At 62.0% G+C, this 115343-nt stretch carries 88 protein-coding genes, 1 tRNA gene and 4 pseudogenes (1 of these 93 running past the window's edge); 54 read left to right on the top strand and 39 right to left on the bottom strand.

Annotated elements, in window-relative coordinates:
- The 3 genes from asnB to WS68_RS05410 all read left to right on the top strand — a co-directional run.
- A protein-coding gene (gene asnB / locus WS68_RS05420; RefSeq protein ID WP_059569812.1) for an asparagine synthase (glutamine-hydrolyzing) crosses the window boundary here: on the top strand, nt 1–524 show its end. It extends 1342 nt beyond the left edge of the window; 524 of the gene's 1866 nt are visible here — the last part of the coding sequence; its start codon lies off the left edge, out of view; the stop codon is at nt 522–524.
- 67 nt (nt 525–591) lie between these two features.
- Nucleotides 592–1569, top strand: a complete 978-nt coding sequence (locus WS68_RS05415; RefSeq protein ID WP_059569811.1) for a quinone oxidoreductase family protein — start codon at nt 592–594, stop codon at nt 1567–1569.
- A gap of 89 nt (nt 1570–1658) precedes the next feature.
- On the top strand, nt 1659–2603 hold the full coding sequence (locus tag WS68_RS05410) for a catechol 1,2-dioxygenase (protein ID WP_059569810.1): 945 nt from the start codon (nt 1659–1661) through the stop codon (nt 2601–2603).
- Here WS68_RS05410 and WS68_RS25725 read toward each other — a convergent pair.
- Nucleotides 2506–3453: a LysR family transcriptional regulator gene (locus tag WS68_RS25725; protein WP_082709812.1), complete on the bottom strand. Its 948-nt coding sequence runs from the start codon at nt 3451–3453 to the stop codon at nt 2506–2508. The two genes, WS68_RS05410 and WS68_RS25725, sit on opposite strands and share 98 nt — an antisense overlap.
- 384 nt (nt 3454–3837) lie before the next feature.
- Nucleotides 3838–4132, bottom strand: a pseudogene (locus WS68_RS25720) (helix-turn-helix transcriptional regulator); the annotation flags it as partial.
- A gap of 315 nt (nt 4133–4447) precedes the next feature.
- On the opposite strand from WS68_RS25720, the pseudogene WS68_RS28710 reads away from it, so the two are divergent.
- A pseudogene (locus tag WS68_RS28710) lies at nt 4448–5333 on the top strand (MFS transporter); the annotation flags it as partial.
- Between the two features lie 392 nt (nt 5334–5725).
- On the opposite strand, the gene WS68_RS27265 reads toward WS68_RS28710, so the two are convergent.
- Nucleotides 5726–6790 carry a hypothetical protein gene (locus tag WS68_RS27265; RefSeq protein ID WP_156429344.1) on the bottom strand — a complete coding sequence of 355 codons (1065 nt, stop codon included), beginning with the start codon at nt 6788–6790 and terminating at the stop codon, nt 5726–5728.
- A 674-nt stretch (nt 6791–7464) separates the two neighbouring features.
- Nucleotides 7465–9678: a beta-glucosidase gene (locus WS68_RS05385; protein ID WP_059569805.1), complete on the bottom strand. Its 2214-nt coding sequence runs from the start codon at nt 9676–9678 to the stop codon at nt 7465–7467.
- Nucleotides 9679–10050: 372 nt separating this feature from the next.
- On the opposite strand from WS68_RS05385, the gene WS68_RS05380 reads away from it, so the two are divergent.
- The 12 genes and pseudogenes from WS68_RS05380 to WS68_RS05325 all read left to right on the top strand — a co-directional run bounded on the left by WS68_RS05380 (nt 10051) and on the right by WS68_RS05325 (nt 25878).
- The gene (locus tag WS68_RS05380; RefSeq protein WP_059569804.1) at nt 10051–10512 is read left to right on the top strand and encodes a (2Fe-2S)-binding protein; all 462 of its coding nucleotides are present in this window, start codon (nt 10051–10053) and stop codon (nt 10510–10512) included.
- The gene (locus tag WS68_RS05375) at nt 10509–12842 is read left to right on the top strand and encodes a xanthine dehydrogenase family protein molybdopterin-binding subunit (RefSeq protein WP_059569803.1); all 2334 of its coding nucleotides are present in this window, start codon (nt 10509–10511) and stop codon (nt 12840–12842) included. The genes WS68_RS05380 and WS68_RS05375 overlap by 4 nt, the downstream gene beginning before the upstream one ends.
- Nucleotides 12843–12874: 32 nt before the next feature.
- Complete coding sequence (locus WS68_RS05370) at nt 12875–14779, top strand: DUF3857 domain-containing transglutaminase family protein (RefSeq protein WP_059569802.1); 1905 nt, start codon at nt 12875–12877, stop codon at nt 14777–14779.
- A gap of 424 nt (nt 14780–15203) precedes the next feature.
- Nucleotides 15204–15620 (top strand): GNAT family N-acetyltransferase, encoded by a 417-nt coding sequence (locus tag WS68_RS05365; RefSeq protein ID WP_059569801.1) that lies wholly within the window; start codon nt 15204–15206, stop codon nt 15618–15620.
- A 38-nt stretch (nt 15621–15658) separates the two neighbouring features.
- Nucleotides 15659–16729: an AraC family transcriptional regulator gene (locus WS68_RS05360; RefSeq protein ID WP_082709816.1), complete on the top strand. Its 1071-nt coding sequence runs from the start codon at nt 15659–15661 to the stop codon at nt 16727–16729.
- Nucleotides 16730–16842: 113 nt separating this feature from the next.
- Nucleotides 16843–17736, top strand: a complete 894-nt coding sequence (locus WS68_RS05355) for an ABC transporter permease (protein ID WP_059569800.1) — start codon at nt 16843–16845, stop codon at nt 17734–17736.
- Nucleotides 17723–18532: an ABC transporter permease gene (locus WS68_RS05350; protein ID WP_059569799.1), complete on the top strand. Its 810-nt coding sequence runs from the start codon at nt 17723–17725 to the stop codon at nt 18530–18532. Before WS68_RS05355 ends, WS68_RS05350 begins: the two co-directional genes overlap by 14 nt.
- A pseudogene (locus WS68_RS05345) lies at nt 18529–19559 on the top strand (extracellular solute-binding protein). Before WS68_RS05350 ends, WS68_RS05345 begins: the two are co-directional and overlap by 4 nt.
- Nucleotides 19560–19740: 181 nt before the next feature.
- Nucleotides 19741–19817, top strand: a tRNA-Val gene (locus WS68_RS05340).
- 1597 nt (nt 19818–21414) lie between these two features.
- A complete protein-coding gene (locus tag WS68_RS05335) occupies nt 21415–22908 on the top strand; it encodes a S8 family peptidase (protein WP_059569798.1) in 1494 nt (497 codons plus the stop codon).
- Between the two features lie 103 nt (nt 22909–23011).
- Nucleotides 23012–24955 carry a Xaa-Pro dipeptidyl-peptidase gene (locus WS68_RS05330; protein WP_059569797.1) on the top strand — a complete coding sequence of 648 codons (1944 nt, stop codon included), beginning with the start codon at nt 23012–23014 and terminating at the stop codon, nt 24953–24955.
- 167 nt (nt 24956–25122) lie between these two features.
- Complete coding sequence (locus tag WS68_RS05325; RefSeq protein ID WP_059569796.1) at nt 25123–25878, top strand: class II aldolase/adducin family protein; 756 nt, start codon at nt 25123–25125, stop codon at nt 25876–25878.
- A gap of 552 nt (nt 25879–26430) precedes the next feature.
- Here WS68_RS05325 and WS68_RS05320 read toward each other — a convergent pair.
- The 9 genes from WS68_RS05320 to WS68_RS05280 form a co-directional block, all read right to left on the bottom strand.
- Complete coding sequence (locus WS68_RS05320) at nt 26431–27816, bottom strand: glycosyl hydrolase (RefSeq protein WP_156429343.1); 1386 nt, start codon at nt 27814–27816, stop codon at nt 26431–26433.
- A 524-nt stretch (nt 27817–28340) separates the two neighbouring features.
- Nucleotides 28341–30632 carry a GNVR domain-containing protein gene (locus WS68_RS05315; protein ID WP_059569795.1) on the bottom strand — a complete coding sequence of 764 codons (2292 nt, stop codon included), beginning with the start codon at nt 30630–30632 and terminating at the stop codon, nt 28341–28343.
- Nucleotides 30633–30725: 93 nt separating this feature from the next.
- The gene (locus WS68_RS05310) at nt 30726–32051 is read right to left on the bottom strand and encodes a cellulase family glycosylhydrolase (RefSeq protein WP_059569794.1); all 1326 of its coding nucleotides are present in this window, start codon (nt 32049–32051) and stop codon (nt 30726–30728) included.
- 27 nt (nt 32052–32078) lie between these two features.
- On the bottom strand, nt 32079–33440 hold the full coding sequence (locus WS68_RS05305) for a hypothetical protein (protein ID WP_059569793.1): 1362 nt from the start codon (nt 33438–33440) through the stop codon (nt 32079–32081).
- Between the two features lie 838 nt (nt 33441–34278).
- Nucleotides 34279–36183, bottom strand: coding sequence for a S53 family peptidase (locus tag WS68_RS05300; protein WP_059569792.1), 1905 nt, complete (start codon nt 36181–36183; stop codon nt 34279–34281).
- Between the two features lie 569 nt (nt 36184–36752).
- Complete coding sequence (locus tag WS68_RS05295) at nt 36753–37199, bottom strand: zinc-finger-containing protein (RefSeq protein ID WP_059569791.1); 447 nt, start codon at nt 37197–37199, stop codon at nt 36753–36755.
- Between the two features lie 148 nt (nt 37200–37347).
- Nucleotides 37348–38322 (bottom strand): alpha/beta fold hydrolase, encoded by a 975-nt coding sequence (locus WS68_RS05290; RefSeq protein WP_059569790.1) that lies wholly within the window; start codon nt 38320–38322, stop codon nt 37348–37350.
- Nucleotides 38323–38327: 5 nt separating this feature from the next.
- Nucleotides 38328–39920, bottom strand: coding sequence for a flavin-containing monooxygenase (locus WS68_RS05285; RefSeq protein WP_059569789.1), 1593 nt, complete (start codon nt 39918–39920; stop codon nt 38328–38330).
- Complete coding sequence (locus WS68_RS05280) at nt 39917–40825, bottom strand: SDR family NAD(P)-dependent oxidoreductase (protein WP_059569788.1); 909 nt, start codon at nt 40823–40825, stop codon at nt 39917–39919. The genes WS68_RS05285 and WS68_RS05280 overlap by 4 nt, the downstream gene beginning before the upstream one ends.
- Nucleotides 40826–40928: 103 nt before the next feature.
- Between WS68_RS05280 and WS68_RS05275 the strand changes: the two genes are divergently transcribed.
- On the top strand, nt 40929–41582 hold the full coding sequence (locus WS68_RS05275; protein WP_059569787.1) for a TetR/AcrR family transcriptional regulator: 654 nt from the start codon (nt 40929–40931) through the stop codon (nt 41580–41582).
- Between the two features lie 148 nt (nt 41583–41730).
- Here the strand turns inward: WS68_RS05275 and WS68_RS05270 are convergent, their stop codons facing one another.
- Nucleotides 41731–42630: a LysR family transcriptional regulator gene (locus WS68_RS05270; protein ID WP_059569786.1), complete on the bottom strand. Its 900-nt coding sequence runs from the start codon at nt 42628–42630 to the stop codon at nt 41731–41733.
- Nucleotides 42631–42925: 295 nt separating this feature from the next.
- On the opposite strand from WS68_RS05270, the gene WS68_RS05265 reads away from it, so the two are divergent.
- The 7 genes from WS68_RS05265 (at nt 42926) to WS68_RS05235 (ending at nt 49634) form a co-directional block, all read left to right on the top strand.
- Nucleotides 42926–43570 (top strand): glutathione S-transferase family protein, encoded by a 645-nt coding sequence (locus tag WS68_RS05265; protein ID WP_059569785.1) that lies wholly within the window; start codon nt 42926–42928, stop codon nt 43568–43570.
- Nucleotides 43571–43767: 197 nt separating this feature from the next.
- Entirely contained in the window at nt 43768–44745 is a 978-nt protein-coding gene (locus tag WS68_RS05260; RefSeq protein WP_082709811.1) for a pyridoxamine 5'-phosphate oxidase family protein, read from the top strand.
- Nucleotides 44746–45269: 524 nt separating this feature from the next.
- Nucleotides 45270–46229 carry a nucleoside-specific channel-forming protein Tsx gene (gene tsx, locus WS68_RS05255; protein ID WP_059569833.1) on the top strand — a complete coding sequence of 320 codons (960 nt, stop codon included), beginning with the start codon at nt 45270–45272 and terminating at the stop codon, nt 46227–46229.
- Between the two features lie 30 nt (nt 46230–46259).
- A complete protein-coding gene (locus WS68_RS05250; RefSeq protein ID WP_059569784.1) occupies nt 46260–47540 on the top strand; it encodes a NupC/NupG family nucleoside CNT transporter in 1281 nt (426 codons plus the stop codon).
- A 10-nt stretch (nt 47541–47550) separates the two neighbouring features.
- Nucleotides 47551–47730, top strand: a complete 180-nt coding sequence (locus WS68_RS05245; protein ID WP_059569783.1) for a hypothetical protein — start codon at nt 47551–47553, stop codon at nt 47728–47730.
- A gap of 11 nt (nt 47731–47741) precedes the next feature.
- Nucleotides 47742–49061 (top strand): thymidine phosphorylase, encoded by a 1320-nt coding sequence (gene deoA, locus WS68_RS05240; protein WP_059569782.1) that lies wholly within the window; start codon nt 47742–47744, stop codon nt 49059–49061.
- Nucleotides 49062–49241: 180 nt separating this feature from the next.
- On the top strand, nt 49242–49634 hold the full coding sequence (locus tag WS68_RS05235; RefSeq protein ID WP_059569781.1) for a cytidine deaminase: 393 nt from the start codon (nt 49242–49244) through the stop codon (nt 49632–49634).
- Nucleotides 49635–49722: 88 nt separating this feature from the next.
- On the opposite strand, the gene WS68_RS05230 is transcribed toward WS68_RS05235, so the two are convergent.
- Entirely contained in the window at nt 49723–50472 is a 750-nt protein-coding gene (locus WS68_RS05230; protein ID WP_059569780.1) for an NAD-dependent epimerase/dehydratase family protein, read from the bottom strand.
- 99 nt (nt 50473–50571) lie between these two features.
- Here WS68_RS05230 and pdxR point away from each other — a divergent pair, with 99 nt between their 5' ends.
- The 3 genes from pdxR (at nt 50572) to WS68_RS05210 (ending at nt 55136) form a co-directional block, all read left to right on the top strand.
- Entirely contained in the window at nt 50572–52026 is a 1455-nt protein-coding gene (gene pdxR, locus WS68_RS05225; RefSeq protein WP_082709809.1) for a MocR-like pyridoxine biosynthesis transcription factor PdxR, read from the top strand.
- Between the two features lie 311 nt (nt 52027–52337).
- The gene (locus WS68_RS05220; protein ID WP_059569779.1) at nt 52338–53234 is read left to right on the top strand and encodes a metal-dependent hydrolase; all 897 of its coding nucleotides are present in this window, start codon (nt 52338–52340) and stop codon (nt 53232–53234) included.
- Between the two features lie 354 nt (nt 53235–53588).
- Entirely contained in the window at nt 53589–55136 is a 1548-nt protein-coding gene (locus WS68_RS05210; RefSeq protein WP_059569777.1) for an amino acid permease, read from the top strand.
- 230 nt (nt 55137–55366) lie between these two features.
- On the opposite strand, the gene WS68_RS05205 is transcribed toward WS68_RS05210, so the two are convergent.
- From WS68_RS05205 to WS68_RS05190, 4 genes are all read right to left on the bottom strand, one after another.
- The gene (locus WS68_RS05205; protein ID WP_059569776.1) at nt 55367–56410 is read right to left on the bottom strand and encodes an FUSC family protein; all 1044 of its coding nucleotides are present in this window, start codon (nt 56408–56410) and stop codon (nt 55367–55369) included.
- Between the two features lie 29 nt (nt 56411–56439).
- Nucleotides 56440–57012: an isochorismatase family cysteine hydrolase gene (locus tag WS68_RS05200; RefSeq protein WP_059569775.1), complete on the bottom strand. Its 573-nt coding sequence runs from the start codon at nt 57010–57012 to the stop codon at nt 56440–56442.
- Nucleotides 57009–57500: a MarR family winged helix-turn-helix transcriptional regulator gene (locus tag WS68_RS05195; RefSeq protein WP_059569774.1), complete on the bottom strand. Its 492-nt coding sequence runs from the start codon at nt 57498–57500 to the stop codon at nt 57009–57011. Before WS68_RS05195 ends, WS68_RS05200 begins: the two co-directional genes overlap by 4 nt.
- Nucleotides 57501–57970: 470 nt before the next feature.
- The gene (locus WS68_RS05190; protein WP_059569773.1) at nt 57971–59023 is read right to left on the bottom strand and encodes an AraC family transcriptional regulator; all 1053 of its coding nucleotides are present in this window, start codon (nt 59021–59023) and stop codon (nt 57971–57973) included.
- Between the two features lie 113 nt (nt 59024–59136).
- Between WS68_RS05190 and WS68_RS05185 the strand changes: the two genes are divergently transcribed.
- The 4 genes and pseudogenes from WS68_RS05185 to WS68_RS05165 all read left to right on the top strand — a co-directional run bounded on the left by WS68_RS05185 (nt 59137) and on the right by WS68_RS05165 (nt 63490).
- A complete protein-coding gene (locus tag WS68_RS05185; RefSeq protein ID WP_059569772.1) occupies nt 59137–61170 on the top strand; it encodes an NADPH-dependent 2,4-dienoyl-CoA reductase in 2034 nt (677 codons plus the stop codon).
- Nucleotides 61171–61506: 336 nt separating this feature from the next.
- Nucleotides 61507–62160, top strand: a pseudogene (locus WS68_RS25715) (LysR substrate-binding domain-containing protein).
- A gap of 749 nt (nt 62161–62909) precedes the next feature.
- On the top strand, nt 62910–63242 hold the full coding sequence (locus WS68_RS28230) for a hypothetical protein (protein ID WP_197419526.1): 333 nt from the start codon (nt 62910–62912) through the stop codon (nt 63240–63242).
- Nucleotides 63243–63244: 2 nt separating this feature from the next.
- Complete coding sequence (locus tag WS68_RS05165; protein WP_197419525.1) at nt 63245–63490, top strand: hypothetical protein; 246 nt, start codon at nt 63245–63247, stop codon at nt 63488–63490.
- Between the two features lie 18 nt (nt 63491–63508).
- On the opposite strand, the gene WS68_RS05160 is transcribed toward WS68_RS05165, so the two are convergent.
- The 5 genes from WS68_RS05160 to WS68_RS05140 form a co-directional block, all read right to left on the bottom strand.
- Nucleotides 63509–64330, bottom strand: a complete 822-nt coding sequence (locus tag WS68_RS05160; protein ID WP_059569768.1) for a hypothetical protein — start codon at nt 64328–64330, stop codon at nt 63509–63511.
- Nucleotides 64314–65507, bottom strand: a complete 1194-nt coding sequence (gene pheA, locus WS68_RS05155; RefSeq protein WP_197419524.1) for a prephenate dehydratase — start codon at nt 65505–65507, stop codon at nt 64314–64316. Before pheA ends, WS68_RS05160 begins: the two co-directional genes overlap by 17 nt.
- Before the next feature lie 112 nt (nt 65508–65619).
- On the bottom strand, nt 65620–66720 hold the full coding sequence (locus WS68_RS05150) for a 3-deoxy-7-phosphoheptulonate synthase (RefSeq protein ID WP_059569766.1): 1101 nt from the start codon (nt 66718–66720) through the stop codon (nt 65620–65622).
- A gap of 72 nt (nt 66721–66792) precedes the next feature.
- Complete coding sequence (locus WS68_RS05145; protein WP_059569765.1) at nt 66793–67929, bottom strand: acyl-CoA dehydrogenase family protein; 1137 nt, start codon at nt 67927–67929, stop codon at nt 66793–66795.
- A 56-nt stretch (nt 67930–67985) separates the two neighbouring features.
- Nucleotides 67986–68399 carry an acyl-CoA thioesterase gene (locus WS68_RS05140; RefSeq protein ID WP_059569831.1) on the bottom strand — a complete coding sequence of 138 codons (414 nt, stop codon included), beginning with the start codon at nt 68397–68399 and terminating at the stop codon, nt 67986–67988.
- 778 nt (nt 68400–69177) lie between these two features.
- On the opposite strand from WS68_RS05140, the gene WS68_RS05135 reads away from it, so the two are divergent.
- Nucleotides 69178–69885, top strand: a complete 708-nt coding sequence (locus WS68_RS05135; protein ID WP_082709808.1) for a TetR/AcrR family transcriptional regulator — start codon at nt 69178–69180, stop codon at nt 69883–69885.
- 109 nt (nt 69886–69994) lie between these two features.
- On the opposite strand, the gene WS68_RS05130 is transcribed toward WS68_RS05135, so the two are convergent.
- The 3 genes from WS68_RS05130 to WS68_RS05120 form a co-directional block, all read right to left on the bottom strand.
- The gene (locus tag WS68_RS05130) at nt 69995–70912 is read right to left on the bottom strand and encodes an HpcH/HpaI aldolase/citrate lyase family protein (RefSeq protein WP_059569764.1); all 918 of its coding nucleotides are present in this window, start codon (nt 70910–70912) and stop codon (nt 69995–69997) included.
- Between the two features lie 42 nt (nt 70913–70954).
- Nucleotides 70955–71713 carry an SDR family NAD(P)-dependent oxidoreductase gene (locus tag WS68_RS05125; RefSeq protein ID WP_269434528.1) on the bottom strand — a complete coding sequence of 253 codons (759 nt, stop codon included), beginning with the start codon at nt 71711–71713 and terminating at the stop codon, nt 70955–70957.
- Nucleotides 71714–71806: 93 nt separating this feature from the next.
- Nucleotides 71807–73357, bottom strand: a complete 1551-nt coding sequence (locus WS68_RS05120) for a 4-hydroxyphenylacetate 3-hydroxylase family protein (protein ID WP_231752946.1) — start codon at nt 73355–73357, stop codon at nt 71807–71809.
- Nucleotides 73358–73956: 599 nt separating this feature from the next.
- On the opposite strand from WS68_RS05120, the gene WS68_RS05115 reads away from it, so the two are divergent.
- On the top strand, nt 73957–74157 hold the full coding sequence (locus WS68_RS05115) for a hypothetical protein (RefSeq protein ID WP_059569762.1): 201 nt from the start codon (nt 73957–73959) through the stop codon (nt 74155–74157).
- 143 nt (nt 74158–74300) lie between these two features.
- Here the strand turns inward: WS68_RS05115 and WS68_RS05110 are convergent, their stop codons facing one another.
- The 4 genes from WS68_RS05110 to WS68_RS05095 are packed head-to-tail and all read right to left on the bottom strand — an operon-like array spanning nt 74301 to nt 79300.
- The gene (locus WS68_RS05110; protein WP_059569829.1) at nt 74301–75032 is read right to left on the bottom strand and encodes a siderophore-interacting protein; all 732 of its coding nucleotides are present in this window, start codon (nt 75030–75032) and stop codon (nt 74301–74303) included.
- 35 nt (nt 75033–75067) lie between these two features.
- Nucleotides 75068–76624, bottom strand: coding sequence for a DHA2 family efflux MFS transporter permease subunit (locus WS68_RS05105; protein ID WP_059569761.1), 1557 nt, complete (start codon nt 76622–76624; stop codon nt 75068–75070).
- Nucleotides 76624–77790: an HlyD family secretion protein gene (locus WS68_RS05100; protein WP_082709806.1), complete on the bottom strand. Its 1167-nt coding sequence runs from the start codon at nt 77788–77790 to the stop codon at nt 76624–76626. The genes WS68_RS05105 and WS68_RS05100 overlap by 1 nt, the downstream gene beginning before the upstream one ends.
- A complete protein-coding gene (locus tag WS68_RS05095; protein ID WP_059569760.1) occupies nt 77783–79300 on the bottom strand; it encodes an efflux transporter outer membrane subunit in 1518 nt (505 codons plus the stop codon). The genes WS68_RS05100 and WS68_RS05095 overlap by 8 nt, the downstream gene beginning before the upstream one ends.
- A 227-nt stretch (nt 79301–79527) precedes the next feature.
- On the opposite strand from WS68_RS05095, the gene WS68_RS05090 reads away from it, so the two are divergent.
- Entirely contained in the window at nt 79528–80427 is a 900-nt protein-coding gene (locus WS68_RS05090; protein ID WP_059569759.1) for a LysR family transcriptional regulator, read from the top strand.
- Nucleotides 80428–80687: 260 nt separating this feature from the next.
- Here WS68_RS05090 and andR read toward each other — a convergent pair whose 3' ends face one another.
- Nucleotides 80688–81671, bottom strand: coding sequence for an anthranilate 1,2-dioxygenase regulatory protein AndR (andR, locus tag WS68_RS05085; protein ID WP_082709814.1), 984 nt, complete (start codon nt 81669–81671; stop codon nt 80688–80690).
- 216 nt (nt 81672–81887) lie between these two features.
- On the opposite strand from andR, the gene andAc reads away from it, so the two are divergent.
- From andAc to WS68_RS05060, 5 genes are all read left to right on the top strand, one after another.
- The gene (andAc, locus tag WS68_RS05080) at nt 81888–83165 is read left to right on the top strand and encodes an anthranilate 1,2-dioxygenase large subunit AndAc (protein ID WP_059569758.1); all 1278 of its coding nucleotides are present in this window, start codon (nt 81888–81890) and stop codon (nt 83163–83165) included.
- A gap of 13 nt (nt 83166–83178) precedes the next feature.
- Nucleotides 83179–83664, top strand: coding sequence for an anthranilate 1,2-dioxygenase small subunit AndAd (gene andAd, locus WS68_RS05075; protein WP_059569757.1), 486 nt, complete (start codon nt 83179–83181; stop codon nt 83662–83664).
- Between the two features lie 20 nt (nt 83665–83684).
- Complete coding sequence (andAb, locus tag WS68_RS05070) at nt 83685–84014, top strand: anthranilate 1,2-dioxygenase ferredoxin subunit AndAb (protein ID WP_059569756.1); 330 nt, start codon at nt 83685–83687, stop codon at nt 84012–84014.
- Nucleotides 84001–85230: an anthranilate 1,2-dioxygenase system ferredoxin--NAD(+) reductase gene (gene andAa / locus WS68_RS05065; RefSeq protein WP_059569755.1), complete on the top strand. Its 1230-nt coding sequence runs from the start codon at nt 84001–84003 to the stop codon at nt 85228–85230. The genes andAb and andAa overlap by 14 nt, the downstream gene beginning before the upstream one ends.
- A 175-nt stretch (nt 85231–85405) precedes the next feature.
- Complete coding sequence (locus WS68_RS05060; RefSeq protein ID WP_059569754.1) at nt 85406–85822, top strand: HIT family protein; 417 nt, start codon at nt 85406–85408, stop codon at nt 85820–85822.
- Nucleotides 85823–85873: 51 nt separating this feature from the next.
- Here the strand turns inward: WS68_RS05060 and WS68_RS05055 are convergent, their stop codons facing one another.
- On the bottom strand, nt 85874–87544 hold the full coding sequence (locus tag WS68_RS05055; protein WP_059569753.1) for a phospholipase D family protein: 1671 nt from the start codon (nt 87542–87544) through the stop codon (nt 85874–85876).
- Between the two features lie 360 nt (nt 87545–87904).
- Here WS68_RS05055 and WS68_RS05050 point away from each other — a divergent pair, with 360 nt between their 5' ends.
- The 12 genes from WS68_RS05050 to WS68_RS04990 all read left to right on the top strand — a co-directional run bounded on the left by WS68_RS05050 (nt 87905) and on the right by WS68_RS04990 (nt 104616).
- Nucleotides 87905–88432 (top strand): GNAT family N-acetyltransferase, encoded by a 528-nt coding sequence (locus tag WS68_RS05050; protein ID WP_059569826.1) that lies wholly within the window; start codon nt 87905–87907, stop codon nt 88430–88432.
- Between the two features lie 36 nt (nt 88433–88468).
- Nucleotides 88469–89755, top strand: a complete 1287-nt coding sequence (locus WS68_RS05045; RefSeq protein ID WP_059569825.1) for a DUF445 domain-containing protein — start codon at nt 88469–88471, stop codon at nt 89753–89755.
- A 173-nt stretch (nt 89756–89928) separates the two neighbouring features.
- Nucleotides 89929–91509, top strand: coding sequence for a Na+/H+ antiporter (locus tag WS68_RS05040; protein ID WP_059569752.1), 1581 nt, complete (start codon nt 89929–89931; stop codon nt 91507–91509).
- A gap of 318 nt (nt 91510–91827) precedes the next feature.
- A complete protein-coding gene (locus WS68_RS05030) occupies nt 91828–93468 on the top strand; it encodes an acetolactate synthase large subunit (protein WP_059569750.1) in 1641 nt (546 codons plus the stop codon).
- Between the two features lie 55 nt (nt 93469–93523).
- Nucleotides 93524–94957 carry an aldehyde dehydrogenase family protein gene (locus tag WS68_RS05025; protein WP_059569749.1) on the top strand — a complete coding sequence of 478 codons (1434 nt, stop codon included), beginning with the start codon at nt 93524–93526 and terminating at the stop codon, nt 94955–94957.
- Between the two features lie 459 nt (nt 94958–95416).
- A complete protein-coding gene (locus WS68_RS05020) occupies nt 95417–96514 on the top strand; it encodes a hybrid sensor histidine kinase/response regulator (RefSeq protein ID WP_059569748.1) in 1098 nt (365 codons plus the stop codon).
- Nucleotides 96515–96629: 115 nt separating this feature from the next.
- A complete protein-coding gene (locus WS68_RS05015) occupies nt 96630–98309 on the top strand; it encodes a methyl-accepting chemotaxis protein (RefSeq protein WP_059569747.1) in 1680 nt (559 codons plus the stop codon).
- A gap of 26 nt (nt 98310–98335) precedes the next feature.
- Entirely contained in the window at nt 98336–98857 is a 522-nt protein-coding gene (locus WS68_RS05010) for a chemotaxis protein CheW (RefSeq protein ID WP_059569746.1), read from the top strand.
- On the top strand, nt 98854–100479 hold the full coding sequence (locus WS68_RS05005) for a CheR family methyltransferase (RefSeq protein WP_156429342.1): 1626 nt from the start codon (nt 98854–98856) through the stop codon (nt 100477–100479). Before WS68_RS05010 ends, WS68_RS05005 begins: the two co-directional genes overlap by 4 nt.
- Before the next feature lie 30 nt (nt 100480–100509).
- A complete protein-coding gene (locus WS68_RS05000; RefSeq protein WP_059569745.1) occupies nt 100510–101217 on the top strand; it encodes a chemotaxis protein CheW in 708 nt (235 codons plus the stop codon).
- Entirely contained in the window at nt 101214–103577 is a 2364-nt protein-coding gene (locus WS68_RS04995; protein ID WP_059569744.1) for a hybrid sensor histidine kinase/response regulator, read from the top strand. Before WS68_RS05000 ends, WS68_RS04995 begins: the two co-directional genes overlap by 4 nt.
- Nucleotides 103578–103581: 4 nt before the next feature.
- The gene (locus tag WS68_RS04990; protein ID WP_059569743.1) at nt 103582–104616 is read left to right on the top strand and encodes a chemotaxis response regulator protein-glutamate methylesterase; all 1035 of its coding nucleotides are present in this window, start codon (nt 103582–103584) and stop codon (nt 104614–104616) included.
- A 404-nt stretch (nt 104617–105020) separates the two neighbouring features.
- Here the strand turns inward: WS68_RS04990 and WS68_RS04980 are convergent, their stop codons facing one another.
- The 4 genes from WS68_RS04980 to WS68_RS04965 form a co-directional block, all read right to left on the bottom strand.
- Nucleotides 105021–105974, bottom strand: a complete 954-nt coding sequence (locus tag WS68_RS04980; protein WP_059569741.1) for a CPBP family intramembrane glutamic endopeptidase — start codon at nt 105972–105974, stop codon at nt 105021–105023.
- A gap of 308 nt (nt 105975–106282) precedes the next feature.
- Nucleotides 106283–106933 carry a glycine zipper 2TM domain-containing protein gene (locus WS68_RS04975; RefSeq protein WP_059569740.1) on the bottom strand — a complete coding sequence of 217 codons (651 nt, stop codon included), beginning with the start codon at nt 106931–106933 and terminating at the stop codon, nt 106283–106285.
- Nucleotides 106934–107065: 132 nt separating this feature from the next.
- Nucleotides 107066–108103, bottom strand: coding sequence for a tryptophan--tRNA ligase (gene trpS / locus WS68_RS04970; protein ID WP_059569824.1), 1038 nt, complete (start codon nt 108101–108103; stop codon nt 107066–107068).
- Between the two features lie 461 nt (nt 108104–108564).
- Nucleotides 108565–110520 (bottom strand): ABC transporter ATP-binding protein, encoded by a 1956-nt coding sequence (locus tag WS68_RS04965; RefSeq protein ID WP_059569739.1) that lies wholly within the window; start codon nt 110518–110520, stop codon nt 108565–108567.
- A gap of 416 nt (nt 110521–110936) precedes the next feature.
- On the opposite strand from WS68_RS04965, the gene WS68_RS04960 reads away from it, so the two are divergent.
- Nucleotides 110937–111818 (top strand): Dyp-type peroxidase, encoded by an 882-nt coding sequence (locus WS68_RS04960; protein ID WP_059569823.1) that lies wholly within the window; start codon nt 110937–110939, stop codon nt 111816–111818.
- A gap of 6 nt (nt 111819–111824) precedes the next feature.
- On the opposite strand, the gene WS68_RS04955 is transcribed toward WS68_RS04960, so the two are convergent.
- A complete protein-coding gene (locus WS68_RS04955; protein WP_059569738.1) occupies nt 111825–112226 on the bottom strand; it encodes an OsmC family protein in 402 nt (133 codons plus the stop codon).
- A 154-nt stretch (nt 112227–112380) separates the two neighbouring features.
- Between WS68_RS04955 and WS68_RS04950 the strand changes: the two genes are divergently transcribed.
- Nucleotides 112381–113172 carry an SDR family oxidoreductase gene (locus WS68_RS04950; protein ID WP_059569737.1) on the top strand — a complete coding sequence of 264 codons (792 nt, stop codon included), beginning with the start codon at nt 112381–112383 and terminating at the stop codon, nt 113170–113172.
- 43 nt (nt 113173–113215) lie between these two features.
- Here the strand turns inward: WS68_RS04950 and WS68_RS04945 are convergent, their stop codons facing one another.
- The gene (locus WS68_RS04945) at nt 113216–114562 is read right to left on the bottom strand and encodes a carbohydrate porin (protein ID WP_059569736.1); all 1347 of its coding nucleotides are present in this window, start codon (nt 114560–114562) and stop codon (nt 113216–113218) included.
- On the opposite strand from WS68_RS04945, the gene WS68_RS27260 reads away from it, so the two are divergent.
- Nucleotides 114543–114905, top strand: a complete 363-nt coding sequence (locus tag WS68_RS27260; protein ID WP_156429340.1) for a hypothetical protein — start codon at nt 114543–114545, stop codon at nt 114903–114905. The genes WS68_RS04945 and WS68_RS27260 overlap by 20 nt on opposite strands.
- The last annotated feature ends 438 nt before the right edge of the window (nt 114906–115343 follow it).

Below are 115343 nucleotides of genomic sequence, written 5' to 3'. Positions count from 1 at the left end.
TTCCGCAACTGGACGCGGAGAATCTGGAGGACCGGCGCACGCGCGAGCTTCACTATCTGACGCTTACGCGATGGCTGCCGGTATTGCTGGACAAGAAGGACCGGATGGGAATGGCAAGCGGCGTCGAAGGACGGGTGCCGTTCTGCGACCATCGGCTCGTTGAATACGTGTTCAACATTCCGTGGGCAATGAAGAAGTTCAATGGTCAGGAAAAGGCGCTGTTGCGCGCGGCGGCGGCTGATCTGCTGCCTGATTCGGTGCTGAATCGCAAGAAAGCAGCTTATCCGTCGATCCAGGCGCCGGGGTACGACCGTGGCCTCATCGCCCGACTCAACCAAGCGATCGACGAAGGTCATGCGCCGCTGAAACCGTTCATCGATAGCCGCGCATTGCGCAAACTCACGGAAAAAACCGAGATCGGAAACCTTTCGGAATTCGAACGAATTTTGCTCGAGTCGAGCAGCCGGCTCAACAGCTGGCTCGATCTTTATCAGGTCGAGCTGGACGGTATCGTTACCAATTGATGCTCGGATGCGTTTCCACGCATCTTCACGAATCGGCACATACGAATAAACAGACGGAGCATACAGAATGCATCATGCCATCGAGATCCGCGAAACCGGCGGACCTGAAGTCCTGAATTATGTGACGCGTTCCGACGAACGTGAGCCCGGCAACGGCGAACTGCTCGTCGAACTCAAGGCAGCGGGCGTGAATTTCATCGACTTGTATCGCCGCGAAGGGCGCTATCCGATGCCATTGCCCAGCACGCCAGGCGAAGAGGGCGCCGGGCGCGTGCTCGCGGTCGGCCCAAATGTCAGTCGCTTCAAGCCGGGCGATCGCATCGCCTGGACCACCGTGATGGGGAGCTATGCAACTCGCGTGATCGTGCCGCAAGACAAGGCGATTGCCGTGCCGGACGGGATCGATCTGCAAACCGCCGCGGCCGCGCTCGTTCAGGGAATGACGGCGCATTATCTGGTCAACGATTCGTATCGTGCTCGCGCAGGCGAAACGGTGCTTGTCCATGCGGCGGCAGGCGGCGTTGGCCTGCTGCTGACGCAGTGGCTCAAGCAGCGCGGGGTGCGCGTGATCGGTACTGTTTCGACTGACGAGAAAGCGGCGCTCGCGCGCAGCAACGGCGTTGACGAGGTGATCGTTCATCGCGCGGGCGCTGATCTCGCCGGTGAAGTGCGCCGTTTGACGGGTGGCAACGGTGTTCACGCGGCTTACGACGGCGTTGGGGCCGCAACGTTCGATGCAAGCTTGGCGAGCCTACGCGCGCGCGGCACGTTGGTGCTGTTCGGCGGTGCAAGCGGGCCAGTGCCGCCGGTCGACGTCATGAGGCTGCTGTGGGGTGGTTCGCTGACGTTGACACGGCCTTACCTTGAGCATTTCCGCGCGACCATCAAGGAATTCGAATGGCGCGCCGGCGAAGTATTCGACGGAATCGAGAACGGTTCATTGAAGCTCAGGATAGGCCGCACATACCCGCTCGCTGACGCATGGCGCGCTCACGCCGATCTCGCCGCACGCAGCACGACCGGAAAATTGCTGTTGCTGCCGTGACGCCGCGTCGTTCACGCACACCAATCGTTAGATCATTCGTTTTCCGAATGGTTTGTTGAATCGCTCAACTCTCGGACAGGATGTCATTCATGGGAAGAATCATCGGCGCGGGCCTGATTTCGCATGCGCCTGTCGTCATGATGCCGGACGACATGCGGCTGCGCGAAAACGGCGGCCGCGATTTCACGCTCGTTACCGGCCTCATGCGATTGCGACGCGAAATCTTTGATCTGGTCGATTACGACACGGTACTGGTATTCGACAGCCACTGGCGGACCACGACTGGAGCGGTCGTCACTGCGCATGAGCGTCGGGTAGGACGTTTCACATCAGATGAGATGCCATGGGCGATCCGCCAGCTTCCATACAATTTGGCCGGCGATCCGGAACTCGCGCACACGATTGCCGATCTGTCGCCGCGACACGCATCGTGGATCGACGCCGTCGACGATCCATATCTGCCGATTCACTACGCGACTCTGAATCCATGGACCTATCTCGGTCGGCCCGACAAGCGTTGGATGTCGATGTCCGTATGCCAGACCGCGACGCCTGACGATTTTGTCCAGATGGGAGCGATCGTTGCGAAAGCGGTTGAGCGTGTCGATCGTCGAGTGCTGCTGCTTGCGTCGGGCGGGCTGTCGCATATGTTCTGGCCGCTTGCCGAATTGCGTAACCGGATGGCGGGCACTGCATCGAACATCGTGACGCCTGCTGCGCGTGAGGCGGACGAGCAGCGGATCGCGTGGCTGGAGGAGGGCCGGCATGACCGGGTGATCGAATCGATGCCGGAGTTTCTGGATTTTGAACCTGAAGCGGACTTTGGCCATTATCTGATGATGGCCGGCGCGATCGGAGCGCGCGATTGTGTGTCGCGCGGCCATCTTTTCAGCGAATACGAGAACGGGATCGGCACCGGCCAGGTTCATCTGTGGTTCAGTCCGTCTGATACCGGATGGACGCAGGCCGGGTCTCAGCAGGCAACAGCCCGGTCAGATACGTCTGTACCGCGCCGAGAAACAACCGTTCTCTAACAGACGCGTTTCGCGTAGACGTGCGAAATGCATAGATGCCGCCCTTTTGCATCGCCCACTCGGGCAGAAGCCGGTGCAAACGTCCGTCGCGAAGGTCATTGGCAACCAGATAATCGGGAAATGCGCTGACCCCGGCGCCGGCCAGTACCATCTGGTGCGCGAGTAAGACGCTTTCCATCTTGAGTCGGCCATTTGTCTGAATACGGATTGATCGTCCATGTCGGCGGAACACAGAATGCCCTGAATTCGCGAGGCAGCGATGACCGATCCAGTGCGCTTGAGGCAATGCTTCTGGATGCGTTGGCGTCGTGTGCCGCCATACATATTCTGGCGACGCAACCAGAATCTGGTCGAACGTGCCGAGTATTTTCATCCGGAACCCTTTGCTTTTCGGCCAACCTGCCTCGAATGCCAGATCGATACGCTGCCCGACGAGATCGACTTCTTCGTCGTTGCACACGATTTCCAGGTCGATTTGTGGATGCTGTTGAATAAATGCCGCCGCGACCGAGCTTAGATGCGTGGTGGAAAAACCGCTGGGTGCCGCAACTCGCAGCAGCCCGGCGGATTCGTGGCGAAGGTGTTTGATGCTGCCGATGGTTTCATAGAGATTGCCGACGAACGCTTGAGATGCCGAATACAGTTTGGTTCCTGCGTCAGTCAGTGCGATTTTCCGGGTGCTCCGCAGGACGAGCTGAGTGTCGATCTCCTCCTCGAGGCGGCTCAGATATTCGCTAACCAGCGATTTTGACATGCTAAGACATTCCGCAGCCGCAGTGAAACTGCCTTTTTCGACGATCGCCATGAAGACGCGCAGATGATTCAAATTTCTTATACGCACCTCTGACATATTCCGTACCTCAAAAACGAATCGTGTTGCGAAAAGTCGAGTGCCGGCGCCGCGAAACTGCAAGCCGGGCTCGACCAAAGTGTGAGACTTCTGTCTCGCGGCACGTGGTGGAGGTGTTGCCAGTATCGTGGATGGCATTTGTTATTCAATAATTCTTCCAATTGTTGCTTGTGCATGCGATTTAAGTCGTCTGCGCCAGTATTTCACGATTAGACCGGAATATTGAAGGCGTGCACGTATTAAATTTTTTCTGGATGTTATTTATTTGAGGCGGTTAGTGGTTACTTTAAAGTAACCACTAACCGGAATGACCGGAAAAACTATTATTTTGCTCAAGCTTGGTCACGGTATTGCCATTTCTCGATAGGTTGAATGGGAATGTGTCTACTGATTTGCCCGGATCGTGCCTGGCGATGCCCGGCAGCCCGTTTGAACGCGCGGCTGAACGATGCAAGCGAACTGTATCCAAGCCGATATGTGACTGCTTTGATGCCTTCGCCGTCGCGCGCGATACATTGCGCGGTGAGCCGCATCCGCAATTCCGTTAATAGCGCGCAGGTGTCATCCCGATCGCCTCGACAAAGCGTTCGGCGAATACGGAACGCGAACTGTCCATTTCTGCAGCTAATTCCGCGACGGTCCAGTTTCGGCCCGGATTGCGATGCAGCGCGACAATCGCAAGCTGGATGCGCACGATAGTGCACGCCATCAGCCGCATGCCGAGCAGCAGTTCACTAACGAGATCGTATTGGATGGATGGCGTCCGCATCTGAAGACTTGTGTTGTTTCGGACGATTGATCAAGAACGGTGGATTTTATGTCATAGACCATCTTGGCTTCGTTTCATATGTTGTGTCTTCAGTCGTTCACTATTGCCTGTTTGTTGACTTGTTTTCGAGGCTCCGCCCATATGAATGCTTGTGACTAGTCCAATGATTTTTCCTCCACCACCGCTGCCCAGATTGCTTTCGTCGTGGGAAAGCCCGCTTGGACAGTCGTTTTCGCGATGGCGCTTGGTGGGTTACGGACGATGTCTGCTGCCACGGCGATGCGTCTCGTGCCGCTGGCAGTGGTGCCACGTGCGTTGTCGATCATCTTCAGCGGGGTGTCCGTTGCGACGATTGCAGTGTCACCGCTTGGCAGTTATTTCGTTAAGCTGATTGAATGGCGAAACGTGTTTCAGAGTGCGGCGTCAATCGGCGTGCTCTCACTCGTATGCCAAGCAGCAACGTTGCCTGCGATGGCGCTGAGCGGATCGACGCGTCTACGTAAGATGATCGACATGTTGATGCGGCCGAATGTCGGACTTGGGATACTCGGCACCATTCCGGTCTTAACCGGGTATTTATCGTTTTCACTTATTTGCGGCCGTTTCTCGAAAGCGTGGCGGGCGTTGGCGTCAACGGGCTGTCGGCCGTCCTGCTCGGTTACGGTGTGGTGAACTTCGTGGGCCCGTCGCTTACCAGCCGGCTGCTCGAGCAAGGCCCGAAGCTGACGTTGGTCGCAATGCCGGCGGTGATGATTGCAATCCGAACCGCGCTTGTCGTGCCGGTGGGCGCGCCCGTGGTAGGCATGGTACTAGTTGCGCTATGGGGGATGGCGTTCGGCGGCGTGCCGGTCGCGTGGACCACCTGGGTTACGCAGACGGTGTCGGACGAGGCGGAAAGCGCGGGTGGTCTTATCGTCGCAGCTGTTTAGCTCGCGATCGCGACGGGTGCGGCCGCTGGCGGTATTGTGTTAGATGCGGGCGGTGCGAAAGCGTGTTTGTCGGCAGTGTTGCGGTACTGGTGATTGCCGTGCTGAAGGCCGCCTGCGGTGTGTCGGCGATGCCGAAGGCGATTAACGCAGCCTTACGCACATGCCGCGATATGTCTGCGTAGCCATCGATGTAAGAGAGCGTGGTGCAAACGATCGTATCGCAGCGTCGCGCTATCGAAGCCCGGCACTTCGATAGATGCTTCGACGATCTGCGGCGCATCGCAATGGCGCACGAATCGGACGGGCCGTATTGCTTTGCCATGATGCCCGCTGCATTCTGGAACCTGGTCAGCCTTTGCGCTGTATCGGCGTGATACGCCCTCGGAATTTCTTTTCTTGCGACAGGGGTTTTTATTCATGGCGGTGTGGCGTCACGCAGGTACAACGGTTTTGCCGCACACTGCGCGAATATATCGCATGCGGTATCTGCATTCCCGTTTTGCCTGCCCAGCGGATACCGCATGCTATCTCGTATCGGCTCTCTTGGTCATTCGTGTGTAGGTGCTCCGGACGCTCAGTTCGATTCGACAAATTGGATAGCGGGATGTCCGTTGAAAGAATAGGCCGTGCAGCCTCGCAGGGTCAGATTATTGCCTTTCCATGTGAATGGGCCGATTGGCTGTTGCAGACAGGCGGGCGCAGTAGATGTTCCATCAATCACTTGCACAGTGGCGATGAGTAACGAGCCGGGATTGAATTCCGCTCCATTGGAAGGACCGCTGTCCTGAGCATAGACATTGAATGACGACTTCTTCCATACGGTTGTAAGTTTCAGATCATCAGGCATCGTGACGGAGTAGGTTTGAGCACCACCAGGGGCGTCGATCGAGATGCTAACGATCATATTTCCGTTTGGTGTGACTCCGCCCGTCATGGTTAGCTTTCCAAGCTGGGTGGCGGATACGACAGGCACGGATAGATTGTTGCTAAATTTGATGCAATCTGGCGTGCCGTTGCTAAACCAACCAGTTGGACAAGCTTGTCCGCCCGCTGTGTAATTCAATAACCATGAGACCATGTATAGCATGGCTTGACTGGTTATTACGTTATAGACGAATTCCTGATGGACCTTGCAGTCGGCGATGCCATTGCAAGCGGCTGTCGTTGAATCGCTGTCGGAAAAAATCCGTAGCGAATACTGGTCCACCGCTTCGGTAAAGCCGTCCTTAATGGATGTCACGCCGATAACGAAAGTAAATTGTCCCATCGTGGTATTGATGAGACTATTTGCCGCGAGCACGTAGCCGTTGGAGTTGTCTACATCCGCGGATGCCGTACGGAATCTGGCTGCCAAACTGCTTTTCCTCAATAGTGAAATGGCAGGCGCAGCAGTGGTATTGCACGCCACTTGTTTCCAAGTGAGGTTTGGATAAGAAACCTGAAAGCAACCCGCCGCCGACGTGGGGGGAGTATGGACCAGTTTTTCCCGCCATGCTTGATGTGCCTGCGTTTCGTCTGCATTGGCCGATATCCCCGCGGTGCGTTCGAACGCAGATGCAGGTTGGTTCACGAAGATGGACAACACGCAGGCCAAGCTCGACAGGCCGGCGAGTGCCCGAGACCTTATATCTAGTTGCATTTGTATTCTCCTTAAAAGCAGGATCTCGATTTAAAGCTACCGGGCATGATGGGGTCGAGTCTGTTCGCACGCTGAAGACATTATGTTTTGGTTTAAGGCGTCGGATGAATGCTGTTGCGTATGAGTTGCGAGACATTGATTTTCGAATAATGATGAATTAAATTTACATGTTTGTGTTTAATCGATGAGAGGGTGTTTTGAGAATTGAAATTATTGCTATTTTTGAGGCTGATAAAAGCAGGTGAGAAAATTCTGTATGTGAATTTCGCTGCGAGTGTTTTCTGATTTTTTTGAGATTAGTGTTTCTAATGGAAGATTTCAAGGTGGGAGGCGGGAGTGATTAACTCATTGCCGATATGTATCTAAGCGCTTGAGTGGAAATTTATGAAATCTTCTGAATGGCTCAGGCAGAAAAATTGTTGAGGATCGTCAAATAATTCTCGGATCAACACGCTGGATAGACGTGGTTTGAGAAAAATGCGGTAACGCGCAATAGCTCAGGCGTAGTTGGCGCGGAGGTGTCGAAATATCGGCACCGCGTATGATATTTTTGTGCGGAGTATGCGCTTCAAATAAGCTTAGGTGCGCGGCAGTCTAAGTTTGCGGCCGCGCATGGATATTGCAGATTACCGAATCAACAGCCGGGCGCGATTGCGGCGCCCGGCTAGCCGAAATCAATTGCTTTGCAGTCGAATATCGCGGGATGATGCACCAACATACACGGTGGCTCCCGGCACGAACTGCCAACCGTTACGCGACGTATTCCACACACTCTGCATCCGTGCCGATACAGGGATATGCACGCGCTGCGTCTGGCCAGGACTCAAGCTGATCTTTTCCCAGCCAACGAGACGCCGTGGCGGCTCGTCCTTGTACGGCACGCCGAGATAGACTTGCGGAACCTCCGCGCCCGCGACGCTACCGTCGTTTCGCACATTGAACGATACGTCGAGCATGCGGCCCGGCAAACGAGTGACGGAAAGTCCGGAGTACGAAAAGTGCGTGTAAGACAATCCATAGCCGAACTCGAACATCGGCTTGATGTTCTTCGCGTCATACCAGCGGTAACCTATGTTGAGCTTTTCCGCGTAGACGGGATCGTTTTCGAACGCGCCGTTTGCTCCCCACGTCGGCGTATCCTGATCGCGCGCCGGGAACGTGACGGGTAGTTTGCCAGACGGATTCACGTTGCCGAACAGCACATTCGCGATTGCCTTGCCACCGCCTTCGCCCGGATACCACGCTTCGACGATTGCCGCAACACGATCTTTCCAAGGCATCAGCACGGGATTGCCGCTCTGAACGACGACGATCGTGTGCGGATTCGCCTGAGCGACGGCTTCGACGAGTGCATCTTGGTTCGACGGATTCGCAAGTGAAAGACTTTGCAGTTCGCCGAAATCCTCGCCAGCGGTTTGCGTGACGACGACGATGGCGATGTCGGCGCTGCGTGCGAGCGCTGTGGCTTGGTCGATTTCCTGCTGCGTATACGCGCGGAACGGCGATTGCTGGTCGCTGTTGCCGGCGAATTGAACCTGCGCATTCGGCGCGAGTGCCTGGATAGCTTTGACGATCGGCACGTCGACCTTCAACCACGGATTGCGCCACCAGCCGCAGCCGGTCGATGCGCCAAACGTTAGTCCACCGCATCCGGCGAACGAGCCGGTGACCGGATTGCGTGTATTGCCTGATCCGCCGCCTGACATTACGGCCGCATCGGCATGGCCGCCGATCACCGCGATCTTTTTCAGCGTGGCGGCGGCAAGCGGCAACTGATTGCCGTCGTTCTTCAGCAGAACGATGGATTGCTCGGCGGCTTTTTGCGCGAACGCATTGGCCGCTGCGAAATCGATCGTGGCTCCACCTTTGGGCGGATCGTCGAACACGCCGGTGCGAATCATCACATACAGCTTGCGCCGCACCATGTCGTCGAGGCGCCGGATTGACACCGATCCGTCGGCAATCGCTTGGCGCACGAGACTCGGCGTCAGGTAGATGATCGGGGTGACATCCTCTTCCTCGTCAAGCCCTGCATTGATCGCCTTGGCGGTGCTATGCGTCGCGTTCCAGTCCGATTGAACCTGCCCTTCGAATCCCCATTCGTTCTTCAACACATCGGTGAGCAGATGAGCGTTCTCGCAGGAGTAATCGCCATTCAGCCGGTTATAGCTGCACATCACGCTGCCGGGCTGCGCGCGTTTCGCGGCGATTTCGAATGGCAGCAAATACAGTTCGCGTAGCGTGCGTTCGTCGATCTGGCTGTTACCGACCATTCGAGAGTGTTCCTGCTCGTTGCCGGCGTAATGCTTGATCGTCGCGATAACCTTCTGCTGCTGTGTGCCGTCCGTGCGTTCTGCGAGGAGTTCGCCGGCGAGCACCGGGTCTTCACCGAGGTATTCGAAGAGTCGGCCGCCGCGTGGTTCGCGCGCAAGATTCGTCCCTCCGCCAAGCCCCATTCCGAAACCTTGCGCGCGGAGTTGAATCGCGACTTCCTTGCCATATGCATATGACAGCCGACGATCCCAGCTTGCGGCGATTGCAAGCGTGGCAGGGAATGTCGTGCTTGCTTGCGACGTGCTGCCAGATCCGGTTGCGGAATCGACCATGTTCAGATCGGGAATGCCGAGCCGCGGTACGCCTTGAATATAGCCCGCGCCTCCGCCAGGCACTTTACTCATTTCGTACTGCGAATGGATAAGGCGAAGTTTTTCGTCGAGTGTCATCTTTCTCACCAGATCGTTGGCACGCCGGTGTGCAGCGGCCGACGCTGAGGCGTTTGACCCGATGGAGGATGACGCGGAATTGGGAGCGAAATCGTCGGTTCCCGCATGGGCGCTGGTGAGCACGGCTGCCGATAATACGGCGGCCGGCCAGAGTTTGGTTTGCATGTCTCTCTCCATGAAGGGATTGGGGTTGGGCTGGTAACGCCGGGGTTTGTGAGACGTCCGGCGCGACGCGCCAAGTGGGAAAAGATACGGCCCGATCTAATGTAGCGATTCTCCACTGCTTCCGATGGTAGAAGTGTAGTCGAACTACAGCATCGGTGTTTTCCCTGTAAGCTAGGCGTTGCGGTAGAGGATTGCCAAACGCAAGTAATCTTTGCTCGTCTATATGAAAATATGACAGTAAGAAGTGCAGATAAAACCGGTCGCGTGCCGTTGCGCGCAATCTTTTCGGTTTCGCGATAGCCTTTGATTTCCCCCGCATTGCCGGACGCCATTTGCGTCCGATCGCGATCGAATCCGATAAGGAGATGAACGATGATCACACTGACCGTCAACGGACGCGAGCGACACTTCGACGGCAATCCCGAAATGCCGCTGCTTTGGTATTTGCGCGACGTTCTTGGCCAAACCGGCACCAAGTTCGGCTGTGGCATGGCGTTGTGTGGCACATGTACGGTTCATCTCGACGGTGTCGCGACGCGCGCGTGCATCACGCCGGTTGCGGCTGCGGCAGGCAAACGCGTGACGACGATTGAAGGATTGTCGTCCGATGTCAGTCATCCGCTACAGCGTGCGTGGCAGGAGTTGAACGTCGCGCAATGCGGCTATTGCCAGGGCGGCCAGATCATGCAGGCTGCATCGTTGCTCAAGGCGAATCCGCATCCGAGCGATGCCGACATCGACGAGGCGATGGCGGGCAACATCTGCCGTTGCGGCACATACACACGGATTCGCGCGGCGATCAAACTGGTTGCAAGCCGAGGAGATTCGGTATGAGCAGCGACGAACTTGCCGTACAAAACGAAAGCCGCCGCGCACTGTTGCTCGGTTTCGCATCAGGTGGATTGCTGCTTGCGATCGGCGGGCCTGCGCTCGTGCGCGCAGCTGCTGTAAACGCGCCCGGGGGGCCGCCTGTCAGCGCGAATCCTCAGTATGGCGGCGCGGGTATGCCAAACGGGTTGCGCGACGATCCGCGTTTGTTCGTGCGGATCGCACCGGATGGCACGGTGACGGTAACCTGCATTCGTTCCGAGATGGGACAGGGCGTGCGCACGAGCGTCGCGCTCGTGATTGCAGACGAACTGGGCGCCGATTGGGCGCGCGTGAAGGTCGAGCAGGCGGTGGGCGACGAGGTGCGTTACGGCAACCAGAATACCGACGGCTCACGCAGCATGCGTCAGAGTTTCACTGCGTTGCGCCGTGCGGCAGCCGCGGCGCGGGCGATGCTGGAGTCGGCGGCTGCGTCAATGTGGAACATTGACGTGAAGCAGGTAAAAGCGGGCGTGCATGAAGTCGTCGATACGAAGACGGGCCGCAAGCTTGGTTTCGGCGAACTGGCGAGCCGGGCGGCGGAACTCGCGGTGCCCGATCCGGCGATGGTCGCATTGAAGCCGCCGGTTGAATTCCGTTATATCGGCAAGGGCAAGACCGGACTGATCGATGGCTGCGATATCGTCGGCGGCACTGCGCGGTACGGAATCGATACGCGCATCGACGGCATGTTGTACGCAGTGATCGCGCGGCCCCCCGTGTACGGCGGCAAGGTCGCGTCGTTCGATGCATCCGCCGCGCGGAGGATGCCGGGCGTCATCGACGTGATCCAGTTGAATGCGGCACCACTGCCGTCTGGATTTCAACCGCTTGGCGGCATTGCCGTGGTCGCGCGTGACACCTGGACTGCAATCAAGGCGCGCGAGCGATTGACGATTGAATGGACGCATGGCCCGAATGCCAGCTACGATTCGGCGGCGTATCGCGATCGGCTCGAAGCAGCGGCAAAGCAACCCGGCTTGGTGATTCGCAATCAAGGCGATAGCGCGGCCGCGTTCTCGGGTGCCGCGAAGAAAATCAGTGCAGCATACTATCTGCCTCATCTCGCGCATGCGACGATGGAACCGCCTGCGGCAGTCGCGCACGTGCACGACGGGCAATGCGACATCTGGGCATGCACGCAGGCGCCGCAGTCCGCGCGCGACGAGGTGGCCAAAGCGCTCGGCTTGCCGCAGAACAACGTGACCGTCAACGTCACGCTGCTCGGCGGCGGTTTTGGCCGCAAGTCCAAGCCGGATTACGTCGTCGAAGCCGCGTTGTTGTCGAAGTCGACAGGAAAACCGATCAAATTGACGTTCACCCGCGAGGACGATATCACGAACGATTATTTCCACGCGGTAGCGCTGGAGTATTTCGAAGGCGCACTCGATTCGTCGGGCAAGGTTGTCGGTTGGTTGCATCGGAGTGCGGCCCCGTCGATTCAGTCGACATTCAAACCCGGCATCGTGCACGAACAGCCAGGCGAGCTTGCACAGGGTGTCGTCGATCTGCCGTTCGTGATCCCGAATATTCGGATTGAGAACCCCGAGGCGCCCGCGCATACCCGGATCGGCTGGTTTCGCTCGGTCTACAACATTCCGCACGCGTTCGGCATTCAGAGTTTTGCCGCCGAGTTGGCTCATGCCGCCGGCCGGGATCAAAAGGACTTTCTGCTCGAACTGATCGGTCCCGCGAGCACGTTTGAGCCGAACGTGTTGGTCAAGAATACGAATTATGGAGAAGATCCTGAATTGTATCCGGTCGATACGGGTCGTTTGCGGCGCGTGATTGAGGTTGTCGCGGATGAAGCAGGCTGGGGCCGTAAGCTGCCGAAGGGAAGCGGTCTTGGCGTCGCCGCGCATCGTAGCTTCGCGTCTTATACCGCAGTGGTCTGCGAGGTGCAAATCGATCAGGATGGCAAATTGAGCGTGCCGCGCGTCGACATTGCGATCGATTGCGGGCCGCAGGTCAATCCAGAGCGTGTCCGATCGCAACTCGAAGGAGCGGTCGTGATGGGGCTCGGACTCGCTTTGCATGGCGAGATCAGCTTCAAGAACGGCCGTACTGAGCAGACTAACTTCAACGGCTATCAAGTACTGAGAATGAACGAGACGCCGCGTGAAATCCGCGTGCATCTGGTTGAGCCGAACAATTACGCGACGCCAATGGGCGGCGTCGGCGAGCCGGGGCTGCCACCCGTTGCACCGGCGTTGACCAATGCGATCTTCGCAGCAACTGGCCGCCGGATTCGCCGCTTGCCGATTGCTGATCAACTCGCACAAGGCAACGCGGGTTAGGGCGGCGTTTCAGCGTGGCAACTGGCGTGGCAATGTGCGTTTTGGTCCGAATGCTCGGTATTTCATGCGTGAGCGCGGCGGCGCTGATGGGCGACGCGCGGGCTGCCGGCTTCGCTGACGCGCCTGGTGCAACCGATATCGTTGCCGACGCGCCGTCCACAGTGGTTAGCGATGTCCATGTGTTCGTCGTGCAACGCGACGGCTCGGTCGACGAGCACGACGACTCAACCTTGCGCGCAAACACCGAGAGCGGCATCGATGCTGTTGCGCAGCGTGGCATATGGTTCGACAAGGATGCGGACAAGGTCGAACTGCTCGTGGCCGAAACGATCGACGCTCGCGGCGTCGCGCATCCCGTTGGCCCGGACGCGATTCGTGATGTGACCGAACCGCGCTCGGCCGGCGCGCCGTTCTTCGACAACGGCGTGTTGCGCTCGGTGATTTTTCCGAGTGTCGATGCGGGGTCGCGCACGCGTCTTGCGTTTAGCAAGAGGCGGGCAAGGCCGCGCGGTCCTGGCTACTTCGGGTATTTCGTCACGCCATCGCGGATGCCCGTCGATGAACAGCGGCTGATCTTCGATCTGCCGGCGGATATGCCGCTATACGCCGATGCGCGCGGTTTCGTCGCGCGCGAGCCCGTGACGGAGAACGGCCGCACACGCTACGAGTTCGATTATCGCCATGGTCCTTATCCGCGCATCGAAAGCGGCTCGGTGGGTTATGCGACATACGGTGACAGGCTGATGGTGTCGACGTTCCCCGACTTTTCGGCATTTGCTTCACGCTATCGCGCGAATGCCGCCGATGAGGGCGTGAACGACCCTGCCGTTGCGCGGCTTGCGCGCACGCTGACAGCCAATGCATCCGGTCCGCGCGATAAGGCGCGCGCAATCTACGACTGGGTGCGCACGAACGTCCGCTATGTCGCGTTGTTTCTGGGCGAGACCGCGGCGGTGCCGCACAGGGTCATGGACATCCTGCGCAACCGATACGGCGACTGTAAGGACCATGTCGCGCTATTTGGCGCATTGCTTGCGGCAGCCGGAATACGCAGCGAGCCCGTGCTGCTGAATCTCGGCTCGATCTATAAGCTGCCTGGAGTGCCTGGTTATGGCGGCGGAGCGATCAATCATGCAATTACGTGGATGCCCGAGCTTGGTCTTTATGCGGATACGACCGTCGGAAACGTCGAGTTCGGCTATCTGCCGCCCGTGGTGATGGATCGGCCGGCGTTGCTGGTCGATAGCGGCGTGCTATCGCACACGCCGCCGACGCAGCCGCGCATGCGCAGTGCCCGGCTGCGAATCGATGTCGCGTCAGGCGGCTTGGCTCGCTATCAATATTACGTCGTGGATAATGGCTGGACTGCCGAACTCGAGCGTGGCTTGTTTCGTCAGGCTACGCGCGAGCGTGCCCGGCAAATTGCAGACGAGCGCCTGCGGCAAACCGGCTTGCGCGGCACGGCACAGCTTATGACCAGCGAGCGCGACGTGACGGGCGGCCCTTTCTCGGTTTCGGTGACGGGCACGCTCGAGCATGTTGCATGGCCGGACGGCACGACTGCGCTGCCGGCATTGTCCAGTTTATCGGGGGGTATCGCGACTCAAGTGCAGGGCTGGCTGACTGAACCCGAGCGTACGCAACCTTGGCTGTGCATCGATGGCAATTTCGACGAAACCGCGCAGATTGCGTTGCCTGGCAATCTACGTATGATCGATTTGCCCAGTGACACAACGGTTCAGCACCGTTTACTCGATTATGAATCGCATTACGTTTTCGACGATGTGACGCACGTCGTACAAATCACACGAAAATTACAGACTCGTTTCGCGCACCAGATGTGCTCTCCAGACGATTTCGACGCGATGCGGGCATCGCTTGCGCGTATCGAACGCGATGCGTCCACGCAGATCGTTGTGCAGGCAAAGCGTCATTGAGTGAATTGGACTGCGGCGCGATCGTCAGTTGGACAATTTGTCACGAAAAATTTTTCTGTTGATAGGTATTTGCCGTGAAACAGGCGCAATGTATGCGTCCTGGGAATAATCTGGATAAATATAATGAATTTTCCGATTTGGGTGGCCAAATAAATCGAATCATTAATCGGTCTGAATTCCGTGGAAATCGGAAAAGTTTTGTTTCCTGGCCTGTTTGGGATAAGATTTTTATCGAGTGGCGCTGGAGTGGTTGAATAAATGGTTTCGTATATTAATCCTTGTTTGTCGATGATTCATGGAATAATTAATTATTAAATTTTGATGTCTTGAACAATCAATTTGTCTGTTTGAGCATATAAAAATCTATGCTGGCAATGCAAAAAAGGGGAAATACTTGTCTGATAAGGCTTTGGTGTTCCGCCCGATGAGCGTGCGTGACATTGGCGCGTTTTACGACGTGCGCTTCTCGGTTCTGGAAAACCGGATTCACCCGCACCAAGTCGACTTGCTCGATCGTGATCTGGTTGTCCGGCAGATCGAGCAAGGCGGCGGCTGGTTGTGCGAAACCGAGGGCGAGGTCGTCGGGGTGTGCTTGCCGGTGCCCGCTGACAAGCCGTTCATCGCGGCGCTGTTCGTGCGGCCGGCTTGGCACGCGCGGCACATCGGTCAGGAGTTGCTGGCTCGTGCGGTGAACTGGCTGCGGCAGCAGGGCGCGCGTTCGGTGACGCTCGTTACCGATCCGGGCTCGCGTGCGGATGGTTTTTATCAGCATCTCGGCTGGCAGCGTGGCGAACTCGACGAGTATGGCTGCCAAATCGTTTTCACATTGGATTTGACGTGAGTACGCCGCAACATCGCCCGCATGGAAAGGAGCCGATCATGTCGGCTGTTTTCGGAAAGGCAAAAAGTGCGGCTCAGCTTCCGGCCACCCTGTGCACGGTCATCGTCGCGGCCGAGGTGATGAAGCGGTACGGAATATCCGCCGAGCGCCTTCTCGAAGGAAGCGGGGTAGTTCCGGCCGATCTTGGCAAACCTGATGTCGTGATCACGCATGCGCAAGAAATGGCTATATTCGCGAATGCGCTCGACGCGACCGGCAATACCGGGATCGGGCTCGAGATCGGTGATGCGATCCCCGTGACCGCATATGGCTGGCGCGGCACGGCCATGCTGGTCAGCCCAACGCTCGAGGCTGCGATCCGGCTCGCGAATTCTTATCCATTACTTGCGATTTGCTATTTCCGGATCGATCTCGAAGTCGACGGCGCCGAAGCCCGCATTGTCATTCGAGACTACGCGTACCGGGCGGATCTGCTCGTGTTGAACAGCGACATGTGCATCGCGGTTCTGAGGCGTGAAATGCTGGGCGTGCTGGGTGGCCGTGAAATCAAGTTCCGCAGACTGCAACTTGCGTTTCCGCCGCCGCCGCATGCCAATCGCTATGCCGCGCTGTTCGGCTGTCCCGTGGAGTTCGGTGCGCAGGAAAGCGCCTGCTATTTTCCGGCGGCCGAGCTTGCCAGCCCATTGCCGCTCGCGCATGCTCATGCGCTCGAGGTTGCGCGCCGTCACTGCGACCGGCAAGAGCGCGAACTGCAGAGGTGGACGCCAAGCGGCGTCGTCGAGAGCGTGCTCGATCACATGTACAGGAATCCCGGCTGGAAAGACTATGAACAGCTTTATTTATCCCAGCGTAGTTTGCAGCGGAAACTGCAACTGCTCGGTACGTCGCTCGGTGAATTACGCGACATCGTGCGGCGTGACCTTGCGTCTCGCTACATGAGCAGTGAGCGTTTCAGCATGAAGGAGATTGCTGCGAAGCTCGGATTCGAGCAGCCGCGATCATTGCATCGATGGATTGCTTCCGAGCGTAAATTGCGCGTATCGGATCACGCGTTGGGGTGTATGCCACGCACTGCGGCAACATTGAAAAAGCGCGCTGTCGGTATTTGAGGCGATTGTCGCGAAAGGACCCAAATTTGGCGCGTTTGGTCTGTCCGACGGGCTGTTGTCGGATATAGCAATTTGTTACGCTCGCTGTCGAACTGGAACGACATCTTGGGCCTATGACATCCATTGCTAAGTATGCCGGGTTGGCGCCTGTCGTCGCATGCATCGCGGCGGGGGTGATTGCTCCGCTCGGCGTATTGGCCGTGGTGTCGTTCTCGGTTCCGCTCGATCTCGGCGGTGTCGCATGGGGCAAATTCTCGACGCTCGCGTATTGGTCGCTCGTTTTTGATCGCGATTTCGACGGGACGATTGTGCTGCAGGCGGATTTTCTGCGTGTATTTGTACGCTCGATTGCGCTTGCGGCCGCGGCGACGCTGATTTGCCTGGCGCTTGCGCTGCCGAGCGCACTGTATATCGCGTCACGCCCTGCCAGGCAAAAGAATCTGCTGTTACTGGCCATTACCATTCCGTTCTGGATTTGCATTGTCGTACAGATGTATGGCTGGTTGATCATGCTGGCGGACAACGGTATCGCCAATCGGCTGTTGAACCGCATCGGCGTGTTGCACGGCTCGCTCGGCATGATCTATACCGATGCCGCGACGTTACTCGGCCTCGTTTATGCGTTCCTGCCGTTCATGGTCTTGCCGATCTATGCGGCGCTCGATGATATGGATTGGCGGCTCATCGAAGCGGCTTACGATCTTGGCGCGACGAAATCGCGCGCGGTGCGCGAGATCGTGATCCCGATCTGCCGTGGCGGTATCGCAGCGGGCGTCGGCCTTGTGTTCGCCCCCGCGCTTGGCACCTACGTGATATCCGATCTGCTGGGTGGTAGCCGTTCGATGATGATCGGCAATCTCGTCGATTTTCAGTTTGCCGCTGGCCGCAACTGGCCGCTCGGCGCTGCGATGGCATTCGCGCTGCTGGGCATCGGGCTGATATCGGTGCTGGCATGGCGCATGCGGGTGAATGCGCTCGGAAAGGGCATCGCGCATGAGTTTGCCTAACGTGAAGCGCATGCCGTTGACGGTGCCTGTTGTATGGCTCGTGATCGTATTTCTGTATCTGCCCATCGTCGCAATCGTTTGGATGAGCTTCAATGCGGGGCGCTCCGCGCTTGTCTGGTCTGGATGGGGAATAAACGGCTATTTGGACGCGATGCGCGATCAAACGCTCGTTAGTGCCGCGCTGACGTCGCTGGTGCTCGGCGGTGCATCGGCAGCGATTGCGACACCGATCGCGATTGCCGCCGCACTGGCGGGGTGGAGGGTCGGCTCGAGCGCACGTGGTGTGCTCACGGGTTCGATCTGCATGCCGCTCGTGATACCGGAGGTCGTGCTTGCGATCGGCACGGCGCAGATGTTTGCGATGTTGTCGATCGAACCGGGTTTCGCGATGGTGCTGTTTGCGCATGTGGTGTTTTGCTTGCCGTTCGCATACCTGCCGGTCAGCGCGCGGCTCGCGAAGATCGACCGCCATTTGCTCGATGCGGCGGCGGTTCTTTCGGCTACGCAGTGGGGGGTATTGACGCAGGTGACGCTGCCGCTGGCGATGCCGGGTGTAATGGCCGGCGCGACGCTCGCATTCGTCGCGTCGATGAATGATTACGTCACGAGCTATTTTCTTGCGGGCGCCGGCTTCAACACGCTGCCGATGTATATCTTCAGCGCACTCAAGCTTGGCCTCACGCCGAAAATCAATGCAATCTCGACGGCGATCATCGGGACTTCGACATTGCAAATTGTCGCTATCTGGCAGTGGAGTCAGAAAAAGGCGAATCGATCGAAAGAGGGGCTGACATGAAGAAATGGTGGTTGGCCGCTTTAGGTTTGACGGTGAGCGCGGGCGCATTGGCGGCGGGCGTCTTGCATGTCGGTAACTGGCCAGACTACATGCCTCCCGCGCTGCTTGCGCAGTTCGAGGCGCAAACGGGCGTCAAGACAGTGCTCGACATCTACGAGAGCGATGCCACGCTCACACAGAAACTGCAGGCTGGCGCAGGCGGCTACGATGTTGCGATCACCGGCGATTACTATGTGCCGGTGCTGGCGCGCGCAGGGCTGCTAGCGAAACTGGATAAGGCGCTGCTGCCGAATACTGCGAACATCGAGCCGGAATACCGGCATCCGCCGTTCGATCCGAATCGCGATTACGCGATGCCTTACATGGCGGTGATTACCGGATTCGATACGACGGCGCGCGCGTGCCGGGCGGCCGGCTCGACGATAGCTGGAAATCGTTCTTCGATCCGGTTCCGGCGGTGCGCGGGCAAATCGGCGCATTGAATGTGGAAGAAGAGATGTACATGGCCGCGAGCTGGTATCTCGGCCAAGACGAATGCAGCGAGCATCCCGACGACGCGAAGCGTGTGCTCGAAGTGTTGAGTAAACAGAAACCCTTCGTGAAGACTTACAGCAACGACGGGCCCATCGATCGGCTGGTATCGAAGCAGGTGATCGTCCAGCATATGTGGGACGGCGCTGCCGAGCGAGCCAGCCAGGTGCTGCCGAGCGTAAGGTTCGCGGTGCCGAGGGAGGGCGCGCGACTGTTGCAGGATAGTCTTGTCATTCCGGCAAATGCGAAAAATCACAACGATGCGCACAGATTCATCAATTGGATGATGCGGCCCGAAGTAATCGCAAAGGTATCGAATACGCTTCGCTACGGCAACGAAATTACCGGTTCCGACCGATATATGGACGAGACGCTGCTGCGGCAGCCATGGATCAACCTCCCGCGCGATCAGAGGGCGCGCCTGCGCCCGTACAAGGTATGTTCGGCCGCGGCGCTCAAGATGCGCAACAAGGTATGGGTGAAGCTCAAAGGTTAGGCGCGCGCAGCGGTTGCGTGGCCTAGCCGAACCGGTCGTAGTAATCCGTCAGCGGTTTTGGTGGCCCTTGGATGCTGGCGGTTTCTTGCTGCTGCATTGTTCTCTAAACGATGCAGCAGCACTTTTTATAACTTGGGGCTTGTGCAGCGGCGATAGAGTCCCTATAATTCGCGCCTCACACAGGCTCGTAGCTCAGTTGGTTAGAGCACCACCTTGACATGGTGGGGGTCGTTGGTTCGAATCCAATCGAGCCTACCAACGAACACGCGGTACGGATGAATGGCAAGCGATCTTGTCGCTCATCCGCTTACCGGATACGTTCTCGTTCGCCGAAGCAGCCGATGAATGTACGCGTGAGTCGCGGTTTGCAAGCGCCATTTCTCTTCTTAATGTTCGCTCAAATTAGCGAGCATGCGCGTTTTCCCTTTGTCGTTCTTGATCGGAACATCGAGACTCTTCTCCGTCCCTATACTGGTTTATCTCGTTGGCGCGGATTGACGGGCGAGTGCGGCGGCTTTGCCGCGAACGTCTGATATCTTCGCTGACGCTGCGGCGCGCGCTGCGCAATCGTATGGATTCCTATTTGAGTCAAGCGGATAGCGTCAATGCGCCGCGATCGCCAGTAGCCGACAAAGATTGCGCGGTCGGTTGTGTTGGCATGCGTTACAAGACCGTCGGCCTGAGTCACAGGACTGCCGAGGTACTTGGTTCCGGCTATCTGGGTTAGCTCGATGCGACACGGGGCCGATGGCCGCGATGTTCGATTCGCATCGATCGTAGTGGAGCTTTAATGCGATTGCGTGTGGCTTGCGTGCAAACACGCAATTCCTGGTTCTGGTGGACGATATCAAGATCGCCGTGTTGAAGCCGCTCGTTGATGCCGGCACATAGCGTGCGCTATTGCGTACCCACGACATACGGTATGGGCTGCGCAGCCGTACCCGGTGCGGGATGACGAATGCACGGTGCCGCCGAGACATGCTGGCGATGGCGGCGCGAAGGTCTCGCAATCGAAGTCCACGACCTCAGGCGCCAGAGACTCCCTAATCCGATAATTGTCGCGGAGCAAAGATGCAGCCGGCCCGACTGGCGCCGCTCCGGCGTTGCTTGGGGCTGTCGATCCAGCCAGTCATGGTACCGGCGTTTCGATCGCGTTGTTCTGCCCTATCGGCATCGAACGCAGAGTTATGTGCTGCGAGGCTGCTCGCCACTGATTCGCAACGGCAACATTGGCTCGAGTCGGGTGTGAAATGATTTCTATTTGTGACGAGCGTATTGGCGGATTGGGCCGAGCGGCCGACGCGGCCGTTTTTTTCCATGCTCTGGAAAATATGATGCAAGCGCTTCTATCGAAAGGCGTCAGGCAGTCAATGTAATCTGCGATTCCAGGGGACTGTGGAAACTGGTTCTTTGGCCGATGCATTCCGTGAAACTTTTTTTGATATTAACTAAAAATGTTTGACAGGCTGATTTCAGCAAGATAAGTTTTGCAATAGGAATGTAAACCGATCTTGCCGTCATAGAACGTGCGGGGCCGGAGTTCAAGTGGGCCTGAAGCGCTGTAAAGCGTAATTATCAATATAACCAGCGGCATAGAACCTGAGAGGAGGGCAAACGAAACGCTCGCCGTTTCGTTCAGTTCCCGTGGATATAGATCTGACGGAAGACGAATCATCCAGTATCCGCGTGTCGGATGATGCGATCAGCCGCAACCGTTTGCCGGTAGCACGTCGCACGGTAATTTGTACCGGTGCGACGTGCCCTTTCTCATCGGCAACGCAGCAAAGCCAGCAACCGGAACGCCAGCTCATCGGTTCGCTTTGTCTCTATCTACATTGATCAGGAGGGTATCGGCATGTCTAAATTAATTAGAACTGCTTCATATTCCATGATTGTGGCCGGTGTTGTACTGGCTGGTCTTGCCCCGCTCTCGCACGCACAAACTCCCACATCACCGGCGGTTCCTGGTGGTCGCGACACGGTCAATCAATTGATCGTCAAGCTCCGAGCGCCGAAGATGGCGGCTAGCGCTGCAACGGGGCAGCCGGCGCGCGTGGCGGATGTGCAGTCCGTGATCGATCGTGTGGTTTCCGCGCGTCGCGCGCACTTGGCGAATCGCGCGTTCGGCGCGGCAGCCGGGAATTATGCCGATCCTGCGGCCGGGATACGCGTTAAGCGTGAAATGTCGGGGGGCGCTACGGTGCTGTCGTTGCAGAATCGCTTGCTGCCCGCCGATGCGCAGGCGCTCGCGCAAGATTTTGCCGCCGATAGTGCGGTCGAGTATGCGGAACCGGATGTGCGGATGTATCCGTCCGTTGTTCCGAACGATGCACGCTACTCCGAGCAATGGGGCTATTTTGATCCGAGAGGCGGCGCGAATTTGCCGGCCGCGTGGGATTTGACGACGGGCTCATCGCGGATCGTCGTCGGTGTTATCGATACTGGCTACCGTCCGCATGCTGATCTCGCGGCCAACCTGCTTCCCGGCTACGATTTCGTTTCCGATTCGGTAAGCGCGAACGACGGCAACGGCCGCGACAGCAATGCATCGGATCCGGGCGATTGGGTGACGTGGCAAGAGAGCAACGATCCGTATGGGCCATTCTACGGATGCCCGGTGAGCGACAGTTCTTGGCATGGCACGCATGTCGCAGGCACGATCGGCGCGGTGACGAACAATGGTTTTGGCGTTGCGGGCATATCATGGTCAGGCAAGGTGTTGCCGGTGCGCGTGCTCGGCAAATGCGGAGGCACGCTGAGCGATATCGTTGACGGAATGCGTTGGGCCGCGGGCTTGTCGGTGCCGGGTGCGCCGGTCAACCCGTATCCGGCCAACGTGCTGAACATGAGTCTTGGCGGCTCCGGTCGCACGTGCAGCCGGACCTACCAGAGCGCGATCAACGAGATCACGTATCGCGGCACTACGGTCGTCGTCGCGGCGGGCAACGAAGGCGCGTCGGTATCGACGTCGCAACCAGCGAATTGTCAGGGTGTCATCACGGTCGGCGCGACCGATCGCAATGGTGTTCGTGCGAGTTTTAGCAACTACGGGGCGGCGGTGAAGATTTCCGCGCCGGGCGTTGATATTTTGTCGACGCTGAATGCGGGCAGGACTTCACCTGGAGCGGACAGCTATGCGAGTTATAACGGCACCAGCATGGCGACGCCGCATGTCGCCGGTACTGTCGCGCTGATGTTGGCGATCAATCCGACGTTGTCGCCTTCGCAAATCCTGCAGCGGCTGCAAGCGAGCGCGCGTGCGTTTCCGGGCGGATCTGGGTGCTCGACGAGCACTTGCGGCGCGGGGTTACTCGACGCGGGTCAAGCCGTCTACGCGGCGACTCGGTAAGAAGGACGGGCACCGCTTCGGCGGTGCTCGCTGCGCTGTTTGTGAGCGATATCGCTCGATATGGACTGGTTGTTTTCTTACGATTCTCGGCATAAGGACAACAATGAAAATCCGCAAAACTGAATCGCTGCGTATATGGAGCACCGCAATTGCGGTGGCCGTTTTACTCACTGCATGCGGGGGCGACGACGGCTCGGGTTTGCCCGGCGCGTCTATGTTCGCGCAAACTGGGCGAAGCGAAAATACGGACGCTGCGCCGGCCGCAGCCGGCGCACGTCCGGTTTTTGCGCGTTTTTCGCCTTCTGGCGTGCCATACGCGGATTTGTCCAGCGGCGGCCGCTATCGGCCCGTGATCGCAAACGGTCAGGTGCAGCCATCGCTGTCGGGCAATACGATTAGCGAGGAAGCGTGGGTAGAGACGCCAGTCGATTCCGATGGCGACGGCGTGAAGGACCGGATTCACGTGCGTATCGTTCGGCCGGCCGAAACAGCATCGGGCGCGCGCACGCCGGTCATTGTTCTGGCGAGCCCATACTACAACGGGCTTGCCGATAGCCCCAATCACAATGTCGATGTCGAGCTTGACGGCACACCGCATCCTGTTGCGTCAACTGCCGCTCGTATTCTGGCGGCGATACCACAGTCTCGAATCCTGCAGCAAGTCGAAGCGGCGGCAGCAGGGCGTTCGTGGATCGAAGGTTACTTCGTGCCGCGCGGCTTTACGATCGTCTATGCGGATTCGCTTGGCACCGCGGGTTCGGACGGGTGTCCGACGATTCTGACGCGCGACGAATCCGTCGCGATGGCGTCGGTAATCCGTTGGCTTGGCCGTCACGCGAGCGCCAAGGATGTGAGCGGCAAGCCGATCGTCGCGAATTGGTCGACGGGACATGTCGGCATGTATGGCGTGTCGTATGACGGCACGCTGCCAAAGATGGTCGCCAGCCTGCGCACGCGCGGGCTCGATGCGATCGTGCCGATCGCAGGGCTGTCGAACATGTATGGCTATTACCGCTCCGCGGGCCTCGTGCGTGCACCGGACGGCTATCAAGGCGAGGACGTCGACGTCTATATAAAAGCACTCCTTACGAATTCGCATCCGGAGCGTTGTACGCATCTCATCGATGAAGCATTGCAGAAAGAAGACCGGACGTCTGGCGATTATTCGGCATTCTGGGCAGCTCGCGAGATTCCGACGGCTTTCGCAGTGGCACCCGCGCTTGTTGCGCAAGGGCTCGCGGACGATAACGTGAGGACCGATCAATCGACTTCGTGGTATCTCGCGATGCTCAAACAGCACGTGCCTGCGCAACTGTGGTTGCATCGGGCACGTCATACCGATCCGAGTCGTGTACCTGCGATGGCGAGCGAGTGGACTGCGCAGGTGAACCGCTGGTTCACGCGCTATTTACTGGGTTACGAAAACGGCGTCGAGCGTGGGTCGGGCTCGGTAATCGAGCAGGCGGACGGCACGTTGCTGAAGGAGTCGCGCTGGCCAGCAAGCAGTGCAACGCTTACTACGTATTTTTCGGGTGGAGATGGGGCGGGCACTGGAACGCTACTTCGCTGGCCATCGGGCGGCCCGCTCGTGAGATTCACCGATGATGCGCGGATCTTGGCACTAACGCTCGCGAATACAGCCGATGGCGCGCATCGCGGCCGCTTCGAGACGCAGCCGCTCGCACAGGCGACGCGAATCTCGGGGACTGCAACCGCGCAGGTCCGCTTGACGTTCTCAGCTGCCGCGAACGTGACAGCGCTGCTCGTTGATCGTGCGCCTGACGGCAGCGCGACGATTATCACGCGCGCCTGGACCGATCCTCGCAATCGCAAGTCGATCTGGCATTCACAGCCTGTCCTCGCCGGCATGCCCTACGATCTGCGTTTGACGTTCATGCCGCGTGATTACCGGCTCGAGGCAGGCCATCGGCTGGGACTGGTCGTGTTGTCGAGCGACTACGAGGCGACGTTGAGGCCGACGCCCGGCACCGAATTGACGCTCGATCCGGCTGGTACCTCGGTGACGGTGCCGTTGATGCCGGCTTGATATGGATGGCGCGCGGCGCGCACACGCGCCGCGCGCGTTCCGCTTCGGAGCCGGGCATCTTGGTCGATTCACGTCGAGGGACGTGGAAAACCCGATGTGATCCGTTCGTGAAACTGGTAAGGTGAGCGCAATGCCGGCGCCCTTGAGCTGGCGCGCATGGAGCCAGTATGGACGCTACTTCCGCTGCTGCCAACGTCGATCCCATCGAATGGCACATTCGATGCGATCTGGCCGCCTGCTATCGTCTTGTCGCGATGTACGGCTGGGACGACCTGATCTTCACGCATATCTCAGCCCGTTTGCCGGGCCCTGATCACCATTTCCTGATCAATCCGTATGGAATGATGTTCGAAGAAATTACCGCGTCGTCACTCGTAAGGGTCGATCAGGCAGGCAACAAAATCGGCGATTCGCCATACCCGGTCAACCGCGCGGGGTTCGTGATTCATAGCGCGGTGCATGCTGCGCGTGCCGATGTGCAATGTGTGTTGCATACGCATACACGTGCGGGGATTGCGGTCAGCGCACAGCGCGCCGGTGTGCTGCCAATTTCACAGCAGTCGACATTCGTGCTGCAATCGCTTGCTTATCACGATTACGAAGGCGTTGCGCTGAAGGACGACGAAAAGCCGCGACTGCAGGCAGATCTCGGACGTTCGACGTTCCTGATGCTGCGTAATCACGGACTCTTAACTGTCGGCTTGTCGATTGCTGATGCGTTTCTCGCGATGTACCTGTTCGAGACGGCTTGCCAGATCCAGATCGCTGCACAGAACGGCGGTGATCTGATCGAGGTGCCGGCTGGGATTATCGCGACGAGCGCGGAGGCGGCGTCGGTACAGACCGATGGATTGGGCGGCGCGTTCGTTTGGCCGGCGTTGATTCGCAAGTTAGACCGGCATGACGATAGCTACAAAACCTGAGCGTGGCGCGTGCCGCCGGTATCGTGTGCCGATGCACGCCTCTGCGCCTGTGCTGCATGACGGTGCGACCGGTTTGCGTATCTGAACGATTGGCTGCCCCGGACAGATCCACGCTCCGATCGCTTCGCTTAAAATCCGCCGTGTGTGTTATTCCGAGGTGGCTCATATGAGCTGCCGGACGAACTGCCAGTACGACCGCCGGCATCATTGCCACTATCATCAACCTGCCGTTTGAGTGACTGACGACGTCAGAGCAAACAGATTCGTAACTGCCAATGCAGTTAACCGAACACGTTTCATGTGGATTCCTGCCGATTCGTTGATTCGGCACCGCATTGTCATTCTATGGACGACAGCTTCCAAAAAAACGCCGGTGTTTCAATAAAAAATAACTGCGCCGGAGGGCTGTTCGCGGCGCAGCTTCGAGTCGGGCGATGCTGCGGGTCACGTTCGTTGCGTCATGACCCGGTAATGCATCATCTGGTTAATGCGGCTTCACGCAAACGCGGGTTTGTCGTATTTCATAAAGATGGTGAATGTGAGCCGTGGCGATCAATTTTCAGTGGTCGTGATCGCGTTGGTGATGGCCGTCTGCATCGTCGTGTACCGCGGCTTTGGCTGCCCGCTGTTCGTCATTAAGCCGTATGCTCCGGTTGAGTCGTCATAGAGTGCATACCAGTTGAAGCCGATGACGTTGTAGGTTGTTCTTGCTGCGACCAATTCGGCTACCGTCTTCGTGATATATGCCTGAGCCTGTGCTTCCGTATTGCTGAGATTCACGCCGATCTCGGTAATCACGATCGGCAGGTTGTAGCTCGCCTTGAGCCGCGCGAGCACGTTGTACGTGCCGGTGAGGCCAACCGCGTTTTCGATGTCGCCGCCATCGGAGTACCAGTGCCACTGAATTACGTCGGGCGTGATCTTCGGGTGCCCGGTTGTGCCGTCGGGTTGGGTGCCCGTCATTAATCCGTCGAGGAATCCGAAATACAACCAGCCGGCTGTTGCATTTGCAATCAGCTTGGTCTTGCGCTGCGTATCGACCGAACGCCAGCCGTCGAGTGCGCCTCGCAATGCGCCGCGCCAAATCGGAAAGGTCGAATTGTCGAAGTCCGAAACGTTGATGCCATCGCCACGGATCGGTGCGTTGTGGCTGTCAAGATCGTATTCGTTGCCGAACTCAACCATCGGAATGCCAGCGAGCTTCTGTGCCGCATAGACGGAAAGCTGATAGGCATATGCGTATGCTGTTTCTTCGGTAGGCTGTTTGCCGTTTAGCGAGGGATCGACCCAGGGGTTCGCTTCGATCATCGGCAATACGGTGACGTTGGGCCCGAGTCCCGGGATGAGCTTATCCGCAATCGCGTCGATGTGATCCGGGATGTAAGCGTCCTGCCGGTAGACGCGGATGCCGGCGGTGGTCAGATGAGAGGCCTGAGTGGCGAGCGGCGTCGAACTGTAGACGCTATTGGTGGCGACAAAGTGTCCGTTCGTGCCGAAGAACGGTGCGACCCATGCGGCAGGCGAAGTCGACGAGGACGATGACCCGGAGCCGCTTGAACTTGTCGACGAGCCAGAGCCATGCGAGTTAGAGCCGTGAGAGGCGCTGGCTGCATCGGATGCGCTCGCTGATGGAGGAGCATTCGGCGTGCTGGATGTGCTGGATGTATCGGTTGCGCTGGCGGCATTTGGCGCGCTCGGCGTTGCCGATGCGCTTGGGTTGCTGACGTTGCCGTTGGACGTCGAGTTTGCGCTGGTGGAGGATGCAGGCAGGACGATACCCGGAGTTGCTGCGGCGAGGCTGGAGTTGGTATTGCTTCCATCGCCGCCGCCACACGCACTTAGTAGGAGTACGAAAAATATGGAAAAAATGATAGAAATATACTTCGGATAACTAATGAATTGATCCGGGCGCGCAGAGGTAATGTTCAGATGATTCATGGCGGGATCTCCGTTCGGTGGAGGCTTCTATCTTAGGTTAATTTGAGATAACGGTATCTCTAAATTATTACCGAACGATGGATCGAATGCCAGTGTTTGAGAAGCAAAATAGGCCAGTTGGAATTTTTTGAATCGGGATGGTGGGGTATCGACAGATGTCATGCTTGATGTCGTGTCCATCGAGCATTGGTGGCGAATATCCGGTATTGCCTTGTGCGATCGCGGTTTCGCGCCTGATGACAGGAGCCGATGGGCATCGAAAATGCGCGTTTAGTGAACGACTTTTCTGTTCTGACAGGATTAGAGTATTTGTTCGAAACAAACGGACCGATAGTCGGGCGTTGACAAAATAGAAAAAGAGAGGAGGGTATGGTGAAATAAAAAACCAGAGGTGTTTAAACCTCTGGTTTCATCCGTAATTAATTTTTATTAATGATGTAATGCTGCTGGTTTAGCTTTCATTGGTATTTAATTGTAAAGAAAACTTCCGGGTTCATTCGGCGTTGGAAATACTTGACGACAGTTTATTTTGCACGTTCGAGCGTTTGCTTTGCCGTGGCGGGCGTATCGCTTTTGTACGCGAGATGCTCGCCGTCGTGCGACGCAACTCGGTGTTCGCAAGAAGGCCCTTCGTCTGCATTGAAAATGTGGCCGACGAGTTTTGCGCCGACGCTCTCGAGCCGCTGCTGCGCGGTTTCGAGTTCCGTCGCACGAGTCATTCGGCCGCGCGAGACCAGCAGAACCGCGTCGCAATCCCGAGTGGCAATCGAAAGCGCGTCGCTGTACGGCAGGACTGGCGGCGCGTCGACGATGATGAAATCGTAATGCGTGCGCAGCGTTGCGATCAGCGCGGTTAGCTCCGGACGCTCAAGCAGTCCTGCCGGATTCGCGCCCGATAGCGTTCCGGGCGTCATGACGGACAGCGTGCTATTGCCGATTCTAACGATCGCGTTGTCCAGCGGCTGTGCATTCTCAAGCACGTTTGCGAGGCCGATGCCGCCGCGCTCGGCACCGAGCGGATTGTGGGATCCGCCGCGCATGTCCGCGTCGACGAACAGAACGGATGCATTGGAATCCGCGAACAGATAGGCCAGATTCGACGCGACAAAACTGCAGCCCACGCCAGCGGTCGGGCCAGTGAACAGCAGAACCTTGCCACCGTCGCGGCCGTCGTGCGCGAACGCCGCGCGCATGCTCGTGCGCAGCACGCGCAACGCCTCGATACTGGGATCGTCGGGATGACGGGCGGCGAGGGGCTTGACCGACGGACGGGGCGCGCCGAACTTGAGCGCTTGCGATGCCGGCGGCGTGAGGACAGCGACGCACGGCAGATCCGATACGTCGGCGATCGACTGAGGGCCGTTCAGCTCGTTGCGGCGACGGGCAAGCAGGTACACGATCGCCAAGCCCGTGAACAAGCCGGCCAGCAGCGCGCCGACGATGATGAGACTGCGTTGCGGCCATGCCCGCTTATACGGCTTGTTCGCCCAGTCGACAACAGTTACGCCGGACGGCGTGCTGGCAACGGCGATTTCGAGCTGCTGCGCATTGGCCAGTACCTTTGTATAGAGTTCCGAAGCAACCGTTACCTGACGCGTCAGCCGGACGAATTCGCGTTGCGCGGTCGGCAGTTTGTTGGCCGCGGCAGTTGTTTGCTGAATTTCCTTTTTTACCTGATCAAGCTGGGTCTGCACGGTCTGATAGGTCGTGCTGCCAGGCTGGAAGCGTCCCTTCACGTTGTCGAGCGAGAGCTGCAGCAATGTTTGTTTTTCGGACAGCGAGTTCAACCTGCCGATCAGCGCTGCACCCTGCTGGTCGACGTCGATCGTGCCCGTCGTCGTCCGGTAGCGGTTCAACTCGTCCTCGGCCTTGGCGAGATCCTGCTTGAGGACAGGCAGGCGCGCGTGCAGCGAGTCGAGGCTGCGTTGTGCGTTCTGCGAACGATAGGCAATGTCCTGCTGAAGGTAGACGTGGATGATTGCGTTGACCAGATCTTGAGCATGCTGGGGCGTGTCGGCCTGATAGATCAGCCGCATCAGCGACGGCTCTTCGAGCGTCGAATCGCGGTTCGCGACGATCGTTTTCATCTTCTTCATCACGTCGTCATAGACACGCTGCGTCGATTCCTTGACGATCGAGAACTCGATGCCGTTGCGCGCGCGCAGCGTATCGACGCGAATCTCGCCAGCCTGGGCGTTGCCCGATCCGACGGTAAACGGCACCGTGGCACCGACCACGCCGCGCGCGAGCAACCGATCTTTTTTGTCGTACAGTGTCCAATGGCCGTTGTCACCCGTGACGAGCCGGAATTTGTCGCCGTATGATGCGTCCGGCACCGTGAATGCGCCGAGTTTCAGTTTTTCGCCGCCCCACGCGAAACCGGACAAGCCGAGCAATGGCGCGGCGAGCTTGTCGTCATCCGCGTGGCTTGATGCAAATAGACGGCCGATCAGCGGGAAGTAGCTGCGCGTGCGGATGTCGAGATCCACGCCGATCTGCTCGATTGCCGCGCCGACGGTCGCGCGCGAGGTCAGAACTTCGCTTTCGTCGTTCGCGGACGGACCGGCCGAGATCGTGCCCGAGACGTCGGACAGCGCGCTGATGGCTGCGCCCGGCTTTGTTTGGATGCGCAGCAGCGCTTCGGTTCGGTATTGCGGTGTTGCGACGAATGCATACAACACGCCGAGTGCGAAAAACACGCCGACGATTGTCGCGAACAGCCGCCGGTGCCGGGAGATGCTCCACAATAGGCTCGCGAGCCCATCGTTGTTCTTGGCGTGTGGCGCGGTCATAGTGGGTTGTACTTTCAGGTCCATCGTTGTTTTCCGTTAGCGACGGCGGCCGTCGCTGTCCTCTGCATCAATCGGTTAAACCCGGCTTGGCGCAAGCGTTCGCACCGGGCGCGGCGCTCAGGCGCCAATCGTAATGAAAATTGGCCCTTTTGCTTCCGGAACCTCGAACGTGGTACCGCCGGCATCGAGCTTGGCGCCGTACATATCGGTCACGCGCGCATTGGCCGGCAGCCGCGACAAGTCGACGGCGACTGAATTGCCGGCGCCGTAGCACCAGACCACGTACTTTGTCGCGCGCGGCGCGGCCAACTTCAGCACGATGTAACGTGCGTTGGCGTCGAGCCGATACTGCGCACGTTCGGCGTCCCCGGTGAACGAGAACAGATGCTGGACGGCGGTGTAGGCAGGCAGCTTTTCACCGTTGGCATCCAGCAGTCCGAAATTGTGCTCCATGTCTTTGTTGTTCCGGCCGTCGTTGCGAATGTCGTAGTACGACGTGAGGCCGACTTGGGCGATCCAGTTCGACAGCAGCAGCCGCACCGCATATTTCGCTTGGCGCGCGCGCGCGATTTGCGAGTGGCCGTCGTCGATGTCGGACACATAGTTGTAGCCGTAGCTCGGGTATGCCCATTCGGTCGCCCACACCTGCGGTTTCTTGCGATACGTCGACAGATCGCGCCGCAGCGCGGCGTAATCGGCGAAGACGGTTTCGGGTTCGGTCTGCCGGTAAGGATGTACGCTGATTGCGTCGGGCGCGGCTTGCTTCGGGCCGCCGATGTCGCCGACCTTACGAATGAACGCGCGGTTGATCTGCTGCACGCCGCCCGTCGCGACGATCGCATTCGGGTCTGCGGTCTTGATCGCCTGCACGGATTTTTTAAGCACTTCCTTATAATCGTCGGCCGACGGCTTACCGAGCCAGTAGGTCGGGTGATCCTCCTCGTTCCAGATCTCGTAGCGTACCGCTTTGCCCTTGAAGTGCTGCGCGACCTTGAATGCATAGGTGCGGAATGCGTTGAGTTGCGCGGGCTGCGTCGGTGGCCCCTTCGGGCTCAACGCATAGTGCTGGCCGCTGAGGATGAACAGCACGCCGAGGCCGCGTGCGGACAGATCGGCGACGAGTTTGTCGTACTGCGAAAAATCCCAGCCGTGTGGCGTATCGACTGCTTGCCAGAACAGGTTGGCGCGAATGAACGTGAAGCCTGCGTTCTTGATCGCGTCGAGCAGCTTCGTGTCGCCGATCTCGTGTACCGCGATGCCGGTGTTGTCGCGCGATGCGACGAAGCTCGGCAGATCGACATACGGCGGGTTGGCGGCGGAAGTCGACTGCGATGCGCTCAGCGTGACAACGCTAGGCTCGCTGGCGAAGCTGAGCGTGACGAGCGTGGCGCTTGCGAGCGCGGCGAACAGCCGATGGCGCAGGGATAGCGTGCGGTTCTTCATATCGTCGTTTCCTTCTCGCACGCGCCTTCAGTGCAGCCCCGACGCGGTGCCGCGCACGTTGCGTTGCAGCCGTTCGAATGCGATCCGCGCACTCGAGATGCGCGGCAGCGGCACGCGCTGGCTGATTGAGTTCAGAACCACGCCGAAGAACAGCAGGCAGCCAGTCGTTTCATAAATATCGGTTGTCAGCCCGCTCGCGAGCAGAAAGCACAGCATCAGCCAGATCGGCCGGCTGTTCGATTCGCGCGAGAGCACGAAATGGACGAATGCTGCGATGAGAAACGCGTTGCCGATCACGCCGACATTCGCCAGCGTGTAAAGGGCCATGTTGTCCGCGTAGCCGGTGTTGAAGCCGAATCCGGTTGCGCCGTTGCCGACCGCCGAGCCGAATCCGACTGACGAGCCGAAGCCGCCCGGCCCGACGCCGAGCCAGATCAGGTGCTCGCGCACCATGCCTTCGATCAGCATCGGCCATGTGTTGAAGAAGCGGTCTTGCATCGACGACAGCGAACCGGAACTGCTGATGTCCTGAATGCTCGCCAGCGTGATGAGCCAGCCTGCGATCGGCAGCGCGACGACGAGCGCCGACAGTGTGATGCTCGCGGTGCGCAGCGAGCGCGTGCGCAGCATCAGATGCAGCCCGACGACGATCACGAGCGCGACGAGGGTTGTCTTATTCGTCGTTTTCCAAATGGCGAGCGCCGACAGCGCGAGGATCGTTGTGACGGCGGCGCGCGAGCGCAGGCGCGGGAAGATCCAGGTCACGAGCAGGCCGATCAGCAGCCCTGTCGACGCGCTGCTGCGACCGAAGCCGGGCAGCCGCGATGCCGTGCCCACGTAGGTCGCTTTTGCGATCGTCACGCTCACACCGCCGCCGATATCGACGCTGCCGCCGACCCAAGGCAGGTGTACGAAATAGTTGAGGAACACGCCGCCAACCGCAAGCAGTGTGAGCCCGACGAGCACGGCTAACATTCGCGGCGATTCGAGTACTTCGAGCGCCTGCGGCGGCATCACGAGCGCGAACAACATCGGCGAAACCGTCCAGATCCAGAAGAGCGCGGCGCTCAACGGAATACCGTTGGCGAGCGAAACGCACATCTGCGCGCCCAGATACGTGATGATGAGCACGTGGCTTGCCTTTGGCCGTTCGACGAGCGCGAAGCCGAGCGCCGCGACCATCAGTGCCTTCGGCAGATAGCCGAGCGGTGCGAGGCCGACGAGCGACGTGTAGTAGCGGATCGCGCCGGACAGCACGTCGCTGGCGACGGCGATGACGAAGATCGCCGCCCAGAGTCGGTGTATCTTCGAGATACCTTGCATCTGTACGTGATGGTCAAATTGCGGGCCGCACTGCGGATCGAACGGTCTCATCTTGCGGGCTGGCATCGTCTGGTCTCGAACGGTTGCGCGCATCGCTTTCAATTATCAGCGAACGATGCCGGGAAACGTGATTCCAGTTCGTTGCGTCTGATTCGTTCGGACCGCGCGCCGGCGCGGTCGCGCATGCGGCCGGCCGCCTCGAGGCGGCTTGGTTGGCTGAAGGCGCTGCCGCGCATAGCGGTGGCACCGAACGTGAATCGATACTGGATCCATCGTCTGCGTCGAAGGATAGCGTTGCCATCTATCGGGGAAAGTACGAAAGCCTACACTACGCCGATGGTGCGAATGGCGGTTAACATCGCAAGATAGCGTTAAATATAGTGGAACGTTAAGGATAACGGATAATAATTGGCGGAAGATGGCGCCATGTCGCAGAGCAGCGAACACGTATGGCCTTTTTGCATGCATCAATCGTGCCGGCCTGGTTTGATCGCGCGGGGCTTGTGAACAGGCGATGATCGGTGTTTAGGCCAACCACGCGCGCTGGCTGCAAGCACATGCGGCAGGCGGCTTTTCGGCTGCGCGGTCGATCGGCTGGGTTTGCAAGCCTTTGTTACAACTATGACCTCGTATCCAAGAGATGGATGACGGCTCCGCTGTTCCATCAGATGGGATTTGCCGGATTTAAATCCCACTGGACAAGAGCTTGTTGGATAAAGATCGCTGATTTAGTCAAGCTGTTCGCTCGTTGCTGACTGACATTCCGAATGGTGTGACGAAACCGTGCTTGCATTTTGCGCGGCGCCGCGAAGCGCAACGCGGAGCAAAAAAAATCGCCTCCCCGAAGAGAGGCGATCGTGCCCGCCAGCGCGCGGCCGGCGGATTGCGTGATGCGCCGGGACGGTTACTTGACCGAGCTTGCGCTGACCTTCGCGAAGTCGAGGCTGCCGAAGCCGGTGTCGTAATCCCAGCCGGTCTTGGCGCTGTAGCCATAGCCGTTGTAGCCATTGTTGCCCGATGTCACGTCATGCACGAGCGACGGATTGCTCGGCAGGCCCGCATAGAACGCTGACGTCGGCAGTCCGAGGCTATTGCCGTTGGCCGATTCCACGCGTGCCCAGCCACCCACGAAGATCGGCGAGGCGAGGCTCGTGCCGCCGATTAACTGGTTCGGTTGGCCGTTAATGATGATGTACGCGCCCGTCGCGCCCGCTGCGTCGAATGCTACGTCAGGCAGTACGCGCTTGGTGACTGTGCTGCCGAGTGCGGCCGTCTGCCAGCTCGGCGCGGTTTCGTAGGCGCTGATGCCGCCGCCCGTCGCCCAGAGTCGAACCTGGTTCGTGACCTGATCCGCATACGAGAGCCCTTCGTTCCAGACGGTCTCGCCAGCCCACGTCGTCGTGCCGCTCGTCGACAGCGTCGTGCCGCCGACCGCGACGACGTTCGGCGAACTGGCCGGGTGTGAAACGCTGTATTTGCCGAGGTTGATCCGCACCGTGATCGCACCGCTGCTGCTTTCCGTGCCGACATAACCGGGCGCGCCGCTGTAGGGTGCACTCGACCATTGATAGACGCCCGAATCGCCAGACGACACCGAGAAGATCTGGCCTTGCGCGACTGCCTGCTTGAAGACTGCGTTGTCCGCGGCGAGCGAGCCGTCGGAGTTCGCCGCGGCTTCGTCCAGGCCGAGTGACACGTTGATGACCTTCGCGACGTTGTCGGTGACCGCCTTGTTGTACGCGGCCGTGAGCGACGCGGTGGTGAGCGCGCTGTCGTTTGAGTCGCCGTTGATGGCCGAATAGAAGATGAGTTGCTTGACGCCGCCCGACGTGCCGATGATCGTCTGGCTGTCGAGATCCCATTCACTCGGATCGCCGTCGTTGGCGAGTGTGCCGGAGCCGCCCGGAACGACCTTGGTGTTGACGGTCGCCAGGCCCGCGCTTCGCGTGAACTGGTTCAGATCGGCAATCGTTTGCGATTGATCGCCCCACGTGATGATGCCGACCGTCGTGTTGGTCGCGGCGGGTAAGACTTTTGCATCATAGATCGATGCGAAATCGGTTGGCTGATGGCCGATTTGCGAGCCTGCCACCGCGTTTCTTACCACCGAATCCGGCGATGCGACGCGATGCAGCATCCGATGCGGAACCGCTGCATTCTGCAGTCCGAGCACCGCATCGACGACCGTACCGAGCGCTGCTGGAACTTGTGCTGCGGAGTCGTTGCCGTAGACCTGCCTGCCGCGATAGCCGAAGCGTTTGAGCGTAGTGCGGAAACCGCGTTCTGCGTTCGATGCGTTGCCTTCGGCGAAGACCAGTTTGTTATTGTCCGACACGCTGACGTTGCTGAAACCGTTCGCCTTCAAATGCGCGATAACGGCTTGCACTTGCGCGTCAGTCGGCCCGAAGCGAGCCTTGAACTGTTGCGGCGTCAGAAACTTGTGATAGTTCGCACTGCCGGGCTTATTCACTTCGCTTAGGAACGCATCGAGTTGGGCTTCGTTACGGTTCTTCAGCACGACGGTCACGCGCAGCGGCTGGCTCAGTTCGAGCGGCGTGACGGTCGTATCGGTGAGTTCCGGCGTTCCGATCGTATTGAGCGCGTAGCTCGGCGCGGTTTTTGCCTGCGTTTGCGAAGCGGCTGTCGTAACAGATGTGCGAGTGAGCAGGAAGGCGTCGGTGTGGGTCGGCGCCCAAGCAGACGCGGCTTGCACGGAAAGCGGGGCCAGCGTTGCGGCAATCGCAAGCGGTAGCAGCGACAGCGCAAAACGTTTCGGAAATAGCGGGTTCACGTGCTGAGTTCTCTGCATTTTCTGATTTCCCAAGAAATGATGAAGAACGGTTGCGAAGCCGGCGTCCGGCGGAAATAGGGGGCTCGGCGCGCAGCCGATGTACGGCGATGCGACCAGATGAGATTCACGGCGACATGGAGATCCTCCTGCTGATGGATTATCGGAATGGTCACGTGCCAAATAATTAGGAATCCGATTTATTTTTCATAAGAAAAAGCGCTACCCTGCGCCGTGCAGAGCGGCGCGTGTCGAATTTCCCTGGCTTGGCTTATCGGAATGTTTCTGTGGACCGGAAATCTATTGTGATTTGCTCATAGAGTGGATGCCGCCCCTCGGAAAGTAATTTAATTGGAAGGATTTGGTTGGGATAATGTATTGATTTATCCCGGCTTCCTTTGTTTGCAGCAAGCTTGTTTCGAAAAAGATAGCAGGGAAAAAAATCGAGCGTCAAACTTTTTTTGATTCGATCTAAAAAATTTAAAGCGGCGATTCCTTCGGTGGAAAATGAATAAAGGGTTTATGTAAGCCGGCGTAAATTAATTGAATGTGGCATGGCCGATAGCTGCAGCGCAGAAGCGGGCGTGGCATCAGGACTTCGCGTGCGGCGATTTGCGGGACATGAATTGCTCGATAAGCCGTAATGCATTGCGGCATGCGTCGAGATCGAACGTATGGATCGTGCTGGAAGCGCCGAGACCGAGATGCGTCGCGAGCCAGCGTATGCCTTTCGCGCGTGCCTCGAAGGCGTTGCAGCCGTCGCGGCGGATTTTCGCGGTAACGAGCGGCTCGAGCGCTGCGTGCAGTTCGGATTTAGCTTGCCTGAGTTCCGCGTTCGCGAGTCTGCCGAGGGGCACATGGCGCCGGCTGCGCGGATAGACCCCGATCCACGCGTCACATGGCGCGCAAATCCAAAGCTCGCCGTGATCCTCGCGGTACGGGTAGGCGGCTTCGCCATGGCGAGCGAGCACGGCTTTCGCGCCGCAATAGTCGCAGACAGGTTGGGGCAAGGCAGGAACGGGACGGCCGACGCGCACGATTTTGGATGGCACGAAAACAGTGTGGAAGAACCGTTAGCGTACACCGAATGGCGCGCGGTGCCCGCTTGTACCGGCGGGGCACGTGAGGCGGCTGCGACGGCGGCGTTGCACCGCGCTCGCAGCCGGCCGGCCTAAGCCGTGCGCGTTAGGCGGCCGTGCTGGCGGCCACGAGCTTGGGTTCGGCCGCCGGCGACGGCTTGGCCACGTCGAGCAGCCAGTCGGTCGTCTCGGCGGGCTGCGTGACGGGCAACATGTGGCCGCCGTCGACAATGCGCAGATCGACGCTATCGAGCCGGTTCTTCAGTGCCTCGGCGTGGCGCTGGTAATTGAGGATCTGATCGTTGCGTCCATGCAGCAACGCAACGGGCACGTTCAACGACGCATAGCGGCTTTCCATATCGGGCAGATCTTCCGGCGCGGCGACGAGATCGGACGATGCCGAATAGAACGCGTGCGGGCGCAAGCCTGTCAGGCCGCCGCCCTTCAGGCCGAAGTCATACGGCACCGGCTCGGGCGAGAAAATCAATTCGGTTGCCTTACGGCTTTGCAGCTTCGCGACCGGCACGCCCAGTGTGAGCGACACGAAGCGGCGCACGAGCGCAAAGCGCAGCGCAAGGCCGCGGAACGGGCCGGGCGGCTCGGTTTCGACGTGCGTGAGCGGCGAAATCAGCGCGACCCGGCTCAAGATCTGCGGATGGTTGAGCGCGAGCGCGAGGGTAATCGCGCCGCCGAGCGAGTGGCCGACGACCACGGGCTTGTCGAGACCGAGCGTGACGATGAACATCGCGATGGTGCGCGCCTGGGCGTACACGTTCGCCGCCGAACGCGGCCCGCGCGTCGAGCGGCCCGAACCGGGGCGATCGACGAGGATCACGCGATGCGATTTCGCGAGCCGTTGCAGGTCCAGATACGCGAAATTGCGCAGATTGCCGCAAAGGCCGTGCACGAACACGATCGGCGGGCCTTCGCCATATTCGACGTAATGCAAGCGATCGGAGCCGATATCGACGAACTTGCCTTCAGGCGGAAACAGCCGTTTGGTGCGATGCGCGATGAACTGCGTGAGCGCGGCGAACGCGGCGAATGCGATGACCAGGTAGTGAAACAGCTTGATTATCATTCGAATCACCTTCCTTCGTAGGCGGGCTGGCGGGTTGAATTATTCTGCTCGACGGGCGTCGGGCGGCGGCGTTCGAATCGCAGGGCGCCGTCGGCGAGCGAGCCGAACCGGAAGAGCGCAAAATCGCGGATATAGTTTTGATAGGCTTTCCAAGGCTTTTTCACGCCCTGCTTGGGCAGCATCGCGGCGGCGCGCTGGATGTAGCCGGACGACAGATCGACGAATGGTTCCAACTCCGTTTGGCCGGGCGGCAGCCGCGGCACGCAGACATCGTAGCCGTGCGTGCGCATGTGCTGGAACATGCGGCACACGTACTGCGCGATCAGCTCGGCCTTCAGCGTCCATGATGCATTCGTATAGCCGAACGACAGCACGAGATTCGGCACGCCGCTGAACATCATCCCTTTGTACGACACCGTTTGCGACAAATCGACCGGCTGGCCGTCGATCGTCAGCGATATCCCGCCCAGCATCTTGAGCTTCAGCCCTGTCGCGGTGACCACTACGTCCGCGTCGAGGCGCTCGCCGCTTTTCAAGAGCAGGCCGGTCGGCGTGAAGCGCTCGATTTCGTCGGTGACGATCGAGGCGTTGCCCGCACGAATTGCTTTGAAGAGATCGCCGTTCGGCACGAGGCAGAGGCGCTGGTCCCACGGTTTATAGCGCGGCGTCAGGTGCTTGCCTGCATCGAGCTGAGGGCCGCTCTGCCTGCTTGCCAAATGGATCAGAAGCTTTTTGATCGCGTCGGGGCGGCGGCGCGAGAGATTGTAGAAGTACATCGTCAGCAGTACATTCTTCACGCGCACGACCCAGTGTGCGAGCCCGGCCGGCAACCAGCGGCGCAGCACGCCTGCAACCGGATCGCGCGCGGGCAGCGACATGATGTAGGTCGGCGAGCGTTGCAGCATCGTCACGTGGCGTGCGACGGGTGTCATCGACGGCACCAGCGTCACCGCGGTCGCGCCGCTGCCGATCACGACGACGCGTTTGCCCGCGTAGTCGAGATCCGACGGCCAGTGTTGCGGATGAACGATGCGGCCCTGGTACGCTTGCTGATCGGGCCAGCTCGGCGCGTGGCCTGCTTCGTAGTCGTAGTAGCCGCTGCACATATAGAGGATGCGGCAGGTGAAGACTGCTTCGTCATTGCGTTCGCCGTCGGTGCGCTGCACGCGCACGGTCCAGCGCGCGCTCGACGAATCCCAGCTCGCGGCGGTGACCTTGTGATTGAAGCGGATTGCGTTGTCGATGCCGAATTCGCGCGCGGTTTCCTTGATGTAGTCGAGGATCGATTGGCCCTGCGCGATCGACTTGTCGCTTTGCCACGGGCGGAAGCTGAAGCCGAGCGTAAACATGTCGGAATCCGAACGAACGCCGGGATAACGGAACAGATCCCAGGTGCCGCCCATCGTCGCGCGGCCTTCGAGGATCGCGTACTTCGCGCCGGGGCAGCGCTCGCGCAGGTAGTAGGCAGCGCCAATGCCGGAGATGCCCGCGCCGACGATCAACACGTCGTAATCGGCTGCACGCGGCGCGGCGCCCGCCAGCGGCGCGCGTTCGTCGGCCGGTCCCAAGGTGGTGTGCCAGTCTGTTGTCGAGTTCATGCGGGATCCTTACTGATCGAGGAAGCGGGCGTGGGCATGGCAGTGCCGTTCAGGCGGGAGAGACGGCGCTCGCGCGATTTGCGCAGAAAGCGCAGCACGAAAATCTGGTATCCGGAGCCGAGCAGGCGAGCGAGTTTGTCGACGCGGCGTGCATCGGCGCCGACGAGCACACGCCGCGCGTTGCGCTTGACGCCGACGAGAATCTGGCGGGCGGCTTCATCGGGCGTGGTGGCGTCGATCAGCCGGTTCGCGGCGCGGCGATGCGTTTCGATATCCTGCCCGGTCAGCGCGGCCACGCTCGCGTCGATACGCGACGCTGTCGCGATATTCGTCGCCACGCCGCCCGGATGCACGCATGTCACGCCGATCGGCGCGCGCTCAAGCTCGAGTTCCATCCTCAGCGCCTCGGTGAAGCCGCGCACCGCGAACTTCGTTGCGTTGTACGCGCTTTGTGTCGGCATAGCGATCAGGCCGAATAAGCTCGACGTGTTGATCACATGGGCGTTGCCTGATTCACGCAGATACGGCAAAAACGCCTGGGTGCCGTGCACGACGCCCCAAAAGTTGATGCCGACGATCCATTCGAAATCCTTGATCGGCACGGTTTCGGCCGCCGCTGCAAGCGATACGCCCGCGTTGTTGAAGAGCAGATTGATCTTGCCGTGCGCTTCGCGCGTCTGGCGCGCCCAGTCGAATACGGCTTCGCGTGACGCGACGTCGAGCCGCTGCGACGTGACCCGCACGCCGTAGCCGGTGCATGATGCGACGGTCTGCGCGAGGCTGTCCGTATTGATATCGCTGAGCGCGAGATGACAACCCTGGCGCGCGAGCTGGATCGCCAAGCTGCGCCCCATGCCCGATCCCGCGCCCGTGATTGCCGCCACCTTGCCGGAGAAATTCCTCATCGGACGGGCCTCCCTTTGGCTGTCTCCATCGTTATGTCGATTTAGAATGTGGTGCGAGTCAACACCACTTTAATTTTGACATTGGCTGATGTCAAATAGCGGAATGGAGAAAATACTCGAACGGGGCAAGAAGGGCCGCCCATACGCCGGTATCCCACCGGAAGCCCGGGCGGCGGAGCGCCGCGACGCGCTGATTCGCGCGGGCACGCGCATTTTCGGCACGGTCGGTTTCCAGCGGGCCACCGTGCGCGCGATTTGCCAGGAAGCGAAGCTCAACGATCGCTATTTCTATGCGGCGTTCGATAGCACCGATGCATTGCTGCGCAGCACCTACGAGCACCATGCGCAGCGGCTGCGCGTGTCGGTGAAGCAGGCGGTCGCCGCGCTCGGCGCGACGCGTGACGGGCTTGACGCACGGATCGACGTGAGTCTCGCCGCATTCTTCGCATTTTTGCGGGACACGTGCGCGGCGCGCGTGCTGCTGCTCGAAGTGATGGGCGTGAGCGCGCAAACCGATGTGACGTACCAGCGCAATCTGAGTGAATTCGGCAAGATGATCGTGACGCTCGTGGCGCCGCTGAGCGACGATCCCGACGTGCGCGCGGACCAGCGGATCATCGGAATTGCGCTGGTGGGCGCGATGACGAACGTTGGCGCCGCGTGGTTGCTGACCGGTTATCGCGATTCCGAGCAGACAATGGTGCGCAATTGCCGGCAGGTGTTGCTCGGTGCGTTGCAGCATTTGGCCGCGCGCTGAGCGGCGGCACGATCGGCCGGGGCGCCGTGCCGCACTGGGTTGGGGGGATTGTGCGACGCAGGCGGTGCGTGTGCCGCAAGCCACACTTTCGCGCCGCGCGGCTTCATGCCGATCGCGGGCGGGAAATTTGTCGGGGACGCGTGCGCGCTCATTGCGCGAGCCGCGCTTTCAACATGTCGATCAGCGCCCGTACTTTCGGGCTCGGATGGCTCGTCGACGGAAATACCGCGTGAATGTCGCCGGGCGGCAGCGCCCAGCCGGGCAGCAGCCGCACGAGCCGTTCGGCCGCGATATCGTCCGCCGTTGCGAAACTTGTCGCGATGCCGAAGCCGCCGCCCGCCAACACCGCTGCGCGGCAAGCGGTCGCCGTGTTCGACGCGAACGCGCGCTTGCAGCGCACACGCGCGCGCTCACCTTGCGTATTCGCAAGCTCGAATATCGTGCGCGGCAGCGTGGACAGCATGACGTAAGGCAGCGCGCTTAACGCATCCGGCGTCTCCGGCGCGCCGTGACGTGCGACGAACGCGGGGCTGGCGACGATCCAGCGTTCGAATTCGCCGATTTTCACCGCGCGGTGGTTCGAATCGGCGAGCCGGCCGAGCCGGATCGCGACGTCGAGGTTGTCGTGAACGAGATCGACGATCCGGTCGTCGCAGATCAGCTCGATGTCGAGCGCCGGATGCGCGTCGCGCAGCGCGACCAGCGCGGGCGTGACGACAAGCGAGCCGTAGTCGATCGCGGCGCTCACGCGCAGCGTGCCGCGCAGCGGCCCCGTGTCGCCGGATACTGCGCCGAGCGCCGCGTCGGCCGCACGCAGGATGTCGCGGCATGCGTCGTAGAACTCGCGGCCTGCGTCCGTCACGTTGAGCCGGCGCGTGGTTCTCACGAGCAGATTCGCGCCGACTTCCGCTTCGAGCCGCTGCATGTGCGCGCTGACCATTGTTTTCGCAAGCCCGAGCCGCCCGGCTGCCGCCGTGAATGAGCCGGCCTCGACCACCGCGACGAAGATTGCCAGCCGGTTCAAGTTAACGCTGCGGACGTCCGCCATCGCCAATTGTCCATTTATCAAGGATTGTGTTTCAGAAATTATCCATCTTCTATGGACTTAACGTGCGCGGTACGCTGCGAGTGTCCCTGGCCGGATAGCCGAATAGACCGGGCGTGACGCGTGGTGAATGACGCGGGGTCAGCCACGCGCAGTGCTTGGCCCGCGTTTCGCGCCGGTTTCCGGCGGGCCGCCTGCGCACGCGTCCGGCGCGGATGCCTGCCACGGACTGACCGGTCGGCGCGAATGCGCCGCCGCGTGTTTTCCTCTGTCCCGTTTTCGCTTACGGAGTGCCGTCATGCCAGTTGTCATGCAACCCGCCGCGCCGATCCGGCTTCATATGCATCCGTTGTCCGGTCATTGCCATCGCGTTCTTTTGTTCCTGTCGCTGCTTGGCCTGCCGGTCGAGCGTGTCGAGGTGGACTTGGCCGGCGGCGCGAACCGTCGCGCCGAGTTTCTCTCGCTCAATCCGTTCGGCCAGGTGCCGGTGATCGAGGACGGCGATACGGTGCTGTGCGATTCGAACGCGATCCTCGTCTATCTTGCGAAGCGGTATGCCGATCCGTCATGGCTGCCGGTCGATCCGGCAGGTGCGGCGGCCGTGCAGCGCTGGTTGTCGCTTGCGGCCGGGCCGATTGCGTATGGCCCCGCGGCGGCGCGTCTTGTCACGGTGTTCGGCCAGCCGCTGGACCACGCGAACGCGGTGCGGATCGCGCGGCGTCTGTTCGATGTGCTCGATCCGGAGCTTGCACATAAGCGCTTCGCGATAGGCGATCAACCGACGATAGCCGATGTCGCCGCTTATTCGTATATCGCGCATGCGCCGGAGGGAGACGTGCCGCTCGAGCCTTATGCGCACCTGCGTGAATGGCTCGCGCGCATCGAGGCGCTACCGGGTTTCGTGCCGATGCCAGCGGCGAAGGCGGGGCGGCGCGCGGCCTGACGGTGTTGCCGCAGGCGCGGCTTGGTGCCGGCAGCGGTTCTCTCGCGTGCATTTCCGGCCGGCCGGACGGGTGGTGCGCGTGGTTGCCGCGCCGTGCGTGCCGGCGGGAAGTTTCATCGGCGGGGTGCCGGCAATGGGCGTTTGTCCGCGCGCCGCCTGCGCTGACGGTGATGGGGGCTATCGCAAAGGAGGCCGAGATGACGGAGCCGATGTCGTTGGTGCTCGACGAGCGCGCGGTTGCCGCGCCGTTTCATGAAGGCGAACTCGTCGCGCAGCAGCGCGCGGGTGTGGCGGCGGTGGCCGAGGCACTCGGCCGCCGCGGAGTCCGCATGTTCATGCCGGATCAGCATCGGACATTTTATGCGCAACGGCCGTTTTTCGTTGTCGGCGGGTTGGATGCCGACGGGCAGCCGTGGGCGACATTGCGAGCCGGCGAGCCGGGGTTCGTCGTGTCGCCGGGTCCACGCACGCTCGCCATCACGGGCGGCGAATTGCGCGACGATCCGCTCGCCGGCTGCTGGCGCGCCGGCAGTTTGTTCGGCGGCCTTGGCATCGAGCCGCACACGCGGCGGCGCAACCGGATCAATGGCATCGTGACCGCGATAGACAGCGATACGATGTCGGTAACGGTCAGCCAGAGCTTCGGTAACTGTCCGAAATATATTCAGAGCCGCGTGCCATGGCGAAGGCCGGTGGATGAGGGCGCGTTGCCGCCGCAGCATCGCGCCGCGTGGCTGGCCGACGCCGACTGCGAATGGCTTGCGCGCGCGGATACGTTTTTCATCGCGAGCGCAAACGCGGAAGAAGCGGCAGGCCGTGCGCGCGGCGTCGACGTGTCGCATCGCGGCGGGTTGCCGGGCTTCGTGCGCGTCGACGATGAGCGCACGCTGACGGCGCCCGATTACAGCGGCAATAATCTCTTCAATACGATCGGCAACTTGCTGCGCGAGCCCCGCGCTGGGCTGCTGTTCGTCGATTTCGAGCATGGCGGTCTGCTGTATATCGCCGCCGACGCGCAGATCATCTGGGACGGGCCCGAGCTTGCGGCGTTCGATGGCGCGCAGCGTCTCGTGCGATTCAAGATTCGCGAAGTACGCCGCAGTGCGGGCGTGGTGCCGTTCAAATGGTCGGCGCCAGAATTCGCGCCCCAGTTTGGATCGCGATCCGCAACGTAGCCCGCAGCGCAGCATGGCATGGGCCGGTCGATCCGGGTTGCCGGGCCCGCTGGCGCACGCGGCGCGTGATCGGGATCATGCTGGACGCGGCGCTCGTTCGTATCGCGGCGGCGGGCGGCCTGCGTGTAAGGCCCGATGTTGTCCCGCCTGCGCGGTGCGGCTGACACGCGCATCGGCCGTCCTCGGCGGTGGCGGCGGCCCGCAGCGGCTTTCTGCCCGCTTTCGGCGCCTAAGGCGCGGCGGCGCGTAACTCATCGGACGGGCTTCGCGCGACTATCGAAAACGCCAATGTCCTAAGTTGACCGGATGGTCAATATTGGCGCAGCCATTCCCTGACCTGTTGCAAATCGGCACAGCAATCGTGCGCGCCGGCGGTACGATATCGCCTTTTTTCGACGGCCCAGGTTGGCATCGGTCTTGCATCGTCGCGCCGTCGACTTTGCCGTCGACCCATGATTCGCCGGATCGCGCGCTCGCGCACCAGCCACGACGATTGCCCGTTCAATATCAGGAAAACTAACCACGTGAATGCATCCTGGAGATCATTTCGCGCCCGTCATTCGTTGCACGCCGCGCGATGCGCGGCTGTCTGCGCTGCGTCGGCGCTTGCGTTCTGCGCATCGGCATCGCATGCGCAGGCGCTGACCGAAAGCGTCGGCGAGCCCGCGTTGACCAAGCCCGCGCCGCCAGCAGCATCGCCGTACCTATCGGATTGGCTGCGCCAGAGCATCGGCGTGATCGGCTCGAAGAACATCCGCTTCGGTCCATACCGGACCAACGATGTCTACATCGAGTACGAATATTTCGGCCGCAAGGGACCGTTCGACCTATACGGCTACGTCGATATCCCGCGTGCATTCGGCATCGGCAACGGCTACGATTCGGGAATTTCGAACAAGGGCTCACCGCTTTTCAGCGAGCAAGAGCCGCGCGTGTCGATCGACGATCTGCTTGGCCGCAGCCTGGCTTTCGGACCTATCAAGCAATGGTATCTCGCATTCGATTGGATCTACGATCAGGGCCACAGCCGCGCGGGACGGCAGAACACGCTGTATGCGGGTATCGGCACGGATCTCGCGGCGCCCGGCAAGTTGATTCTGCAAGCGAACCTCTATTTGCGCAGGCAATGGGAGAACTATGGCGCGGCAAACGAAAATACCTGGGATGGCTATCGCGCGCAGATGAAATACATCTATCCGTTCGGCAAACTCGGCCGTGGCAATCTGATCTACGTCGGCTTCTTCAACTACGATTTCGGCTCGCGGCTTCGTGAAAGGACAGGCGGTGATACCCGCACCGACACCGCATTCGTTGCGACCAACGTGCTGATCTACGAACTCGAGCGCTGGCGCTTCTGGGCAGCGGCCCGCTATTTTCACAACGGCGGCCAGTGGGGCGGCACGGCGCTGGATTTCGGCAACGGTCCATTCCAGAACCGCTCGACGGGATGGGGCTATTACGCCAGCGTCGGTTATCGGTTCTGACTCCGAATCTTTTCTACGAGGACATCCATCTTGGACATTCTGCGCAGCCTGTGTGGCATCGTGGTCTTGCTCGGCGTCGGTTACGCGCTGTCGATCAACCGGCGGGCGGTCAGCGCCCGCACCGTCATCGGCGCACTTGCGATCCAGATCGCGATTGGCGCGCTCGTGTTGTTCGTGCCGCTCGGGCGCGACGTGCTCGCGGCGATCGCGCACGCCGTCACGAGTGTGCTCGATATGGGGCAGCACGGCCTGAGCTTCCTGTTCGGCGGCCTCGTCGGCGACAAGATGTTTGCGCTGTTCGGCGATTCCGGCTTCGTGTTCGGGCTGCGCGTGCTGCCGATGGTCGTTTTCGTCACGTCGTTGATCGCGGTGCTGTATTACATCGGCGTGATGAAGTGGTTGATTCTGATCGTCGGCACCGCGTTCGCGAAGCTGCTCGGCGTGAGCCGGATCGAGGCGTGCTCGGCCGTTGCGACGATCTTCATCGGCCAAAGCGAGCTGCCCGCCTTCGTGAAGCCGTTCGTCAACCGGATGACCCGCACGGAGATCTTCGCGGCGATGTCGAGTGGGATGGCGTCCGTTGCGGGATCGGTGCTCGCCGGTTACGCGGGGCTCGGCGTCAGGATGGAGTATTTGCTCGCCGCGTCGTTCATGGCGATTCCGGGCGGGCTGCTGTTCGGCAAGATGCTGTGTCCGACAACCGAGCGCAGCCACGCCGATGTCGATACGCTCGAATTCGACGACAAGCACGCTGCGAACGTGATCGAGGCGGCGGCGTCGGGCGCGGCCGTGGGGATGCGGATCGCGGTGAACGTGGGGACGATGCTGATCGCGTTCATCAGCTTGATTGCGTTGCTGAACGCGTTGGTCGGGGTGGTCGCGGGCTGGATAGGGTTTGCCGGCGTCTCGCTGCAATCGTTGCTCGGCGCGCTGTTTGCGCCGCTTGCGTGGCTGATCGGTGTGTCGTGGCACGATGCACCCGTGGCCGGCAGTTTTATCGGCCAGAAGCTGATCTTGAACGAGTTCGTCGCGTACAGCTCGCTGTCGCCGTATCTGAAAGACGCCGCGCAGGTTGCGGCGGCGGGCTTGCCAGTGCTCGCCCCGAAGACGCTCGCGATCGTATCGTTCGCGCTGTGCGGGTTCGCGAACTTCTCGTCGATCGCGATTCTGACGGGCGGCTTCACGGCGATCGAACCGTCGCTGCGCTCGGATGTCGCCCGCTACGGGATGCGCGCGCTCGCGGCCGCGACGCTATCGAACCTGATGAGTGCGACGATTGCCGGTCTGTTTCTGTCTTTGTCCCTATCGTGAGCGAGTCCGCATGGCGCTTTCGCTGCATCGAAACCCATCAGCCGGGCCGGCGCTAAAGGCGCTGCATCCGGCCGAGCCCGCTTTGCCCAACGGCGAGCACGCCGACGCGCTCATGGCCGCGCCCGCCGCATCGGCTGGCGCGGCCGCCGGGCGGGTGACCATGCGCGCCGGCGGCAACCGCAAACAGTAAAAGGAGAAGCGATGTTCCTGCCGCAGGAGTTCATTCGCCAGGTACGCGACCGGCAGACGCTCGACGCAGCCGATATCGAGTGTTTCGTGCGCGGCGTGACGACGGGCGACGTGACCGAAGGCCAGATCGCGGCATTCGCGATGGCGGTCTACTTCAATGAGCTGCCGTTGCCCGCGCGTATCGCGCTGACGCTCGCACAGCGCGATTCCGGCGACGTGCTCGACTGGCGCGGCGAGCGCCTGAATGGCCCGGTCGTCGATAAACATTCGACGGGCGGCGTCGGCGATTTGACGTCGCTGTTGATCGGCCCGTTGGTTGCCGCGTGCGGTGGCTACGTGCCGATGATTTCGGGGCGAGGGCTCGGCCACACCGGCGGCACGCTCGACAAACTCGAAGCGATTCCCGGCTATGACATCGCGCCGGATGTTCATGCGCTGCGCCGCGTGGTGCGCGACGTCGGCGTGGCGATCGTCGGCCAGACCGCGCAGCTCGCGCCGGCCGACAAACGAATCTATGCGGTACGCGACGTGACGGCGACCGTCGAGTCGATTTCGCTGATCACCGCGTCGATTTTGTCGAAGAAGCTCGCGGCGGGTATCGAAGCGTTGGCGATGGACGTGAAGGTCGGCTCGGGCGCATTCATGCCGAGTTTGGACAAGGCGGCCGAGCTTGCGCGCAGCATTGTCGATGTCGGCAATGGCGCGGGGATGAAGACGGCGGCCACACTCACCGACATGAATCAGGCGCTTGCGCCATGCGCGGGCAACGCGCTCGAGGTGCGTTGCGCGATCGATTGCTTGACAGGCGCCGCGCGCCCCGAGCGGCTGCTCGGCGTCAGCATGGCGCTTGCCGCGCGGATGCTGACGATGGGCGGTCTCGCACCGGACGAAGACGGCGCGCGCCGGCAGCTTGCCGCCGCGCTCGAATCGGGCGCGGCGGCCGAGCGTTTCGCGCGGATGGTTGCGGCGCTCGGCGGCCCGGCCGATCTGCTTGAGCGGCCTGACGCGTATTTGCCGTGCGCGGCGGTGGCTGCGCCGGTGTTTGCCGGGCAGGCCGGCTGGATCGAGCAAATCGACGTGCGCGCGCTCGGGCTGGCGGTGGTCGAGTTGGGAGGTGGGCGTGCGAAGATCGGCGACGCGCTTGATTATTCGGTCGGCTTGAGCGCGCTGGCCGCGCTTGGCGAGCGCATCGACGCGCAGCGGCCGCTGGCGCTCGTGCATGCGCGCGACGCCGCCGCGGCGCAGCGTGCGGCGGACAGCGTGCGGCGTGCGTACCGGATCGGCGCGTCGCAGCCGGCGCCAGCGCGCGTCATTTATGACATGCTGGGCTGACGATCGGATAAGGTTGCGCGAGTCGCGGGAAAGCAATGGGTCGGCGCGAACCGGCCGGTCGCGCCGAATCCGTCCGCAACTGCGCGGCGCTCGTCGTCTTCAACTGCGCACCGCTTGCGGCGGCACAATGAGCTGCCGATGCACCCAACACAACTTCATCTATGAACGAAAGGTAATCCCATGGCACACGAAACCATGATCGAAGCGGCGAAGGCCGCGCGTGAAAAGGCCTATGCGCCGTATTCGAAATTCAAGGTCGGCGCGGCGCTCGCGACGAAGGACGGCAAGGTTTTTCACGGCTGCAACGTCGAGAACGCATCGTATGGGCTGGCCAACTGTGCGGAGCGCACGGCGCTGTTCTCGGCGCTCGCGGCCGGTTACCGGCCGGGCGATTTCACGACGCTTGCGGTCGTCGGCGAAACCGACGGGCCGATCGCGCCATGCGGCGCGTGCCGGCAGGTGATCATCGAACTCGGCAAGCCCACGCTCGAAGTCGTGCTCGCAAACATGAACGGCGATGTGCGCGTGACGAGCGCGGATGCATTGTTGCCGGACGCGTTTTATCTGGAGTGACGGTGCGCTCGGTGATTGCCGCTGCGACAGCGATGCGGGCGGTAGCCGGAACGTCCGGGCGCGCGCCGCCGGCCGCTCGACGCCGCATTCATCGGGGGCGCTTGGCCGGCAGCCGCAGCGCCGGTTCCCATCCGAGTACACGCTTGGCTTTCATGCTATCGACCGCCGAGCGATCCTCGGCGACATTGAATATGCCACCCGGCGAGCGCTGCACGGCGAGCAACGCCGCCCACGCGGCGGCTTCGACGTGCAGCGGGCTCGTGCCCGCCGGCGCGTCGCGCCCGGTGCCTGGGCCGTACAGATTGCCGTAGCGCAATACCGTGGCAACCGATCGCGGCAACTGTGCGCCGAGCACCTGCGTTTCGAGCGCGATCACGCCGCTGATCGTGATCGCGCGCTCGCCTTCGGCCGCGGTGTCGAGCGGCTGGTCTTCCGTGTATGGCTCGGGGCCGGGCGCATAAGCCCATGCAATGCTTTGCGCGACGATGCACGCGCATCCCGCTGCCCGCGCCGCCGCGAGGAGGTTGCGCGTGCCTTCGTCGCGAATCCGCGCGTTGCGCGTGATTGCGTCGCTCATCCGAGCGGGATCGAGTCCGGCCGGCAGATCGGTCAATTGATGCACGACGATCGCCGGTGCGATGCGTTCGACTTCGCGCACGAGCGCGGCTCGGTCGAATACGTCGACGAGCACGGGCCGCGCGCCCGCCGCTTCGATAGCCGCGCAGCGCTCGGCCCGGCGCGTGGTGCCGTAGACCACATAGCCCGCACTCACGAGCAGCGGTGCGAGCATCGTGCCGATTGCGCCCGCGGCACCGGCGACAAAGACGGTTTCGTTCATGATCGGTGACGATGGAGATGAAGCGAGTGTGACGGTGGCCCAGTGTCGCGTTAACATGACCCAGTCAAAAGAGCCAAAAAACGACTATTTGAGTAAGCCATGAACGATCCGCGTCAAGCGGCACGAGCCTCCGAAGCGTTCGAATTTTCCGTCGATCGTCTCGACAGCCGTATTTCGCTGTCGCAGCAGATATATGACCGCCTTCGCGATGCGATTGCCGGCCGCGCGCTGCGTCCCGGCGCGCGGCTTCCTTCGACGCGCAGCCTGGCGAGCGCGCTCGGCGTCGCGCGCGGCACCGTCGAGGCTGCGTATCAGCGGCTTGCCGGCGAAGGTTACGTGCTCGCTCAAGGGGCGGCCGGCACCGTCGTATCGCCGCATCTCACGCCCACGCGCGTCACGCCAAGCCGGGTGCGCGACGATGAGCGCAACCGGCCCGCCCTTTCGGACGGCTGGCGTGCCGAGCTGCCATTGCCGCTGCAACTCGGCATTCCGGCACTCGATGCGTTTCCCCGCAAGCTCTGGTCGAGGCTCGCTGGCCGACGCGTTCGTGCGCAAGCCATGGCCGACCTCGCGTATGGCGATCCATTCGGCTACCGGCCGCTGCGCGACGCGATTGCGAGCTATCTGCTCGTGTCGCGCGGCGTGCGTTGCCGGGCGGAGCAGGTGGTGATCACCGCCGGGTATCGGGCGTCGTTGTCGCTGATCGAGCGCGCGCTGCTGCGCACTGGCGATCGGGTGTGGGTGGAAGATCCGTGCCATCTGCCGACACGCGCCGTGCTCGCCCGTTGCGCGATGCGCGTGTGCCCGATACCGGTGGACGGCGAAGGGCTCGTCGTCGAGGAGGGCGTGCGCCGAGCGCCGCACGCGGCGATGGCGGTCGTTACGCCTTCGCATCAGGCACCTCTCGGTGTATCGATGAGCCTGCCGCGCCGCCTGAAGCTGCTCGAATGGGCATCGGCCGCGCGGGCTTGGATTGTCGAGGACGACTACGACGGCGAATTCCGCTACAGCGGTTTTCCGCTGCCGGCCCTCAAGCATCTCGATACGCACGAGCGCGTGCTGTACGCGGGCAGTTTTTCGAAAGTGCTGGCGCCGGGCCTGTCGCTTGGCTATCTCGTCGTGCCGAAACGGCTGATCCCGGCGTTTGCCGACGCGCTCGACGCGTCGTCGGCCGGAGTGCCGTGGCTGACCCAGGCCGTCGTCGCGGACTTCATCGACGCCGGCCATCTGGCGCGCCATTTGAAGAAAATGCGCGCCCTGTACGCGCGCCGCCGAGCCTGGCTTTGTGAGGCGCTGACGGAGGTCTTCGCGCAGCGCGTGCAGATCGATCTGGCGCACGGCGGCATGCACCTCGTCGTGCGCTTGGCCGGGCGTGCCGGCGACCGGACGCTCGCGCAACGTGCGCAGCACGCGGGCTTGGGCTGCCAGCCGCTGTCGGCGCGCTACGCGGCGGGAACTGGGCCGGATGGCTTGCTGCTGGGTTTTACGAACGTTGCGTCGTTCGACGAAGCCCGGCGGATCGCGCGGCGTTTGCAGCACGCGTTCGGCCGCTGAAGCGCCAGCGCGGCAGGGGCCGTGGCCGGGTGTCGGCCGCGCCCGGCGGGCCACGACGCCCAGCCCGACGGGCCGATTCAGTTGGATGGCCGGCGAGACGTGAAGCCGGCGAATGATTTCGACCGACATAGTGGAAATCCGGCCTTGCGCGGGCCGATATCGTGATCTATGATGACATCAATCAATGTAACGTTGTGTGATGATTCAATAAAGAATGGCGACCAAATTCCCCGTTTCCCAACCAAACCTTCGGGGCTGCAATGAGTCGCACCTACGCCCCGTCGGGGGGGGGGCGATATGGAGACATCCAAATGAATGTGAATGCAATCATTCGCCGCGATATTCGTTTCGCCCTGCCGCCTGAGCGCATTTGCGACTGGCATACGGAGGGCGTGGGCGTTACCCACCTGTTCAATGCGTTGTCGCTGCTGTTTCCGGCGGGCGAGCGCTTCTTCATGGACTCGGTGCGCAACTATCGCGACCGCATCGAGGAGCCGTCGCTCAAGCGCGACGTTGCCGGCTTCATCGGCCAGGAAGCGATGCACACGCGCGAGCACGTCGAATTCAACGATCTGCTGCAGGCGGCGGGCATGCCCGCGCACAAGCTCGATAAACGCTTGTGGACGGTGCTCGGCTGGTTCAAGAAGGTGTTGCCGCATTCGATGCAACTCGCGGTGACGATGGCGCTCGAGCATTACACGGCGATGTTTACGGGCCTGGTGCTCGCGAACCGCATTACGGTGAGCGATGTCGACGGCTACCGGCAGATGTGGCATTGGCACTCGATGGAAGAGACCGAGCACAAGGGGGTGGCCTACGACGTGTGGCGCACCGTGATGAAGCCGGGCCTGTCCAGCTATTTGTTGCGTGCCAGCATGATGCTGCTCGTCACAGTGGTGTTCTGGACGACGCTGTTCGATTTCAACACACGGCTGATGATCGCGCATCGCCGCCGCTTCGGCAAAGTGCCAGGCGTCGGCAAGCTCGTCAGATATCTGTGGAGTCCGAAGAACGGGATCTTTGCGCTGATCGCGCGCGAATGGCTCGATTACTTCCGGCCGGGTTTCCATCCGTGGGATCACGATAACAGCGTGCATCTCGAGGGCCTCGACAGCCTGATCGCCGAGATCGATGCGAGCAATGCGCGCCAAGCGGCATTCGCCGCGCCGCGCCGGGTGCCGCTGCACCCGGTGCAGCAGGCAACGTAAGTAGCAATAGCAGGCAAATCAGGGAGACGAGAAAGGCCGCTACGAGCGGCCTTTCCTTTTTTCGGCGCGTGGCTCGTTGCGCCGCGGCCGGCAAGCCGCGCATGTTGTGCCCGCCCGCTGGCGTGCGATGCAACCCCTTGATCGGCAAGCGCTTTGCGCCGGTCACGGCCGCGCACGCAGTGCGGGCGCACGGCTTCGAATCGGGTAGAATCCGCGCTGCGCAAAAAAATAGAGACGGCGCGTCGCCCGGTTGGCATCGGCGATGCGCCGCCGTTCGTTCCGCGGCGCGCCGCCTGCCGGCAGCCTGCCCGGCGCGGCGCCGCTTTGTCGCCCGCGCTCCCTTGCCAACCTGTTATGTCACCAAAACCGAATTCCGACAGTTCCTCCTACCAATCGAATCCCCCGACGCTGCGCCGCAGCTTGAAAGCCCGTCACCTGACGATGATCGCGATCGGCGGTTCGATCGGCACGGGCCTGTTCGTCGCGTCCGGCGCGTCGATTTCACAGGCAGGGCCCGGCGGCGCGATGCTCGCGTATCTGCTGATCGGCGCGATGGTCTATTGCCTGATGACGAGCCTGGGCGAGATGGCCGCGTTCATGCCGGTGTCAGGTTCGTTTTCGACTTATGGCGCCAAATATGTCGACGAGGGCTTCGGCTTCGCGCTCGGCTGGAACTATTGGTACAACTGGGCGGTGACGATCGCAGTCGAGCTTGTCGCCGCGCAGCTCGTCATGCATTACTGGTTTCCCGACGTGCCGGGCATCTGGTGGAGTGCGCTCTTTCTCAGCGTGATGTTCGTGCTCAACGTCTTGACGGTGCGCGGTTTCGGCGAGGCGGAATACTGGTTCGCGCTGATCAAGGTTGTGACCGTGCTCGCGTTCATCGGCGTCGGGCTGTTGATGATCTTCGGTATCCTGAAGGGTGGCCCGAGCGATGGCTGGCGCAACTTCACGATTGGCGATGCGCCGTTCGTCGGCGGACTGCCGGCGATGATGGGCGTTGCGATGATCGCGGGCTTTTCGTTCCAGGGCACCGAGCTGATCGGCGTTGCCGCGGGTGAATCCGAGAATCCGCGCACGACGATTCCGCGCGCGGTCCGCCAAGTGTTCTGGCGCATTCTGTTGTTCTATGTGCTGGCGATTTTCGTGATCGGAATACTGATTCCGTACACCGATCCGAATCTGTTGAAGAGCGACGTGACCGATGTTGGCGTCAGCCCATTTACGCTGGTGTTCCGGCATGCGGGCCTCGCGTTCGCCGCTGGCGTGATGAATGCGGTCATCTTGACTGCGGTGCTGTCGGCGGGCAACTCGGGGATGTATGCGTCGACGCGGATGCTCTACAACCTCGCGACCGAGGGGCGCGCACCGAAATTGTTCGCGAAACTGTCGGCAAGCGGTGTGCCGCGCAATGCGCTATACGCGACGACGGCGGTCGGCGCGCTGTGTTTTCTGTCATCCTTGTACGGCGACAAGACGGTTTATCTGTGGCTGTTGAACACGTCGGGGATGACGGGTTTCATCGCTTGGCTCGGTATTGCGGTCAGCCACTATCGTTTTCGCAAGGGCTTCATTCGCCAGGGCTATTCGGTCGATCAGTTGCCGTATCAGTCGAAACTGTTTCCTTATGGGCCGATCTTTGCGTTCGTGTTATGTGTCGTGATTGCACTAGGTCAGGATTATCAAGCATTCCTGTCGAACAAGATCGATTGGATCGGCGTGCTCGCAACTTATATTGGGATTCCGCTTTTCCTGGCCGTGTGGTTCGGCTATCGGCTCGTCAACAAGTCCCGTTTCGTGTGTTACGAAGATATGGAGATTGCGCCGTGGATCGCCGAACATGCGTCGGCGCATGACAAGCACGAAGCAGCGCGCGTGCCGCCGAATCGCGAGACGGCTTAGCGGTACAGCGGTTGCACCGCATCGCCGCATCCGGAAAAGCGGCCGGCTCTGTTTGGGGCCGGCCGCTTTCTTTTCTGGGGAGCCGGCCTGAGTGCGTCGACACGCGATTCGGGCCTGCGCCGTTTGGTGGTTGGCCGCTAGACGGGCAACGCGTAGCGTGCTCCGGCGGGCGGCGAGCGTGAGGCCGAGCCCGGATTCGGATAACGAAACGAAGCGCCCGGAGCGAGCCGTCAATGGACCTGATGCCGCTCCGGGTGGGTGGCGCACCTCTGCATGAGCGGAACTGCGAGCCGGTGCGTTGCCAGGGCGAACGCGACGCCGATCGCGCCGCCGAGCAGCACGTCGGCGACGCGTTCGGCGGCAATCGCCGCCGACTGCTGCGCGACCCACGACGCGCATGCGATGCAGGCGCAGCGTGCGCCGAAACCGGTTGCATAGTGGCGGAACGCGACGAGCGTGACGATCGACGCGAGCGTGGCGAGTATGTAGACGAGCGTGCCGTGCGGCAGCAGCATGCCGATCGCGAGCCCGCTCGGCACGCCCAACAGCGCGCCGAGGGTACGATCGCGCAGCTTGCGGTGCGCACTCGACGAATTGCCGGCCACGACGCTCGCGGCCGACCAGATCGCCCATTGTCCGTTGTCGATGTGACGCCATTCGACGAGCATCGCGGCGGCGGAAACCGCGAGCATCACCGCGATAGCCGTTTGCGCGACGTCGCCAGGCGCGACGGGCGGGCCGAGATCGCGCGCATCGTGCAAGCGCGCGAGCATACGCATGCGCTGCCCGGCGGGCGCGCTGCGCAGCGTGTTGATGCAAGCGAGCGCGACGGGCGGCAGCATTGCCGCGCATAGAAAGGGTATTAGCGATTGCGCCGGCTGGCGCGAGGCAGCGGCTTCGCAGGTCAGATATAGCGATGGGATAAAGACGAAGTTGCCGAGCGAGCGCAATCGTGCACCGAAGCGCGATAACGCGACGGCAGTTGCGGCGAGTGCCGCGCAGCCGGCAACGAACGTTGGCCACCCACTCAGCGCGAACGACAGCAACAGAAAGCCGATGACGATTGCCGCGCCGTGAACGAGCGTGCCGAGCGGCGCGACGCCGACGCGCTCGACGGCAATCGTGACCGAGATCGTCGCGATTGCCGCCAGTAACCAACGCTTATCGCCGGTCACCGCGTAAGACGTGATAACCGGTATGCACACCGCAAGCGTGTGGCGCAATGCCGGCAAGTTCAGCGCGCCGGCGATCCGGGCGGCGAAGGTGTCGCGCATCTCGGCGTTCCGTGGCGTTGCCGATAGGCTCAGAGTGTAGCCAGCTCGTCAACCGTGACGATTCGCGCGATGCCGCGCAGCATGTCGATCGAGCGTTGGTGTTCGTCGTCTGTCGCGGCGGCGCACGCATCCTCGAGCACGAGGGTGTCGTAGTCGCGGTCGTGCGCGTCGCGAGCTGTGGCCTGCACTGCCCATGTCGTGCTGACGCCCGTGACGATCACACGCTCGACGCGATTCGCGCGCAATGCGGCCTCAAGGCGGGTTGCGTAGAACGCGCTGACACGCGGCTTGACGACGACGAGTTGTACCGCGCCTGCGTCGAGATCCGGATGAAACGCGGTGCCGGGGCCGCTCAAGTCGAGCGCGCCAAATTCCTTTGCACGAGAGAACATCGGCGAGTGCGTGGGGATGGCCGGGTAGCCCGGTTCGAAGCCGACCTTGACGGCGATGCGCAGCCAGTCCTTTTGGGCTGCGATCGACAGCGCCTGGTTGAAGCGGCCGACGACGTTGCGCTGTGCCGCATGCGTGGCACAGCGTGCAATCTTGCCGGTGGGATGCATGATGTCGACGATGTAGTCGAGCCCGATTAGTGCGGTTTTCATCGGAAACTCCTGCGAGAGGGGAGAGAGGGCTCCCCGCCTGGCGCGTTTTCGTATTGCGCAAGCCGTTCGAGCAGCGGGCTTGCGGCGACGAGCAATGCGCGTTCGTCGGCGGTGAGGCATTCGTTCATTGCGCGCACGAGCCATTCCTCGCGCTTCGTTCGATTGCCGTACAGCAGATGCTTGCCGTCCGCGGTCAACGACACGCGGGTTTTTCGGCCGTCTTGCGGATCGGCGTGGCGCTCGATGCGGCCGTTGTCCTCTAGCTCGCGCAGCAGCGTGGCGAGATTCGATGAGCGTAGCTGCTCCGCTACCGCCAGCTCGGACGGGGTGACATCGCCCCCGAGACGGTCGATTGCGCCGAGCAGCAGAAGTTGCGAGAACTGTACGGGATCGGCGTGATTCTGCGCCTCGCGGCGCAGACGGCGGCTGAGCCCGGTGACTGCGCCGCGAAGCCGGCAGGCCAATTGGAGGTGCGGATTCTTGATCATGTTTGCTACTTTAATATAGCTATATATTTATAGCAATATGGGCGTGCTGTCGACGGCTTGCCGGACGCACGATGCATTGCAATGCAGTGCGAATGCCGCTCGATAATTCGCGGTGGATCGATCGATTCGGGAAGGAGCGAACCGTTAGCGCGGGTACAACCTGAACGATTCGAGCGCACTCGTATAGCACGCATTGCAGCACGCTGCGGCTCGAATAAGATTTCTCGACCAGCTTAATCCAGCGGCTGGCCTCCGGTGCGTACCAGAAAGCCCTGTATAGACGCATTGTCATGAGCACCGGCATATCGTTACGCCGCGTGGGTGTGGCGAGTGCCGTATCGCCGGGGTATTGCTTTGTTAGTCGAATATTCTTGGTATAAAAAGAAAGTAATCCGTAATGATTGGTGTTGGCAGATTGACAGACTGACGGACCTGTACCTGGAAAATAACGCGTACCAAGCGCGTCGCGCTCAATAGTTGGGCGCTTGTTCGCCGCGCCGGTACGCACTGGGCGTTTGCCCGGTCCATTTGCGAAACGCGCGTGTGAAATTTGCCGGATCGGTGAATTGCAGGCGTTCGGCGATCGTCCTCAGATCGAGGTCGGATGCGCGCAGCATGTGGCGCGCATCACGCAGCCGCGCTTCGTCGACGAGCGAGCGATAGCCGGAGCCCGCGTCGAGCAGACGCCGCCGCAGGGTGCGCGTCGACATCAGCAGGCGTTTGGCCAACTCGTCCGGGTCAGGATAGCCGCGTTCGGTCAGAACAAGCTCCGCGCGCACCCGCGCGACGAAATCGCCTTCGTCGTGACGCACGTGCGCGTATTCGCGTTCGACCTGCGCGAGCGCTTGTTGATGCGCGACTTCGTCGGCAAGCGGCAGCGGCCAGTCGAGTGCGCTGCGCGCTACCCATAGCGCATTGGCCGCGCAACCGAAACGCACGGGCGGCAGCCGGTCGCGGTAGCGCGTGTAATAGTCCGGCTCAGGCCAGGTAAATTGCAACTCGATTGGCGGATCCACGTGCCCCGTAACCGTGCTCACGTTTTGTGCGATGCCGGTGAGCACGATCTCGAACATCGCGTGATGCTGGAGCACCGGGCTTGGCTGGACGCCGTGCAGCGCCAGCAACACGCCGTCCTCGCGCTCCGTGTATTGCAGCCGGTATTGTCGATTGCGCATCCGAAAGTAACGCGCATTGACCGATAGCGACGCGCGCAGATCGGCTGCGGTCAACGCCGCGTAGCCGAGAAAGCCGTGTACCGACATGCGCAGCCGCAGGCCGAGTTCGAAGCCGATGCCTTCGTCGCCGCTCAGCCGCATTGCATTTAGCACGAGCCGACCCCATTGCGATGGCGCGACACGCGCGTTCGGCTCGTCGAGCACGTCGTCGTGCAGCCCGGTGCCCGCGCGGGCGTCGCGCGGATCGATGCCGCGTTCCTCGAAGACCTTCAGCAAATGCCGCAAATAAGCAACCGGGATTGTCGGCCGCCGCAGGCCCAGATTGTCCTTGATCGTGCGTCGCACCATGATAAATGGCCAAGATTGGCCGAAAATGACAAGTATTATGGCTGTTTGCCCCCTCACGGACAAGCGAGGTTGCGCTTACGATGTGCACACAACCATTTTCCCTTCAATAGACCATGACGACCCTGTTTCCCCATTTGCTTGCTCCGCTCGATCTCGGCTTCACGACGCTGCGCAATCGCGTGCTGATGGGGTCGATGCATACCGGCCTCGAGGACAGCCGCAAGACGTTGCCGCGTCTTGCCGACTATTTCGCCGAGCGCGCGCGCGGCGGCGCCGGTTTGATCGTCACGGGCGGCTTCGCGCCGAATGTCGCCGGCTGGACGAAACCGTTCGGCGGTACGTTGTCGACGACGGCGGCGGCGCGGCGGCATCGCGTGATTCCCGACGCGGTGCATGCGCACGGCGGCAAGATCGCACTGCAGATTCTGCATACGGGGCGCTACGGCTATCATCCGTTCGCAGTCGCACCTTCGCGCATCCAATCGCCGATTTCGCCGTTCACGCCGCACGAGCTGACCGCGCGCGGCATCGAGCGGCAAATCCGCGCGTTCGTGCGCTGCGCGTCGCTTGCGCGTGAGGCGGGGTACGATGGCGTCGAGATCATGGGATCGGAAGGATATCTGATCAATCAGTTCATCTCGATGCACACCAACCATCGCAAGGACGAATGGGGCGGATCGTATGCAAACCGGATGCGCCTGCCGGTCGAGATCGTGACGCGCACGCGCGAGGCCGTCGGCCGTGACTTCATCATCATCTACCGGTTGTCGATGCTCGATCTGATTCCGGACGGCAGCAACTGGGACGAAGTCGTGATGCTCGCAAAGGCCATCGAGCGCGCGGGCGCGACGCTGATCAACACCGGGATCGGCTGGCACGAGGCGCGGGTGCCGACGATCGCGACGTCCGTGCCACGCGGCGCATTCGCATGGGTGACGCAAAAAATGAAAGGCGAGGTCGGCATTCCGCTCGTAACGACGAATCGGATCAACCGGCCCGAAGTCGCCGAGCGGATTCTGGCCGACGGTTGCGCGGACATGGTGTCGATGGCCCGGCCGTTTCTCGCCGACGCCGAGTTTGTGAAAAAGGCGGCCGAAGGGCGCGTCGACGAAATCAATGTCTGCATCGGCTGCAATCAGGCGTGCCTCGATCATGCGTTCAAGAATAAGGTTGCATCGTGCTTGTTGAATCCGCGTGCCTGTCACGAGACGGAGCTGAACTATGTGCGAGCGGCGAAAGCCAAACGTATCGCGGTGATCGGTGCCGGGCCGGCGGGCCTAGCATGCGCGACGGTACTCGCGCAGCGCGGGCATCACGTCGATTTGTTCGATGCGGCGGCCGAGATCGGCGGCCAGTTCAACATGGCCAAGCGGATTCCGGGCAAGGAGGAATTCCACGAGGCACTGCGTTATTTCGGACGGCAGATCGAATTGACCGGGGTGGCGTTGCATTTGAATCAACGTGTCGCGCCGGCCGAGCTGATCGCCGCGAAATACGATGATGTCGTACTCGCGACCGGTGTGACGCCGCGCAATCCGCGCATCCCCGGCCAGGACCATCCGAAGGTGCTGACCTATATCGACGTGCTCGCGCGCAATAAACCGGTCGGTGCGCGTGTCGCGGTGGTTGGCGCAGGCGGGATCGGCTTCGACGTATCCGAGTTTCTCGTTCAGGATGGCGAATCGCCGGCGCTCGATCTCGATGCATGGAAGGCTGAATGGGGTGTCACCGATCCCGCGCTCGAGCGTGGCGGCGTGACGCGCGCCCGGGTGTCGCCGCCCGCGCGCCGCGTCACGCTGTTGCAACGCAAGGCAACCGGGCTCGGCAAGGGGCTGGGCAAGACGACTGGTTGGATTCATCGCGCGACGCTGAAGATGAAGGGCGTAGAGATGGTCGGCGGCGTGAATTACGAACTGATCGATGATGCGGGGCTGCACGTGACGTTTGGCGAAGCGCGCAAGGATCGGACCGTGATCGAGGCTGACACGATCGTGTTATGCACGGGGCAGGAATCGGATCGCTCGCTGTATGAGCCGCTGAGGGCCGCGGGCGTGCCGGTGCACCTGATCGGCGGCGCGGACTTGGCATCGGAGCTTGATGCGAAGCGCGCGATCGATCAAGGCTCGCGGCTCGCGGCAAGGCTCTGAGTGCGGTGCGTGCCGCTCTTTGCAGTGCGATGGGCGGCGCGCGCAGTAGGCTCTTTCGAGCCTCACATACCGGTTAGGTATGCGGCGGCCAAGAATTAAAAGAATTCGCCGGTATTGTTGTAAGCCATTTCATTCGACGCAGGCATTCATTCGAACGCGCCCGGCCGCTGCTTTTCATTTTCCGCGTCATCCTCTTCAAAGCCACGTCGAAGGCACTGCCGTGCAACTTCGTGCAGAGTTCGACGTTCCGTTGCGGCGGCACGAATGTGAGGCGAGCGGTATGTCGACCGAGTGAGATTCTTGCCTAGCGAATGCTCGGAAGCCACTTCCGACATCATGACGCGTTACGGAAATCTCGATCTTTCTGTCGCGTGTTCGTCCGAGGTTGCCACGCTATGGGTGGCTCCGCGCATCGGCTCGTTTTGCGCGGTCCATCCGAATGTCAACCTGCGGCTTATCGTATCCGATAGTCCCGCTGCACTTGCGCCATCGGAGTTCGATGTCGGGCTGTATTACCTGCGCGACCAATGCAGGCCGCATTTCGATGCAATGCAGTTGATCGACGAAGAGGTTTTTCCGGTTTGTTCGCCGAATTATCTCGGCGGCCGACTGCTCAAACCCGGTGAATTCGTGAACGAGATATTGCTGGCGCGTGACGATCTGCAGCGATCCTGGATGTAATGGGAGGATTGGTTAGAGTTGAATGGAATCGTGATGCCGAAAAATCCGAAAGTCATCGTATCGAACCACTATCCGCAGTTGGTTCAAATGGCGCTTCATGGGCAGGGTCCGGTGCTCGGCTGGCGTCAGATGATCGACGGCTATCTGGAGCAGGGGAGTCTGATTCGCGCGACGCGCGAAACCGCGGCCTTCGGCGGCGGTTACTACGTGGTCACGCCCAAAGGCCGCTCGATGAATCGCGCGGCCACGATGTTCAAGCGCTGGCTGCTATCCCAGGATGAGCGAATCGACGAGCGCATTGGCGCGTGAGTGGCATCCATGCATGCGGCCAGAGCATACATGGATGCGTATTTTTCATTTCCGCCGTGCGGTGCTATTCAATTAGCATCACTATGAATTAAGACAGATCTTTTTCATGCATAACGGGCGACGATGCGAATGCATTGCTGCGTTGCACGATAACACGTCAATGGCCAATCTCCGAGGAACTTTGTCCATGCGGGGAGCAGTTCTATTCGTCTTTGCCCGCTATCTGGTCCGATCGCGAGCTTCTTACCGCTCTTAGTCCTGCCAATTGGTTTGTTGGTTATTTTCACCTCGGTTTTTGCAAAGACCGATAGGCTCGGACTGTGCGCGGATTGCGTGGTTGTGTACATACTCTGGCCCGCCCCGTGTAGCCAATTCGTATAGCTTGATTGAACTTGAATCAGGCTTTTGTATCGGTGAATGCCTGATTGGAATTTGGTTGTGGAATTCTGAATCAGTTGGGCCCAGCGATCGTCCCCTTCGCTCGGGTGACCGCTGATGCATGATGCAGAAACGATTGATGGTGATGAAGATTCGCCTCGGCACGTGCCGTATTAAAAATTAACGAATATGCCTTTACGGTGTTTATAAATAGGCAGGTGTTCATTCGATGTTAAATCGAAACTCTGTCCATGAATTCACACTCGTTTCAGACCGAGCGGCCGTGAACGATCACGCTGCTCGATTGTACGCTCAGGGATGGCGGTTATATCAATGGTCACGACTTCTCCGCTGCGCAGATCAGTGCGATTTTGACTCGTCTGGTTTCATCCGGCGTTGACATCATCGAAGTTGGTTATTTCCGGCGCTGCCGCCTCGAGCGTTACACGACGACCATTGCGCAGTGCTCCAACGTGTTTCTTGCATCTCTGGCACGGCACGATTCGGTTCGCTCCGGCGTCATGATTTCACCCGCAGACGTTGAAATCGACGATATCGACGAGCTGGCGGACGTGCCGATGTCTGTCATGTGCGTCACCTGCAACGCAGAGAATCTGCCGAAGGTCGCTGCGCTGGGCGAACGCGCGAAGCACGTCGGAATGACGACTTGCGCGAACATTATCCGTGGCACACGAGCTTCGTGACGATGTGCGTGCTCGCCATATTTTTAGGGCTTGCGCTCGGAACGGCGCAGCCGAACCTTCTCGCGCTGGTTCATGACGTCGCGGCGAAACGGGATGTCGGGCGGGTGATCGGTCTGCGTACGATTTTGCAGAATGTCGGTGCGTCGCTTTGGCCGTTGTGTTTCGGCGCGCTCGGCCGGCCTATCGTTGGCTTGGTGCTGCCGGGCGCGGGCGTCATTTTTTATTGGCTGGCAAGCGGTTTTGGTTGACGCGATAGCATCGTTGAATCAGAGCCGCGAGCGCAATGAGAATGCCGAACGCGTGAACGCTGTAACCCAACGTGTCATAACCGCATTGGCGATTTCGTCGAGCAGTGCCTCGATGGCGTCGACCCGCCATGCGTGTGCGTCTGACGGTGCAGGTCCTGCAAACACCGCCGGTCCCAGTGCGATGCCGCATGGCGGGCACACGCTCGTCACAAGTTCGCAGACGGCCCGATGCGCCTGTTTTGCAATGGTCGCGCTCGTCATCGCTTCGATCGCGCCCAAATCAATCACTGTCCGCGGCAAGTCACCGACGTCGAGATGTGCCGCCGCGGCCATCTGCTCGATGCTCGTGTTCGGCCGGAACGGCAGCAGCCAGCCGACATTGCGCGACGCGCAGAGCGCTTCGAGAAAAGTTGGCGGCGCGCTCGATCCTGTGCCGCCCGATTCCTGCGGCGGCTCGCATAGCGCCCAGGTTGAAACCGTTACTGCGTCGGCTTGCGTACCGTTACGCCCGCGTTTGATCTGCGCGGCGAGTGGGTTGTGCAGGTCGAACGCGGGCCAGACGATTTCACCGGCGCTTATCGATTCCCGCTGAAGCGACCCGCTGCCGGCTCCCGATGCCGCCGGCTCGTCCACTGCGCTGCACGGCCTGTCCGGCGGCAAATAGAGCAATAGCAGTTCGAGTTCGTTGGCGTAGCTTTCGCGCGCGCGCGCGAACCATTGCAACGCATCCTTGTCGCGCAACAGGGCAGAGCACGTGCGCAGCATCACGATCGCACGCGTGTCATAGCCGGTGAAAATCGCGTCCACGCGGCGCGTGGTTCGTTCAAATTCGGTTTGCATGAGAGGAATCCTGATTGATTGCGCGAAGCACGGCAGGGATTTCGATCCCGCGTTGCGCACGCCGCTCGCCGTATGTGGCCGTCGCGGCATATGCACCGAGCACGCGCAGCGACGTGACGGCGGTACGTAGCTCGTGCAGCGCGTCGAGCAGGTTGGGGTGATGTCGACAGCAGCCGATTTCGATGAAGAACCGGTAAGCCCAGAGTTCGCTTTTGAGCGGCCGCGAATCGATGCGAGTAACGGCGAGGCAACGTGCTGCGAGCGGGCTGAGGCAACGTAGGAGCGCGCCAGTGTTGTTTTCCAGCTCAACGGCGATAAGTGTGCGCTCGTCGTCGCGCGGCGCAGCAGCGTGCTTGCCTATGATCGAAAACCGCGTGCTGTTGAGCCGTTCGTCCTGAATATCGGCTGCAAGCACCGTCAGCGCATAGCGCGCGGCCGTGCGGCGGCTGGCTATCGCGGCCATGCCTGGCGCGGTATTCGCCAGCCGCGCCGCGTGCGCATTGCTGGCCGCTGGCGCCCGCTCGGCGTGCGGCAGATTCGCATCGAGCCAACGGCGGCATTGTCCGAGCGCCTGCGGATGCGCGGTGACGCTCGCAATGCCGTCCATCCGTCCGTCGGCCGACATCAGGCAATGCGAAATCGGCAGCGCGACCTCGGCGAATATCTGCATCGATTTGTCGAGCACGAGATCGAGCGTGCGCATGATGGTCCCTTCGGTGGAATTCTCGATCGGAACCACACCATAGTGGGCCGAGCCTGCGTCGATCGCGCAAAACACGGCATCGATACTGTCGCACGGCAACGCGTGCACGCTATGGCCGAAATGCGTGTGCATCGCATCTTCAGTATAAGTGCCGGGCGGTCCGAGAAATGCGACCGTCGGGCCCTCCTGCAACGTGTGGCTAATGCGAAAGATCTCAGTCCAAATCGCGCGCACGTGTGAATATGTAAGCGGCCCCGAACTGCACTCGCCGAGCGAGGCCAGGATTTCTTGTTCGCGCGCAGGCTGGTGCACGCGCTCGCCCATCGAGCGCTTCACCTGGCCGATCGCTTGTGCATGATCGAGCCGTTCGTTGAGCAGTGCAATCAATCGTTCATCGATGGTCATGATGGCGGTGCGATGTCGAGCGATCTCGTCGTTCGGCGTTGGTGTGCGCCCAATGGATAGGTCGGTCATTTCGCGCTCCGTTCGGTGAAAGCGCGCCGCATCGATGGCCTCGTCCGCTGCCGGACAAGGCTGCACGAGTGAGATGCGGTGCGCGGATGACGCCGGTGTTCCGGTCCGCCGCTCAGGCCGCCGCGAAGCGGACGACCGACGCGGCGTCTTCGAGCATGCGCACGAGGCGTCGCTCGCGAACGGCATGTGCGAGCGTGTCGAGGCAATGCACGGTGTCGCTCCAGCCGATGCAGCTATCCGTGATGCTTTGTCCGTAGACGAGCGGCTTGCCCGGTTCGACGTTCTGCCGTCCTTCGACGAGATTCGATTCGATCATCACACCCGCGATGCGATCGTCGCCGAAGCCGAGCTGTGCAGCGAGACTGTCGCAAACGAGTAATTGATTTTCGTGATGTTTGCCGCTGTTGCCGTGACTCGCATCGATGACGACGCGCGCGAGCACGCCGGCCGCTTTCAGAGCACTCACGGCTGCATCGATGCTGCATGCGTCGTAGTTCGGCTGTTTGCCGCCGCGCAGCACGAGATGGCAATCGCGATTGCCCGCGCTCGTCACCTTCGCCAGCTCACCGTCGTTATCGACGGCAAGGAAGCGATGAGGTTGGTTGGTGGCGCGGATCGCATCGATCGCTACTTGCACGCTGCCTTCGGTGCTGTTCTTGAAGCCGACCGAACATGGCAGGCCCGAGACGAGTTCGCGGTGTACCTGAGACTGCGTGGTGCGCGCGCCGATGGCGCCCCAGCTAACGAGATCCGACAAGTAGGGCGGCGTGGCCAAATCGAGGAACTCGACTGCGATCGGCAACCCCATGCCGGTGATATCGAGCATGAGTTGACGCGCTGTTTGCAGCCCTTGTTCGATCTCGAAGCTGCCGTCGAGCAACGGATCGTTAATGAGCCCCTTCCAGCCGATCGTCGTGCGAGGTTTCTCGAAGTAGACGCGCATCACAAGCTCAATGTCGTCGGCCAGCCGTCTTCGCTCGATGACGAGATGCTCGGCGAATTCGAGCGCCGCGTGCGGATCGTGCACCGAGCAAGGGCCGACGATCGCGAGCAGCCGATCGCTCGCGCCGTGCAGGATTTCCGCTATTGCACGTCGTGATTCGATCACGCATTGCTGCTGGCGCGCACCGCGCGGCAATACTTTTTTCAGTGTGGCGGGTTTGACGATTTTCGCCGCGGTTACCGTTTCTCGATCTCTAAGCGCTAGAGACATGTTCTGCTCCTCAAGTTCGACACGCGAGTGATATGACCGGGGGCTTGCCTGCCGCCGCTCGCGAACGTCGGATCACGTGGCCAGACGCTGCATCTGGTTGAAAATATTCTTGCGATGCATTTCTTCGGTGCCGCCGACGCTGGCGAAACCTAGCGCGTTTCTCATCAGTTCGGTGACCTTGCCGTTGTGATAGCCGAGGCTGCCGTAAAGCTTGACGAGACTCGTCGCGGCATTGATCAGATCCTCCGCGCCAACGAGTTTCGCGATCGAGCACGACAGCAGCGCTTCACGATGCCCGGCCAGCAATTGCGAAAGTGCTCCATACGCGAGCCAGCGCGAGCGTTCCATGCCGATACGGATATCGACGATGCGCTTTTGCACGTACTGGTGTTGGTCGATCGTGCTCTTGAAGCTGTCGCGATGCGCGGCGTACTGTTGCGCATCGCGCAGCGCGGGCTCGGCTAAATGCGCGGCGACGAGACCGTAATACAAGCGTCCCAGCGAGATGATGTCGATCAATGTGCCGAGCCCGCGGCCGGGCACGCCCAGCACTTGAGACTTGCGCACCGGTACGTCTTCGAAATACAGCGCGCCGGTGGGTAGATTGCGATTGCCGAGCTTGTCGTCGATGCAGCCCGGCGCGAAGCCCGGCGCGCCTTTGTCGAGCAGTACCAGCGCGATGTTGTTCGTATCCGCGTTGCCCACGCGGCAGACGATCAGCGCGAAGTCCATGATCGGTGCATGTGCGATGTTGAACTTGCTGCCGTTCAGGCGATATTCGCCGCCCACCTCTGTCAGCGAAGTGGTGATGCTGCGCACGTCGGTGCCCGTGGTCGGCTCCGCGATGCCCGTTGCGCTGACTTCTCCGCGCAGGATTGCATCGAGGTAGCGGCTTTGCTGGTCTGGCGTGCCATGTCGTGCGAGCGCGCGCACCATGCCGGCTTGCGCGATGACCGACAGCAACAATTCCGGCGTGACGATCGTCGACGACAAGCCTTCCAGCGCTGCTGTGAAACTCCACCAATTCTCGTTGCCGGCCGGACGGTCGACCGGCACGATCAAACGCCAGAGTCCTTCGTCGCGCAACCTGTTCCAGCCGTCGTAGTCGAATCCTTCCGCACGGCCCGCGGCTGCCCGGGCGATTTCGCCGCCGATTGCTGCGTACTGGTGTCGAATGGCCAATTGCTCGACCGTCCAATTGAAATGCATAGGCTCCTCTTTGCTCCCGTTTGATTGGAATCGCCGTGCCGCAGGTGACGTGTCGTTCAGCGTGTCTGATAAGACCGAACCTGCTTCTTGAAGTCGTCGGGAATGACGGTGGTGCAGTTTTTTTCGTAATCGAACATCACATGCGTCGATGATCCCTTTGCAACGATCGAGTTTTGTTCGTCGTCGCGACGCATCAGGTGCTCCATTTCGAAGCTTTTTGTGCCGAACTTGATCACGCGGCTTTCGATCGACAATGCATCTCCGAAGAATGCCGGCTGCACGTATTCGCACGACGTCTTGACCATGATGTGCGGAAGCTTCTGATTGCGCGGCAGCTTGAGCAAATCGAACATATAGCTCAAATATGCATGCTGCAAATAATCGTAATACACAGGACTGCTGACGTGACCCATCGAGTCCGTATCCCGATATTTAACCTCGATATGCGTCGTATAGCCGGTTTCGCTCATGGTTGTCTCGTATTGATATTTGATGGGAAATTCACGCGGACCCATTTTTGAATCGAGCGTGATTGCGAGTGGTGCTTAAAACATGCGATGCACCTGTCGCGCATGGTATGGAGTTGACATGCTGTCAGCAACTCGCATTTGCCGGGCGTAAATTTCTATTGCCTCATTCCGCCTCGGGCATTCGGCCGGTACGCTGCGCATCACTTCGATGCCTTCGAAATCCATGTTGTGTTTCAGTTAGTTATGAGTATTCCGTCGACGGTCGTGCGCGTTGACAGGTGTTTATACACAATGGCCTGAACATGCGCCATGTGTTCGCACAAAGGTTTATGCTGCTCCGGAAAAGCATTGTTCGAGATTTTTGCTCGCATTTTATTTTGGCGGTTTTATTAATTTAATATCGTCATACAAATATAAGACAATGCGATACGCTGATTTTCATGAATATGGATAACATCGGTTCCATGCAAAAAATACCAGGGTGGTGACTTAAATTTTTATCAATGAATCGACAGCTTCTGTGCGCTACAATATGATCGGTTACACATCATGCTCGTCGTGCCAAGAGCCGGGCGCGTAACTGACATAACTACACAAAATTAACGCTATTGCGAACTATAAAATGACGATATTTTTATCGCAAATTTTGATGGTTTCTCTGTTCGAAAATCGAGGCCGCTCACGATCCGCCAGCGCATATCAGTGATGCAGGTCGCCAAATGGGTTTGGAGTCCTTTCTCGCTTTAATTAGCGGGTGCATTTTGTCAGGAGCATCTTTATGAGAGATTTTCCTCAACCGCGCAAACGCCCGAGGCAGGCAAGATCCGCACAGACTGTCGAACTGATTCTCGAGGCGACCGCCCGGCTTTTGGCCGAGCGCGGCTATGCCTGTATGACGACGAATATGGTGGCCGAACGCGCCGGCGTGAGCGTTGGTTCGGTCTACCAATATTTTCCGAATAAAAGCTCGCTGGTTGCCGCGCTGCACGAGCGGCATGCCGTTCAGATACGCAAGGCGATCGAGCAATGCCTCGCTACTCGCTCGAGTGATCTCGGGCACAGCATCGAAGCCGTCGTGCGTGCGATGATGGCAGAACACGAGAACGCACCTGCGCTGCATCAGGTGCTCGAACAGGAATTCCGCTTCTTCGATGCGCCGCTCGCCGACAGTCCTGCTGACACTCAGATCCTGTGCTGCTTGCGCACGCTGCTCGAAAAACACCAGCACGAGGTTGCCGCCATCGATCTCGATCTTGCCGCTTGGACTTTGCTTCAGGTCGCGCAATCTCTGGTGCATGCAGCCGTGATCGACCCTCCGTGGCAATTTGCGCCCGATGAGATCGAACGTTCGATCGTGCGGATCATCCTCGGGTTTCTCAGGTACACCCCAGTTGATCGCGCCGACGATACCGTGCGCCCGTTTCTCGGCGATCGGCGTCAGGATGCGATGACAGCCGCTCGGCAGTTGCGCGCCGAAGCGAGCTAAGCGAGTTGATTCGCGCTCGCTGCTCCTCGGCCGCTCGCGCGAGCGAGCGGCCGCCAAACCGACTTCGACGCTGGATATGCGGCATGTGCCGCATATCCAGCCTGCCTCGTCAATCGCGGATAACCGCCCGTGATGCGGCGCGTTCCGACAACTGCGCGTGACGCGCAACCAGCCTCCGTGCCGCCGCATAGCTTGGCCGCTCGACGACGAGCCCGTCCACTTCCGCGCGCGCCATGCCCGCACGCAGCGATGTCTCGAACGCTTCGATCTGCCGGCGGGCGAGCGCGATTTTTTCGTCTGATGGCGTGAACTCGTGGTTCGTCAGCGAGACGAGATGCGCGTTCACCACGGCCTTCGAGTTGTATCCGATCGAGCGCGCCCAGAGCATGTCGGCGCTGGCGCCCGCTTCGTCGGAGAATGTATAGGGCGAATCGATCGCGAGCACGCCGGCCGCCGCGCATTCGAGCAGGAAGCGCGCGCGCGGATGAAACAACTCCGTGCCTTCTCGAGAGCGCTCCGCGCCGAGATCGACGACCATATCTTCGGTGCCGACGAGCATCGCATGCACGCGGGCGCTTGCGTGAGCGATCGGGATTGCATCGACGATGCCGAGCGCGCTTTCGATATTTGGCACGATTGCCGTTGAGCCGATCGGAATGCCGAGGCGGCTTTCCCATTTGCCGATTTCTGCATCGAGCGATTCGACCTGCTTCGTCGTCTCGACCTTCGACATCATGACGACGGCCGGCAACGCCGGCATCACGCCCGCAAGATCCTCGCGCCCGCAGGTGGTGAACGGATTGATCCGCACGCCCGGTATCGCACCTTGCCGTCGCCAACGCTCCATCGCATCGCGGGCGTAACCGCGTGCGGCAGCGCGCAGATCGTTCGGCGTGAAATCCTCGAGTTCCTGAATCACGACATCGGCGCCGGTTATGCCGGCATCCCGAAGCGCTTGCTGATCCGCTCCCGCGACGAAGTACCACGTGCGCATCAGCGAAAAGGGATTATCTGTGGAAATAGCCATCTATGCTCCGGAATGGAAGGCATGCGAGCCATGCATAGGATTTCAAAGCATCGTGAGCCCGCCATCGACGGGCAGCGTCGTACCGGTGACGAATGAAGAATGCTTCGAGAGGAACCATGCAATGGCCTCCGCGGCCTCGGGCGCGCTGCCTTCACGGTGCAGCGCCGTCATGCTGCGAAAACGTTCGATTTGTCCGGCTGTTTTCGTCGTCCGATCGAGCATCGGCGTGCTGATCACAGCCGGCGCGATGCAATTGACGGTGATGCCGAGCGGCCCCAGCTCCCGCGCGAGCGTCTTCGTCATCGAAATCACGCCGCCTTTGCTTGCCGCATAGGCGACGGTGCCGGCGAGGCCGCCGCCGCGAATGCCCGCGACGCTCGATACGGTGCAGATGCGCGAGCCGGCGTGCATGGACGCCGCTGCCTCGCGGATTGCGAGAAACGTGCCGAGCACGTTGACGTTCATCACGCTAACGAACCGCTCTGTCGACAGCTTCGACCATTCCGTCGTATCGACAACGCCCGCGCACGTGGCCAGCGCATCGATGCGTCCGCGCCAACGCATGATTTGCGCGAATACGTCGACGATCGCGCTTTCGTCGCAGACGTCGACGCAAAACGCTCGATGACGTCCCCTGATATTGCCGAGCAAATCGTCGAGTGCGGCTCGATCGCGATCGATGCAGGCCACGTCGTACCCCTGGCGGTCCAAGGCGCGCACGCTCGCGGCTCCAATGCCTCTTGCGGCGCCTGTTACGACGGCGACTTCCCGTTCTCTGTCATGCACGGTCCAATTCCTCATATTCTGATCGGCGGCGGCATCACGTGCCGATTGTTGACGCGCGCACGGCATTGCGCCGCGCACGCGTTCGCAAAGAAAAGAACAGCGTTTCGATCAGCCTGAGGCCGATGCGTGGTGCAGATCGAAGGCCCGCCATCCGTCGAGATCGTATTCGTTGAGGCACTGATCGACGAACGCGGTCATCTTTTCCGTGCGCCCGCTGCCGCGTGCCACGTTCAACGTATCGAGCCGACTTTTTTCGTAGCTGCCCGAATAGTTGATCTCATAGAGTTCGTGCCTCGACGCGAATTCGGAGCCGATCGCATCCCACAGCAGTTTCATCAGCTTCACACGCTCGACGGCATCGACGCCGTCGGCGCCGCGCACATAGCGATCGAGATACGAACGTTCATCGGTCTGACGAAAATCGTCCGCATGCGCAGGCAGATAGATCAGCGAACTCGCTACAGTCTTGCGGATCAGATTGATCAGTCGGCTATATGAGTCTGCCGCGAGCGCCCGATAAGCGAGCGCCGATTCTGTGTCGGGCAGCACGAAGTCGCCTTTCCACGGCTCCACGCGCCAGGCCATCGAATCGGACAAGCCCCAGAGCATGTGGCGCAGTGCGATGGCTTCGCCAACCGCGCCTTGCACGCCCTGAAACTGGCTGGTGCCGGTCATTTCAACCGCCTTGATGAACAGGCCGCATATGAAATCGAACTTCACCGCGAGACGCGTACAGCCGTGCATCAGCGTGCGGCCGAAGAAGCCGGAATGTTCGACGAAGCGGTTCGATTGTTCGACGCCGTACATGAAGATGTCTTCCCACGGCACGAATACTCGGTCGAAGACGAGTATCGAGTCGTTCTCGTCCATGCGGCTCGATAGCGGGTGATCGAACGGCGTGCCGGTGCGCGACGCATTTAATTCATACGACTGGCGGCAGATCAGCTTCACGCCCTTCGCGTTCGTCGGGACCATGAACACGGGCGAGAATTTCTTGTCGCGATAGACGACGTTGTAGTGCGCGACGAACGTGTAGTGCGTGAGCGCCGCGCCGGTTGCGACGACTTTCGCGCCGCTGATGATGAGGCCGCCATCGGTTTCCTCGTCCACGTGCACGAAAACGTCGGAGTGGTTCGGGTCTTTGTGCCGGTCGACCGGTGGATTCACCACGGCATGGTTGATGAACGGCAGGCGCTTGCGCGCAAGGTCGTACCAGCGCTGGGCGTTGTGTTGAAATTCGCCGTAGAGTTCGCGGTTCGCGCCGAACGTGCCGATCCACGCGGCCTTGAAATCGGGCGTGCGGCCCATCCAGCCGTAATTGAGGCGTGCGGTTTCGGCAATTGCATCGCGTGCCGCCAATTGTTCCTCGGCCGAACGAGGTGCCTGGAAGAACCGGTGACAGCGAAAGCCACTGCCGTCGTCCATCGGAATCGTCAGAATTTCACGGCGGGATTCATCGTGAATCGCGTCGTAAAAGCGAGCGATCATCCTTGCCGAATTTCTGAATGCCGGATGATGGGGCACGTTCTTGACGCGTTCGCCATTGAGCCAGACTTCGCGATCGTCATCCAGGCTCGCGAGATATTCGTCGCCTGTGTATATGGCGATGTCGCTTGCCTGTGCTTCGGAACTCGGCAGGAAAATCGAATCGTTTTTCAAGCGCTCCTCCTCGAATGAATGTTTCGTCGGCCATATGCAGGCGTGACGAAGCAGCGCCGAATGAACGGCGCAATGAACTACTTGCATGGAAATAGCAACGGTGCGCAGCACAGGACTGACACTGCCTGCGTCGAGTCTCCGGTCTTGCGCCGATGATCTCGATTCAGTGACGATTGCTTGGTAAGAAATATTATGTTTGACGAATTGCAGTGTATTTATGCAAAGCGGATTGAGCAACTCGCATTTTGAGAAATTGTGATGGTCACGGCACGATGGTCATGTTTGCCACGCCGATATGGTGAGTGCGCGTTGATGAATCAAATGATTGGTGACGAATGAAGGGAACGATGTTCCGATATCCGCACTAAATTGCGGATATTCATGACGCTATCGTCCGTTTGACAACGCCCGCTACTCGCATTTCGTGGGTGACATCCAATATTCGAGGGTATTTGACCCAGCTCATGCTACATCGATTCTGTTTGAATTTATCTATTTTCGTAAACGATATTTCCCTGTTTTTACATAAAAACAACGAAAATTCATTAGGAATGAAATGACGTTCGGCGCGTTACCGGGTATAGGCAATTCGTCTCTTCGTGAACAGTGACGGTTTCATCGCCGGGCTCCTGAATAATCAAATCGGCTTTTTTGCCCGCTGCTGCTTTTCACATTGGAAGATTGCCGGTGCGCGCCGTCTGCGTGGGGCGCACGTCAGAATCGAGATCGAACTGATATTGACGCCGACTTTTGTGGAAATCGATTGGGCTGGGGCTTGGAAGGGAGAGCGCCGCTATTGAACGACGGCTTGCGCGAGCAGAGGCTGCCAGCTGCATTCGTGATCGATGTCGGCGGATAGAAGTTTGTGCTGCGGTTGCAGGGCGGGGCGGCGGTCGTCACGCAGTTCCTCCCCGCTTGTACTTGATTTGAACCAGCCGAGCGGTCAATCTCGATCGCGATGATCGGCCTCGCCTAATTTCCAATATCCCTGTGAGCGTATTGCGCCGCGCGCAAATGCCTGGTCTTTCGTCAGATGGTCTCGGACGTCTCGCACCATCGACGATTCACCGGCCACCCAAACGCGGTGCTCGATCGGATCGAGCGCGAGTGAGCGCACGAACGCCGAGATCTGCCCGCTTGTGCCCGGCGCCTGACGCCCTGAATGGAGCCAATGCGCCGTTAAAGGTGCGCGGCACTTCAGCATCTGCTCCTCACGCGCGTCGTTGACCTCGATGATGACACGCACGCTGGACGATGCGGGCAGCCGAGGCAGGATCGACGCGGCAGCCGGCAATGCGGTGGCATCGGCAATCAGGGTGAAATGCATTGCGTGCGCATCGATTTCGTAACCGCCGCGCGGACCCGCTACTTCGATCGTCTCGCCGAGCCGCGCATTGACGGCCCATCTCGTCGCGGGGCCTTCGTCGCCGTGCAGCACGAGATCGATATCCATCCGGCCGGCAGAGGCATCGAAATCGCGGATCGTGTATGCGCGACCGATCTTGCCGTCGTGGTCGGTCGGCACGAACAGCTTCACCCATTGCGCGGGCAGATCGACTTCCATCATGCGCAACCCTTCGCCGATGACGGAGATGCGACGCATACACGGAGTGACGTCACGGATTTGCACGACCTCGACGGGTACGAGCGTGCGGTTTTTTGGCTTGAAAGACATGAAAGCGTTCATGGGAGGCTAATGAGATCGTAAGTTCAAGCGGTTTTTTTCGGCATGCGCGCGAGCCAGACGATCGCGAGCGCAGCGAGGAAGGCAAACGTCGAAAAATAGAAAAAATCGTTCAGCGACAACATATGGGCCTGCAAATCGAGTTGCCGGTTGATCACGCCCCACGCCTGATCCTCGCTGAAGCCGCCGCGTTTCAACGCCGCCACGTTTGCGGCCGTCTGATCGTCCAGAGCGTTGAGCGTGCGCACGAGGTAGGTTTGGTGAAAGCGCGCGCGCTGATCCCAGAAGGTTTGCGCGAGCGACGCGATGAGGCTGCCCGACATCATCCGGATCGCCGTTTGCAGCCCCGAGGCGGCTGCGATCTTCTCCGGCGGCACGCCGACGAGCGACAAGCTGACGAGCGGGGTCAAAAAGAAGCCGATTCCGATGCCTTGCGCCAAGCACAGCAGCGCAACCGTGCCTGCGTCGACGTCAGTCGTCATGGTCGAGCGCCACCAGGCCACGCCAGCCCATGCGATGAAGGCAAGGCTTGCGAAGAACCGCGCATCGACGCGCCTTACCCATTTGCCGAGAAACGGCGCAAGCAGGATCCCAAAGACGCCCATCGGCGCCGTGACCAGACCGGCCCAAGTCGAGCTGTAGCCGAGATTGGTTTGTAGCCACAGCGGCACGAGCACGAGTGCGGCGAAGTACAGTCCGAAGCCGGCTGCGACGGCGATCGTGCCGACGGCGAAGTTGCGGTGCTTGAACAGCCGCAGATCGATGATCGGATGCGGATCGCCAAGCTCCCAGATCACGAGGACCACGAGGCCCAGCACGGCTGCAACGGCCGTTGCGCAGATGAATGGCGACGCAAACCAGTCGAGCGTGCGGCCGCGATCCAATGTCACTTGCAGGCAGCCGATTCCAATCGCGATCAAGAGCAGGCCGATGATGTCGACCGGTAGTTTGATGGTTGGCGTGTCATGCCCGCGCAGCAACATCGTGATTGTCGCGATTACGAAGATGCCGACCGGCGCGTTGACGAGGAAGATCCACGGCCAACTGTATTCATCGGTGATCCAGCCGCCGAGCATCGGCCCGACCACGGGGCCGGCCATATTCGTCATCGCCCACATCGCGACGGCGAGCGCTTGCTTATCGCGCGGGAAGACTGCCACGAGCAAAGCCTGAGAAAGCGGCACGATCGGCCCCGATACCGCGCCTTGCAGCACGCGCGCGGCGAGCAGTGTCTCGAATGTCGGAGCAAGGCCGCAGAGCACCGAAGCGAGCGTGAATGCCGCGAGCGACGCCACGAACAGCTTCACTTGACCGAATCGCCGGCCGAGCCAGCCTGTCAGCGGAATGCAAACAGCGTTCGAGATCGCGAACGAAGTGATGATCCATTCGCCTTCGTCCGAACTTACGCCGACGTTGCCGGAAATCGTCGGCACCGATACGTTCGCGATCGTGATATCGACAACGGCCATGAACGAGGCGAGGCCGAGCGCGAGCGTAGCGAGAATCCGTGTCGAACCCGACAGCGGCGCAATGGGCTGCTTGGCGCCCGGCCCGGCCGCGGCCGATTGAGCGGCGGCCGACATCACTTCGCCCCCATGTTCGCGGCGATGATCTCGCGCACGCGCACTTCGGCTTGCGCCTGCTGCGCCGCGTAAATCGCTGCCGCGTCGTCGACTTGCGGGTGGCGCGCTGCGGCGGCCGCGGGGGCGCATTGATCGGCGATCACTTCTGCCTCGACCGACATGCCGATGCGCAACGGATGCGCGGCCAGATCCTTCGGATCGATCAAAACACGCACGGGCACGCGCTGTACGACCTTGATCCAGTTGCCGGTTGCGTTTTGCGCAGGCAGCAGCGCGAAGCTTGCTCCGGTGCCGGCCTCGATATCGGCGACGACGCCATGATATTTGACCGATTTGCCGTAGATGTCAGCCGTGATGGTCGCTTTCTGGCCTGGGCATAGGCCCTTGAGCTGTACTTCCTTGAAGTTCGCATCCACCCATAGATGGTTGAGCGGTACGACGGACATCAGCTTGTCGCCGGGCGCAATGCGTCTGCCCAACTGCACGGCACGCTGCGCGACCATGCCCGAGACAGGTGCGAGCACGACACTGCGAGCAAGGGCGAGTTCGGCGGCGCGCACGCGTTGCGCGGCGGATTGCACGGCGGGGTGCGATTCGATCGTCGAGCCGTCGATCTGCGCGCGCGCCTGCACGAGCTGTTGCTGAGCCGAGTCGAGCGTTGCTTGCGCGGCGCGCACGGCGACTTCGGCATGCCGCACGTCTTCGCCCGTCACCGCGCCGGCCGATGCGATCGCCCGCCTTGCGGCAAGGTCGGCTTGCGCTTTGTCGAGTTCAGCCCGGCGCAGTTTCACGTCCGCGTCGTAGCGCGCGTCAGCCGCGTACATGCCGCGCACCGCGCGCACTGCCTGTGCGAGCTGCGCTTCGGCGGCGCTCAGTTCGATGCGCGCATCGGCCGAATCAATCTCGACGAGTGGCGCGCCCGCCGTGACGCGATCGGTGTTGTCGGCGAGGATGCGCGTTACCGTACCGCTTACCTGCGGGGTGATTTGTACGACGCGGCCGCCGACATAGGCGTCGTCGGTCGTGCGCGCGGCGCCGTTCGACAGCGTATCCCATGCGAGCCATGCTCCGCCGGTGATCAGGACGGCCACGGCGATCACGGTCAGGCGTTTTTTCCGCTGGACGGTGCGCTGTTCAATTGCTTGGGCTTGGGTGGTATCACTCATGGTCGATCAATGTGGTCGTATGGTCGGAATGGGGGCGGGACGGGCTCCAGGTACCGCCGAGCGCGCGAATCAACGCAGTCTGCGCAACGGCGATGCGCGCATCCTGCTCGGCCGCGCGGCGCTCGGAGAGCAGCAGCGCCGTTTCGGTCGCGATGCGGTCGAGCTTGCTCGAGAGGCCTTGCCGTTCGCGTTCCTGTTGCAGTCCGACCACGCGCTGCCAATGCGCGAGCGCTTCGTCGGCGTCTAGCTTGCGCGCGTGCTCGGCGCGCAGCGTCACGATGCCGTCGGCCACTTGTGAAAGCGCTGTCGCGACGGTCTGGTTGTAAATGCTCACGGCCGCGTCGTACTGGGCCGTGCGGCGCTTCAAGTTGCTTTGCAGCAGGCCGCCTTCGAAGATCGGCAGCGTGATCGCCGGGCCGAAACCGAGGGCCGTGCTGCCCGGCCGCAATAGTTGGCCGACGTCGAGGCTCTTGAAGCCCGCGAATGCCATCAGGTCGATGTCGGGATAAAACGCGGCCTTCGCGACGCCGATTTCATGCATCGCGGCCTCGACGTTCGCGCGCGCGACGGCGAGATCCGGCCGGTAGCCGAGCAGCGTGGCCGGAATCGGCGAAAGCGGCGCGGGGTCGGCCAAGTTCGTGAGTGCTGGCCGGGCGAGCTGCTCGCCAAACGCCGGCCCTTCGCCCGAAAGCGCGGCAAGCTGATTGCGGCGCCGCGCGATTTCGCTGGTGAGCCGCTGAATTTCGCTGCGCGTCTCGGTGATGGCTTCGCGTGCCTGAACGGAGTCGATGTCGGTGGCGAGCCCCGATTTCGCGCGCAACTTCAGCAGATCGACTACGCCGTGGCGGCGCGATAGCGCGTTTGTCGCGATGTCTCGCACCTTATAGGCAGCATCGAGGCCGACATACGCTTCGACGATCGCCGTCTGCAACAGCAGGCGCGCATCGGCCTGCTCGGCTTGCGCGGCGCGCAGGCGCTCGTGGGCCGCGGCCTTCGCTTCGCGGCGTTTGCCCCAGAAGTCGAGCCGGTACTGTGCGTCGAGCGTCAGGCGGCCTTCGCTGCCGCCTCTGCCCGCGTATTGCGACGAATAGGTGTAGTGATCGGGAAAATGCTCGACGAGTGCGCCGCCGTTACCATTCAGCGAAGGCAGATCTCCCGATGACACGGCGCCAAGCTCGGCCTGCGCTTGTTCGACGCGTGCCACCGCGAGCGTCATGCTCGGCGCCGATTGCGTGGCGCGAGCGATCAACGAGTCGAGCTGCGGATCGCCGTAGGCTTTCCACCAGCCTGCGGCATCGACGGCCTGAGCCGCGCGCGCGGCGCGCGCCGCTTCGCCGATGTTCGCGCCCGCGTCCTTTTCACCGGGTGCAACGAGCGTCGTGCGTGGTGTCATGTCCGCGGCGCAGCCGGACAGCGACGCGACTGCCGCGCCGACGATCATGGCCGCCGCCCGGCGCGCCAGCGTGCGCTTGGGTTCCGGGCCCTCCCGAAGCGATACTTCGCCAACCATTGGTGACTCCGTTCTATTGAATTTCGATTTACGTTTCGGAGGTTAGCGACGGTGTTGATTTTCAGAAATGATCTACGCCGAAAACATACTTTTCAGTTATCGCAAGTTAAGTTCGTGCTACGGTTCTCTTCACGACAATTGGCGCGCCGCGCATTCGCCACGAGCGCGGCGTTCGCCCGTCCGGCCGGGCTGGGCGGTTCGATGAAACGATTTCGATCCTAAAAGGCATGCAACAACCACTTGATCTGAATCTGCTGATTGCCCTCGACGCACTCTTGACCGAGGGCAGCGTGACGGGCGCGGCCGAACGGATGAATCTCAGCGTGCCGACGATGAGCCGGACGCTGAACAAGATTCGCGAAATGATCGGCGACCCGATTTTTGTGCGCGCCGGCCGCGTGCTGGTGCCGACGCCGCGTGCGTTGGCGCTGCGCAAGGGCACGCGCGAAATCGTCCAGCAGGCGCGCGCGTTGCTGCAGGACGGCGAGGCGTTCGATCTGCGGCAATTGACGCGCACCTTCACGATTCGCGCCGACGACGGCTTCGTGAGCAGTTTCGGCCCGGTGCTGCTGATGCTGATGATGGAGGCAGCGCCGAACGTGCAACTGCGCTTCAAGGCGCAAGGGCAGCAAGACGTCGAATCGCTGCGCGAAGGCTTGATCGATCTCGATGTCGGCGTGATCGCCGATATTGGGCCTGAGATCGTCCGTCAGGCGTTGTTTCGCGACCGCTTCGTCGCGGCGTTCCGTGTCGGGCATCCGCTCGAGCAAGCCGAGACGATCACGCCGGAACTCTTTTGCCGCTATCAGCACGTGACGGTTTCGCGGCGCGGCCGCACGACGGGGCCCGTCGACGACATGCTCCATGTGCTGGGCTATTCGCGGCGCGTGACCGTCGTGACGCCGACGTTCGCGGAGGCGCTGGCGCTCGCGCGGGAGACCGATCTGGTCGCCTGCGTCGCGGAGCGGCTCACGCAAACCGCCCGGCACGGCATGCGCACGCGCGAACTGCCGGTGGCGACACCGCCGGTGCTGATCTCGCAGGCGTGGCATCCGCGCTTTGGTACGGATCCCGCCAACCGTGCATTGCGCGGCCTTCTCAAGCAGGCATGCGAGCTTCCGGCTTGATGCCTGCCGAAGTCGGGTTTGCCGCTGCGTTCCGTGTATTGATGCGCAGGTGCCGAAATAGGTGGTGCCGCAAGGCTTCCAGTCTTGCCGTGGGCTGGGCTGCTCCGCTTCGGTGCTCACGGCAAGTGCTTGTGCCTGCTCGTTTTGGCCGGACGGCGTAACCAGGCCGGCTTTTATCGCAGCGCGGCGCCGCAGGATGCTGCTTCGTGCGTGCCGGTTGCTTGGCGGAGCGGCGAGAGCGGCAGGCGGTGTGCCGTCGCTCACGGCATGCCGGATCGGCCGTTGCGCCCGTCGCCGAGCGTTGCTGACGGCAGCTCGCCGAACCGCTCGCGATAGACATTGGCAAAACGGCCGAGATGCGTGAATCCGCAATCGAGCGCGATTTCGGCGATCCGCCGGTTGGCCGGCGCTGTGTGCAGCAGCCATTCGCGAGCGTGATCGAGACGAACTTGGCGCAGATACTGCATCGGGCTCGTGCCGCAAAATTGCACGAAGCCGTCCCGCAACGTGCGTTCGGGGACGCCTGCCGCGCGTGCGATATCCGCGAGCTGCAATGGCTGCGCGAACTGGGCGTCGATGAATGCCTGTGCGCGCTTAACGAAGCCGGGCGCCGCGCCGGCACGCCGCGCCGGCACGGCGCAGGGCGGATGGCCGTCGATCAGCAGGTCGATCAGCAGTTGTTCGAGTCGCGTAGCCACGCGCGGGTTTGCGCGCGCGCATGCGAGCAGCTGCGGCGAGCGCGCGACGAGCGCGAGCTGTTGCATCCACGCGCTCAGCGACGAGCCGCCGACGCCGATGACCGGCTCGAGCGCCGCTGCCGCGTCGCCGACGTGCGCGGCAAGCGCGGCGGCGTCGATGCGCAGCACGAACTGCTCGCAATCAACCGATAGCTGCGCGGCAAACGGTTCGCCGGGCGCGCATAACACGCCGGTGCGGGTGTCGACGTCAAATGTGCGGCCCATCGCGCGTACTCGGGCGCGGCCCGTGAGGCAAAACATCAGCAAGTGATAGCCGTCGACTGCATCGACGCGCACTTGCATCGCATCGCCGAACGCGATCGCGCCGATTCCAAGCCCGCCGAGCCGCACGAAGTCCATATGGGCGGGTCCGGTCGCAGCGCCGCCCGGCAGCAGCGCGTGCGGCTGCATCACGCGCGAGATGTGCTCACGCGTTTCGTCGAGATCGCGCGATTCGAACAGCCTGTGCTCGCGCAGCGCGAGCGGCTCGAATGGGATGGGGGACATGGCCGGTTGCCTCGCATGACGCGCCGGCATCTCGAACGTCGTTCGTCGGCCGGACGGCAAATCTAATGCGCATCGTACCTTGAAAAGCCGCCGAAAGTGGATACTGCATTGCCGCAATCGCGCATTGCGCGCATTTTTCGGATAGACGCCGGATTCTGGCTTTTCGAAAATGGTTTCCATCAGGCGGCTTGTCGATCGCCTTGACAGGAGACAACGATGGAATTGACCGAATCGCCGGTATCGCTGGTCGATCGCGCCGATACGTCCGACGTGCGGTTTCCACACGACGACGGCTCGCGCGTGCCGTACAAAGTGTTCAGCTCGCAGGCCGTGTACGAGCGCGAGCAGGAGCGGATCTTTCGCGGGCCGACGTGGAGCTTCGTCGCGCTCGAAGCGGAAATTCCATGCGTGGGCGACTTCAAGAGCACGTTCGTCGGCGATACGCCCGTCGTCGTCACGCGCGGCGACGACGGCGCGCTCGCCGCATGGGTGAACCGCTGCGCGCACCGTGGCGCGCAGATTTGCCGCCGCGCGCGCGGCAACGCAAGCTCGCACACATGCGTCTATCACCAGTGGAGTTTCGACAATCAAGGCAATCTGCTCGGCGTGCCGTTCCGGCGCGGGCAGGAGGGCATGGCGGGGATGCCGGCCGATTTCGATCCGAAGCGCCACGAGCTGCGCAAGCTGCGCGTCGACAGCTACCGCGGGCTCGTGTTCGCCACTTTCAGCGACGATGTCGCGCCGCTGCCGGACTACCTCGGCGCGCAGATGCGGCCGTGGATCGACCGGATCTTTCACAAGCCGATCGAGTATCTCGGCTGCACGCGGCAATACTCGAAATCGAACTGGAAACTGTACTTCGAGAACGTGAAGGACCCGTACCACGCGAGCATGCTGCATTTGTTTCATACGACGTTCAACATCTTTCGGGTTGGGATGAAGGCGCGCTCGATTCCCGACGCGGCGCACGGCTTGCACAGCATCATCACGATGACGAAGACGCGCGACGACGAGGACACCGTGAGCGCATATAAGCAGCAGCACATTCGTTCGTTTGACGAAGGATTTTCGCTCGAGGACGATTCGATTCTCGCGCTGGTCTCCGAATACGAAGAGGACACGACCAATCACATTCAGCCGATCTTTCCACAGCTCGTGATCCAGCAGATCCACAACACGCTGGTCGCACGGCAACTCTTGCCGAAGGGGCCGAAGAACTTCGAGCTGATCTTCCATTTCTTCGGCTATGCGGACGATACTCCCGAGCTGCGCGCGTTTCGGATCAAGCAGGCAAATCTCGTCGGGCCGGCAGGCTATATCTCGATGGAGGACACCGAGGCGACCGAACTGGTTCAGCGCGGCACGGTGCGCGATGCGCAAGCGGCATCGGTGATCGAGATGTCGCGCGGCAATCCGGATCAGCAGGACACGGCGATCACCGAGAGCCTGATCCGCAAGTTCTGGGTTGGCTACCAAAAGCTGATGGGCTATTGAGCGGGAGACGAACATGGCGGATATCACCGACGACATTCGGCTGTGGCTCGAACTGCGGATGCTGCAGGAGCGTTATGTCGCCGTTCTCGACAACGATCAGCTCGAGCGCTGGCCGGAGTTTTTCACCGACGATTGCCTGTACGAAATCGTTTCGAAGGAAAATGCGGACCTGGGATTGCCGATCGGCATCGTTCATTGCACGAACCGGCGGATGCTGCGCGATCGCGTCGTGTCGCTGCGCCACGCAAATATCTACGATGCGCACACGTACCGGCACATGACGTCGGGGCTCACGATCGTCGGCGAGCGCGACGGCGAAATCGACACGCAGAGCAGCTATGTCGTCGTGCAGACGCGCAGCGACGGCGAATCGACCGTCTATCAGGCGGGCAAGTATTGCGACACGGTCGTGCGCACGGCCGCCGGGCTGCGCTACAAGAGGAAGCGCGTGATTTACGACACGTCTCGCGTGCAGACGCTGCTCGCGACGCCGATCTGATCCGACTAGGAGTTCGAAGCATGAGCAATGAAACCGTCACCGCATGGCAGCCGCTTGGCGCACTCGACGAATTCATCGAAGACGAGCCGGCGATGCGTGTCGTCGGCAACAAGCCGGTGGCCGTGTTCCGGATTGGCGACGACGTGTTCGCGTTGCACGATCTATGCACGCATGGGCATGCGCGGTTGTCCGAAGGTTTTGTCGAGGACGGCTGCGTCGAATGTCCGTTGCATCAGGGGCGTTTCGATATTCGAACGGGTGCGCCGCAGTGCCCGCCGGTGACGGCGCCCGTGCGCGCGTATCCGATTCGTATCGTCGACGGCCGGGTGGAGATCCATGTCGACGGCTGATCCTTACTTGATCGCGGGCGGCGGCCATGCGGCGCGGCGCGCGGCCGAAACGCTGCGCGAGTGCGATCCAGCCGCGCGGATCGTGCTGATCGGTGCGGAACCCGAATTACCTTATGACCGGCCCGTGCTGTCGAAGGACGCGCTGCTCGGCGATGACGGTGAGCGGCGTGCGTTCATGCGCGATGCCGCGTGGTATCGCGAGCGGCGCATCGAGTTGCGGCTCGGCGTGCGTGTCGATGCGATCGAGCGCGCTGCGCAGCGCGTATGGCTGAGCGATGGCGCGAGCGTCGGATATACGCGCCTGCTGATCGCGACCGGCTCGCGCGTGCGGCATTTCGCGGGGCCGCTCGATCCGGATGCGCAGGTTTATTACATGCGCACTGTCGCCGATGCACGCGCATTGCGCGCAGCGCTTCAGCCCGGCAAACGGGTTGCCGTGCTGGGCGGCGGTTTCATCGGGTTGGAGGTCGCTGCCTCCGCGGTGCGGCTTGGCTGCCGCGTGACGCTCATCGAACCCGCGCAACGTTTGCTGAAGCGCGGTATGCCGGAGGCGGTCAGTGCGTTTGCGCTCGCGTTGCATACGCGGCATGGCATCGACGTGCGGCTTTGTACGTTGCCCGAACGGATCCGGCGCGGCGCGAACGGCGCGAGCGTCGTCGATACGAGCATGGGTGCGATCGACGCGGACGTCGTCGTCGCCGGCATTGGCGTCACGCCGAATGTCGAGCTGGCGCGGCAGGCCGGGCTTGCGGTCGATGATGGCGTGTGCGTGGACGCACAGTGCCGCACCGCCGATCCGGCGATCTTCGCCGCCGGTGAGGTCACGCGGCATTTCAATCCGCTCGTCGGCAGGACGGTGCGGATCGAATCGTGGCAGGTCGCGGAAAACCAGCCGGCGGTTGCCGCGGCGAACATGCTCGGTGGCGCGCATACCTATGCGCAATGGCCGTGGCTATGGTCCGATCAGTATGACTGCAACTTGCAGACAATCGGTCTTTTCGACAGCGGGCAAACGTTGGTCGCGCGCGGCGCGCCGCACGAGCACGCGTTTTGCGTGTTTGCGCTGAACCCGGATGGCCGGCTGCGGGCGGCGGCTGCGGTGAATGCGGGAAGTGAAATTGCCGTGTGTCGCCGGTTGATGACTGCGGACGTCAGGCTCACCGCCGTGCAACTTACGGACCGGTCGGTCGCGCTGCGTTCGCTCCTGCCGCGCTGAGCCCCGTCAAGCCGGGTCGCACGCGCCAGGGTATTTGCCGGCGCAGACGCGCCAGCGCCGGAGCTGCGCGCCGGATTGCTTGCACGATCGCGCCCGAGCGGTAAGAATCGTGCATCGACGGTAATCCGATATCCGATAACATCCGATAAACAGGCTCGCGAGCCGGGAGTTTTTGATGGCCTACGATCAATCGAACATTTTTGCGAAAATCCTGCGCGGCGAAGTGCCGTGTATCCGATTGTGCGAAACGGATACGACGCTGGCATTCATGGATATCATGCCGCAATCGAAGGGCCATGCGCTTGTCCTGCCGAAGGAGCCGGTGGAAACGTTCTACGAACTGTCCGAAACCGGCGCGGCTGAATGCATGAAGGCGGTGAAGCGCGTCGCGCTCGCGCTGCGCAAGACGCTCGAACCGCAGGGGCTTTTCATTGGACAGTTCAATGGTGCGGCGGCGGGGCAGACTGTGCCGCACGTGCATTTTCACGTGATTCCGCGCTGGGCCGACGAGCCGCTCAAGATGCATGCGCGCGAGATGGCCGATGCGGCGGAACTCGAAGCGCTCGCCGCAAAGATCCGCAGTGCGCTATAACGCACACCGCACACCGCACACCGCACACCGCACACGGTGTCGCGCGCTGGATTAAAGCTGATCGTCGATCGGCAGCAGCCGGCATAGTCCAGCGAGCAGGTTGCGATAGAAGCCTGCGTTCGGATCGATGCTGTAGGTGTGAACGCGACCATCGTCGATGCTCGTCCATACCAGCGGCCATGCGCTTGCGGCGGTTTGCGCAGTGCCCGGCGTATCGGGCGCGAGCGTCACGCGATAGCTGACGGCGGGGTTCGTCGCCGCGTCGAACAGATCGGCGACCTGGCCCGCGAGCGGCGGGCTGTGGATCACGAGCGCGAGTTCCGTATTCAGACGCGCGGAGCGCGGATCCAGGTTCATCGAACCGATCACGAGCACCTTCCGGTCGATCACGTAAGCCTTCGCATGCAGGCTCGCACGGGAACGTGAGCCGAGCATGCGGATGCGCGGGTGTGCCTGGTCCGGCTTGTATTCGTATAGCTCGACGCCGCGCCGCAGCATCGGCACGCGGTACGGCGCATAGCCGGCTTGCACCGCGACTGCGTCGGTGGCGGCGAGCGAGTTCGTCAGGATAGCCACGCGCACGCCGCGCGCGCTCAGCCGCCCGAGCGCGTCGACACCCGCGTCGCGCGGGACGAAGTACGGCGACAGCACGAGAAATTCACGTTGCGCGCCGCGTGTCAGTTCGGCGAGCCGTTGCATCGGCGGGCTCTTGTAATTGTCGTTGGGGGCGGCGATCTTGTCCGGCGAATCGGCCGCGAATTCCGCGTTCGCCCATACGAGCCCGAGTTCGTCGCGCGTGATCTGCTCGGACAGCGGGGTCGCGTTCAGCGGCTTCGCGTTGTATGGCGCCGCGTTGTCGCGCCAGTGCGCGCGCAGCACGTCGCGCGTGGCGTCGAGGTCTTTCGCGTCGTAGTGCCGCCGGTTCAGCACCGGCAGCGGATACGTGAGCGCGCTCGCCCAATATGCATCGAAGCTCGCTGACACGTCGCGCGTGATGGGGCCCGCCGCGAGCACGTCGAGATCGCGGAATTGCAGGCTCGGGCTTGCATTGAAATATTCGTCGCCGAGATTGCGCCCGCCGACGATCGCGATCTGGTTGTCCGCGATCATCGCCTTGTTGTGCATCCGGCGCGTGAAGGTATCGATGCGGGTGAAAAGATTCGCCGTGCGCGCGAGCATGCCGCGGCGCACTGCGCCAAACGGATTGAACACGCGAATTTCGAGATTCTGGTGTGCATCGAGCGCGGCCATCAGCTGGTCGGTGTCCTTGAAGTTCAGGCTATCGATCAGCATCCGCACGCGCACGCCGCGGTCGGCCGCATAGAGCGCGGCGCCGAGCAGGAGCTTGCCCGTGGTGTCTTCGGCGGCGATGTAGTACTGGATGTCAAGTGTTTTCGTCGCGGCGCGCGCAATTGCGATGCGCATTTGCAGGGCTTCATCGCCGCGCGGTAGCACGACGAAGCCCGATTTTCCCGGATGCGCGCGCTCGGGCGTGGCGAGCGCGTCGGCCAGCGGCGTTGACGTGCCGGGCGGCAGCGCGTGCGAAACGGTGCGCTCGAGCGCGGTGGCGGGCGGATGGGTTGCGCACCCGGCGAGCCCAAGCCCGAACACGGCGCTGATGGCGATCGCGCGGGCGAGCGTGGCGGTGGCGCGAAGCCGCCAATACCGCGGCGCGCCGAGGGGGCGCGGGGGGGACGGCGCGTTGTGGATTCCTTCTGGCATCGGGTGGGCGTTCGTCGAGTCGATGGTACGTGCGGCAGGCCGCAATGCCGCGTGGATGATCGATTGTAAATGGTAATGCGTGCCTGAACCGGCGCTAGCTGGCGCGATGCACGGCGGCCTCACGCCAAATGCCGGTGTGAGGCGGCCTTTGCCGCTTTGCCGAATGCATCACGGATTCGACGGATGTGGATCTGGCTCAAGCGCGTCCTCGGGATGCGCAGCCCGGCTGCTGCGTTCGGCGCGGGCTGGCGATGCCGAACGCCACAAAAGGGCTGCCGCCGGCGCTAAAGCGGTTTCGGCGAAGTGGGCCAGCCGGTGTACCATCGGGCAACATCCGTTTTCATGGTGGCGGTGCTGGCAATGAACGATTCAGCTTTCGTATTACCCGTCAAGATCCGGCTGCTGTCGGCGGCGCACGCGCCCGACTATCGCACGATCCGTCTCGCCGCGCTGCGGGATGTCCCCGACGCGTTCGGCTCGTCCTATGACGTCGAAGCCGCGCACCCGCTCGCCGCATTCGCTCAGCAGCTCGAAGCAATGACCGTGTTCGGTGCATACATCGACGGCCGGATTGTCGGCATGACCGGCATCAAGCAGATGGAAGGCGCAAAGATGCGCCACAAAGGCTTGCTGTGGGGCATGTACGTTGCGCCTGCCGCGCGCCGGGGCGGCGTGGGCGCCGCCCTGCTCGACGCAGCGCTTGCGGCCGCGAATGCGATGGACGGCATCGAGCAGGTCACGCTGGCCGTAATCGACGGCAACGATGCGGCGCGCGCGTTCTACGAACGGTGCGGCTTCGTCGTCTATGGCGTCGAGCCCCGTGCGCTGAAGGGCGCAAACGGCTACTCGGACGAGCGGTTGATGGTGAAATTCCTGACGGCGCCGTAGAGCGCGTGACGGCTGGAACCGGATGATCGGATGGCGATGCTGGAAGACAAGGAACGGGAGCTCAGGAGCAGCAAGCGGCGCGCGTTCGCGCTGCTGTCGGCCGCCGCCGGGGTGTTCGTCGCGACTTTGTTCGTGCCGCGCGGCTTGTGGGTCGACGGGATCAAATCGGTGGCCGAGGCGTCGATGGTCGGCGCGCTTGCCGACTGGTTTGCGGTCGTCGCGCTGTTCCGGCGCGTGCCGATTCCGCTCGTGTCGCGGCACACGGAAATCATTCCGAAAAACAAGGAAAAGATCGCCGACAATCTCGCCGAATTCGTTCGCGACAAGTTTCTCGATCCGGCCTCGCTCGTCTCGCTGATCAAGCGGCACGATCCGGCCGCGAGGCTCGCGCAGTGGCTCGCGGCGCCGCACAATGCCGGCGTGCTCGGCGGCTATGCGGTGCGGCTCGTCGGCTTTGGGCTTGACATGACCGACGACGCACGCATCCAGCGGTTCGTGAAGGATGCGTTTCATGCGGTGTTCGACGGTGTCGACTTGTCGCAATCGGCGGGCGCGATTCTTGATACGCTGACGAAAGATGGCCGCCACCAGGTCCTGCTCGACGACGGCATCGAACAGGTAGTCGCGCTGCTGCGTGATCCGGACAATCGCACGACGATCGCGACATACATCGTCGATTGGCTGCGCTACGAGTTTCCGAAAATGGAGCGGCTGCTGCCGATGAATTGGCTCGGCGAGAAGGGCGCGGCGCTGATCTCGAACGTCGTGACACGCGTGCTCACGCAAGTGGGCGAGGACCGTGAGCACCGGCTGCGGCGCAGCTTCGACGAGGCGGCCGCGCGGCTTGTCGCGCGGTTGAAGCATGACCCCGCGTTCATCGAGAAGGGCGAGGAAATCAAGCGTTATTTGCGCGACGGTGATGCGTTCGGCCGCTACGTAAAGGATTTGTGGGACCAGTTGCGGGCGTGGCTGAAGGCCGATCTCGCGAGTGACGATTCCGTGTTGCTCGACCGCGCGACGGCGCTTGGCGGCTGGCTTGGCGAGCGCCTTGCGCAGAGTCCGCAATTGCGCGAATCGATGAACGAGCACGTCGAGCGTGCGGCAAGCGAGATGGCCCCGGAATTTGCCGCATTCCTGACGCGGCATATCCGCGACACCGTAAAGAATTGGGATGCGCGCGAAATGTCCCGGCAGATCGAGCTGAACATCGGCAAGGATCTGCAGTACATCCGCATCAACGGCACACTGGTCGGCGGATTGATCGGGCTTGGGCTGTATGTGGTGTCGTGCGTCGTGCGGTGGGCGGGGGCATTGCCTTATTGAGCGGGGGCGGCCGGCAGGCGGCCGTCGCGAAACCACGCAGCGTTGCTGCGCCAAAAAATCGGCACTCCGATCGAAATGGAAGGCCGTCTTCTCGACGGCGCCCGCGCGGCATGCTGTAATCGCGCGATCCGCCAATGCGGCTGACTATTCATTTTTGCAGCGAAGGTGCTTCCATGTCCCCCGTTTCGGCATTCAAGCTTGTTTTGTTGTCCTTTCTTGCGATCGTCGCGCTCGAGTTGATCGCCAAGCGGCTCAAGTTGCCGCCTGCCGCCGCGTTGCTCGTCGGCGGCGCGGGTATTGCGTTTTTGCCGGGGCTGCCGCCGATCAACCTTGATCCCGAACTCGTGCTGATCGTGTTTCTGCCGCCGCTCTTGATGGACGGCGCGTATTTTTCGGTCTGGGAGGAGTTCAAGCGCAACGTCGGCGGCATCATGATGCTGGCGATCGGCGCGGTGGTGTTCACGACGCTCGCCGTCGGCGTGGCCGTGCATCTTGCCGTGCCGGCGTTGCCGTGGGCGGCATGCTTCGCGCTCGGCGCGATCGTCTCGCCGCCGGATGCGGTCGCGGCGAAGGCGGTGCTCGAACGTGTCGCGTTGCCGCGCCGGCTGATGGTGCTGCTCGAAGGCGAGAGCTTGTTGAACGATGCGGCGGGGCTGGTGCTGTTTCGCTTTGCGGTTGCCGCCGCGCTGACCGGCGCGTTCAGCTTCGAACATGCGCTCGTCAGCTTCGTCGAGCTTGGTGTGGGCGGAGTCGTGGTGGGTTTTATCGTCGGTTGGCTGATCGTGCGCTTCATCGCATTGCTCGACGACGATTATCTCGTGATCACGACCGCCGTGCTCGCCGCATGGATCAGCTATATCGCTGGTGAAATGTGCGAGGTATCCGGCGTGATCGCGACCGTGACGACGGGAATGATGCTCGGCTGGCATCAGCACGAGATTTTTTCTGCTTCGGTGCGAAATCGCGGTACGGCGTTCTGGCAGGTGATCGTATTCCTGCTCGAAGCGCTCGTGTTCGTGCTGATCGGGCTGTCGCTGCGTAGCGTGATCATGCGGCTGGGCGGGCTTGGCGAGGTCTTCGCAACGATGGCGCCTGCCGTGCTCGCGGTGTTGGCGGCCGTGATCGTATCGCGCTTCGTGTGGGTTTTCGCGGTCGAATGCCTGAAGGGGCCCGCCGTGCGCATGGTGCGGCGTGGCCCGCGTACCGACTGGAAAGCGGCGTTCGTGACGAGCTGGGCAGGCATGCGAGGCGTCGTGACGCTGGCGATCGCGTTGTCGTTGCCCGACGAAATGCCGGGCCGGGATTTGATCCTCGTCGCTGCGTTCGCGGTGATTCTCGTTACCGTGCTGTTGCAGGGCACGACGATCGGGCCGCTGATTAAGCTTCTGAAGCTGCACGATACGGGCCCCGAGCGCCATCATCTGACCGAGCCGCAGGTGTGGGCGCGCATTGAGGCCGCACAGCTCGAAGCGATCCAGTCGCACGTGCGCGATGCCGACGGAAACGTGATCCACCCTCGGCTGCTCGAACAATACACGTATCGCGCGAATCTAAGCGAGCGCCTCAAGAACGAGCCCGCGTTTCCGGTCGAAGCACGCCATGCGCACTACGACATCGTGCTGACGGCGATTGCGGCCGGTCGCGCCGAGTTGCTGCGACTGCATCGGGGCGGACATATTCACGACGAGGTGCTGCACGTGTTGGAACGCGATCTCGATTTGCAGGAAATTGCCGCTTATCATGCAAAAGACTGATGACGCGCGCGGGTTTCATACTCGCCGCCATTGCTGTTCGCCGTTTGCGTCAAAGCGGCTTTGCTGCCGATCTTCTACAATCGAACCGCAGCAGCTTTGCCGGCGGCGAGCTGGCCGCCTGCGCCGGCAATCGTTACGGTATCCGATCGATCGTCGTGAATCACGCGCATGTTATTGCGTGTTGCTGCGCCGTCGTGGTTGTGGCTTGTGAGTGTGTCAGTCGAAGCAAACGGGTCGCGCGCGTCGTAGGCCGGCGTGCGCGTCATTCAGCGCCGTGCCGTCCGTAGGCCGGATGCATGGCATCAACCGAGAATCCCGATGAAAGCATCCGATCTGTTCGTGAAGGCGCTGGAGGCCGAAGGCGTTCAGTATGTGTTCGGCATCCCCGGCGAGGAAAACCTCGACTTGCTCGAATCGCTGCGGCGCTCCCGCATCAAGCTGATCCTGACTCGCCACGAGCAGGCGGCGGGCTTCATGGCCGCCACCTATGGACGGCTCACCGGCAAGACGGGCGTTTGCCTGTCGACTCTCGGCCCGGGCGCGACGAACTTCGTGACGGCTGCGGCCTACGCGCAGTTGGGTGGCATGCCGATGCTGATGATTACCGGGCAAAAGCCGATCAAGTCGAGTAAGCAGGGGCATTTCCAGATCGTCGACGTGGTCGGGATGATGCAGCCGCTCACGAAATTCACGCGGCAGATCGTGTCGATCGGCAATATTCCGTCAGCGGTGCGCGAGGCGTTCCGGCGCGCGGAGGAGGAGCGCCCGGGCGCCACGCACCTCGAATTGCCCGAGGATATCGCCCACGAGGAGGGGGACGGCCAGCCGATTCCCGCGAGCTACAGCCGCCGTCCGATTGCCGAGTGCAAGGCGGTAGCATGTGCGGTCGACGCGATTCGGGCGGCGCGTCATCCGCTTCTGATGATCGGCGCGGGCGGCAACCGCAAGACGACTTGCAAGACACTGCTCGAATTCGTCGATACCACGGGCATCCCGTTTTTCACGACGCAGATGGGCAAGGGCGTGATCGACGAGGCGCATCCGCTGTGGCTCGGTAATGCTTCACTGTCCGATGGGGATTTCGTGCATCGAGCGATCGAGCATGCCGATTGCATCATCAACGTCGGCCATGACGTAATCGAGAAACCGCCGTTCTTCATGCACGAGGACGACAAGACCGTGATCCACGTGAATTTTCTCGGCGCGCAGGTCGACCCCGTGTATTTTCCGCAGATCGAAGTGGTCGGCGACATTGCGAACGCGGTGTGGCAGATGAAGGAGGCGCTGACGCCGCAGCCGCACTGGGACTTCGCGCGCTTCGTGATGATCAAGGAACATTTCGAAGCGCACCTGAAGAAAGGGCGGGACGATCCGCGCTTTCCGCTTTATCCGGTGCGTATCGTCCATGATCTGTACTGCGCGTTGCCCACCGACGGTATCGTCTGTCTCGATAATGGCATGTACAAGATCTGGTTTGCCCGCTACTGGCGCGCGCACGAACCGAATTCGCTGCTGCTCGACAATGCGCTCGCGTCGATGGGCGCTGGCTTGCCGTCGGCGATCGCGACAAAGATCGTGCACCCGCAGTGCAAGGTGATCGCGGTATGCGGCGACGGCGGCTTCATGATGAATTCGCAGGAGATCGAGACGGCGGTGCGCTTGAAGCTCGACCTCGTCGTGATGATCCTGCGCGACGACGCATTCGGGATGATTCGCTGGAAGCAGGAAAACATGAATTTTCCGGATTTCGCGATGACGCTGTCGAATCCGGATTTCGTCGCGTATGCGCAAAGCTATGGCGCGCACGGCCACCGGGTCGAATCGGCCGACGCGCTCGAGCCGTTGTTGCGTGAATGCTTCGCGGCGCAAGGCGTGCATGTGATCGACGTGCCGATCGACTACTCGGACAACGAGCGCGTGCTGAACCGCGAAATCAAGCGGCTGTCGGCTCAACTGTGATGGCCCGCATCGCGGGCCGGAACTTGCATTGATTACCGGAAAGGAGTCATTCGTCATGCTGAAGGAAACCTATCCGTACTACCTCGCGAACGAGCCGGTTTATGCGAACGCGGATCTCGCCGTCACCGACAAATACAGCGGCCAGGTTGCGACGCGCGTGGCGCTTGCCGATGCCACGGCGATCGACGCGGCGATCGCGGCGGCCGTCGATGCGCAAAAGCCGCTGCGTGAGCTGCCCGCGTACAAGCGGCAGGCGATTCTCGAACATTGCGTCGCGCGATTTCGCGAACGTTTCGACGAACTCGCCGAAGCGCTCTGCATCGAAGCGGGCAAGCCGATCAACGATTCGAAGGGCGAAGTCACGCGCCTGATCGATACTTTTCGCGTTGCGGCGGAAGAATCGGTGCGCATCGACGGCGGGATGATCAATCTCGAAATTTCGCCGCGCGCGCAGGGCTATAGCGGTTACTACAAGCGTATGCCGATCGGCCCCTGCTCGTTCATCTCGCCGTTCAACTTTCCTTTGAACCTCGCCGCGCATAAGGTCGCTCCGGCATTGGCTGCCGGTTGTCCGTTCGTGCTAAAACCGGCAAGCCGCACGCCCGTCGGTGCGCTCATCATCGGCGAGATTCTTGCGGAAACGGATTTGCCAAAAGGCGCGTTCTCGGTGCTGCCCGCGCATCGCGACGGCGCCGACCTGTTGACGACCGACGAGCGCTTCAAGCTGCTGTCGTTTACCGGTTCGCCTGCCGTCGGCTGGGAGCTCAAGCGTAAGGCGGGCAAGAAGAAGGTTGTCCTCGAACTGGGTGGCAATGCGGCCGCGATCGTCGACGCCGATCAGCATGCGCGACTCGGCTACGTCGTCGAGCGGCTCGCGTTCGGTGCGTACTACCAATCCGGGCAGAGCTGTATTGGCGTGCAGCGGATTCTCGCGCATGCCGATGTGTACGATGCGCTGCGCGATAGGCTGATCGAAAAAACCCGCTCGCTGAAGATGGGCGATCCTAAGGATCCGGCGACTTTTGTCGGTCCGATGATCTCCGAATCCGAGGCACGGCGTCTTGCCGGCTGGATGGACGCGGCTGTCGCGGCAGGGGCGACGATTGTCGCGGGCGGCAAGGTCGACGGTGCAATGTTCGAGGCGACTCTGCTCGAGCACGTCGGGCTCGAGCAGGATCTGTATCGCAAGGAGGCGTTTGGCCCGGTGGCGCTGCTCGAGCCGTTCTCCAACTTCGACGATGCGCTCGCGCGCGTGAACGACAGCGATTTCGGCTTGCAGGCGGGGGTGTTTACCGATTCGCTCGCGCATGTGCAGCAGGCGTGGGATGAACTGGAGGTGGGGGGTGTCGTGATTAACGACGTGCCGTCGTTCCGCGTGGACAACATGCCGTATGGCGGCGTCAAGGATTCGGGGCTCGGCCGCGAGGGGATAAGGTACGCGATCGAAGACATGACCGAGTTGCGCCTGATGGTCGTGCGCGAGCGTTGAACGGGTTGCAACGCAGCGCATGCGCCGCACCGCTTCGCGCGCCGCTTCTTTTCAATATTTTAAGATAATTACTTTTTGGGTGATAAAACAGAAGGATGCGCAAACGCTTGTCCTGCATAATGGTCGTGTCGACAATGTCGGCGGAAACGTTTTTTTGAGATAAATGGCCAGTGCGTTGTGCCGCGCACCATGAGCCGGGAGTGCCGGAATTCGGCAAAAGCGGGTTTGAACGGAGTCAGCCGATGCGTGCTTGGGTGTGTGGTTGCGACACGATTCGGCCACCTAACGGGAATGAAATTTTTCCTGCCGGCGAATAAGAGCAGCAAATTGACTCAATTTCATTTAACATCGGCATTTATATTCTAATTGGAAATAATTAGGACCTGCTTATAGCCCACCCGAATTGGCCGACGGACGAGCGGGCAGGCAACGAAGGCGATGATTGCGTAGTGTAAAGATATGATGAACAAAGCGGATGGGGATAACGCGCCGGATGCTCCGGAATCGGAGATTTCCGTGCTGCTGGTTGACGACCAGCCGTTCGTCGGCGAGGTGATACGCCGCCTGCTCGTTCCGGAGCGCGATATCGTGCTGCATACCTGCACCGATGCGCAGTGCGCGCTGTCGGTGGCAAAGGACGTGAAGCCGACCGTGATCCTGCAGGATCTGGTGATGCCCGACATCGACGGTCTCGATCTCGTGCGCGCTTGGCGCAGCGAGGCGCAGACTGCGCGGGTGCCGATCATCGTGCTGTCCGCGAAGGAGGAGCCCGACGTCAAGCGGGCTGCATTCATGGCGGGCGCGAACGACTATCTCGTCAAGCTGCCCGACACGATCGAGCTGATCGCGCGAATCCGCTATCACTCGAATTCGTACCTGATGTTGCGCCAGCGCGACGAAGTGCTCGACTTTCTGTCGCACGACATGCGCACGCCGCAAACGTCGATCCTCGCGCTCCTCGATGTCTACCGCAACGGGCACGGCGAGATGCCGCCCATTCTCGAGCGGATCGAGGCGCATGCGCGGCGCGCGCTTGCGCTTGCGGACGGCTTTATTCATTTGACGCGCGCGCAGTCCGAGAAGCGTCCGAGTGATCTCGTCAGCCTGAACGAGGTCGTGCTCGACGCCGTGGACCAGATGTGGGAAAGAGCGACCTGCATCGGCAGCCGCGTGAGCGCCGATGTGCCGCCCGCCGAATGCCTGTGCATCGGCGACCGGATGATGTTGACGCGCGCGGTCGCGAACCTGGTCGACAATGCATTGAAATATGGTCCGGCGCACTCCGAGGTGCGCTGCACGCTCGTCGACGACGGCGACGGCTGGCTGATCGGCGTCGAGGACGAGGGCGCAGGCATCGCGCCGGAGCAGCGCGCGGCCGCGATGGAGTCGTTCGTGCGGCTCGTGCCGACGGGGGGCGCGCAGCGCGGCGGCTTCGGGCTCGGGCTCGCGTTCGTGCGCGCGACGGCCGCGAAGCATCGCGGCCAGTTGCTGATGCGCTATACGACGCGTGGATTCCTGGCCGGGCTGCGGGTCCCGAAGGAAACCGGCGCGGTTTGAGCCGCCGGCAGCCGAATGCCCGGATGTATCCGGCGCGATGCCACGCGCCGGGAGGATCAAGTTACACTCGCGGTGCTTATTTCCAAACGCTTTTCCGCCAGCCGGATCGAACGATATGTCTACCGTGACGCCTCGCGCCAGCCATGAGCAGTCCACACCTTCCGCCGGCAGCCGCCGGCTCACGCTGGGCAACCGGATCCTGCTCAGTTTCAGCGTGTTGTTCGTACTGATGTTGATGACCGCCGCGCTGTCCTATCAGCGGCTGAATACGATCAATGAAGAAGCCGTCAGTATCGAGCGCGATTCTCTCCCGGGCGTGTATCTCGCGTCGTCATTGCGCGCGGCGGCGAACGAATCGTATATCGCGATGCAGCGCGCGGTGTTCGTCGATACGGACCCCGATGCGATCAAGCGCGATCTCGCGGTGATTCCCGGCTCCCTGCAGGAATTCGAGAAGTTGTCGGCCGAATATCAGGCGTCCATTTTTCGCGGCGACGACCAGAATCGCTTCAACGCGTTCCGCACCGCTTATGACCAATATTTGCCGCTCCTGAACGACACGTTGCAAAAGGCGCATGGCGCAAGGGGCGAAGCAGTTGCTGCGTATATGAAGATGACGCCTGCGTGGACGGAGATGATTCGTCTGGCAAACATTCTCGTCAGGGAAAACCGACGCTTTGCCGACCAGTCGGCCGTTGCAATCCGCAACTCGGCGCAAGGCACCGAAGTCACGCTCGCGATTGCGCTTGGCGTCGTGCTCGTGAGCGCGCTCGTGCTCGGTTACTTGCTGTATCGGGCGGTCACCGTGCCGATGGCGCGGCTCATCGAAGTGCATGACGTGATGCGCACCGGCGATCTGACTCAGCGGCTCGATCTGGGCCGCGGTGATGAATTCGGCACGCTCGAGAACGGCTTCAACCGGATGGCCGATGAATTGACCGCGCTCGTCGCACAAGCACAGAAATCGTCGTTTCAGGTGACGACTTCGGTTGCCGAAATCGCGGCGACGTCGCGCGAACAACAGGCGACCGCGAACGAAACGGCGGCGACCACGACCGAGATCGGCGCGACGTCGCGCGAGATTTTCGCCACCTCGCGTGATCTGCTGCATACGATGAACGAAGTGTCGGCGGTGGCCGAGCAGTCGGCCACGCTCGCGGGCGTTGGACAGAACGGGCTCACGCGCATGGGCGAGACGATGCGCAGCGTGATGGACGCGGCGGGCTCGGTGAACGCGAAGCTCGCGATTCTCAACGACAAGGCGGTCAACATCAACCAGGTGGTTGCGACGATCACGAAGGTTGCCGATCAGACCAATCTGCTGTCGCTGAACGCGGCAATCGAAGCGGAGAAAGCGGGCGAGTATGGCCGCGGCTTCGCGGTCGTCGCGACCGAGATTCGCCGGCTGGCCGACCAGACGGCCGTCGCGACATACGACATCGAGCAGACGGTGAAGGAAATCCAGTCGGCCGTCTCGGCGGGCGTGATGGGGATGGATAAATTCTCCGAGGAGGTGCGGCGCGGCATGCGCGACGTGCAGCAGGTGGGCGCCCAACTTTCGCAGATCATTGCCGAAGTACAGGCGCTCGCGCCGCGCTTTCAGATGGTCAACGAAGGGATGCAGACGCAGGCCAACGGCGCTGAGCAGATCACGCAGGCGCTGTCGCAGCTCTCCGAGGCTGCGCAGCAGACGGCTGAGTCGTTGCGGCAGTCGTCGCAGGCGATCGACGATCTCACGCTGGTCGCGAACCAGTTGCGCACCGGCGTGTCCCGCTTCAAGGTGGATGCGCCGTGACTTTCGACGCATCCAACGGAGCCGACATGTTGTTCCTGGTATTTCACCTCGACGACGAGCGTTACGCGCTCGATGCGACGCAGATCGCCGAAGTGCTGCCGCTCGCGGGCATGAAGGCGATTCCCGGCGCGCCGGCGTGGGCGGCCGGCATCCTGATGCATCGCGGCGAGCCGGTGCCGGTGATCGACGTGACGCGGCTCGCGCTTGGCCGCGCGTCGCAGCGGTTGCGCTCGACGCGGCTTGCGATCGTGCACTACCGGCCGAGCAGCGATGGCGGCCCTGCGTTCGGCAAACCGTATGAGCGGCGGCTTGGGCTCGTCGTCGAGCGTGCGACGCAGACGGCGCGCATCGCGCGCGACGCGTTCCGCGACAGCGCAATCGTAACGTCGCACGCGCGCTGGCTCGGGCCGATCGCGAGCGATGCCGATGGGCTCGTTCAGTGGGTTGCAGTTTCGCAGATTCTCGAAGGCGAGGCGCGCACGCTGCTGTTCGATTATGCCGAGTCGCTCGCGCCGAGCGCGCATGGATTGACGCAGAGTCTGCCATGAACGTATTCGATGCGCGTTTTCATGCGTGGCTGTCGCGCGAAACCGGGATCGATCCGGCATCGCTCGGCACCGATTTCGTCGAGCGCGCGCTCGTCGAACGCATCCGAGCGATGCAACCTGATGCGCACGATCGCCAGTGCGTGCAGCAAGACCGTTTGCAGCCGGTGACGGACGAAGCGGTCGACGCATATTGGCAGTTGCTGAATGCATCGGTGGACGAGCGGCGCGCGCTGGTCGAACTGTTCGTCGTGCCGGAGACCTGGTTCTTTCGCGAGCCCGAAGCGTTCGCGTTGCTCGCTCGCTTCAGTTGCGAGCGGCTGTTCGCGGAGCCGGGCCGCATGCTGAAAATCCTGAGCGCGCCATGCTCGACGGGTGAGGAACCGTATTCGGCGGCGATGGCGCTGCTCGATGCCGGTATCGACCCGGCGCGCTTCGAAATCGACGCGTTCGACATCAGCCAGCGTGCGATCGAATACGCGCAGCGGGCGCAGTACAGCCGCAATTCGTTTCGCGGTCATGCGCTTGCGTTTCGCGACCGCCATTTCAAGAGCGCGGCCGGCGGTTGGGCGCTCGACGAGCGGGTGCGCGCGTGCGTGCAGTTCCGGCGCGTGAATCTGCTCGATCTTCCCGGTTACGCCAGTGGGCCGTATGACTTTATTTTTTGCCGCAACGTGCTGATTTATTTCGATCGGGCGGCGCAGGACCGTGTCGTGCGCATCGTCGATGGTCGGCTCGCGCCTGGTGGCGTTCTGTTTGTCGGGCCAGCCGAAACGGGCGTGGTGATGCGGCAAGGGATGATGGCGTCGGCCCAGGTTCCGCTCGCGTTCGCGTTTTACAAGTCGGCCGCCGCAGATGCGCGGGCGGACGGCGCCCGGCAAGCGGGCGCCGCGGCAAATGCCGGCTCGGGCGCGGCGCCTTGGGGCAGGCCGGGCGCGGCCGCCTGCGAGCAGCGGGCAGGGGCCGGGCGGCTGTCACGCAAGACTGGCGGCTGCGGTTTCGACACCGCATTGCATGCGCCGGATGCCTCCGGCGCGGGCGCGGCAGGCGCCGCGTTGCGGCCCGTGTTCGAATCGCTCGAACGTACGCCCGATATCGCGTGGCCAGAATCGGATAACCTTGCCCGCGGCGGGCTGGAGCCCGCTCCAACGGCGGCGTTCGATGCCGCGTGGCCCGCGCCGGCATCCGCGAATGCAAATGCGTCGCGCGCGGTTCCACCGCCTCAGGCACCGGATGCGCTCGCCGCTCCGATAGCCGCACACGTATCCGATGCCGCGCACGGCGCCGGCGCTGCGGCATCGTTTGACGCGTCGCTCGATGCCGCACGGCGCCTTGCCGACGCGGGCGAGTTCGACGCCGCGCGGCAGGCCGTGCAGGCGTCGCTCGATGCCGCCGGGCCGAGCGCCGATGCGTTCTATTTGCTCGGCCTGATCGCCGATGCGCAGGGGCATGGCGATAAAGCCGTCGACGATTACCGCAAGGCGCTGTACCTCGATCCGTCGCATTACGAAGCATTGACGCATCTGGCGACACTGCTCGACATTGGCGGCGATCACGCCGGCGCGCAATGGCTGATGCAGCGTGCGCGGCGCGCGGCGAAGCGGCGGCGCCCGTCGGGCAGTTGACGAATGACGACGGCCAACCGAGAGGAACCCATGAACCGCGGCGCCGTTGAGCAAGCACGGATCGCAGTCGAGATCGACGCATGCTGGAATCGCATCGGCACGCGCGGCGATCGCTCATGCGAGCGGCTGGCCGAGTATCGGCGCTGTCTGAATTGCCCGGTGTATGCGCACCATGCGGCCATGTTGCTCGATCGCCCGCTCACCGATGCGGAACTGGCCGATGCGTCCCGGTTCGCCGCCGGGCAGACGGCCGCCGAAGCGGTGTGCGACGAGATTGCCGATGCCAAACATGCGGCACTCGTGTTTCGCGTTGCGCACGAGTGGCTTGCGCTGCCGACCTGCGTGCTGTGCGAAATCGTCGATACTCGCAAGATTCATGCGCTGCCGCATCGCCGCAATCGCGCGGTGCTTGGCATTGCTAACGTGCGCGGCACACTGCGGGTCGCAGTATCGCTGGCACAACTGCTCGGCCTGGATACGTCCGCGAGCGGCGTTGCGCTGCGCGCAGGCTTCACGCGCATGCTGGTCGTCGCGCATCGAGGCGATCCCGTCGTGTTCCCGGTTGACGAAGTGGAGGGCGTGTTGCGTTTCGCTGCGTCGGAATGGATGCCGGCGCCCGCGACCGTCGCCCGTGCGGGCGACGCGCATTCGCGCGGCGTGTTCGGCTGGCGCGGCAGGACGGTCGGGCTGCTCGACGAGGACCGGCTGTTCGATTCACTGGCACGGAGCTTGCGATGAGCGCCGACGACGATTTCGGCCGTGCGTCGTTACTCGAGCTGTTTCGCGAGGAGACGCAGACGCAGACCCAGGCGCTGTCCGAGCGGCTGCTCGCGCTCGAGCGCGGCGCGCAGGACACGGCCGCGCTCGATGCATGCATGCGCGCCGCGCATTCGCTGAAAGGCGCGGCGCGCATCGTCGGCGTGCAGCAGGGCGTTGATATCGCGGGGCGGATGGAGGATTGCTTCGTCGCCGTGCAGCAAGGGCGGCGGCCGCTGAGCCCGAGCCACGTCGACGCGCTGCTGACGGGGGTGGATTTGCTTGTGCGCGTAGGTGATCCGCTAACGGCGCAAGCAGTGACGCAGGCGGATATCGGCGCGTTCATCGCGGCGCTCGATGCGGCGGATGCGGGCAACGGCGCTGCGCCGGGCGCCGCCGCAGCGCCGAAGTCCGAAGCCGGGCTGCATGAGCCACGCTTCGATGCGCTGTGGGATGTGCCGCATATGGAGCAATACGCGGTGCCCGGCGCAGTGAAAGATCAGGCGACGGAGCCGGCCAGGGAGCCGGCGAAAAACGATGCGAAAGACCCGTTAAAAGACTCATCGAAAGATGCGCTCACAGCGCCCGGCGCGGACCGCGCATCGAGCCAAATGCGCCGCGTGCGCGCCGATACGCTCGACCGTCTGCTCAGTCTGTCGGGTGAATCGCTGGTGGAGTCGCACTGGTTGAAGCCGTTCTCGGAAGCGATGCTGCGCATGAAGCGCGCGCAGCGCGACGCCGCGCGCGCACTCGATACGTTGTACGAAGTGCTCTCGGACGAGACCGATCCGCGCCTGCGCAGCGCGTTCGGCGACGTGCGGCAAATGTTTACGGATCTGCAGCGCACGCTTGCGGCGCGGCTCGACGAGTTCGACCGCTACGAGCGGCGCAGCACGCACATCGCCGAGCAACTCTATGACGAGGCGCTGCAATGCCGGATGCGTCCGTTCGGCGATGCAACGCGTGCATATCCGCGCGTTGTGCGCGATCTCGCGCGCTCGCTCGGCAAACACGTGCGTTTTTCGATCGTAGGCGAAGCGACGCAGGTCGACCGCGACATTCTCGACATGCTCGATGCGCCGCTCGGCCATTTGCTGCGCAACGCGATCGACCACGGCATCGAGCCGCCTGAAGTGCGGCTCGCGCGAGGCAAACCGGCCGAGGCGAGCGTCACGCTCGAGGCGCGGCATAGCGCCGGCTCGCTGCTCGTGAGCGTCAGCGACGATGGTCAGGGCGCCGATCTCGCCGCGGTGCGTGCGGCGGTCGTCAAGCACGCGCTGACCGACGAGGATACGGCCGCACGGTTGTCCGACCAGGAGTTGCTCGAATTCCTGCTGCTGCCCGGTTTCTCGATGCGCGAGCGGGTGACCGACGTATCCGGGCGCGGCGTCGGGCTCGACGCGGTGCATGAGATGGTGAAATCGGCGCGCGGCGCGGTGCGGATCTTCAACGAACCCGGCCAGGGCATGCGCTTCGTGCTGCAATTGCCTCTGACGCTGTCGGTGATCCGCAGTTTGATCGTCGATGTCGGCGGCGAGCCTTACGCGTTTCCGCTCGTGCAGGTGCGCCGCACGCTTGAACTCGACCGTGCGGACATCGACGTACTCGAAGGCCAGCAGCATTTCCCGCTCGACGATCGCCGCGTGGGCCTCGTCACCGCGCATCAGTTGCTCGATGCGGGCGCGCTCGACGAGAGCCGGCCCACGACGGCCGTCGTCGTCGTGGGCGGTGAGCCGGAAACATACGGTGTCGCGGTCGATCGCTTCATCGGCGAGCGGATGCTCGTGGTGCAGCCGCTCGATAGCCGGCTCGGCAAAATTCAGAATATCGCGGCGGGCGCTTTGCTCGAAAATGGCGATCCGGTGCTGATCGTCGATGTCGAGGATCTGATGCGCTCGACCGACAAGCTGGTACGAGGCGGCCAGCTCGCCAAGGTGCACCGCGGCGGCGGCGAAGGGCTGGTTTCGCGGCGCAAGCGGGTGCTCGTCATCGATGATTCGCTGACCGTGCGCGAACTCGAGCGCAAGCTGCTCGAAAAGCGCGGCTACGACGTGACGATCGCGATCGACGGGATGGACGGCTGGAACGTGTTGCGCGGCGACAGCTTCGATCTCGTCGTCACCGATGTCGACATGCCGCGCATGGACGGCATCGAGCTTGTCACGCTGATCAAGAGCGACCCGTTGCTGAAGGCCGTGCCGGTGATGGTCGTATCGTACAAGGATCGCGACGAGGACCGGCGGCGCGGGCTCGAAGCGGGCGCTGACTATTATCTGGCGAAAAGCGGCTTCCACGACGACGCGCTGCTCGACGCTGTGCATGACCTGATTGGGGACGCGTGAAGTCATGAATATCGGCATCGTCAACGATTTGCCGCTCGCCGTCGAGGCGCTGCGCCGCACGATCGCGCTGCGCCAGGAGCATCGCGTGCTGTGGGTGGCGACCGACGGCGAACAGGCGGTCGATTTTTGCATCGCGCAGCCGCCCGACCTGGTGCTGATGGATCTCGTGATGCCGCGCATCGATGGCGTGTCGGCCACGCGTAGCATCATGGCGCGCTCGCCATGCGCGATCCTGATCGTGACCGCGAGCGTCGGCGCGAATGCATCGTATGTCTACGAGGCGATGGGCGCGGGCGCGCTCGATGCCGTCGATACGCCGACGCTCGGTGAGCGTGGCGGCGCCGACCCGTCGCAGCCGCTGCTCGCGAAGATCGACCAGATCGGCCGGCTGCTCGCGATGCGCGCAACGATGCCGGTGTCACGGCCCATCGTCGAGCCCCCGCCGCGCGGCGCGCTGCCACCGCTGGTAGCGATCGGCGCGTCGGCGGGCGGCCCGACCGCGCTGACGGAACTGCTGAAGCGGTTGCCCGAGAATTTTCCGGCGGCGATCGTCATCGTTCAACACGTCGATCAGGCGTTCGCGATCGGGATGGCGCAGTGGCTCGATAGCTACACGCGGCTGCCGGTGCACATCGCGCGGCAAGGCAGCGCGCCACAGCGCGGCGAGGTGCTGCTTGCCGCGACGAACGACCACCTGCATCTGATGCCGCGTGGCCTGCTCGGCTACACGCGATACCCGGAAGAGACGCCGTACCGGCCGTCGGTCGACGTGTTTTTTCAGAGCGTCGTTGATCATTGGAAGGGCGACGCGATCGGCGTGCTGCTGACGGGCATGGGGCGCGACGGCGCGCTCGGGCTGAAGTCGATGCGCACCAAGGGTTACTACACGATCGCGCAGGACGAGGCGACGTGCGCCGTGTACGGGATGCCGAAGGCCGCCGCCGCGATCGGCGCGGCGGTTTCCGTGCTGCCGCTCGATCGGATCGCCGATCATCTCGTCTCGCTCGTGCAGCGCAAGGAGCGCTGGAATAGGCGCTGAGGTCGGCTCAAGCCTTCGTGTTCGCGCGCATCGTGCCGCGAGCTTTAAGGCGGTGCCGGCATCCGGCTTGGCATCCGGCGTCAAGGCGGCGCTTCTCGATGGATTGGGCGCGGCCGCGGATTGGCTCGCAGGCGTCATCCGCGATGCGCGGCTTTGCCGTTGGCGCGGCCGCACCAACGGCGATTCCGATTTCGCCGCATTCGCGCCCGCGTGGCGTCATCGCGATTCATCCGCGATGGAAAAGCCGCGCCGTGCTGCCCGGGCCGAGTGCGGCTCAGTGTGAGCCGACGATTTGCACGCCAGACGGCGCCGGGCTGCCGTCACTTCATATTTCGTCGAGCTTGCAGCGTGCGCCGATGCATCAGTACAGATCCGCATCTGTAGCCGGCCGCGTCGATGTCCGGCTACACCGCCCGCTTGCGCGCGTATGGCAGCGGCGCGCGGCCTGTGCCCGCGCACATCGGCAAACGCCACGCCGCATACGCAAGCACCGCGAGTAACGGAAACACGAGCGCGCTGGCTTCCGGGCCGACGGTGCCGCCGCTCAGCCAAACCGGGCCGGTGGCGCGGCTCGTGAACAGCGTATCGTGCGCGCTGAGCCCGCTATTGGTCGCGCCGAACAGGAACGATTCGCCCCAGTCCCACATCGCATGCTCGCCGATTACCCACCACAGCGAGCCGGTGCGCCAGACTGCGGCGCTTGCGACCAATCCGTAGATCACGATCGGCACGATTCCCGCGATGTTCTCGTTGCGATTCGACACGTGCGAAATCCCGAAGGCGACCGACGTGAGCACCGCCGCGACAACGGGGTGGGTCTGTCGCACGAGTTTGAGAAACGGATACCCGCGATACGCGACTTCCTCCGTGAAGGCGACGAGCACGAACATGGCGGCCCAGACGATGCCCGATTCGAGCGCGGCGGTGCCGCCCACGCCGGAGTATCGGATCGTCGCGCCGCCGGTGAGCACGAGCAGCCCCATGATCGCGGCGATTGCCGCAAAGCCGCACAGTGCGCCCCACACGAAATGCAATGTGCGATGCGGCGCGCGCAGCCCGTAGTCGAGCCACGATTGGCGATCGACGCGGCTCATCGCGCGTGTGGCGATCAGCGCGGCTGCGCACAGCGCGAGTTCGAAGGGGATCTGTCCGGAAGCAGTCCGGTCATGGTAAGGATGAAGAGGATAATGCAGGCGATGCCCCGCGTAATCGAGCGCGAATACCAGCCCTGCGACAATCGCGCAATACAGCGGCACGGCCCAGCCTGAGCGTAGGCTCCGCGCACCGAACCAAACGCGCCTGAAGCGTTCGAGTTGTGACGGCGTGTGTGGAGAATCGTTGTCTTTCACATCTGCCATGTGATGGGTCGGGTTTTCGATGACCAGGCTTACGCATGGCCTGCGTTTATCGCGAGCAGAGAGCGGTTCCGCTCGCGTGCGTGGCAGGCCGGCATCTGCGATGCGCGACGCGGCACACGGGGCCGAATGGTACATCCGGCGTGCGCTGTTGTGTGTGGAGATGTGTGTTTGGCGCGGCTGATGCGCGGGATTGCGACGCGCGGCAAGGGCGCGCAGAGGCGGGCGCTGGGAAAGCGGACGGCGCAGCCGCGGACGCTGCCGCGGCCGACCGCGTGCGGAGTTGCGCGGCCGCCGTCGAATCGAAAATATCAGTACCGCGAAATTTGATTGCCGTCGATGCGGACGCGATCGCCCGGACGCAGGTCGCCTGGCGTTTGCAGATCGAACGAGCGCATCGAACCGTCGTTCAACCGCACGTCGATGCGATACGCGGCGGGCTGCGCGCCCATTTGCTGGCCGATCTGGTTGCCCGCGACTGCGCCGCCAAGCGCGCCGATGACTGTCGCGGCGTCGCGTCCATGGCCGCGCCCGATCTGATTGCCAAGCACGCCACCGACGAGCGCGCCGACGACCGTACCCGCGACGCCCGAAGGGCTCGCGGCGCGGCCGATCGGCTGAATGCCGGCGATCGTTCCGTATTGGCTTCCATAGCCGGGCGTTTGATAGGCGGGCTGGCCGTAGCTCGATTGCGGTTGCGAATATGCCGGCTGCGGCTGCACGTACCCGGGTTGCGAATAATTGGGCGGTGCGTAAGGCGGCTGCGAATAGACCGGCTGCTGTTGCGTGTAAGCCGGCGCGCCGTAATATTGCGATTGCGAACCATATGGTCCATACGCATTCGGCGCGACGCACGCGCTGAGCGACAACGCTGCCGAAACGGCAAGCGAGACGAGCAGCGCGATCTTGGTCGAGGCCGGGCGTTTGTCGGCCGGCTTCTGTTCAGCGGACATCGTGTTCATCGTAGCGTGTGATTGTTATTGCACGTCGGCAGTATAGGGAATGCGATCGCGGGTGGATGCTTGCCACGCGTAACAGTGTGTAAAGTCTGTTGCCGCGCGATGGACGCAGCCGTGCCCGGCGATGCGCGATGTTCAATTCGCGGCACGCCGCAACGAGAATGTGCCCAACGCATCGCGTATCTCGTCGAGCGTGTTTTGCGTCACGCCGTTCGCGCGTCGTGTGCCGTCGGTCAGCAGTTCGATCACGTCATCCGGTTCGCGCGCAAGCTGTGCCCGCCGCTCGCGGATCGGTGCGATCAACGCCTGTAGCTTGTCATTTAGCCGACGCTTGAGCGTCATGTCGCCGAGCCCGCCTGCGCGATATTCGGCCTTTAATCGCGCAATTTCGCCGGGGGCGTCGTCGAATGCGTCGAGATACGTGAACACGACGTTGCCTTCGACCGTGCCCGGATCAGACGCACGCAGGTGCTTCGGGTCAGTGTACATCTGCATGACCGCATGGCGGATCTCATCGGGCGACGACGACAGCGCGATCGCATTGCGTTGCGACTTACTCATCTTCGCGCGGCCATCGACGCCAGGCAGGCGTCCTGTCGGCGCGATCAGCGCATGGGCTTCGGGCAGTACGTCGGCGCCCACTTGCCGGTTGATCCGCCGGACGATTTCATTCGTCTGCTCGATGAGCGGCGCTTGATCGTCGCCGACCGGCACGGTGTCGGCTTTGAACGCGGTGATGTCGGCAGCCTGCGCGACCGGATAGCAAAGAAAGCCGGCTGGGATATCGCGGCCGAAGCCGCGCGCCTGGATTTCGTCCTTGATTGTCGGGTTGCGCTCGAGGCGGGCGACAGTCACGAAATTCAGATAGAGCAGGGTCAGCTCGGCGAGTGCCGGCAAACCCGACTGCACCGCGATCGTACTCTTGGCCGGATCGATGCCGACGGCGAGATAGTCGAGCGCGACTTCGAGCACATTGTGGCGAACCTTGCCGGGATCGTGTGCGTTGTCGGTCAGTGCTTGCGTGTCGGCGATGAGGATGAATTGGCGGTGCGTCTCTTGCAGCGCGATGCGCGTTTTTAGCGAGCCGACGTAATGGCCGAGGTGCAGCGGGCCGGTCGGGCGATCGCCTGTCAATGCAATCGGGCGGGGTGTGGGCGAAATGGGGGGATGCATCGGTGGTTTCTCCGTCAAGCACCGCCGCTGCGCAGGCCGGATTCGGATGATGTCGATGCGACGATTCGCGATGCCGGCCGGTGTGCGGCGGCATGGTCATGATCAGCGTGAATCGGGGTGTGACTATGCCGCTCCTTCAGGAGCCGCGCCAGAGGTGCGGGAAGAGGGGCGGGCGAAGGGCGGGCATAGGACGAGAGTCGCATATTTTTGAGGTTTTTGCCAAGTGCGGCGGCTCCGGTGCTCGTTACCGGGGCGCTCGCTATCGCCCATGCCGCCGCGACGTGGCAAACCGCTCTCGATAAGCGCGCGGCGTCACGCCGAGCGTGCGCAGGAAGCGACATCGTTGCCTCTAGCCGACTTCGCCGCGCGCGGCAACGCGCCACGTTGCCCGCACGCGATACCGTAGCCGGCAAACTGAAAGGCACGATGGCGCTTACGCACCACCGCGCCCTGCGGCAGCGTCACTTGCCGAGCGCAATCTCGGAATCGTCGGTCCGGCTGTCCGGCGCGCCGCTCTGGCCGCGTTCGTCGTCCGGCGCGGGCGCAACACGGGCATCGTGCCCGTTCTGCTCGCTGTGCAGCCAATCGGCCGCGTTCGCGCCCGTCTGCTCGATCAGCCCCTTTGCGAGTTCCAGCGCCTGCCGCTCGAACAGCCGCCGGTAAACGCCGCCCTCGAGCCGGATCAGCGTATCGTGATTGCCTTCTTCGATCACGCGGCCCTTGTCGAGCACGATCAGCCGGTCGAGCGAGCGCACCGTCGACAGCCGGTGCGCGACCACCAGCGTCGTGCGTCCTACCATCAGCCGCTCCATTGCTTGCTGGATCAGCACTTCGCTTTCGCTATCGAGGCTCGACGTCGCCTCGTCCAGGATCAGCACTGGCGCATCGGCGAGAAACGCGCGCGCAATCGCGACGCGCTGCCGCTCGCCGCCCGACAGCTTGATGCCGCGCTCACCCACGAGCGTGTCATAGCCTTGCGGCAGCGACGCGATGAAGTCGTGCGCGCTCGCGAGCCGCGCTGCACGCTCGATTTCGGCGCGCGTCGCAGTGGGCCGCGCATACGCGATGTTCTCCGCGAGCGTGCGATGGAACAGCACGGGCTCTTGCTGGACGATTGCAATCTGGCTACGCAGCGAAGCCTGCGTGACGTCGGCGATGTTCTGGCCGTCGATCGTGATGCGCCCGCCGTCCACATCGTAAAGCCGCTGAATCAGCTTGATGAACGACGTCTTGCCCGAGCCGGAATGCCCGACGAGCCCGATGCGCTCGCCCGGCGCGATCCGGATCGAGAAATCGTTGTACAGCGGTTGCGCGCTCTGCCCGTAGCGGAACGTCACATGCTCGAAGCGGATTTCGCCGCGTCCGATCGCGATTGGCTTCGCGCCGGGCTTATCGTCGATGCCAAGCGGCGGCTGCTCGAGCGACACGAGTTCTTCCATGTCGTTGACCGAGCGCTGCACGTTGCGGATGTGCATGCCGATGTCGCGCAGGTAGCCTTGCAGCATCAGGAACGTCGTCAGCGCGAGCGTGATGTCGCCGACGCTCGCGCGATCGTTCGCCCACAGCCACAGCGCCGCGCCGAGGATCGCTGCCTGCATCGCGACGAGCATCATGCCCTGCACGCCGCCGTTCAGCGTGCCGCGCCGCCATGTGCGGCGCGTGCGCACGCGCCATTTCGACACGACGCGATCGAGCCGCGCTTCCTCGCGCGCTTCCGCGCCGAACGCCTTGACGACAGCGTTGCAACTGATCGCGTCGGCGAGCGCGCCGCCCATGCGGGTGTCCCACATGTTGCTCAGCCGGGCGGCGGGCGCAACGAAGCGTGTTGCCATCGTCGCCGTCACCACGATGAACGCGATCGAGCCGCCGCCGACCACCACGCCCATCACCGGCCAGTGCGCGCCGAGCAGCAGCGTCGCGCCGACGAGGATCGTCACGGACGGCAGCAGCGCGACGAGCAGCGTATCGTTCAGCAGATCGACCGCCCACATGCCGCGCGTGACCTTGCGCACCGTCGAGCCGGCGAAGCTGTTCGCGTGCCAGTCGGTCGAGAAGCGCTGTACGCGGTGAAACGCGTCGGCTGCGATCGTGCCCATCATCTTGAGCGTGAGCACGATGATGTTCATGAACACTGCCTGCCGCACCAACGTACCTGTGATGCCGATGCCGATCAGCATGCCGAACGCGTGCAGCGCGTCGCGCCACGCCGCGGCCTTGCCCGCAGCCGATGCGCCATGCGACAGCGCATCGACGAGCCGGCCCGCGAAGAGCGGGATCAGCACGTCGCCGAGCGCGCCGGCGAGTGCGAGAAGCATGATGGCGGCAATGCGCATCGGTTGTGTGCGCCAATGCCGGAAAGTGAATGCGAGCACGTCGGTAAACGCCCGCCCGCCAGGGTTCCTTGTTTTCTGGACCATTTGTCAGAGCCCGGCCGCTCGTGACGAGCCGGGACTTGTCGATGAGTTGTTTGAAAGCGAAAGCCGGACCCCGCGCTATTGCGCGGATTGATTGCGAAAAAACGAAAACTATCCGGAAACGGCGCGAGCCCGATGCGGCGCCGCGTGGACGGCACTCAGCGGAAGAACGACGCGCGCCGAAGGACTGCGAAACCGGAGGTGGCATGCATGCGTGACGACATTTGGCACCTCCTATGCGTGGTTGAGGGAAGAGAAGGGAACGAGTGGAAATGCTGCTCGTGACGACGATTCTAACGATGCTTGCGTATCGCTGCAATGTTCGGTTCATGCGATTGTTGCCGATTCGATACGCCGCCATTTACTCCGCGTTATGGGACAATCCGGCGTCCCTGACAGAACGGAGCATTGACGAAACGATGAGCGACTTTCAGCAAGGCATTCTGGCGCCGATTCCGGCCGCGAGCCGCTACTTGTCTTTCCGGATCGCCGACGTGCAGGCGGCGCCGCGCGTGTTGGCGGCGTTGCGTGACGCGGTCGACGGCAGCGATACCGTGATCGGCATCGGGCCATCGCTCGTGCAGGCGCTCGACAAGAAGATCGACGGGCTGAAGGAGTTTCCTGCGCTGTCGGTGCCGGGCGCGCCGGTGCCGTCGACGCCCGCTGCGTTGTGGGTGTGGCTGCGCGCCGACGATGCGGGTGCCGCGTTGCTGCGCTCGCTCGAAATCGAGCGGCTCGCCGCGCCCGCGTTCGCGCTCGATAGCGCGGTCAACGCGTTTCGCTACGCGGACGATCGCGATTTGTCCGGTTACGAGGACGGCACCGAGAATCCGCAAGGCGACGAGGCGCTCGAGGCCGCTTTCGTGTCCGGCAAGGGCGTGGGGCTCGACGGCGCGAGCTTCGTCGCAGTCCAGCAGTGGGTGCACGACTTCGACAAGATGCGGGCGATTCCAGGCGACGAAATGGACCGGATTGTCGGTCGCCGCAAGCAAGACAACGAGGAACTCGACGGCGCGCCCGACTACGCGCACGTGAAGCGCACTGAGCAGGAGAGCTTCACGCCGCAGGCGGTGGTGCTCAGGCGTTCGTCGCCGTGGGCGGACGAGCGCCGCGGGGGCCTTTATTTCGTCGCGTTCGGGCACTCGTTGCGTGCGTTCGAGGTGCAGATGCGCCGGATGATCGGCGCGACCGATGGCGTGCATGACGGCCTGTTCCGCTTCACGCAGCCGATCACGGGCTCGTTTTTCTGGTGCCCGCCCGTCAAGGACGGCAAGCTCGATCTATCCGCGCTCGGGTTGTGACGCGCGTCATTTGAGCGTCGTCTCGATCCGCGTGCCGCGCTTGATGAAGAGCGTGACGGGCGTTTTCTCGCTGATTTCCAGCAGCCGCTGGCGTTGCGCGTCGTCGAGCGGCCCGTCGACGGCGATCGTGCGCCGCACGTACTGCGTGCCGTCGCGCTCGACGTGCAGCTCGGCGCGCGCGCTGAGTCGCGCGCCGGGCCAGCTCTTGCGTTGCATGTACATCCGCAGCGTCGCGACGGTGCAGGCGACGAGCCCGGACAGCACGAACTCGTAGGGTGCCGGGCCGGCGTCGTTGCCGCCTTCGCGCGTATGCTCGTCGCCTTGCAGGCGGTGCGAGCCGGCTTGCAGATCGACGACGTAGTTCGCTGCATCGGGCGCCATTTCGGCGGTGGCGTGGAAGAACGACATGGCGGCTCTCACGAAAAAGGAATCGGTTGCGGCCGGGACGCCGGCCGTGTGCATCAGGATAAACGGGTTCGCGCGCGTGCGCCGGATGGTCGCGCACGTGTGAACGCCGCGTTCCGCGTTTTGTTTTGTCGACGACGAATCAAAGGAGTGACCGATGACGATACATCCGACCCCGCGCCTGGCCGGCAAGTGCGCATTCATCACCGGTGCGGCGGGCGGCCTAGGCCGCGCGATCGCGCGCCGGATGGCCGAGCAGGGCGCGAAACTGTTCCTGACCGACATTGTCGATGCGCACGTGCTCGACGCGCTTGTCACCGAATTGAACGCCTCAGCGGGCGGGCAGATCGCGTGGTCGGCCGTGCAGGACGTTGCCGACGACGCGCAATGGCCGGCGCGTCTGGCGCAGGCGAGCGACGTGATGGGCGGCTTGTCGGTGCTGGTGCACAACGCAGGAGTTGGCTCGGTCGGCACGATCGGGCAGATCGAACGCGACGAATGGCGGCGCGTGATGGCGATCAATGTCGAGAGCATCGTGCTTGGCACAAAGCATGCGCTGCGATATCTGGAGGCGGGCGCTCCCGCGTCCATCGTCAACATCTCGTCGGTGGCCGCGTTCAAGACGGAGCCCGACTACACTGCCTACAACGCGTCGAAGGCGGCGGTTGCGTCGCTGACGAAGTCGATCGCGGTCGATTGCGCGCGCCGGCAGACCGACGTGCGCTGTAATTCGATTCATCCGTCGTTCATTCTGACGGGCATCGTCGCGCCGATCGTTCACCAGTTGGGCGAGAAAGAGGCGGTTCGCCGGCTCGCGCGCGGCGTGCCGATGCGCCGGCTCGGCGAGCCGGACGACGTTGCGCACGCGGCCGTCTATCTCGCATCGGACGAGAGCCGCTACGTCACCGGCGCGGAGCTGGTGATCGACGGCGGCCTGTGCGCGGTTTGATCCGCGCGCGGCGCGCCGGTTGAGTGTGCCGCGTGCGGATCGATCAGAACGTGAGGCCGGTCTTCAGGCCGATCACGAACGCGTTCTTGTTTTGCGACGTGCCGCCCGGATGAAGGATGTATTGCAGATTCGGGCGGAAATACATCGACGCGGCCGGCGACCACGTGTAATACAACTCGCTCACGTATTCGTAGCCGCTGCCGGCGATTGACGTGCCGCCGGTGCGCAGGTTGTTCTGCCGCACGTAATCGGCGTAGCGGCCGTTGTTGTGCGTCGCGCCGATCGCGAAGCCGACCGAATCGCGCAGGCGATTGAACGGCCCCTTGTATTGCACGCCCGCCGCGATCTGGCCGTCGACGGCGGCCGTGTTCCGGTCGGCCTGCGTGATGTTCAGGAATACCGTCGCGCCCTGGCCGCCCGGCGAGCCCGTGATTTGCTGCTGAATGTTGACGTACACGCCGTACTGGCCGCTGCGCTTGAGCGCGGGCAGGCCGGTGAGGCCGCGCGGGTTGTGGTTGATGTCGTCGAACAGATCGTCGCCAGACGACGTGTTGTACCAGAAGCCGAGCTTGTACGAGCCGGGCATGCCGCCGAGGCTCGGCAGCCAGCCGAATTCGACCGGGATGAGCGCACCCGTCGTGCCGTCCGGGAAGCCAGGCTTCCAGCCGTTGTGGCGCGCGTAGCTGTCGCTGACATAATTCGGGTTGACCTGGTAGATGCCGATCTGTCCGTAGAACTGCTGGACGGGCTGAAACTTGACGCGCGCGGCCCAGACGCTCGTCGGCCAGTTCAGCCAGTAGCCGCCGACGAGGTTGCCCGGTTGCGAGCCGCAGAAGGTCAAGTTCTCGAAATCGCACGAGAAGCTCGCGAAATCCTCGCCAAGCGTGAGCCGGCCGAGCTTGATTTGCAGGCGGTCGTCGAACAGCTTCTGGTTGATCCAAAATTGCGTCAGATGCCAGGTTTGGCCGCGGCCGTAGACTTCCTGGATCAGCATGTTGTTGCCGATGTGCGCGTCCGCGCCGAGATCGCGGCCGTTGCGATCGGTCATCGTGAACTGAAACTGCGCACCTTTCCAGCCGATCAGCTTGTTCAGATCGAGATTCGTGCCGATCGCCCACTGGTCGGTGTAGCGCGTCAGACGATCGGTGCCGCCGCTGAAGTTGTGCGCGAGCTCGCCGGTGTAGCTGGCGCTGAAGTTGATGCCCTTATCGGCGAGCCGCGTGCGCATACCGTTCCAGTCGCCCAGCAGATAAGGGCTGTTGGTGAAGTCATACGCATGCGCGCTTGCCGCGCCTGCCGCGGCCTTCGACCAATGACGCACGCGCCGCTTTTGCGCCGCGGCCGGGTTCGCGCGGGTTCGCGCGGGTTCGATGAGCGTTTCTCCTCGCATTGGATTCCTCTATTTCGATTGTGATGGGCCGTTGAGCGATCACAGGGCGGCAACGGCTCCGCCCGGCGCCACGGATCGTGTGGCGCGCCGCGATACCGGCGATGTTCGCGATGTGCCCGATGTTCGGCGTATCGCGGGCAATCGGCGAAAAACCGCGAATGATGCTTGCGCGCGCCGGAATTGTCAAAAACCAGCCAGCAATATCAACGTGGTCGAATCAATGACGCTTTCGTCGCGCGGACTGCTTAGGGCTATTGATCGTACTCAAAACAATGCATGCGTGCTTGGAGTGGGCGTGGGGGCAAAGTCATTGTTGCGGCGCGGGAATTGCGTGGAGATTTAAGTCATGGTTCGTTTAGTTGTGTAATCAGGATGTTTGTTGTGCATTGCAATGCCTCAACGTGCCGCGATGCCGCGATGCCGCGATGCCGCGCGAGCGCGGCTCGCCGCACCGGCGGCGCCTTCAGCATGCGCGTGGCCGGCGTGGCGTTGAGATTACGCGGAACATGAGCGCGTTGGCAGATTGCACGGCATGCAATGCAGCGCCGCCGCTGGCGAGGCGATTTGGCCAACTGATTGGTGGCGCATAGTCATGAAGGCTTAACGTAATGTTTTGTTTCTGAAATAGAAGCGATGTAGCTTATTAGATTCAATTCCGTGCCGCCGATCGGGCGTTGCGGTATGTCGGCGAGAGCCGATAAATATGAACGGTCCCGGTTTTCAGTGCCAAAGGCAGTGTTAGTCTTCGGCGTTCTGTTGGTCCGTCAGTTGGGCCTGCAGG

Source organism: Burkholderia sp. TSV86 (genome assembly GCF_001522865.1).
In the GTDB taxonomy this organism is placed as follows: Bacteria; Pseudomonadota; Gammaproteobacteria; order Burkholderiales; family Burkholderiaceae; genus Burkholderia.
The sequence above is the reverse complement of the archived record's forward strand: the minus strand, read 5'-3'. Positions and strand labels throughout refer to the sequence as shown.

Coding starts and splice junctions, on each gene's coding strand:
- WS68_RS05105 (WP_059569761.1), bottom strand. CDS start 76,624: ATGTCGGCCGCCGCTCAATCGGCCGCGGCCGGGCCGGGCGCCAAGCAG.
- WS68_RS05015 (WP_059569747.1), top strand. CDS start 96,630: ATGTCTACCGTGACGCCTCGCGCCAGCCATGAGCAGTCCACACCTTCC.
- WS68_RS05335 (WP_059569798.1), top strand. CDS start 21,415: ATGTCTAAATTAATTAGAACTGCTTCATATTCCATGATTGTGGCCGGT.
- WS68_RS05000 (WP_059569745.1), top strand. CDS start 100,510: ATGAACCGCGGCGCCGTTGAGCAAGCACGGATCGCAGTCGAGATCGAC.
- trpS (WP_059569824.1), bottom strand. CDS start 108,103: ATGCATCCCCCCATTTCGCCCACACCCCGCCCGATTGCATTGACAGGC.
- WS68_RS05185 (WP_059569772.1), top strand. CDS start 59,137: ATGACGACCCTGTTTCCCCATTTGCTTGCTCCGCTCGATCTCGGCTTC.
- WS68_RS05380 (WP_059569804.1), top strand. CDS start 10,051: ATGATCACACTGACCGTCAACGGACGCGAGCGACACTTCGACGGCAAT.
- pheA (WP_197419524.1), bottom strand. CDS start 65,507: ATGACCGACCTATCCATTGGGCGCACACCAACGCCGAACGACGAGATC.
- WS68_RS05360 (WP_082709816.1), top strand. CDS start 15,659: ATGTCGGCTGTTTTCGGAAAGGCAAAAAGTGCGGCTCAGCTTCCGGCC.
- WS68_RS05330 (WP_059569797.1), top strand. CDS start 23,012: ATGAAAATCCGCAAAACTGAATCGCTGCGTATATGGAGCACCGCAATT.
- WS68_RS04955 (WP_059569738.1), bottom strand. CDS start 112,226: ATGTCGTTCTTCCACGCCACCGCCGAAATGGCGCCCGATGCAGCGAAC.
- WS68_RS05355 (WP_059569800.1), top strand. CDS start 16,843: ATGACATCCATTGCTAAGTATGCCGGGTTGGCGCCTGTCGTCGCATGC.
- WS68_RS05040 (WP_059569752.1), top strand. CDS start 89,929: ATGTCCCCCGTTTCGGCATTCAAGCTTGTTTTGTTGTCCTTTCTTGCG.
- WS68_RS04960 (WP_059569823.1), top strand. CDS start 110,937: ATGAGCGACTTTCAGCAAGGCATTCTGGCGCCGATTCCGGCCGCGAGC.
- WS68_RS04965 (WP_059569739.1), bottom strand. CDS start 110,520: ATGGTCCAGAAAACAAGGAACCCTGGCGGGCGGGCGTTTACCGACGTG.
- WS68_RS05305 (WP_059569793.1), bottom strand. CDS start 33,440: ATGCCAGCCCGCAAGATGAGACCGTTCGATCCGCAGTGCGGCCCGCAA.
- WS68_RS05005 (WP_156429342.1), top strand. CDS start 98,854: ATGAACGTATTCGATGCGCGTTTTCATGCGTGGCTGTCGCGCGAAACC.
- WS68_RS05095 (WP_059569760.1), bottom strand. CDS start 79,300: ATGGTTGGCGAAGTATCGCTTCGGGAGGGCCCGGAACCCAAGCGCACG.
- WS68_RS25725 (WP_082709812.1), bottom strand. CDS start 3,453: ATGTCAGAGGTGCGTATAAGAAATTTGAATCATCTGCGCGTCTTCATG.
- WS68_RS05165 (WP_197419525.1), top strand. CDS start 63,245: ATGTGCGTGCTCGCCATATTTTTAGGGCTTGCGCTCGGAACGGCGCAG.
- WS68_RS04975 (WP_059569740.1), bottom strand. CDS start 106,933: ATGAACACGATGTCCGCTGAACAGAAGCCGGCCGACAAACGCCCGGCC.
- WS68_RS05135 (WP_082709808.1), top strand. CDS start 69,178: ATGAGAGATTTTCCTCAACCGCGCAAACGCCCGAGGCAGGCAAGATCC.
- WS68_RS05300 (WP_059569792.1), bottom strand. CDS start 36,183: ATGCAGAGAACTCAGCACGTGAACCCGCTATTTCCGAAACGTTTTGCG.
- WS68_RS05365 (WP_059569801.1), top strand. CDS start 15,204: ATGAGCGTGCGTGACATTGGCGCGTTTTACGACGTGCGCTTCTCGGTT.
- andAa (WP_059569755.1), top strand. CDS start 84,001: ATGTCGACGGCTGATCCTTACTTGATCGCGGGCGGCGGCCATGCGGCG.
- WS68_RS04990 (WP_059569743.1), top strand. CDS start 103,582: ATGAATATCGGCATCGTCAACGATTTGCCGCTCGCCGTCGAGGCGCTG.
- WS68_RS05110 (WP_059569829.1), bottom strand. CDS start 75,032: ATGTCTTTCAAGCCAAAAAACCGCACGCTCGTACCCGTCGAGGTCGTG.
- WS68_RS05060 (WP_059569754.1), top strand. CDS start 85,406: ATGGCCTACGATCAATCGAACATTTTTGCGAAAATCCTGCGCGGCGAA.
- WS68_RS05325 (WP_059569796.1), top strand. CDS start 25,123: ATGGACGCTACTTCCGCTGCTGCCAACGTCGATCCCATCGAATGGCAC.
- WS68_RS05290 (WP_059569790.1), bottom strand. CDS start 38,322: ATGATAATCAAGCTGTTTCACTACCTGGTCATCGCATTCGCCGCGTTC.
- WS68_RS05275 (WP_059569787.1), top strand. CDS start 40,929: ATGGAGAAAATACTCGAACGGGGCAAGAAGGGCCGCCCATACGCCGGT.
- WS68_RS05315 (WP_059569795.1), bottom strand. CDS start 30,632: ATGGACCTGAAAGTACAACCCACTATGACCGCGCCACACGCCAAGAAC.
- WS68_RS05020 (WP_059569748.1), top strand. CDS start 95,417: ATGATGAACAAAGCGGATGGGGATAACGCGCCGGATGCTCCGGAATCG.
- WS68_RS05415 (WP_059569811.1), top strand. CDS start 592: ATGCATCATGCCATCGAGATCCGCGAAACCGGCGGACCTGAAGTCCTG.
- WS68_RS05200 (WP_059569775.1), bottom strand. CDS start 57,012: ATGAAAACCGCACTAATCGGGCTCGACTACATCGTCGACATCATGCAT.
- WS68_RS04995 (WP_059569744.1), top strand. CDS start 101,214: ATGAGCGCCGACGACGATTTCGGCCGTGCGTCGTTACTCGAGCTGTTT.
- andR (WP_082709814.1), bottom strand. CDS start 81,671: ATGTCCCCCATCCCATTCGAGCCGCTCGCGCTGCGCGAGCACAGGCTG.
- WS68_RS04980 (WP_059569741.1), bottom strand. CDS start 105,974: ATGGCAGATGTGAAAGACAACGATTCTCCACACACGCCGTCACAACTC.
- WS68_RS05370 (WP_059569802.1), top strand. CDS start 12,875: ATGTGCGTTTTGGTCCGAATGCTCGGTATTTCATGCGTGAGCGCGGCG.
- WS68_RS05195 (WP_059569774.1), bottom strand. CDS start 57,500: ATGATCAAGAATCCGCACCTCCAATTGGCCTGCCGGCTTCGCGGCGCA.
- WS68_RS05205 (WP_059569776.1), bottom strand. CDS start 56,410: ATGCGCGACACCTTCGCCGCCCGGATCGCCGGCGCGCTGAACTTGCCG.
- WS68_RS05055 (WP_059569753.1), bottom strand. CDS start 87,544: ATGCCAGAAGGAATCCACAACGCGCCGTCCCCCCCGCGCCCCCTCGGC.
- WS68_RS05270 (WP_059569786.1), bottom strand. CDS start 42,630: ATGGCGGACGTCCGCAGCGTTAACTTGAACCGGCTGGCAATCTTCGTC.
- WS68_RS05145 (WP_059569765.1), bottom strand. CDS start 67,929: ATGCATTTCAATTGGACGGTCGAGCAATTGGCCATTCGACACCAGTAC.
- andAd (WP_059569757.1), top strand. CDS start 83,179: ATGGCGGATATCACCGACGACATTCGGCTGTGGCTCGAACTGCGGATG.
- WS68_RS05190 (WP_059569773.1), bottom strand. CDS start 59,023: ATGGTGCGACGCACGATCAAGGACAATCTGGGCCTGCGGCGGCCGACA.
- WS68_RS05260 (WP_082709811.1), top strand. CDS start 43,768: ATGACGGAGCCGATGTCGTTGGTGCTCGACGAGCGCGCGGTTGCCGCG.
- WS68_RS05025 (WP_059569749.1), top strand. CDS start 93,524: ATGCTGAAGGAAACCTATCCGTACTACCTCGCGAACGAGCCGGTTTAT.
- WS68_RS05045 (WP_059569825.1), top strand. CDS start 88,469: ATGCTGGAAGACAAGGAACGGGAGCTCAGGAGCAGCAAGCGGCGCGCG.
- WS68_RS05310 (WP_059569794.1), bottom strand. CDS start 32,051: ATGAAGAACCGCACGCTATCCCTGCGCCATCGGCTGTTCGCCGCGCTC.
- WS68_RS05320 (WP_156429343.1), bottom strand. CDS start 27,816: ATGAATCATCTGAACATTACCTCTGCGCGCCCGGATCAATTCATTAGT.
- WS68_RS05285 (WP_059569789.1), bottom strand. CDS start 39,920: ATGAACTCGACAACAGACTGGCACACCACCTTGGGACCGGCCGACGAA.
- pdxR (WP_082709809.1), top strand. CDS start 50,572: ATGAACGATCCGCGTCAAGCGGCACGAGCCTCCGAAGCGTTCGAATTT.
- WS68_RS05410 (WP_059569810.1), top strand. CDS start 1,659: ATGGGAAGAATCATCGGCGCGGGCCTGATTTCGCATGCGCCTGTCGTC.
- WS68_RS05230 (WP_059569780.1), bottom strand. CDS start 50,472: ATGAACGAAACCGTCTTTGTCGCCGGTGCCGCGGGCGCAATCGGCACG.
- WS68_RS05280 (WP_059569788.1), bottom strand. CDS start 40,825: ATGAGGAATTTCTCCGGCAAGGTGGCGGCAATCACGGGCGCGGGATCG.
- WS68_RS05150 (WP_059569766.1), bottom strand. CDS start 66,720: ATGTCTCTAGCGCTTAGAGATCGAGAAACGGTAACCGCGGCGAAAATC.
- WS68_RS05235 (WP_059569781.1), top strand. CDS start 49,242: ATGGCACACGAAACCATGATCGAAGCGGCGAAGGCCGCGCGTGAAAAG.
- WS68_RS05030 (WP_059569750.1), top strand. CDS start 91,828: ATGAAAGCATCCGATCTGTTCGTGAAGGCGCTGGAGGCCGAAGGCGTT.
- WS68_RS04950 (WP_059569737.1), top strand. CDS start 112,381: ATGACGATACATCCGACCCCGCGCCTGGCCGGCAAGTGCGCATTCATC.
- WS68_RS05100 (WP_082709806.1), bottom strand. CDS start 77,790: ATGAGTGATACCACCCAAGCCCAAGCAATTGAACAGCGCACCGTCCAG.
- WS68_RS05010 (WP_059569746.1), top strand. CDS start 98,336: ATGTTGTTCCTGGTATTTCACCTCGACGACGAGCGTTACGCGCTCGAT.
- WS68_RS05350 (WP_059569799.1), top strand. CDS start 17,723: ATGAGTTTGCCTAACGTGAAGCGCATGCCGTTGACGGTGCCTGTTGTA.
- andAb (WP_059569756.1), top strand. CDS start 83,685: ATGAGCAATGAAACCGTCACCGCATGGCAGCCGCTTGGCGCACTCGAC.
- WS68_RS05220 (WP_059569779.1), top strand. CDS start 52,338: ATGAATGTGAATGCAATCATTCGCCGCGATATTCGTTTCGCCCTGCCG.
- WS68_RS27265 (WP_156429344.1), bottom strand. CDS start 6,790: ATGCAACTAGATATAAGGTCTCGGGCACTCGCCGGCCTGTCGAGCTTG.
- WS68_RS05385 (WP_059569805.1), bottom strand. CDS start 9,678: ATGCAAACCAAACTCTGGCCGGCCGCCGTATTATCGGCAGCCGTGCTC.
- WS68_RS04945 (WP_059569736.1), bottom strand. CDS start 114,562: ATGCGAGGAGAAACGCTCATCGAACCCGCGCGAACCCGCGCGAACCCG.
- WS68_RS05245 (WP_059569783.1), top strand. CDS start 47,551: ATGGCGCTTTCGCTGCATCGAAACCCATCAGCCGGGCCGGCGCTAAAG.
- WS68_RS05210 (WP_059569777.1), top strand. CDS start 53,589: ATGTCACCAAAACCGAATTCCGACAGTTCCTCCTACCAATCGAATCCC.
- WS68_RS05265 (WP_059569785.1), top strand. CDS start 42,926: ATGCCAGTTGTCATGCAACCCGCCGCGCCGATCCGGCTTCATATGCAT.
- WS68_RS05130 (WP_059569764.1), bottom strand. CDS start 70,912: ATGGCTATTTCCACAGATAATCCCTTTTCGCTGATGCGCACGTGGTAC.
- WS68_RS05140 (WP_059569831.1), bottom strand. CDS start 68,399: ATGAGCGAAACCGGCTATACGACGCATATCGAGGTTAAATATCGGGAT.
- WS68_RS27260 (WP_156429340.1), top strand. CDS start 114,543: ATGAGCGTTTCTCCTCGCATTGGATTCCTCTATTTCGATTGTGATGGG.
- WS68_RS05375 (WP_059569803.1), top strand. CDS start 10,509: ATGAGCAGCGACGAACTTGCCGTACAAAACGAAAGCCGCCGCGCACTG.
- WS68_RS05125 (WP_269434528.1), bottom strand. CDS start 71,713: ATGAGGAATTGGACCGTGCATGACAGAGAACGGGAAGTCGCCGTCGTA.
- andAc (WP_059569758.1), top strand. CDS start 81,888: ATGGAATTGACCGAATCGCCGGTATCGCTGGTCGATCGCGCCGATACG.
- WS68_RS05050 (WP_059569826.1), top strand. CDS start 87,905: ATGAACGATTCAGCTTTCGTATTACCCGTCAAGATCCGGCTGCTGTCG.
- WS68_RS05090 (WP_059569759.1), top strand. CDS start 79,528: ATGCAACAACCACTTGATCTGAATCTGCTGATTGCCCTCGACGCACTC.
- deoA (WP_059569782.1), top strand. CDS start 47,742: ATGTTCCTGCCGCAGGAGTTCATTCGCCAGGTACGCGACCGGCAGACG.
- WS68_RS05160 (WP_059569768.1), bottom strand. CDS start 64,330: ATGCAAACCGAATTTGAACGAACCACGCGCCGCGTGGACGCGATTTTC.